Origin of the sequence: Actinomadura chibensis NBRC 106107 (assembly GCF_001552135.1) — a bacterium.
Taxonomy (GTDB): domain Bacteria; phylum Actinomycetota; class Actinomycetes; order Streptosporangiales; family Streptosporangiaceae; genus Spirillospora; species Spirillospora chibensis.
Map to the genome: position 1 here is coordinate 1 of NZ_BCQP01000048.1, position 111046 is coordinate 111046.

Consider the following 111046-nt stretch of genomic DNA (forward strand, 5'->3'; position numbering starts at 1 on the left):
CTCGTCCGGGGCGATGCCGAACCGCCGCCGGGTCGCGGCGCGCCGCCCCGGGTGGAAGGCGAACGCGGCGGCGTCCACGCCGTTCGGGATCACGGTGATCCGGCCGGGCGGCACGCCCCAGCCGCGCAGCCGCGCCGCGACCGTCGGCGACACCGCGACCGTGGTCGAGCCGAGCCGCTCCGTCGCTCGGTACAGCGCCCGGACGCCGCGCGTCGCGGGACGCCCCTCGATGTGGCCGTCGCCGAGGGAGTGCTCGGTCGCGATGATCGCGGGCGTCCCGGCGAGGCGGGCGGCGACGCGCCCGTACACGCACGCCCGGTACAGGTGGGTGTGGACGACGTCGTACCGCCCCCGCCGGATCAGCCGGACGAGCCGGGGCAGCGCGGCGAGGTCCCGGTTGCCGCGCATGCCGATCTCGTGCACCGGGACGCCGGTCCGGCGGATCTCGGCGCCGAGCGTGCCCGTCCGGGTGAGGGTCGCGACCTCGCAGTCCACGGGCAGGTGCCGCAGCAGCAGCGCGAGCTGGCGTTCCGCGCCGCCGTGCTCCAGCCCGGTGATGACGTGCAGGACTCGGGTCACACGCGGCTCCGGCGGCGCAGCTCATGCCGGACGATCTTGGCCCGCAGCCGCACCGGCCCGTCCCGGTCGCCGACGTAGGTGCGGGGCAGCGCGTGCCGTGCCGGTTCGTCCGGGGAGATGTCGCAGGCGTAGTCGTACCCGGCGGCGCGGACCGCCTCGACCTCGCGGGCGGTCGCGTGCCCGTACGGGTAGGCGAACCCGGTGACCGGGCCTTCGACGAGGTCCTCCAGGACGGCCCGGCTCTCCTCCAGTTCCTCGCGCAGCTCGGTGTCGTCCGCGCCGGGAAGGGAGACGTGGTAGCGGCCGTGCGAGGCGATCTCCATGCCCGCGTCGGCGGCGGTGCGGATCTGGTCGGCGGTCATCAGCGGTTTGCGCGGGCCGTCGTCCCAGGCGTTGTAGGTGCCGATGCGTCCGGACACGACGAACACCGTCGCGCCGAACCCGTACCGCAGCAGCGCCGGGACGGCCCGCGTCACGAAGTCGGCGTAGCCGTCGTCGAAGGTCAGCCCGACGAGACCGCGGGCGCGCCCAGCGGCGTGCGCGTCGAGCAGCTCGCGCATGCCGACGCCGCGCAGCCCGCGCGCCCGCAGCCACGCCATCTGCCGCGCGAAGCGCGCGGGCGACACGGTGACGAGGTGCGGGTCCTCATCGAAGTGGTCGACCGAGTGGTACATCAGCACCAGCGGCACTGGCCTGATCGGTCCCGCCGGTCGCGGCGGGCTCACCCGGGTCGGTTCGGTCGGACGGCTCACTCTTCTCCCCCGATTCGGTGCGGTGTGTGAAGGCGATCCATGAGGCGACGAGGCCGGGCCCCGCGGCGGCGAGCAGCACGGCGAACGCCGAAGCGGTCGCGACCCCGCCCACGGCGAGCTGGACGATCCCGGCCGGGACGGCGGCGGCGGTCGCGAGCCCGGCCGCGCAGGCCCCGGCGGCGGCGACCGCGAGCCGGGACGTGTCGGCCGCGACCCGCCGCAGCGGGATCGGCGCGACGGACCGCCGCAGCCCGGCCAGCAGCAGGACGGCGGCGAGCGTGATCCCGGCGGCGTTCGCGGCGGCGAGCGCGACCGTCCCGGCGGACGCGGCGAACGCGCCGCCGATCGCCGCCGTCGCCGCGAGGCCGAGGAGGAGCACGGCGGCGGGCCGCCAGGTCGGCCGCCGCCGCGCGAAGAACGCCCGCGCCGCGAGCCCGACGGTCGTCTGCCCCCACAGGCCGAGCGCGTAGACGCGCATGATCGACGCCGTGCCGCGCGTGTCGTCGGCGGTGAACTCGCCGTGCTCGAACAGCACCCGCGTCACGGTCGGCGCGAACGCGACGAGGAACGCGGTCGCGGCCAGCACCATCGCGCTCGCGACGGCGAGGTCGCGCTGGATGCGGCGGGCGACCCCGCGGACGTCGCCGTCCGCCGAGGCGCGGGCGAGGCGCGGGAACGTCACGGTCACGATCAGCAGCGACATCACCATCGGGACCTGCGCGACCTTCTGCGCGTAGTTCAGGTGCGAGATCGACCCGGCGGCCAGCTCGGAGCCGATGAACCGCTCGACGAACACCTGCGCCTGCCGCGTCACCGTGTACACGACGATCGGCGCGACGGCCGCGAACCCGAGCCGCAGCTCCAGGTCGGTGGAGCGCCCGGCGGCGGGGGCGCGCAGGCAGCGGACGAACGCGGGCGCCTGCACGGCCACCATCAGCACGCTTCCGGCCGCGACGCCGACCGCCGCGCTCGTCACGCCGACCGTCCCGGACAGCCCGGCGATCAGCGCGAGGATGCCCGCGTTGTAGGCGAGGTAGATCGCGGCGGGCGGCCCGAACCGGTGGTGCGCGCGGAGCGTGGCGCTCATGAACCCGGCGACGCCGAACGTCACGACCGTGACCGCCGTCAGCCGGACGCAGCGGACGGCCGACCCGTCGTCGGTGAGGCCGGGGGCGAGGACGTCCACCAGCGCGGGCGCGGCCACGACCAGCGTGACCGTCACGGCGGACAGCCCCGCGACCATGCGCGGCAGCGCGGCCGCGACGAGCGGGCGCGGCCCGTCCCCGCTCGCGAGCAGCCGGGTGACGACGGGGACCATGAGCAGCGCCATCGCGTCCTCGATGAGGAGCGGCGAGACGGTCTCGGGGATCGTCCAGGCGACGAGGAAGGCGTCCGTGCTGCCGCTCGCGCCGAACAGGTGCGCCATCGCGAGGTCGCGCAGGAACCCGAGCCCCGTCCCGGCGGTGATCAGCGCCCCGGACAGCGCGGCGGCCCGCCCCACCGACGTCATGCCCGCACCGTCCCGAGGGAGCGGGACGCGACGATCCCGATCACGACCGCGATCAGCGCGCAGGTCGGCCCGCCGAGGTCCGCGTACAGGAAGTTGACCAGCAGGAACGCGAGCAGCGCGACGCCCGCGAGCCAGAACGGGTCGCGGACGCCGCGCCGCTTCCACAGCCCGGCGGCGAGCGCGGCGGCCAGCGCGGCGAGCCCCGCGAACCCGAGCACGCCCTGCTCGGACAGGAACAGCAGGTACTCGTTGTGCGGCGAGAGCAGCGGCTGCCGCGCGTACCCGTGGACGGGGTCGGACGTCTCGCTCCCCGACGACAGCTCGATCCCCGCGTACGCGTCGCGGTAGGCGGGGAAGTTCTTCACGCCGACGCCGGTCCCCGGATGGTCCTCCCAGATCCGCAGGGCGGCCGACCACAGGTGGTAGCGGTCGTCCACGGAGCGGTCGGGGGCGCCGACCGTCCCGGCGAGCGAGCGCGACCGGTCGACGACGGCCTGCGCGCCGCCGCCCGCGCCCGCGACCGTCACGACGAGCAGCGCCGCGCAGCAGGCCAGCGCCTTCACCGCCGTCCACCGGTCGAACAGGACGAGGACCAGGACGGCGGCGGCGCCGAGCGCGATCCAGGTGCCCCGGCTGAGCGCGAGGGCGAGCGCGGCGCCGAGCACGCCGAGCCCGGCGAGCGCGCCGAGGACGGCGGCGACCCCGCGGCCCGGCGCGGCGAGCGCGAGCGCGGTCAGCACGAGGAACGCGAGCCCGGCGACGACGGACATCGCCATCACGTCGACCGCGCCGAACGTGCCGACCGCGCGGATGTTCCGTCCGTCCATGGCGGCGCCGTGCTCGGTGACCGCCTGCCAGATCCCGAACGCGGCCTCCGCGAGCCCGAGCCCGAGCACCGACCCGCACACGATCGCGAAGTCGCGGCGGTCCCGGACGAGCACGACAACGGCCAGCGGGACGAGCACGAAGACCTGCGCGTCCCGGACGAACCCCGGCAGGCTGGCCGCGGTGTCCGCCGAGCACACGGTGCTGATCCCGAGCCCGGCGACCAGCGGCCCGAACGCGGGCAGCGCCCGGCGCGGCAGCTCGGCCCGCCCGGTGGCCAGCAGGAACGCGGCGACCGCGACCAGGCAGGCGGTGGCGACGTCGGCCGGGGTCACCTGCGCGCCGGAGCCGACCGTCCGCGTCCCGGCGGGGATCCCGACGCTCGCCACGGTCGCGGCGACGAGCCAGCTCGGCCGCCGGGGCGGCGCCGGGAGCCGGACGGGCAGCGACGCGGCGGCCGTCATCCCGCGTCCCGGACGATCAGCGCGCGCACGGTGAGCAGCAGGATCCGCAGGTCCCCGGCGAACGTCCAGTGGTCGATGTAGTGGTTGTCGAGGCGGGCGCGCAGCTCGATCGAGGTGTCCCCGCGGAACCCGTGGACCTGCGCCCAGCCGGTGATCCCGACCGGGACGCGGTGCCGCAGCACGTAGCCCGGACAGGTGCGGGAGAACTGCTCCACGAAGTGCGGGCGCTCCGGGCGCGGCCCGACCAGGCTCATGTCGCCCCGGACGACGTTCCAGAGCTGCGGCAGCTCGTCCAGGGAGCTGGCGCGCAGGAAGCGGCCGACGCGTCCGGTGCGGTCGGCGCCGCCGACCGTCCAGCGGGTGTCGGACTCGCGCTCGTCGACGTGCTTCAGCGTCCGGAACTTCAGCAGGACGAACTCCTCCCCGCCGAGCCCGACCCGGCGCTGCCGGAACAGCACGCCGGGCCCGTCCTCCAGCCGCACCGCGAGCGCGCACACCGCGAGCACCGGCAGCGCGAGGACGAGGAGCAGCAGGCCGACGACGATGTCGAGCAGCCGTTTCGCGCGCCGCGCGACGGGTTCGCGGAGCCCCCAGGTGACCCGCGCGCACGGCAGCCCGGCGAGGTACTCGCACCGTGACGCCGCCACCGGGACGACGTCCCACGGCGGCCGGACGAGCAGCGTCTCGCACGGCAGCCCGAACGACATGCGCAGCACGAGGGCCAGGTGGTCGGCGCGCAGGTCCTCGGCGACGACGACGAGCGTGTCGACGCCGTGCCCCTCGACCAGCGCGGGCAGGTCGGACAGCTCCCCGAGCACGGGCGCCGCCGGAGCGGCGGCCTGCCCGTCGGCGGGCGGCTCGGTCGCGAGCTGCCCGACCGCCGCGAGCCCGAACTCGCCGTGCTCGCGCAGGACGCCCGCGAGGTGCGCGGCGGTCCGGCCCGTCCCGACGATCAGCGCGGCGCGGGACCGGGTGCGGCGGCACCGGTACGTCCGGACGGCGGCGTTGGCGAACGCGCGGGCGGCGAGCGACGCCGTCCCGGCGAGCGCGGTGATCAGCAGCGCGGTGCCGTACCCGCCGTTCAGGCAGACCGCCGCGAACCCGCCGACGAGCAGGATCCGGGCGAGCAGCGGCGGCGCGTCGGCGAAGAGGGAGGGGCTGCGGCGCGTCCGGTAGAGCCCGCCCGCCGCGTTGCACGCGACGGCCGCGACGCCCGCCGTCCCGGGGACGACGCCGCCCGGCCGCGCGACCGCGACCGCGACCGCCATGGCCCAGCCGTCCGCCACGGCGAGGCACACCGGGACCAGGACGGCGAGGATCCGCGCGCCGCCCGCGGCGCGGCGGTAGGGGACGACGGGGGCGAGGACGGCCGGGCCCTCCCCCGGGATGAGGTCCGCCGGGGCCCCGGCCGGGTCGACGGACGGACTCAACCCCTGGGCTCTCATCGCGGTCCCTTCACAGACAAGAACTCACCGGAAGGTGACTGTGCGGCGCCGTCACGGGCGGCCACGATCAGGATCGCAGCGCGCCACGCCCCGGCCCGCCGCTTTTAACCGCCCCCGCCGCATTCTTGAAGAGAAGATCGAAAGTGGTTCTGACCTGCGTTGACAGCCCAACGAACCCGCATCGCGACGGCAAAGCGAAAGCCCTGTCAGAATGAACGGCGGAAGATCCTGGAACCGGCCACGAGCGGTGAACCTTCGCGGGACCATGGACGTCACAAGCATCGGAGGCCGTGATCCGACCGTCCCGCCCTCCGCGGTGGGCCGGGCGGCGCCCGGGCCGTTCCGTGAGCGATCTTGTAGCCGGTGTGCGGGCCGGCGGGCTGATGAGGGAGAGCGGTGCGAGGTAAGGCCATGGTGCTGGCCCTGGTCCTGGGGTTGGCGACGGCATGCGGCGGGGGCTCGGAGACCGGCGGCGGGACGACCGCGAAGGGCGGCGAGGACGGCTCCCCCAAAGTGACGATCACCCCCGCGGACGGCAACGGCAAGGCCCGTCCGGACCAGGGCGTCACGGTCACCGCGTCCGGCGGGACGCTCGGCCAGGTGTCGGTGAAGCTGAAGGGCGCGGACGTGCCCGGCACCCTGTCCGCCGACAAGACGCGCTGGCGCTCGCAGTGGACGCTGCGGCCCGGGGCCAGCTACCAGGTGTCGGCGACGGCGACGTCCGCGAAGGGCAAGTCGACGACGGCGACGAGCGCGTTCCGCGCCAGCCGCGCCACCGCCGCGACCCGGGTCAACAACGTCGTGCCGAGCGAGAACGAGACGGTCGGCACCGGGATGCCGGTGTTCGTCCAGTTCAACAAGGCCGTGCCGGAGAAGGCCAAGGCCGCGATCGAGCGCAGCATCGAGATCTCCTCGTCCACCCCGACCGAGGGCGCCTGGCGCTGGCTGTCCGCCGGGGAGTCGTTCAACGGCCTCCCGTCGATCGTGTTCCGGCCGAAGCACCCGTGGAAGCCGCGGCAGAGGGTCAGCGTGACCGTCCACTACGCCGGGCTCAAGATCGGCGACGACGTCTACGGCGACCGCGACGTCACCCGCACCTTCCGGATCGGCGACTCGCACACCGTCAACATCAACGCGAAGACGCACCGCGCCGTCGTGAAGAAGAACGGCCGCGTCGTCCGGACGTGGGGCGTCAGCCTCGGCTCCGGCGGCGACGTCCAGTCGGACGGCGTCGACCACCTGCTCACCACGAGCGGCATCCACCTCACCATGGACCACGTCCGCCTGGAGCGCATGCGCCCGCCCGGCAAGAAGAAGGGCGACCCGGGCTGGTACGACGAGAAGGTCCCGTGGGCGACCCGCATCTCCAACAGCGGCGAGTACATCCACCAGAACATGGACGACCCGTCCTGCCTGGGCAACCGGAATTGCAGCCACGGCTGCGTCCGCTCCCCCGCGAACGACGCGCAGTGGTTCTTCCACTGGTCCTACCGCGGCGACTTCGTCACCATCACCGGCACCAAACGCTCCCTCGCCTGGACGAATGGCTGGGCCGTCTGGCAACTCCCCTTCCCCACCTGGACCAAGGGCAGCGCCCTAGGCACCCCAATAACCACCACCACCCTCCACTGACCCTTATCGTCCGGGTGGCAGCCCGAAAGGCCGTCACCCGGACGCCCCTCCATTACCAGGTGGAGGGGAACATCCGGTGTTTCAGCAGCAGGTCGATCTGCTCGGCCGCCGCCTTGGCATCCCCGCACGGGCACAAATAGCCGGAACGCCCCTTCCGCACGTCGTGATAGGCCCAGAACCCACCGGGCACGGCCCACACGCCTACAACAATTCCGACGTCCTCCGCGACCCCGCTCGCGTAGACCCACAGCATCGGCTTGGGGAATTCGCGCCCGTAAAGCTTCACGCACCGCCATCCGCGTGCCTTGACCGCGAGTGCGAGCACATCCAGATACCGGACGGCCCGCCGCCTCCGCCAGCGCGTCAGCACGAGATCTCCGCCCAGACCCATTTCCCCACCGGCCGCGTCATCGTGACCCCGTAGCCGGACGCGAGCGCCCGCACGATCTGGAGCCCGCGCCCGCCTTCCTCGTGCCCCGGCTCCAACGCGCACGGGTCGGGCCGCACGTCATCGACCTCTACGACGGGCCGCAGCACCGGCAGATGCCCCGACGAGTCCCACACCGCGACGACGACGCACCCACCGTCCCGCGCGAACCGGACCCGAATCTCCTCCCCGGGCGTGCTCTCCACGGCATTGGCGACCAATTCCCCGACGACCAGCACCACATCATCGACGACCGTCGAAAGCCCCCATTCAAGAAGCCGCCTCTCCACCAGCCCCCGAACCCGCCGCGACACAGCCCGACCAGCCGAACAAGAAATGTCCAACTCGCCCACCGACGCAACTTTCGCTCCCATTTCACCCGCCTCCCATCTGTGCGTTTCGGAGACAAGCGTGGCGGGCCGGAGTTAGCTTGTCGCTATTCCATGCAAGACCTGGAAGTTGAACAAGGCTGGAGATGACGAGATGAACGTCAATGATCCGCCCGACCCCCGACTCAACCTCTGGGCGACCATCGCCTTCTTCATGCGCTTTCAGCGCATGCAGCACGGCCAGACCGGCGACGTCGTCGCACGCTGGCTGAGCCGCTCCCGCTCCTCGATTTCCAGACTGGAGAGCGGCGAGTCGCAGCTCAAGGAAGAGGAAGCGAAGATCCTGGACGCCAAGTGGCACACCGGCGGCCTGTTCGGCGTCCTGCTCTGGTTCGCGCGCCTCGGCCACGACCCCAACTGGAACAAGAACTACCTGGCCTTCGAGGAACGCGCGTCCGAGATCCGCATGTACGACGGCCAACTCATCCCAGCGCTGTTGCAGACGCCCGACTACACGCGCGCTTTGCTTTTGTCGGGTCGGCCACAGAATCTGGACAAGTCCGTCGACGCGCGCATGGCGCGCCAAGCGATCCTGTACAAGCCGGACGCACCCGAGGTTTGGGTGCTGATCGCAGAGACGGTCCTAGTCCCACACATCGGCGGACGACAGGTGATGCGCGAGCAGATCGCACACCTGATCCGCATCTCAAAGCTTCCAAACGTGATCTTGCGCGTCGTCCCGAACAGCGCGGGAGCTAACGAAGGCCTCGATGGACCGTTCAAGGTCCTGAAGGTCAAGGAAGGGGAGATCGGTTACCTTGTTGCGCCAAACGGGGGCCGACTAGAGTTGGACTCCGAAGAGGTGGCGGGCCTGCGCAACAGGTTCGACCGCATCGGCGCTATGGCACTGCCCGTGGAGTTGTCCCGGGCACTGCTCGAAGACGCGATGGAGCAGATGAGATGACGACTCCCCCCGTTTGGCGCAAGAGCAGCCGCAGCACGGAGGGCACCTCCGAACAGTGCGTCGAGCTCGCGCAACTCCCCAACGGCATCGGCCTCCGCGACAGCAAGGCCCCCCACACCGGCCACCTACTCCTCACCCGCGCGGCCTTCACTGACCTCGTCCAGCAGGTGAAACACCACTGACCCCCTCACCAAGGAGGCACCAGTGACCACGCCCGCATGGCGCAAGAGCAGTCGAAGCACGGGTGGTACCTCCGAACAGTGTGTAGAACTCGCGCAACTCCCCAACGGCATCGGCCTCCGCGACAGCAAGGCCCCCCACACCGGCCACCTACTCCTCACCCGCGCGGCCTTCACTGACCTCGTCCAGCAGGTGAAACACCACTGACCCCTCACCAAGGAGGCACCAGTGACCACGCCCGCATGGCGCAAGAGCAGTCGAAGCACCCAAGGCACCTCCGAACAGTGCTTGGAACTCGCGCAACTCCCCGATGGCATCGGCCTCCGCGACAGCAAGTCTCCCGACACCGGCCACCTCGTCCTCACCCGCACAGCCTTCGCCGACCTCGTCCAACAGTTGAAACACCACTGACGCCCTCACCAAGGAAGCACCAGTGACCACGCCCGCATGGCGCAAGTCCAGCCGCTCAGGTTCCGGCGCCGCAGGCGGCCAGGAATGCGTTGAGGTGGCCGAACTCGCGACCGCCGTCGGCATCAGGGACAGCAAGGCCCCAGAAGTCGGCCACCTGGTCCTTACGCCGCAGGCGTTCGCCGCTCTCGTCCAGCAGGTGAAGTGCGACGAGTTGTTGTGAGCAGGCGCGGGAGCGGCGTTAGCCTGCGCCGTGACCGGCGAACGATGCCAGGTGCTGGACGTGGCCGTTCCTGATGACCGTGATGCGCCTGGCGCCGGGGAGGTCCACGAACGGGCACCCGGATGACCCCGACCGCAGCGAGGTGGCGTCGAGCCACAGCAGTTTGCCGGAGTCGAGCCAGGGGGACAGCTCGAAGTCGTAGTTCGCGACTCTCGGTATGTCCCAGTCCCAGCCGCCCCCGCCTGACTCCCCGTACTTCGGGTACGTGTTCGTGCCCCACAGGTTCACGAGCCGGACGCCTTCCGGTCGTGGTCCGAAGTAGCTGACGGTCCACCCGGTGTGCCTGCCGACCGGCACCTCGGCGATCACCGCCCGCACACCGGGGCAGCCCAGGACGCGCGGCACCACGAACGGCACCTCCGGGCCCGGGACCACGGCGAACGGCGGGTGCTCCAGCGGATCCGCCAACCGCATCGCGCCCGTCATGGCGAGCCAGTCGGGCGGCCGCGTGGACGACGGGCGGCGCACGGGCGACTCGTAGTCCCAGAACGGGCCGTCAAGGCCGAACACGTCGATCGGCCAGGTCACCGGCGCGCCGGTGGCGGGAGAGAAGGCCACGGTCACGTCGGGCAGCAGCGCACGGTACCGGCGGTTGACCTCCCGGACGCGGTTGAGGTCGGGCGACTCGTGGTCCGACAGGCGCGCGCTCGCGGCCAGCAGGCGGGCGCGCTCGGCGGGAACCTCCACTAGCCCGGCCCTCCGGCTCGCGAACCCCACGGCCGCCGGTCCGTCCACGGTGAGGTTCCGTGATAGCAAGGCCGCTGACGCCGGGCAACTCGTCCAGGCGTTCGCCGCACTCGTCCACCACGTGAAACGGCGATGATCACCCGGTGTAACCGGCGAGGTGGACGATGGCGGCGGTGTCGAACGCCTCGGTGGGGTGGCCGGTGTCCCGGCCATTGGTGAGCTGGCCGCGGACGTAGGTTTCGGTGGCCGGGTCGTAGATCGCGAATCCCCATTCCTCATCGTCGCCGAGGTATTCGATCCGGCAGAGTTTGATCTGCTCGTCCATGCCGGGGAGGAAGCCGTCCCAGGCGATCAGGTAGCCGAAGGATCCGCGCCAAGTGATGGTCACGTCTTCCAGCCTCGGCCTTTGCCGGGTGCCATGGTGATTGACGATGTGTTCGATGCGCTCTTTGAGACTTTTGGGCGGGACGGACATGTTCACAGTGTCGCCGACGCCGATGCCCGGTGGTGCCGGGTTTGGGTGTGCGGCTGGCCCTGGTGGCGATCACCACCACGATCCCGCCCGAGGGCGTCCTCGCCTCGGCCCAGGCACTCGGTCCGGACGGCTCCGCCGCGCCAGCGGGAGGCGGCCGCGCGTCCGCCCCGGATACCGGCGGCGAGTGATTCAGAGTGGGGGTTGCCAAAGCCAGGCGGGGGTTTGGTGGGTTTCTTTGTGGGTGACGGTGGTCGGGTGGTAGGCGCGGTGGTCGATCGGGGTGGCGGCGGTGAAGAGGGCGTCGGAGATTATCGCGGTGAGGTCGGCGTTGCTGGTGGCCACCGCATTCCTCAGGGTTTGGGCCTCTAAGAGGCGGAACAGTAGGAGGGTCGCCGGGCCGGTCACGCCGTAGTCGTCGAAATGCACGGGGCCTCGGTGGAGGGCGACGCGCATGCGGAGGCGGGGGTCGGGTCCGCGGTTTCCGTAGCGTAGGACGACGTTCAATTGGTGCAGCATCGGGTCGAGATATCGGTCGGTGGAGACGAGGAACGGCGCCACGATCAGCACACCGTCGCCGCGATCCTCCCGGTGGCAGTGGGCCCAGGGAAGGCCGGTCATGGTGAAGGTCTGTTCGAGGGACTCGTACATGCGTCGCCGCGCCTCCGCCTGGGCGGGTGTATCCGGGTAATGCGTGCCGAACGCGACCAGGTCGGTGGCGAGCAGGATGCACTGGATTGTGGGCGTTATCGATCGGCTGTACGAGTAGTGTGAGAGTTTCATGCGTCCTCCCCATTCGCCGAGCCGGTGTAGGGCGCTTCGAGGTGGTCGTCCACCCAGAATTCGATGATCTCTTCCGGCGTGAGTTCGGCGACGGGCCCGGCGGGGATGGCGCGGCCGGTGCGGGCCGCCCAGGCGGTGAACAGTAAGAGCGCCAGCGTGTCGGTTTCAGCTGAGGTCGGCTGTGCGGCGGTCGGCTTCATTTTCTTCCCTTCGCAGGCTTGTGTTCCAGGGGTCATACTCTGGACGTCGATGCGGCGCTTCGCCGCACTATGGGCAGAGTTCGGCCGTCCCCGGATGGGCGTGAGTCATCCTCACGTCCGACAACAGGCAGACGCACTTGTTTCTGCTTTGTCTACTTTGACGGGGAATGTCTTATCCGTAGCCGGGAGAAGCATGGTGGAAATGCGTCGGATGAGGCTTTGGCGGTAGGCTGCCGACCGTCATCGCGCGAGATCGCGGCCAGCAGAGATTGGATCATGAGGATGACCGACGACGACAGAGATCGAATCGTCCGGTGGTTCGCCAGGAAATTGAATGAGGCGATGTATCGCGTCGGAGCGAGCTACGACGAGATCGCCAAGCGGTCGGAAAAGATCAAAAGGCCGGTCGGGGACTTCAGGTTCGAGCCGCTGCGCCGGGCCACCATTCAGGATCACCTGGGCAGCGGCAGGCGCAAGAAGCTGCCCCGCCGGGAATGGGTCTTCTCACTGATCGTCACGCTGCGCACCCTGGCGGCCAGCCGCGAAAGGGATCCCGACGAGGTCGTCGGCACGCTGGCCGAATGGCAGGCCCGCTACGACGAGGCGCGCGCCCGGTATCTGGCCAGCGGGGCGCGGGTGGACGAGACCCCGCCGCCGAACCGCCGCGACGCCGACGCCGACGCCGATCAATGGAGCGATTCGCTGGCGCTCCACGGCGCGGACGACGGCGTGGGGACCGGGCGGGGCCAGGGGTTACCGATCCATGATCTCCAACAGGCGTGGCGGATCTGGCTGCTGGAGCTGGCCACGCGTAGGTATGGCGGACGCTGGTGGCCCGATCGGTACACCGACGTCGTACCCGACTCGTTCGCTCCCTACCTGAGCCTGGAACCGGCCGCACGGGTCATCCGGGGTTATGAGCCCCAGTTCGTGCACGGGCTGCTACAGACCCCCGAATATGCCGAGGCGGTCATCCGGCTGGAACACAACGGCGCACCCGCCGAGCAGATCGAACGGCGCCTCGAACTGAGAATGCTCCGGCAGAAGATTCTGCGCCGACCGAATCCGCCGAAGCTGTGGGTGATACTGGACGAGGCCACATTGTACCGGCCATACGGAAGCCGGCGGGTACTGCGCGACCAGATCCAGCATCTCCTCATGATGACCGAAATGCGGGACGTCACCATCCAGGTGATGCCCTTCGACTGGAACGAGGGCGGCTACATCGCCGCGGCCGGGCCGGTGGCCATTCTGCGGTTCGCCGAGACCGATGTGCACGATGTGGTCTATCGTGAGCACGTTTCCGGTGGTGACTACCCTTCCGATCAGGCCGTCAGCGACACTTACGTCGTGGCGTGGGATCGGCTCTCAGTCCGGGCGCACCAACCCCATGAGACTCAGCGGATGCTGTTTCGGCGGCTCCGGGAAATCTGATCTCACCCGTAGGATTGCCTGACTGTGGCAGGCTTGATTTCCTTTCCTTGGGACGAGGTCGGTGGCGGCCGATCTCGGCCCGGGGATCCAGTCTTCCGGAGGTAGCCCCCATGACCGGTGACGAGCAATTCTGGGACGAGGCGGAAAAGGACCTCACGGCAGGGATCGACACATCCGTGCCGCACTCGGCACGCATCTGGAACTACTGGATGGGCGGCAAGGACAACTACCCGGTCGACCAGGAGGCGGGCGACCAGTTCGCCGCCATCTATCCCGGGATCGTGGACATGGCCCGCACCTCCCGGTATTTCATCGCGCGCATGGTCCGCTTCCTCGCCGAGGATCTGCGGATGCGGCAGTTCCTGGACATCGGAACCGGCCTGCCGAGCCACGACAACACCCATGAGGTGGCGCACCGCGCCGCGCCCGACGCGCGCGTCGTCTACGTGGACAACGACCCTCTCGTGCTCGTCCACGCACGCGCGCTCCTGACCGGCGCCCACGGCGAGGCCACCGACTACATCGACGCCGACCTGCGCGATCCGAAGGCGATCCTGGAGAAGGCGCGCGCCAAACTCAACTTCGAGCAGCCGATCGCGCTGATGCTCATGGGCGTGCTCGGCCACCTCCCCATCGAGGACGACGACCGCTACGCGCTCGGGATCGTCGAGGAGTTGAAGGAGGCGCTCCCGCCCGGCAGCTATCTGGCGCTTTATGACGGAACCAATACGAGCATGGCCTATGTAGAGGCGATCCGGCTGTACAACGAAGGCGGCTCGCTTCCCTATTACCTGCGCAGTCCCGAACAGCTCGACCAGTACTTCGAGGGATTCGAGCGGCTCGAACCCGGGCTGGTGCAGATCCAGCGGTGGAATCCCGACACGCCGCCGCTGGCGGAGGCCGGCGAGATCGACGCGTGGGGCGGGCTCGCCCGCAAACCCTAACGCCGGGTCGGCAACGTCATAAGGCGATCGCGGCCCATACCCATTTTCCGGTCGGTTCGGTCTTTCTCACCCCGCAGTCGGACGCCAGCGCGCGCACGATCTGGAGGCCGCGCCCGCCGTCCACCCGCCCCGGCTCCAGGGCGCACGGGTCGGGGCGGACGTCGTCCAGCGTCAACTCCACCACCGGCCGCAACACCGGCATTTCACCGGACGAGTCCCATACCGCGAATTCGACCATCTCGACGTCTCGCCGGAAGCGGACGTGGATATCCCGGTCCGGTGTGCTCTGCACCGCATTGGCGACCAATTCGTCCGCGATGAGGAGAACGTCGTCCAGGATCTCGCGGAGGTCCCATTCGAGAAGGCGGAACCGCAGCAGTGCCCGCACCCGGGCGGGGACCGCGGCCGATGCCGGAAATATGGCGTCCACTCCCCCGGCGGTCCCGGCGGGAGAATCCGCCGGGTACCCGGTCATCCCGCCCACCGAAAACGCGCCGAACCGGCCGCGAACGCCCTTTCTCCACTCGCGCTCAACGGCGCGACGAGCGTGCCCCCGTGCACATTCGGCATGGGCCGGAACCGCCTTCCGTCAAGGGCCCGTCCGGCGCGGGATCGCCGGAAAGCCCGTACTGCTCCTGAGCCATTGAGCATTCGCTACCCGCCCGGACACGTGAACACCGTTCTTAGGACGTCTGGGACGCCCTCGGGATACGGTCGCAGACGTCCCGTCCGTCCCACCGCAAGAGGCGGAGTAGGTATGCCCAACGAGTCGCTTCGGCAGGCGATGGCGAATGCGAGACTGACGGAGAAGGATCTCGCCGAAGCCTGTCAAGTGGACGCGAAGACGGTGGCGCGGTGGATGGCCGACGAAGCTCGCACGCCACACCCGCGGCACCGCTGGGCAGCCTCGGACGCCTTGGGAGTTGATGAGGGCATGTTGTGGCCTGACGCCATCCGCAAGAACGTCAAAACGGGACCCGACCGCGAGGTCATCGCGGTGTATCCGTACCGCTCCGCCTGCCCCAAGACGGTGTGGCGCCGCCTCATCAGCGAGGCGAACAAGGAACTGACCTTCGCCGGCTACACGAACTACTTCCTGTGGCTGGAGAACCCGAACCTGCGGGGCGTCCTGCGCCGGAAGGCCGAGGCGGGCTGCCGGGTCCGCTTCCTGCTCGGCGACCCCGACAGCGCGGTCACCCGCCGCCGCGAGGAGGTCGAGGGCGTCCCCCTCACCGTCGGCACCCGCATCCGGATCACCATCGACGAGCTGTCCAAGATCGCGGACGTGCCGGGCATCGAGGCCCGCTTCGGCGACGACCACATCGCGCTGAGCGTCTTCGTCTTCGACGACGAGATGCTCGTGACCCCGCACCTCGCGCACCTCGTCGGCCACGACTCCCCGATGCTGCACATCCGGCGCCAGCAGGAGGACGGCCTCTACGACCGGTTCGCCTACCACGTCGCCGAACTGTGGAACGGCGGCCGGGCGATCACCGACCTCGTCCCCGGCTGACCGGCCCCGCCCGACCAGGCGGGCCGACCGGCGGGTTGACCGGCGGCGCTGGCCGGAGGTGGCACGCTCCGCCTGCCCGGTTCGTCTGGCGCCGCCGCCCGCTCACCTGGTCGAATGAGGGGCTTGGTTGGGGACGGAAGACAAAAGGGGTTCAAGGCATGGCGACGGATGCCCTCGACGGACCGGTTCCGGCGGTTTCGGCAGCACCCGCACGAGGGCAGCGAGTCCTCGATCTCCTGGACAGGGCGATCGACACCCAGAGCCCGCTCGTCCGCAAGAACATCGCGCGGGCCCGCCAGCGGAACCCGGACGCGACACCGGCGCAGGTGATCCGCAACCTGGAGCGGATGTACGTCAGCGCCCTGACCGGGTCGGGCGCCGTGGTCGGCGGGGCCGCGGCCGCGCCCGGCGTCGGCACCGGGGTCTCGCTGGCGCTGTCGGCGGGCGAGACCCTCTCGTCCCTGGAGCTCAGCGCCCTGTTCGCGCTCTCGATCGCCGAAGTCCACGGCGTTCCGATCGACGAGATCGAGCGCCGCCGGACGATCGTCATGGGGGTCATGCTCGGCGGCGGCGCCTCCGGCACCATCACCAAGATCGCCGAACGCACGGGGCAGCACTGGGGGCGGCAGATCGTCGCCAGCGTGCCCGTCCACACCCTGCGCCAGATCAACAAGGTCCTGGGCAGGAACTTCATCACCAAGTACGGGACGAAACAGGGGATCATCGTCCTCGGCCGGGTCGCGCCGTTCGGCATCGGCGCCGTGATCGGCGGCGGCGCGAACGCCGCCATGGCCGCCCTGACCATGAAGGCCGGGCGCCGCGCGTTCGGAACGCCCCCGGAGTCGTGGCCGGGCGAGGCGCCGGGCGCCGACTGAAGCAACCGAAGGAAGGCGGGGCTCCCGGGAGCGGACCGGGAGCCCCGCCTTTGGTTTCGCGTGTTACTTGAGGGTCAGGCCCTGGCCCTGGAGGACGACGTCCAGCGGCTGGAAGAACGACTGGAAGTTGCCGCCGCACCCCCCGGTCGTCCCGCCGGAGGTGATGCCGATGGCGGTGCTGCCGCTCTGGAGCGATCCGCCGCTGTCGCCCGGCTGGACGCAGGCGTTGGTCTCGATCAGGCCGGAGACCGAGCCCTCCTGGTAGTTCACGGTGCGGTCGTAGCCGACGATCGTCCCGGACGTCGTGCCGGTGGTGGAGCCCTTCTTGATGATCTGGGTTCCGGCGGCGGGACGGCCGACGTCCGTGAGGTTGTCGTTGGAGACCTGGAGCGAACTGTTGGTGACGCGGATCGTTCCGTAGTCGTTGCCCGGGAACTGGCTGGCCGCGACGGTGCCGACCTGCTCGCCGCCGGACGTCGTCCAGGACGAGCCGATGTTCGTGCAGTGCCCGGCGGTGACCACGTAGTCGCCGCCGCCGGTGCCGATCGCCGACACCGAGCAGCGCGAACCGCCGGTCAGGATGGCCTCACCGGGGCCGAGCGTCAGCCGCGGCGCCGCCGCGACCCGCTTGATCTCAACGGTGTCGCCGAGCGCCCGCGCCTTCTTCACGAACGCGGCGGTCGCGGCGCCGTCCGCGCCCTTCGGGACGTTGACGACGACCGAGTTGGAGTAGACGTCCACGCCCCAGGACAGGCCCTTCGTCCCGGCGCTGCCCGCGAGGCGGTCGAGCTTGGACTTGGACGCGGCGAGCGGCCCGCTGCCGTGCGCGACGGTCCGCGGCGTGGCTCCGGCGGCCCTGACCTGCCGCGCGGCGGCCGCGCTGGTGACGTTGACGACCAGGTTTCCGGCGCGGTCGATGTACGAGCCCGCCTGCTGCGCGCCGAGCCTGCTGGTGAGCTGGTTGGACAGCGCGGTCAGCGCCTTCGGGGACGGCTTGGCGGGCGCCGCCGCCGGACGGGCGGGTTGCGCGGCGGTGGCTGGAACGGTCCCGAAGACGGGCAGCGCGACCAGCGCGGCGGCGGTCAGGAGCGGGGGGAGCGCGCGTTTGAGGTGCACACCTCGGTTCACTTCGTCCACCTTTCGCCACCGGCAGGTGGGGAGCGCCGGCGGCATCTCGGGGGGATTGGCGGGTGCACGCGCCTGGTGGTTCGGCGTCGTGCTGAGTAGCCAAGCTAGTGCGAAGAGCTACCTGCAACCAGTTTCAAGTCATAACTGAAATTTCAGACTGACCTGAATGTGCCAATGCACGCACCGTCCGGACACAGCAATGTGGGGCTCCCGGTCGCGGGGAGCCCCACACGAATTCCGCTAGCCCTGCTTCAGGGTGAGGTTCTGCGACTTCAGCGCGTCGTCCAGCGGCTGGAAGTACGACTCGAAGCCGGAGCCCGAGCACGAGCTGGTGGCGATGCCCGAGGTGATCCCGATGGCGGTGTTGCCGCCCTGGAGCGAGCCGCCGCTGTCACCCGGCTGGGCGCAGGCGCTGGTCGAGATCAGACCCGTGACGTCACCTTCCTGGTAGTTGACCGTCACGTCGTAGGCCTTGATGGACCCGGACGTCGTCCCGGTCGTGGAGCCCTTCTTCTGGATCTGGCTGCCGACCGGCGGGCGGCCCACCGTCGTCAGGTTGGCGTTGGTCACCTGCACCTGGCCGGAGCTGCGGATGAACCCGTAGTCGTGGCCGGGGAAGGTGCCCGTGATGGTGGTGCCGACCTGCTGGCCGCCGGACGTCGTCCAGGACCGGCCGATGTTCGTGCAGTGCCCGGCGGTGATGACGACGTCGCCGCTGCCGGAGCCGATCGCCGACACCGAGCAGCGCGAGCCGCCGGTCAGGATCGCGTCGCCGGGGCCGAGCGTCACGCGCGGCGCTCCGTCCACGCGCTTGATCTGGACGGCGTCGCCCAGCGCCCGCGCGCGCTTGACCATCGCCTTGGTGGCGGCGTCGTTGTCGTTCCGCGGGACGCGCACGACGACCGCGTTGGAGACGACGTCCACGCCCCAGACCATGCCGACCGCGCCGGGCGTTCCGGCGAACTTGTCCAGCTTGGTCTTGACGGCGTTGAGCGGCTTGAGGCCGTGCTTGACGACGCGGGCGATCGCGCCCGCGTCCGTGACCTGCTTGGCGGCGGCCGTGCTCGTCACGTTGACGACGAGGTTTCCGGCCGCGTCGACGTAGGTGCCCGCCTGCCGGTCGCCGAGCCTGCTCGTGAGCTGGTCCGCGAGGGCGGTCTGCGCGTGCATGTAGGGCGTTGCGGGTCGCGCGGGCTGGACGGCGGCCGTCGCGGGGACGGCCCCCAGCGCGGGGAGCGTGACCAGCGCGGCGCCCAGCAGCGGGACGACGCGTTTGAGGTGCGCACCACGATTCACTTTTGTCCACCTTTCGCCACCGACCACCTGGGAGCGTCGGCGGCAACTCGGGGGTTGGCGGGGGGACACGGGACCTGGTGGTGGAGGCGCCGTGTGGGAGCAACGTACTTCGATCACCTGTCGGTAACCAGATTTCGGGGTGTGGTCAAAATTTCAGCGTCCGCCGAATGCGCGCCTTTGGACGGGTCCCGTCCGCGCCGACGGAGGAAGCCGCGACCTGGCCTTTCACAGCGCGATCGAGGTTCCGCCGCGTAGAAACCGCGATTTGCGACGGCGTTTCAGCGCCGCGCGCCCGCCGCTTACCGCCGCCGAAGGGCGCGCCGCTCCCGCGCGCCGGACGGGCGGGTGGGCATCGGACGGCGGACGCGAATCCGGTTACCGCGAGTGGCGGAGCGAAACGGGGCGTCCCGGAGTGCGGACGCCTCTCGCGACAAAACAGCATGGCTCCCGCCATTCCACTTGACGCGCTCCATTCCGGTAACCATGCCGTTTTACTAGGATGCCTCCGTGCATGGAGATCAAGACGGCCTGGAAGGACGGCCCGCCGGCGGCGCGGGGGGCGCCGACATCGTGACGGCGCCGCTCCAGCCGCCGGTCGACGAGGCCCCTGCCACGGAGGACATCGAAACAGCGGGCGCGGCGGTCCCGCCGGTCGCGCTGGAGCGGTCCGAGGCGGAGGTCCGCGCGTTCGCGGCCGACGTCACCCGGCTCGCCGGGCTGGTCGGCGAGCTGACCACCGCGGCGAGCGCGCTCGGCAAGCGGCTGGACGACGAGGTCCGCGGCGTCCTGGACAACGCGGAGAAGGCGCTCGCCGACGCCCGCGGCGCGCGGCAGCGGGCGGGCGAGGCCGACGACCGGACGCGCGAGGCCGAGGCCCGCGCGGAGGCGGCGCTGCGGGAGGCCGCCGAGGCGCGCGAGGAACTCGCCAAGGGCATCGCCGCCGCGAAGGCGAGCGTCACGGCGGCGCAGGAGAGCGAGGCCAACGCCTGGAAGGAGGCGGGCGCCCACCAGCAGGCCCGCGCCACGTCCGCGAACGAGGCCGCGCACGCGGACGGGCTCCGCAAGCGCGCCGAGGCGGCCTGGAGCACCGAGCACCAGAGCCGCGTGGACGCCGAGCGCGAGCGCGACGAACTCGCCACGAAGCTCGCCGCCGAGCAGGCCGCGCTCGCGACCGCGCGCACCGACCTGGCCGAGGCGCGTTCCGAACTGTCGGACGCACGCGCCAAGCTGGAGGCGGCCGCGGAGGACGAGCGGCAGTTGCGCGCCGAGCTGTCGGCGGCCAGGGGCGAGATCGCCGGGCTGACGGTCGAGCGCGACTCCGTCGCGTCCCGGGCAGCCGAGCTGGCGACCCGCGCCGACCGCGCCGAGCAGCGGGCCGACACCGCGGAGGCCCGCGCCGACCGCGCCGACATCCGCGCGGAAACCGCCGAGATCCGCATCGACCGCGACGCCGCCACCGTCCGCGCGCTGCAGGACACCCTGCGCGCCGCGCTCGACCTGCCCGCCGTTGAGGACCTGGAGGACGGCCGCGGCGTGCGGGTCGGCGACGTCGGCGCGGTCACCGCCAAGCTCGGCGGGCTGATCGGGGTCGAGCAGGTCCCCGAGGTCATGGACGGGGAGCTGGCCGGACGGTTCGCGCGCGCGATCCTGGCCGTCCGCGTCCACCAGGCGACGCGCCGCCTCGCGGAGGAGGACGAGATCGAGGACGCGGAGCCGGAGCCGGAACCCGCGTCCGAGGAATGAGCCGCGAGAACTGTCGGACGTGAGTGGCACGATCCTGCCCTGAGTTCGCGCGGCGGGGGGCCGCACGGGGGCAGGGGGGTGGCGTATGCGGGACCGGATCCAGGACGTGCTCGACCGCCTCGTCGAATCGGGCGCGGAGACGGGAGTGCAGGTAGCCGTCTTCCGGCACGGTGAGCAGGTGGTGGACGCGGTCGCCGGGGCGGCCGACGCGGAGACGCGGCGTCCGATGCTGCCCGACACGCCGGTGTACGGGTCGTCGGCCGGGAAGGCGATGACGGCGACGGTCGTCCACGTGCTGGCCGAGCGGGGCGCGCTGGCCTACGACGACCCGATCGTGAAGTACTGGCCCGAATTCGGCGCGCACGGGAAAGGGAAGACGACCGTCCGGCACGCGCTGACGCATTCGACGGGCGTGCCCGGCCTGCCCGAGGACACCACGCCCGAAGACCTGTGCGACTGGCGGAAGATGTGCGCGGCCGTCGAGGACGCGCGCCCCTGGTGGGAGGCGGGCGAGAAGGCCGGGTACCACAGCCAGTCGTTCGGCTACATCCTGGGCGAGGTGGTGCGCCGCGCGACCGGCCGCCGGATCTCGGACGTCCTGCGCGACGAGGTCGCGCGCCCCCTCGGCATCGAGGACGAGTTGTTCTTCGGCGTCCCCGAAGAGGCGCTGCCGAGGGTCGCGCGGCTGGACGACCCGTCCGGCACGAGCGACCTGCCCGCCGAGCTGGTCGCGTCGCTGCCGATCTTCAAGGTCGTCAACGGGTACACGGCGGGCCCGCTGAAGGCCATGCCGAACGCGGAGTTCGGGAACCGTCCCGACGTCCTGAGGGCCGACATCCCGGCGGGCGGGACGATGTCCGCGCGGGCCGTGGCCCGCATGATGGCCGCGCTCATGGACGAGGTGGACGGCGTCCGGCTCGTCTCGCCGGAGCGGTTCCGCGCACTGTCGGCGGTCGCCCGCGACGACCACGACGAGGTGTTCGGCGGCCCGGCGGCACGGGCACTCGGCTTCCTCATCGGCGCCCCCTGGCCCGCCGAGGGCCGCCCGGTGATCGGCTGGGGCGGCAGCGGCGGAAACGGCATCTTCACCGACCTCGCTTCCCACACGGTCATAGCCGTCTCCAAAAACCGCTTCACCGCAGGCGACTTCACCACCATGAAACAAATCGGCACCCTGATCACCTAACCCACCCGCAGAAGTCGGTCCGCGCACAGGTCCTGGGCCGCCCACCGCAACCACCACACCGCACGCACCCGCACCGCACGCACCCGGCACCGCACGCACCCGGCACCGCACGCACCAAGCGGCGCAGGCACCCGGCGCCGCACGCACCAAGCGGCGCAGGCACCAAGCGGCGCAGGCACCCGGCACCGCACGCACCAAGCGGCGCAGGCACCCGGCACCGCACGCACCAAGCGGCGCAGGCACCCGGCACCGCACGCACCAAGCGGCGCAGGCACCAAGCGGCGCAGGCACCAAGCGGCGCAGGCACCAAGCGGCGCAGGCACCAAGCGGCGCAGGCACCAAGCGGCGCGGGCGCCAGGCGGCTTTGGGGCGGGGGTGGGGCTCAGAGTTCTCTGGGTGCCGGGGTGTCCGGCTGGGTGGATCACCAGGAAAGGGGGTCGAGGCTCACAGGGAACTCTCAGACGTGCCCAGAGGACGCTCATTCCGGTCGGCGAGGCTGCCCGGCATGACGACGATCGAGGTACGCGGCCTGACCAAGCGGTACGGGCCGGAGACGGTCGTGGACGACCTCTCGTTCACCGTGGAGCCCGGCACCGTGACCGGTTTCCTCGGCCCGAACGGCGCTGGGAAATCGACCACGATGCGCATGATCTTGGGCCTGACCACGCCCACCAGCGGGACGGTGCGCGTGGGCGGACGCGAGTACGCGCGGCTTCCGGTGCCGCTCACCGAGGTGGGCGCGCTGCTCGACGCCGGGGCCATGCATCCCGGCCGCCGCGCCGACGACCATCTGCTCGCCATCGCGCAGAGCAACGGCATCCCGCGCACCCGCGTGGGACAGGTCCTCGGCCTGGTCGGCCTGGAGAAGGTGGCGCGGAAGCGGGCCGGGGGCTTCTCGCTCGGCATGCGGCAGCGGCTCGGCATCGCCGCCGCGCTGCTCGGCGACCCGCGGGTGCTGATCTTCGACGAGCCGGTGAACGGGCTCGACCCGGAGGGCATCCGCTGGATCCGCGGCTTCATGCGCGGCCTCGCCGCCGAGGGGCGCTCCGTGCTGTGCTCCAGCCACCTGATGAGCGAGATGGCGCTCACCGCCGACCACCTCGTCGTCATCGGCAAGGGCAGGCTCATCGCGGACACCGGCATGAGCGAGTTCACCCGCGCCAACGGCGAGGGCACGGTGCTCGTCCGCGCCGAGTCGACCGACGACCTGGCCCGCCACCTCACCGCGGCGGGCGGCACGGTCCGGCGCGGCCCGGACGAGGCGCTGATCGTCTCCGGCATGGACTCGGCCGAGATCGGACGGCTCGCGTCCTACCACGGCGTCGCCCTGTCCGAACTGACCCCCCAGGCCCCGTCCCTGGAGGACGTCTTCATGGCCATGACCAAAGACAGCGTCGAATACCAGGGGGCACCAGCATGACCGAACCAACGCGAGAAACGCACCGCCCCCTGGCTCGGGGACCCAGGGAGCATCACCCAGAAGAGCAGGACGACACGACCGAAGCCAAGCAAAGAACGCGTCGTGTTCTGGTTCGGGGGCTTAGGGGGCGCCGCGCCGAAGGGCAGGGCGGCACGGCTGATGCCGAGCGGGGAATGCGTGTTCTGGTTCGGGGGGTTGCGGGGCGCTATTCAGGAGGGCGGGGTGGGGTGAGGGGTTTCGAGGTGTGTGGGCGGGCGTCGGTGCGGTTTGGTGATCTTGTTCGGTCTGAGTGGACGAAGTTTCGCAGCCTTCGGTCGATGTGGTGGTCGCTGCTGGTCATGGTGGCGTTCAGTGTCACGATCACCCTTCTCGTGGGGAGCGACACCGGCGGTGAGTACCGCGCCATGAGCGCGGCCGACAAGCGGACGTGGGATCCGACCGGCGCGTCGCTGAACAGCTTCTTCGCCGGGCAGCTCGCGATCAGCGTGCTCGGCATCCTGGTCGTCACGTCCGAGTACGCGACCGGCATGATCCGCACGTCGCTGGCCGCGATGCCGCGCCGCGGGCGGCTGCTCGCCGCGAAGACGCTGGTGTTCGCGGTGATCGCGCTCGTGGCGGGGCAGGTCACCGCGTTCGCGACGTTCCTCGCGGGCCAGGCCGTGATCGGGCGCCAGGACGGTGTGCCCACCGCGTCGCTCGGCGACCACGGCGTCCTGCCCGCGGTCTTCGGCACCGGCCTCTACCTCGCCGCGATCGGGCTGCTCGCGGTCGCGGTCGGGACGCTGATGCGGGCGACGGCGGGCGGGCTCGCCGTCCAGGTCGGGATCACGCTGCTGGTCCCGGCGTTCGGCGGGCTCCTCCCGTCCTGGGTCCGGAAGGCGTTCGCGTTCTGGCCGTCGCTCGGCGGCCCCGAGGTGCGCAAGGTCCACCCCGACTCCGCGTATCCGCACGTGTGGATGAACCTCTTCGGAATGACGGTCGGCATCGCGATCCTGCTGGTGGCGGCGTTCGCCGTGTTCCGCCGCCGCGAGGTCTGATCGATGCCCGGGCACCGTCGCGGAGCGTCCCTATCCTGGCCGGTATGGACGAGGCGGGCCGGGGCGTGACGGCCGAACGGCTGCTGGTGGTGGACGACGAGGCCACGGTCCGCGAGCTGCTCTCCGCGGCACTGCGTTTCGCGGGTTTCGCGGTGGCGTCCGCGGCGACCGGGGCGGAGGCGGTCGCCGCGGCCGAGTCCGCGCCGCCCGACCTGGTCCTGCTCGACATCATGCTGCCCGACATGGACGGATTCGAGGTCGTCCGGCGGCTCCGCGCGGCGGGCCCGGTGCCGGTGCTGTTCCTCACCGCCCGCGACCGGCAGTCCGACAAGGTGACGGGACTGTCCCTCGGGGCGGATGACTACGTGACGAAACCGTTCGACCTGGAGGAGCTGATCGCCCGGATCCGCGCGATCCTCCGCCGCACCGCGGGCCAGGCCGTCGTGGTCCTCAGCGTCGGCGACCTGGAGCTGGACGCCGAGGGGCACCAGGTGACGCGGGCGGGACGTCCCGTCCGCATCTCCCCCACCGAGTTCCGCCTGTTGCGCTACCTGATGGAGAACGCGGGACGGGTGGTGAGCAAGACGCAGATCCTCGACCAGGTGTGGCGGTACGACTTCGGCGGCGACGCCAGCATCGTCGACACCTACATCTCCTATCTGCGGCGGAAGGTCGACACCGTGGAGCCGAAGCTCATCCACACCGTGCACGGCGTGGGCTACGTGATGCGCGAGCCGCGGCGATGATCCGGCGGCTGTCGCTGCGCGTTCGGTTGTTGCTGCTGACCGCCGGTCTGTTGCTCGCCGGGCTGGTGCTGCTCACCGCCGTCCTGTCCAACCGGCTGCAGGCGAACCTGCTCGGCCGGATGGACGGCCAGTTGCGCTCGCTCGCCACGATCGTCGCGCTCGCCCCGAACGGCGACAAGCTCGGCACCCCCAGGTCGCCGCAGGTGCTCGGCCCCGCGCTGGAGCTGCTCGGCACCCCTTACCTGGTGCTGCTGGACGGGAACGGCACGGTCGTCGACGGCATCCACGCGCCGCGCGAGGGACGCGGGGCGCTGCCGCCGCCGTCCGAGCTGCGCCGGGTCCGGGCGGACGGCTCGCCCGTCACGCTCGCGGCGGGCGACGGCTCGCAGCGCTGGCGCGCCATCGGGCTGCCGCGCCGCGACGCGACCGGCCCGGTGATCGCCGCCGCGTCGCTCGCCGACGTCGACGCCACGGTCGGCAACGTCCGGACCTCGGGGCTCGTCGGCGGGACGGTCCTGCTGACCCTGCTGACGGTCGCGGGCTGGTTCGCGCTCGGCGGCGGCCTGCGCCCGCTGCGCAAGGTCGAGCACACCGCGGCGGCGATCGCCGAGGGCGACCTCACCCGCCGGGTGCCCGAGCTGGCCGCGTCCGGCACCGAGGTCGGACGGCTCGCCCGGTCCCTCAACACGATGCTCGGCCAGTTGGAGCGGGCGTTCGCCGACCGGGCGGCGTCCGAGGCGCGGATGCGGAACTTCGTCTCGGACGTCAGCCACGAGCTCCGCACCCCGCTGTTCGGCATCAAGGGGTCGACGGAGCTGTACCAGATGGGCGGCTCGGACGCCGACGCGACGATCCGCCGCATCGACCGCGAGGCCGCGCGGCTGACCGTCCTGACCGAGGACCTGCTGTTCCTCGCGCAACTCGACCAGGCCCCCGAGTCGCAACTCGACCCGGCCCCCATGGATCTGCGCACCTTGGCCAACGACGCCCGCCACGACCTCAGGTCCCTGGACCCGACACGCCCGGTCGAACTCACCGGCCCGGACGGCGGGCCGCCCGGCGCGGCCCCGGTGAACGGCGACGAGGCGCGCCTCCGCCAGGTGGTCACGAACCTGGTGGGGAACGCGGTCGCCCATACTCCGTCCGGCACACCGGTCAGAATCGGCGTAGGGGTGACGGGCGACCGCGCCATTCTCGAAGTGGCCGACGAGGGCCCGGGAATCGGCGCGGAACAGGCAAGCCGCGTATTCGACCGCTTCTACCGCGCCGACCGTTCCCGGGACCGCTCCGCCGGAGCCAACGCGGGCCTTGGCCTGGCCATAGCCCGCTCCCTGGCCCGCGCGCACGGCGGCGACATAGAACTGGAAACGTCCCTGGGCAAAGGCGCCCGCTTCCGCCTGACCCTCCCCGCCCAAGACCGCTGAGCCGCCACCCGCGGATGAGCGTCACGCGGGCCCCCGCGGCTGCTAGTGGTGGTAGGGACCCGCAGCGGGTCTGGCAGCGGAAGGGGTTCGGGCATGCGGTGGAAGGTTCATTCCGAGGAGTCGATTTTCAGCGACCCTTGGCTGGAGGTCCGGCTCGCGGATGTGGAGATCACGCGGGGACGGCGGTTGCAGCATCGGGTGATCCGGTCGCGGGGTGCGAGCGCGGGCGCGGTCGTCGTCGACGCCGAACGGCGGGTGCTGCTGGAATGGCGGCACCGGTTCATCACCGACGCCTGGGGTTACGAGATCCCGATCGGCGGCGTCGAGGAGGGCGAGACTCCGGCCGAGGCCGCCGCTCGGGAAGTGGAAGAGGAGACGGGCTGGCGGCCGGGGGCGATGCGGCCGTTCACCGTCGTCCATCCGACGCCCGGCATCAGCGATTCGCGGCATCACATCTTCTGGGCGGACGGCGCCACCCGTATTGGCGCGCCCGCCGACGACTGGGAGTCCGAGCGCGTCGAATGGGTGCCGCTCGCCGAAATACGCGGCTTGGTCGAGGCCGGGAAGATCGTCAGTGGTACGAGCATGGCGGCCCTCCTCCTCGCCGCCCGCTGAGGGTCGGAGCACCCCCCAAGTTTGGGGATACGCCTTTGGTCGCCGGTCAGTGACGCTTGGGTGCACATCGCGACAGCGGAAACGACAACGGCGGAGGCACCGATGAACGATGCTTCAAGCGATCCCGGCGACGAGGTCGTTGTGAACGGAACCAAGGGCGGCCATTTCTTTCCCGGACCCGACCGGCCGGAAGCGGCGGTGGAATTCGCGCGGCGGCAGGCCGGGGCCGTCCGGTCGGAGCCCGTGCTCGCGTCGCACCGCGCGGCCGCCGCGGCCTGGCTGCACGAGAACGCCGACGAGTTCCGGGACGACCCCGGGGCGCTCATCGACGCGGTCATCGCGCGGGCGACGGCCCGTCCCGACCAGAAGACGCTGCTGGAGACGCACGCGCTGCTGACCGAACTGGGCCGGGACGCCGAGCTCTCGGCTCTGATCACCGAGCGGCTGACCGACGACGTCATGCGGCGGGTGTTCCGGCTCAGCGCCGCCGGCCACCGCGCCGCGGAGGGCTGAGCGATGTCCGTTCAGGCGACCACCATTCTCTACAAGGGCCGCGACCAGACCGGCGAAACCAAGTACGGCTATCTCGCTCAGGACGACCGGTACGGCCACGAGAACGGTCGCGACCTCCAGGACACCGGCTTCTACGAGCAGATCCAGTCCGTGCGGCTGTTCGACTCGTCGGTGCAGGACGTCTGCCAACTTTTCTTCACGGGCGACCAGTACGACAACGTCTACCAGTCGTGGTACGCGCTCAAGGGAAGAGGTCTTCTGAACATCACGGGAAACTGGGGCCCCGTGCGCAGTTATCTGCTGGTCGCCACGTCCCGGGACGGGGAGAACGAACTCAGGCTGAGCTACCGCGACCTGTTCTTCCAGCAATGGATCAGCATGATCGACGAGATGAAGGGCGACTCCATTCGCCGGGACGTCGACCCCGTTCTCACGTGGGAGATGTTCCCCACCGACCCGAGGTACCGATCGCTCGACCCGAAACTGACCTACCTCAAGGTCCACCAGGATCTCATGGCGCTCGTCCCGTCGCCGTACACCGACTACCACGTCTGGATGGAGTACTGGATCTACCTTTATCCCAGCGGCACGGGCGTGCGCGCGCACGTCCCGCAGTACGGGTGGTACGTCGACGGCGGCGCCCTGCACGACAACGTCCGCGACCGTTTCGTCTGGCGGGTGCGCGACGGAGCCGCGACGCTGCAGAACAAGGTCAACGAGAAACTCGCGCAATTCGACGGAATCGCCCCGAACGGCGTCCACGACGTGTACTACCTGCCGGGCAGGGTCCTCAAGCCGCCGACCCATACCGGTTTCACCGACGGCAACCTGACCACCAGCGATATCACCATCGTCGCGACCGCGCGATAGTCCGTTACCGCGGCATTGGACGGGACGAGAGTCCGGCGGTTACTCCTCCTTGAGCGCGGCGAGGCCGCGACCGGCCAGCACTTTCGTCCCGGGACCGGCGGCGGCGCCCGGCCCAGGCAATACCTTCACGCTGTCGGCGGTCACCGGTTCCCCGCACGACGAGCAGGCGACCTGGGGCGTGAATTCGGCGCCGCAGTCGCGGTGCAGCAGGCGCGCCGGCGGGCCGCCCGCCGGCGTCGCCCATTTGTCGCCCCAGGCCATCAGCGCCATCAGCACCGGCACGAGTTCGCGGCCCGCTTCGGTGAGGTGGTACTCGTGGCGCGGCGGCCGTTCCCGGTAGGCCCTGCGCTCCACGATCCCGTCCGCGACCAGGGCCTCCAGGCGGCGGGTGAGCAGGTTGCGGGAGATGCCGAGGTTCTCGGCGATGTCGTCGAACCGGCGCAGGCCGAGGTAGAGGTCGCGGACGATCAGCGGCGTCCACCACTCGCCGACGCGCTCCAGGGTCTGCCCGATCGAGCAGTGCATCTCAGCGAAGCTGGTCCGTTGCATGCCTCCGAGTGTAGTGGGTTGATTGATTGAACTCACTGTTGTACGGTCCGAGCAGGGGAGAGTTCAATGAGAGGACTGACTCGTGCCGTTCGTGGAGCTGTTCGTCCGCAGGGGTTCGCTCGACCAGGCCCGCCGCGAGGAGATCGGGGGACGCCTGGTCTCCGAGGTGATGGTCGCCGAGGGCGCGCCGGACACCGAGGCCGCCAGGTCCATTTCCTGGCTCGTGGTGAATGAGATCGACGCCTGGTTCGTGGGCGGAAAGCCGTTGTCCGCCGAGGAGAAGCCGAAATACGTGGTGCGGGTCGGCGTCCCCGCCGGTTCCATGGACGACGACAAGCGCCTGGAGATCGTGCGGCGCGTCACCAAGGTGCTCGCGGACGCCGACGACGATCCAGGACGTTTCGCCGAAGCGACCAGCGCCTGGGTCCATATCAACGAGGTTCCCGAAGGGAACTGGGGCGCCCGCGGGGAGATCGTGCGCTTCGAGGACATCGTGGAGCACGTGATCAACGGCTAGCGCGAGGCGGCGCTTGGACCTTGCCGATCCCAAGGGTGTTCTGCGCGGGCATCAGCCCGGTCTCCAGGACCTTGACGAGGATCGGCATCGTCAGTTCCGCCAGCCGGTCGGCCTTCTCCCGGCCGAGCGTCCGCCAGGGCTCGTAGGCGAGGTCGTCGGTGCTCCGCTCGACGGATTCGCGCAGCTCGCGTCCGCGATCGGTGGCGGTCCCGTCGGCGCGGACGAGCCCCCGGGACGCGAGCCGGTCGCGGGCGGCGGACCATTCGGCGTCCGTCCAGCCGCGGCTCGCGAACGTCTCGGCGGACGCGGCGCCGATCGCGGCGAACGACACGAGCGCCTCGGCCGGGTCGAGCCCGTGGGCGAGCAGCGCGGCGACGTGCCCGTCCCCGCGCTGCTCGCGCAGGATGCCGATCGCGTGCCAGAGGACGAGGTGCGGCGCGTCCGGCCAGTCCAGGTCGGCGTTGGCGGCGGCGAGCGGGCGCCCGGCGGTGCTCGCCGCCTCGGCGGCGGCCCGGGCGAGGTCGGCGGCCTCCGCCAGCGCCGGGTCGGCGATGCCGTCGCCGAGGAGCGTCCGGTACATCCGGTCGACGGCGCGGAGGCGGGCCTCTAGCACCCGGTCCGGCGCGGCGACCGCCCAGGCCGCCGGGACGTGCGCGCCGACCGTCCGCGGGCTGAAGCTGTAGAAGGCGGCCGCGACCAGCGCGGACCCGGCGGCCCCGAGCGGCGCGGCGCGCCAGGCGAAATAGCTGGGCCAGCGGGTGTCCACCGTGTAGCCGAGGGCCTCCGCCTCGGCGAACACGTCGGGCGAGTACCAGAACAGGGCGTGCACGGGTTCGAGCTGATGCCACATCCGCCGCGCCAGCGCGGGATCGTCCGCCATCACCGGACTCCTCTCAATCTTGACACTGACAAGACTAGCGTGCCACGGCACCGGTCGCGCCGGTCCCGGCGGGTCCCCTCCCGAGGCCCCCGCAGTAAGCTGGCCGGTCATGGCGGTGCCCGGAGGTCTGCGCGAACGCAAGAAGGAGGCGACGCGCCGCGCCCTGCACGCGGCCGCGATGCGCCTCACCGCGGAGCACGGCCTGGACGACGTCACCGTGGAGGCCATCGCCGACGCCGCGGGCGTCTCCCGCCGGACGTTCTCCAACTATTTCGGCGGCAAGGAGGAAGCACTTCTGTACGGCGCGGAACGCCGAATGGCCGCCCTTCTCGCGGCCTTCGAGTCGCGTCCCGCCGACGAATCCTCCTGGACGGCCCTGCGCGCCGCGCTGAGCGCATTGCGAGAAAGGCCGGAAGAACCCGATCCGCAATGGGCGGCGCAGGCCCGGCTGGCCCGGGAGCACCCGTCCGTCCTGGCCCGCCTGCTCCGCCAGTACGCCGAGTTCGAACGCCGTCTGGCCGACCTCATCGCCGCCCGCTCGGACCTCCCGCCCGGCGACGTCCGCTCCCGCGTCATGGCGGGCGCCTTCATGACGGCCCTCCGCATAGCCGCCTCGACGGGCATAGAAGAACGCCCCCTCCGCCCCCTCACCGAACTGGCCGAAGAAACGCTCACCGAAATGGCCCGCCCCTTCGACTGACCGGCTAAGGGCCGCCGCCGCCATTCCGTCAGCGTGCCAACTGGTCGCCGAGTGGGGTCCGGTGATAGAGGACGCGGCGGCCTTGGCGGGTGCGGGTCACCAGGCCCGAGTTGTAAAGGACGCGCAGGTGTTGGGATACGGCGCTTGGCGTGACCCTCAGGTGATGGGCTAGTTCCACCGTCGCCAGTGGCTCTTCCAGAAGGCGGAGCAGTCGGGCTTTCGGTTCGCCTATCAGGGCGGCGAGTGCGGCCGGGACGGGGGCGGGCGCTGGGCTCCACAGGGTCGCCACTGCGCGGCAGGGGTAGGCGAGCAGCGGGGGTTCGGTGGGGCTGACCGGCGGGGCCGGGCGGTGCGCGAACACCGACGGGATCAGCAGCAGGCCCCGCCCGGACGCCGCGACGCGGTGTTCGGCGATCGTCCTGTCGATCGTGAGCACTCCGTCCCGCCAGCGCAGGTCGGGATGCATGTCGGAGAACAGCAGGCGCGCGCCGCCCAGGGCGAGACGGCGGGCGCGGTAGGTCATGTCCGCCTCCATCACCAGCCGCATCCGCGGCCAGACCGGCTCGACGGCGAGCCGCCAGTACCGGCGCAGGACGTCGCGGATCGCGTCGCCGAGCCGGGCCACGGACGCGTCGTCACCCGCGGCCGCGCGCAGCGGCCCGGGCAGCGGGCCCGGCGCGTGCGCGGCGACCAGGTCACGGCGCATCACCTCGGGACGGCAGCGGCGGACGGCGGCCAGCTCGTCCTCGAACGCCGGGGCGAACACCGCCGGCGGCGGCGTCAGGAAGTCGGGCAGGGCGAGGCGCCGTCCGATCAGGGACATCAGCAGGGCCGTGTCGAGCGCGCCGAGCCGTCCGAGCACCGATCCGCGCCACGGCCGGTGCGGCGCGGACAGGCCGGGGTCGCGCAGCACCCGCAGGCTGAGCACGGCCTCCTGCAGCGGCGAGACCGTGAACCGGGCGGCGGCGAGGTCCTCGACGCCGAGCACGAAGCTGATCATTAAGCCGCACGCTACCTTCATCGACAGCGGCCCGCCGCCGTCGTGGACTGGCGGCATGACACGCGAAACACCCGGAACGGGCCGTCCCGTCCCGCCGCCCGGGATGCGGGCCCAGCTCGACTCGTCCTCCTACATGGGAGTGCCCACGTTCGGGTTGCGCCCGCATCTGACCGAGCCCGGACAACTGGACGAGTGGGCGCCCGACGTCGCCGTGATCGGGGCGCCGTGGGACGACAACACCACCAACCGTCCCGGCGCCAGGTTCGGCCCGCGCGCGCTCCGCGCGAACGCCTATGACGCGGGCAGCTACCACCTCGACCTGGAGATCGAGATCTTCGACCACCTGTGCGTGGTCGACTACGGGGACGCGATCGTCTCGCCGGGGGTGTGGGAGCCGTCCCGCGCGGCGATCCACCGGCGGGTGCTGGACGTCGCGAGCCGCGGCATCGTCCCCGTGGTGATCGGCGGCGACCACTCGGTGACGTGGCCGAGCGGGACGGCGGTCGCCGACCACCACGGCCACGGCAGGATCGGGATGGTCCACTTCGACGCGCACGCCGACACGGCGGACGTCCTGCGCGGCAACCTCGCCGGCCACGGGACGCCGATGCGGCGGCTGATCGAGTCGGGCGCGATCGCGGGACGGGACTTCGTGCAGATCGGCCTGCGCGGCTACTGGCCCCCGCCCGACGTGCAGGAGTGGATGCGCGAGCAGGGCATGCGGCACCACACCATGCAGGAGATCTGGGAGCGCGGGATCAAGGACGTGATGGACGACGCGATCGCCGAGGCGGGCGACGGCACCGACGGGATCTACCTGTCGATCGACATCGACGTGCTCGACCCCGGTTTCGCGCCGGGCACCGGGACGCCCGAGCCCGGCGGCCTCGCGCCGGTCGACCTGCTCCGGGCCGTCCGCGAGGTCGCGTTGCGGACGAACGTGGTGGCCGTGGACGTCACCGAGGTCTGCCCGCCCTACGACCACGCGGATCTGACCGTCAACAACGCCCACCGCCTGATCTGGGAGACCCTCGCGGGGCTCGCCTACAAGAAGCGCTCCGGTCGCTGACGCGGCTCAGGGGCGGGGGATGTTGCGGAGGTTGCTCCGGGCCAGGTCCAGCATTTTGCCCACGCCGCCCGTCAGAACGGTTTTGCCCGCCGCCAGAGCGAACCCCCGCACCTGCTGCGGGGTGATGTGCGGAGGGATCGAGAGGGCGTTCGGATCTGTCACAACGTCCAGCAGGTAAGGGCCGGGAGCCGCAAGGGCGCGCTCCATGACCGTGCGGACATCGGACGGGTTCTCCACCCGGGACGACTCGATCCCCATCGCCTGGGCGACCGCCGCGAAATCGACCGCCTCGTGGTCGGTCTCGTAGGAGGGGAAACCGTCCACCAGCATTTCCAGTTTCACCATGCCGAGCGACGCGTTGTTGAAGACGATGATCTTCACGGGGACGCGGTGCAGTTTCACCGTGAGGAGTTCGCCGAGCAGCATGCCGAGGCCGCCGTCCCCGGAGACGGAGACGACCTGGCGGCCCGGCGCGCCGTACTGGGCGCCGATCGCGTGCGGGAGGGCGTTCGCCATGGATCCGTGGACGAACGAGCCCATCACGCGGCGGCGCCCGTTCGGCGTGATGTAGCGGGCGACCCACACGTTGCACATTCCGGTGTCGACGGTGAATATCGCGTCGTCGGCGGCGAGGTCGTCCAGGACGCTCGCGACGTATTCGGGGTGGATCGGGATGTGCTTCTCGATGTCTCGCGTGTATGCGGAGACGACGTTCTCCAGCGCGCGGGCGTGGCGGTGCAGCATGTCGTCCAGGTATGACTGGTCCTGTTTCTGCTGGACCTTGTCGAGCACCAGCCGCAGTGTTTCGCCGATGTCGCCGTGCACGGCGAGGTCGAGCGGCGTGCGGCGGCCCAGCCTCGACGGGTCGTCATCGATCTGAATGGTGTTCTTGCCCGGCAGGAACTGGTCGTAGGGGAAGTCCGTGCCGAGGAGCAGGACGAGGTCGGCCGCCTGCATTGCCTCGTAGCACGCGCCGTAGCCGAGCAGCCCGCTCATGCCGACGTCGTACGGGTTGTCGTACTGGATCCATTCTTTGCCGCGCAGCGCGTGCCCCACCGGAGACAGGAGTTTGTGCGCGAGTTCCATCACCGCCGAATGCGCGCCCTGGACGCCCGAACCGCAGAACAGCATCACCTTGCGCGCCCGGTTCAGCGCCCCGGCAAGCTGCTCCACCTGGTCGGACGGCGGCCGCACGACGCCCTTCCGGACGAGGAAGTCATGCTCCCCGGTGGGCGCCACGGCGTCCTGGCTGGCCGTGTCGCCGGGCAGCGTCAGGACGGCGACTCCGCCGAGCCCCACCGCGTGCTGGATCGCGGTCCGCAGAATGCGCGGCATCTGCGCCGGGGTGCCGATGGCCTCGCAGTAATGGCTGCAATCGACGAAGAGGCGTTCGGGATGCGTCTCCTGGAAATAGCCGCTGCCGATCTGCGTGCTCGGGATCTGCGACGCCAGCGCCAGCACCGGCGCGCCCGACCGGTGCGCGTCGTAGAGGCCCTGCACCAGGTGCGTGTTCCCGGGGCCGCAGCTCCCGGCGCAGACGGCGAGCCGCCCCGTGGTCTGCGCCTCGGCCGCCGCCGCGAACGCGCCCGCCTCCTCGTTGCGGACGTGCACCCAGTCGATGCCGCCCGTCCGGCGGACGGCGTCCACGACCGGGTTGAGGCTATCGCCCACGACCCCGTAGACGCGCCGGACGCCCGCCTGCCGCAACACCTCGATGAACTGGTCGGCGACGGTCGCCATCGTCCCTCCCGAACCCCCTCGGCTGCCCCGCACCGGGACGATGCCCGATGATCGACCGCTGACACCCGCGTCCCGTCCGGGTTAAATAGTCAAACCATGAATCACCCGAGGAGGCCCGCGATGACCGCCCCAACGGACGACGAGCTCGACTTCTGGTCGTTCGTCGACCTGGCCGGACGCAGGCTCGCCGGGGAGTTCGGGTTCCCGCACCGGCTCGCGACCCGGCTGCTGCTGACCCTCAACCGGGCCTCGGCGATCGTGACCTACGACCTGGAGTCCACGGTGCACCGGCCGCGCGGGCACTCGTGGTCGGCGTTCCGGCTGCTGTTCGTCACCTGGCTCGCCGGGCCGCTGGAGCCGGGCCGGGCCGCGACGCTCGCCGGGATGAGCCGCGCCGCCGTGTCCAACCTCGCGAAGACGCTGGTCGCGGACGAGATGCTGGCCCGCGCACCGGGCGGCCGCGACGGCCGCTCCGTCCTGCTGTCGCTGACCCCGCGCGGGGAGCGGGCGATGCTCGACATCTTCGCCGACCAGCACGAACGCGAGCGCCAGTGGGCGGACGTCCTGACCGAGACCGAGCAGCGGATGCTCGTCATGCTGCTGGACAAGCTCATCGAGGGACGGCACGAGTTCGACGTCCGCGAACGGACCTGACCCGCCCGGACCGCCGGCTGGTTAGGGCCTTCCCTGGACGGAAGAACAGTCGTAGTGTCGGCACCAAAGTAGTTAATGTGTTAATCATCGGAGGCGATGGACCATGGCCCACTACCGCCGGGTCGGCCACGTGCCGCCGAAACGCCACACCCAGCACAGGGACGGCGAGGGGCGGCTCTACTTCGAGGAACTGATGGGCGAGGAGGGCTTCTCGTCCGATTCGTCGCTGCTCTACCACCGGGAGATCCCGTCCGCGATCGTCGACTCCCAGGCGTGGGACGTCCCGGACGCGACGACGACGCCCAACCATCCGCTCCGCCCGCGCCACCTCAAGCTGCACGAGCTGTTCCCCAAGGAGACGTGGGACGAGACGGACGTCGTCACCGGCCGCCGGGTCATCCTCGCCAACAACGACGTCCGCATCTCGTACGTGGTGTCCGCCCAGGAGTCGCCGCTCTACCGCAACGCGACCGGCGACGAGATCGTGTACATCGAGTCGGGCACGGCCACGGTCGAAACCGTCTTCGGGACGCTCGAAGCGAAGCAGGGCGACTACGTCGTCATCCCGACGTCCACCACGCACCGCTGGCTGCCGACCGGCGACGAGCCGCTGCGCGCCTACGCGATCGAGGCGACCGGGCATATCGCCCCGCCCAAGCGCTACCTGTCCCGCTACGGGCAGTTCCTGGAAAACGCCCCCTACTGTGAGCGCGACCTCCACGGACCGGACGAGCCGCTCCAGTCAGAGGAAACCGATGTCGACGTCCTGGTGAAGCACCGTGGTTCACGCGGCATCACCGGCACCCGGATGACCTACGCGCGGCACCCGTTCGACGTGGTCGGCTGGGACGGCTGCCTGTACCCGTTCACGTTCAGCGTCCACGACTTCGAGCCCATCACCGGGCGCGTGCACCAGCCGCCGCCCGTCCACCAGGTGTTCGAGGGGCACAACTTCGTGGTGTGCAACTTCGTCCCGCGCAAGGTGGACTACCACCCGCTGTCCATCCCGGTGCCCTACTACCACTCCAACGTCGACTCCGACGAGATCATGTTCTACTGCGGCGGCGACTACGAGGCGCGCAAGGGCTCCGGCATCGGCCAGGGGTCCGTTTCCGTCCATCCCGGCGGGCTCGCGCACGGGCCGCAGCCCGGCGCGTACGAGCGCAGCATCGGCGCCGAGTTCTTCGACGAGCTGGCCGTCATGGTCGACACGTTCCACCCCCTCGAACTGGGTGAGGGCGGGCTCGCCTCCGAGGACGAGGCGTACGCCTGGACGTGGGCGAGGCGGCAGAAGTGAACGTTCCCGCATTCGCTCTCGCCCTGTGCGACGACGCGGCCGTGTTCCCGCCCGGTCTCGCGCCGCTGGCGGACGCCGTCCCGGCCCACCGCGCGCACCGCGCCGCCCCCTACGCCGGGATCGTCGGGCCGCTCGTCCTCCCGGCCACCGCGCTCGACGACCTGTACCCGCTGCTGCACGGCGACCCGCTGGAGGTGTCGATCACCGCGCCGGGCGGCCCGTGCGAGGCGGCGAAGGCCCTCGCCACCGCCGCCGAACTGCCGCTGGACGTGCGCGGCCTGGAGGTCGCCGTCCCCGCCGGGATGGGCGCGGACGAGTTCTTCCGCCTGCTCGGCGACGTCGACGCGCCGCTGTTCGTCGAGGTGCCGCGGGACGACCGCCGCCCCTCGATCATCGCCGCCGTCGCCGCGCTCGGGCACCGCGCGAAGTTCCGCACCGGCGGCGTGAAGGCCCACCTGTACCCCGGCCCGGACGAGCTGGCCGCCGCGATCAAGGCGGCGGTGGACGCGGGCGTCCCGTTCAAGGCGACGGCCGGGCTGCACCACCCCGTCCGCAACACCGACCCGGAGACCGGCTTCCACCAGCACGGATTCCTCAACCTGCTGCTCGCGACCGACGCGGCGATCATCGGCCGGCCGAGCGGCGACCTCGCCGCGATCCTCGCCGACCGCGACGCGCGGGCCGTGGCGGACCGCGTCGCCGCGCTCGGCGACGACCGGACGGCCGCCGTCCGCGCCCGCTTCCTGTCGTTCGGCACGTGCAGCATCACCGACCCCCTGACCGAACTCGCGGACCTCGGGCTCATCGCGTCCGCGCTCCAGGAGACCGCCTGATGACCCGAATCGCGATCCCGGAGGACTCCCTCTTCGGACTCGCCAACCTGCCCTACGGCGTGTTCTCCGCGCCGGGCGCCGCCGCCCCGCGCGTCGGCGTCCGCGTGGGGGGCTCCGTCGTCGACCTCACCGTCCTGGACGACGTGTTCGCCGCGCCGTCCCTGAACCCCTTCATGGAACAGGGGCACACCCGGTGGGTGGAGGTGCGCGAACAGGTACTCGACCTCGTCTCGGACGACGTGCCCGACGCGGCCGTCCACCCGGTGGACGCGGTGGCCCTGCACATGCCGTTCGAGGTCGCCGACTACGTCGACTTCTACGCGTCCGAGCACCACGCGTCGAACCTCGGGCGGCTGTTCCGTCCCGACTCCGAACCGCTGATGCCGAACTGGAAGCACCTCCCGGTCGGCTACCACGGGCGGGCCGGGACGGTCGTCCCGTCCGGGACGGACATCGTCCGGCCGAGCGGGCAGCGCAAGGCGCCGTCCGACGCCGCGCCCACGTTCGGGCCCAGCCGCCGCCTCGACATCGAGGCGGAGGTCGGGTTCGTCGTCGGCACCGGCTCGTCGTTCGGGTCGCCGGTCAGCGCGGACGACTTCGACGAGCGCGTCTTCGGCGTCGTGCTCGTCAACGACTGGTCGGCCCGTGACATCCAGGCGTGGGAGTACGTGCCGCTGGGGCCGTTCCTAGGGAAGAGCTTCGCGACGTCCGTGTCCCCTTGGGTCGTTCCCCTGCTCGCCTTGGAAGCGGCCCGTGTCGCGACCCCGCCGCAGGACCCGGAGCCGCTTCCGTACCTGCGCGAGAAGAACCCGTGGGGGCTCGACCTGGAACTGACCGTCTCCTGGAACGGGCAGGTCGTCTCCCGTCCGCCCTACCGGGAGATGTACTGGTCGCCCGCGCAGATGCTGGCGCACATGACGGTGAACGGCGCCGTGTCCAGGACCGGCGACCTGTTCGCGTCCGGGACGGTCTCCGGCCCCGCCAAGGACCAGCGCGGCGCGTTCATCGAACTCACCTGGGGCGGCAAGGAGCCCGTCGAGGTCAACGGGGAGCCGCGCACGTTCCTGGAGGACGGCGACGAGGTCGCCATCAGCGCCACGGCGCCCGGGCCGTCCGGTTCGCGCATCGGGTTCGGCGAGGTCAGGGGCCGCATCCTCCCGGCCCGCTAGTCCCGGCCCGCTAGCCCCGGCCCGCTAGGCGTCGGCGCGCTAGGCGTCGGCGCGCTCAGCGCAGCGGCGGAGGTTGTCCAGGTGGTGGAGCCAGCCGCCGCGGTGCGCGGCGGCCAGGGCGGCGCCGTCCGGCAGCGCCTCCCAGCCGGTGTGCCGGAGCCGGACGGTCGTGGCCCCGCCATCGCCTGGCCCACCATCGTCAGGCCCGCCGTCGCCCGGGTCGAGGGTGACCTCCACCCGGGTGGCGGCGGGCCAGCCGTCGTCGGCCCAGCTCAGGACGAGCAGCCGCGCGTCCGCCAACTCGACCACCTCCCCGCTGGTGATCTGCTCCGTGCCGTCGTCGCCGGTCCAACGCTCCTCGAACCGGCCGCCCGGCGTCGCGTCGAGGTCGAGGTACTCCCACCAGCCGGCGCGGGCGTCGGCGTCCACGATCGTCCGCCAGACCTGCCGCGCGGGCGCGCGGATCACGATCGATTCGTCCACGACGAGGTCTTCTCCAAAGCGCTCCGTCACGGCGCAAAGGCTACCGGGTGCACACCTGTTCAGATGCCATAACACCTATATGTAAATTAAGTTAGTCAGCCTAGTTATTCCATCGTGCCGCGTTTCCTGCGGAAGTCTCAAAGGATCATCGGGCGGTCCTATAGTCGCGCTTGGCTAGCGCTCGCCACCGGCATCCCATCTCACGAACGGGGAGGGGCATGAACGCGGCGGAGTTGATCCTGGAGATCCGTGAGCTCAAGCGGGAGGCGTGTCCCCCGCACCGTTCCATCGAGCGGCTGGACGGAATGCTGACCGAATTCGTCCGGTCCGGGGCAGAGGGGCCGCGCCCCGATTTCACGCGGGCGACGCGCGGCCTCTACACCCGGCTCCTGCTCAACTCCATGAAGGACGACTTCCAGGTCGTGCTCGTGCTGTGGGGGCCGGGCAGCCGCAGCCCCATCCACGACCACAGCGGGACGGTCGGCATGGTGGCGGCCTATACCGGAGTCACCCGGGAGACCAAGTACACGGAGGGCGCGACCGGGCCCGGCGGGTGCGTCCAGCTGGAACGCGGGGGCACGACCGTGCTGCGCGGCGGCGCGACCACGCCGATCCTGCCGAGCGACGGCATGCGGCTGCACGACATGGCCAACGAGACCGCCGGATGGTCGGCGACCGTCCACGTCTACCTGACGCCGATCCTGGACTTCCACATCTACGAGCCGTCGACGAGCGGCTACTTCCGCCGGGAGCCCCGCGAGCTCTGGTTCGACGCCGAGAACGCCTGGCGCGGCCTCACCGGGCCGTCCCCGACGGCCTCCGGCCGCGCGGCGCGATGACGACCGGCGCGACGACCGGCGCGGCGACCGGCCTGATGGCGGGCACCGGCACGGCAGCGTGCGCGCTGGACGACGCGACGCCGGTGCGCGCCGCGCAGCGGGACGGCGTCGGCCGGGTCATCGAGTTCCTGCGCCGGAACCCGGCCGTCCCGATCTCCACCGGGGAGATGGCGCGGATGGCGAACTTCAGCGCGTGCTACTTCCACCAGGTCTTCAGGTCCGTCACCGGGGTCTCGCCCGGCTCCTTCCACGCGGCGCTGCGGATGGAGTCGGCGAAGCGCCTCCTGCTGGACGAGGGCCGCCGCGTCACCGACGTCTGCTTCGAGGTGGGGTACAGCAGCCCCGGCACCTTCAGCTCGCGCTTCCGGGAGATGGTCGGGGTGTCGCCCCGCGAGTTCCGCAGGCTCGCCGGTCTCCGCGCGCCCGTGCCCGCGCCCCCGGTAGCGGCGACCCCTGTACCGGCGACCCCCGTGCGGCCGCATCCGACGTCGCGGTACCGGCGGCTGCACCTGCCCGTGGTGATCGGCTTCTACGACCGTCCCGTCCCGCAGGGCAGGCCGCGGGCGTGCGCGCTGGCCTACCGGTCGCCCGTCGAGGAGGTCCCGCGGCTGCGCGACGGCCTGTACTACGTCTTCGGAGCGTCGTTCGCGTGGTCGGACGACGACGCCCGGTCCTACCTGCTCCTCGAATCGCACCGCGACGACCTTCTCGTCGGCTCCCCGGGGACGCCGCTGACCGTCCGGGACGGGCGCGTGCGGCAGCCCGTCCGGCTCCGGCTGCGCCCGCCGCGCGCCACCGACCCGCCCCTGCTGAGCGTCTTCTCGCACCCCGTCCACCACTTCGAGGGAAGAGGACCATGACCGAAGTGATCTCCCCCATGAGCACGGAGCTGCACGTCAACGGCCTGCCCAGCGTGCGCGGCGCGCAGTACGCGGTGTCGGTGCTCACCGCCGACGCCTCGCCGGGCGCGGTGAAGCTGATCCAGGAGACCGCCATTTCCACGGTCCAGGCGGACGGGAAGTCGCACCTGCCCCACCTGCACGGCACCGTGGACACCCTCTTCACCGTGTCGGTGCGGCTCCCGGCCCGGCTCCAGGCGGGCGACCTGCTCGTCGTGGACCAGGCGTCCAGCCGCGTGATGGTGCTCCGGGACGGCGTCGCCCGCCCCTACCTGGAGGTGTCGAGCTGGTGCGACGCCCACCTGTGGGACACCGCGGTCAACTCCGACCTGAGCCGCGTCTACCTCTCCCTCAGCGGCATGCGCGGCCCGAACGCCAACCACGTGGGGATCGCGGGGACGAGCGCGATCCTGGAGATCGACACGGCGACCGGACGCCTGACCAAGGCGTTCACCGCCTACGACGAGGAGACGGGCCTGCCGTACGCCGACCGGATGGTCGACCTCGCCGGGCTCGTCGTCACCCCGGACGACCGCCGCGTCCTCGCCTGCGACTTCAACAACTGGCAGGGCGACGGCAAGGTCGTCGCCGCCGACCTGGAGACGGGCCGGGTGTCGGTGCTCGCGGACGGCCTCGACCAGCCGTCCTCGCTGAGCCTCGACGGTCCGGACCACGTCCTCGTCGCCAACACCCGGCAGCCGCACGGCAAGGCGAGCGGCGGGCAGATCGTCCGCATCGGGATCCAGGACGGGACGAAGGAGACGCTCGCCGACATCACGGGCGTCGACGCCTCGCTGATCGGGGTGGTCCGGCTCGCGGACGGCTCGTTCGCCGCCGCGCTGAGCGAGGGCACGCAGGAGAAGTGCGTGCTCGTCCACGTCCCGGCGGGCGGCGGCGCGCCGCGGGAGATCTGGCACCCGCGGCCGGGCTTCATCGGCTCCGGCATCTCGACGGACGGGCATTCGATCTGGGTGGCCGAGACCCTGCGCCGCCGCGTCTACGCCGTCACCGCCGACGGATCGGTGGAACGCCATTTCCAGGTGTACGACGCGCCCGCCGAAGGCGAACTCGAATTCATGTTCCGGGGATTCGACACACTCGAAAGCGTCCGGCTGGTCGGCCGCAATTAGCCGCCGTTCGCCGACGGCCGGAGAAAGGCCCGCCCGGACGCCGACAGCGAAGAATCGAAGAAGAATCGCCGGGCCTTCGGAGGGATGCTCGGGGTGGGCGGGGAAATGCCTCGCCCTCCCCGGCGAGACCGGTGGCGGGAAAGGAGCACGAAATGCTTGAGTACACGGTGCAGGGAAAGGGCGCCGAGGACCTCGGCAGCCTCATCGTCAACGAGACGTTCGACGACCTCGCCGAGCGGTTCCGGTTCGGCGCGCCCGGCGCCACCAAGCTCGCCGACTTCGACGGGCGCGGCGACGCCGAGCTGCTGAGCGCGGCGGCGGACGCCGCCACCGGCCTGGAGCGCGAGCGGGCGCTCTGGGAGTACGCGCACCGGCACGAGGGCGCCGCGATCGACGTGCTCGCCCGGCACCTGGCGACCGAGCCGGACGCCGCCGTCCGCTGGAACCTGCTGTGGCTGCTGGTCAAGTGCGACGGCCGGGCCGCGATCCCGGTGCTGCGCCAGGCGCGGTCGGACGCCCACCCCGAGGTCCGCGACTGGGCCGGGCTGTTCCTTGAGGAGCTGACGGGCGAGGAGAGCCCGCTCGTCTACGAGCGGATGCGGTACGAGACCGACCGCACCTTCGACCAGACCCTGCCGCTGCAGATCGCGGGCTACGCCGACGTGCGCGTCCCGGACGCGGGCTGGATCCAGGCCCGGCTGTCGCCGCAGTGGTTCGCCTCGCTCCTCGGCCGCGTGATGGCCTGCACCAACACCGACACCTTCATGACCGACCTCGTCATCGAGAAGGAACTGCTGAACTACCACGAGGACGGCTCGAACCACTACGAGACGTTCCTGTTCCGCGGCGCGTCCTACGAGCTGAGCGACACCGTCTGCCAGCACGTGTACGAGTCGAACACGATGCGGCCGTTCTACACGTCCGGCAAGGTCAAGGAGGGCCCGGCGGTCCTGACGCCGGTGGCGCTGTCCCGCGCGGCGGGGACGAAGCGGCTGCGCCCGTCCACCGTCACCAGCATGCTGCACACGCCCGGCGCCGAGACGGCGCGCGGCGACGCCCTGCGCGAGCAGGGCGTGGTGCGCAGCGTCCGGGGCCGGTTCTGGGGCTGGGCGCACGTCGACCTCGACCGCTACCAGGAGACCGGCGTGGTCGAGCCGGGGACGGTGCAGCTCGTCAGCACGTCCGACCCGGTCGTCGGCAAGAAGGCCAACACGGTCATCTACGGGACGTTCCGCGGGAAGCTCGCCGACCAGACCGGCGAGGGCGAGTACCACGTCAACACCATCCCGTGCCACGGCACGGTGAACGGCGAACTGGACCTCGACCTCGACGGCGTCGCCGACGCGGACCCGCGGGCGTCCGTCGCCTGAAACGCGGGCGCGGCACACCGCCCAGTCCGCTGACCGAGGCCGGCCCCCCGCGCGTCCGGGGCCGGCCTCGGGCCGTGCCCGTCCACCCGGAAAGGAAGCAGGAGATGGCACAGGACCAGGACACGACACCGGCCGTGGCACCCGCCCCGCGAACCTGGAACGAGCGGGCCCTGACCACCATGCTCGCCGTCCAGTTCGCCGTCTTCGGCATCGTGCTGGGCGTGCAGGGCGTCGTGTTCGCCGAGGTCATGACGCATCTCGCGCTCAGCGATGGCGTCTTCGGGACGGCGCAGCTCGCGCTGCCCCTGGCCGGAATCGTCGTCCTGGTCTTCAACGGCCCGCTCTACACCCGGCTCGGCAACAAGCGGCAGTCGATGCTCAGCGTGGGCCTGCTCGGCGCCGGGATGCTCGTGCTGGCCGCCGCGGGCGGCCTGCCGGGATTCGTGGCGGCGCTGCTGCTGTCCGGGCTCGGCTTCGCGCTGCTGGACGCCGCCACGAGCAGTTCGATCATGGACATCGAGCGGGCCACCGGACGGCACCGGATGAACTTCATGCACGGCCTGCAGAGCGGCGCGATCATGCTCGGCGCGTTCGTCACCGGACTCGCGCTGGCGGGCGGGCTGAGCTACCAGACGATCTCGGTCCTCACCGCCGCCGTGATCTGCGCGCCGATCATCCCGATCACCGTCACGGTGGCGTTCATCTCCGCCGACGAGAGCATGGCCGACGAGGAGCAGGGCGACGGCGCCCTGCTGCGCAACCCCGCCTTCCTCGCCATCGCGCTGATCTGCTTCCTCGGCAGCGCGGCCGAGGCGATCGCCGTCGTCTGGACGGTCATCTTCATGCGCGAGCTCGACGCGTCGATCTCCCTCGCGGGCCTCGCCCTCGCCGTCTTCAACGGGACGATGCTCGCGGGACGCTTCGTCAACGGCCCCATGGTCTCCAGGCTCGGCGCCCCGTTCTCGCTCCTCGTCTCCGGCATCGGCGTCACCGTGTCCGCGATCCCGCTGCTGGCCTGGGACAGCGTGCCGGTCGCCATCGGCGCGTTCGGCGTGCTCGGGCTGTCGGTCGCGGGCGTCCAGCCGACCGCGCTCAGCGCCGCCGCGCCGCTCGCCCCGAACACCGGCGCCATCACCGCCTTCATCATGATCTCCGCCTACCTGGCGCTGCTGGTGGCGCCGGTCGGCTACGGCTGGGCCGCCGAGCTGGCCTCGCTCCGCACCGCGATGGCCCTGGTCGCCGGCTGCGGCCTGGCCGCCGCGCTCCTCGCCCTCTCCGTCCGGCGCCGGACCCGGCCACCCGCCGAGGCATGACGCGGGCTGCGCTAGGTTCGGGCAAATGGACGCAGGAAAGCCCGAATTCCGGACCGCGACCCCCTCGGACGTGCCCGCCCTCGTCGCCCTCGTCGAGTCCGCGTACCGGGGCGACTCCAGCCGCGCCGGCTGGACGACCGAGGCCGACCTCCTGGACGGCCAGCGCACCGACCCCGACATGGTCGCGGCCGCCGTCTCCGCCCCCGCGGGCCTGGTGCTCGTCGTCGAGTCGGACGGCGTCCTGAACGCCTGCTGCCAGCTCGAACGGCGCGCGGACCACGCCTACTTCGGGATGTTCGCCGTCCGTCCCGGCCTGCAGGGCGGCGGCCTCGGCAAGGCCCTCCTCGCGGAGGCCGAGCGCCTGGCCCGCGACGAGTGGGACGCGACCGAGATGCACATGACGGTGATCAACGCACGCACGGAACTCATCGCGTGGTACGTCCGGCGCGGCTACATGCGGACGGGCCGGTTGAACCCGTTCCCCTACGGCGACGAGCGCTTCGGCCGCCCCAAGCGCGACGACCTGGAATTCGAACTCCTCCTGAAGAAACTGACCTGACCCAGCGCGGGCGCGCCCGGCCCGGGGCGGTCATTCGCCGGTCGTGGCGTCGGAGAGTTCTCGGACGATGTCCAGGTGGCCTACGTGGCGGGCGTATTCCTGGAGGACGTGGAAGAGGATCCAGATCAGGGCCGGGTGGTGGTCGGGCGGGTTGAAGGCGCCGCCGGTGCGGGCCGTGTCCTGGAGGTCGGCGGCCGCGACGATCGCGCGGGAGCGGGCGCACTCGTCCAGGAAGAGGGCGCGGAGGCCGTCCAGGGTGTCGGAGTCGTCCGCGTGCCAGGCGGAGGAGCCGGGACGGTACTCGCCCCAGATCTCCTCCACCCGCTCGGCGGCGAAGCCCCAGCGGAACCAGCGGCGTTCCACGAACGCCAGGTGTTTCAGCAGGTCGAGCGGTGTCCAGCCGGACGGGAGCCGGCTGGTGCGGAGGTCGGCCTCGGGCATGCCGTCGAGCTTGCGCAGCAGGGCGGCGCGGTAGTGGTCGAGGTAGCCGAGCAGGAGTTCGCGCGGGTCGGTGAGCGTGTCCGGCGGTTCGGTCGTCATGGGGCGGACCGTAACCGCCGGGCAGCGCGCCGGACGAACGGATTTCGCGCGCCGGGGTTGTGGCGGGCTGGGGTCAGGCGGGTCGGCGGCGGCCCGAGGCGGCGACGGCGCGGTCGAAGGCCGGGGCGTCGTCCGGGACGGGCGCCGGGGCGGCGAAGCCGTCGTACTGCCGGTACATGTCGGCGTACTTCTCGACGATTCCCAGGACGAATTCGCCGGTCTCGGGTGACAGGCGGTATTCCTCGCCCACGGCGGTCGCGACGTCCCAGCCGTGCAGGGCCAGCTCCATGATCATCATGGCGGCGACGTCGGCGGCGGGGGTGCCGTCGATGTCGCCCTCCCACACGGCCGGGTCGGCCCAGGCCGCCACCGCGCGGTCGAGCCGGGCCGCGTACTCCTGCGGCCAGGCGGGGTCGGCGGTGAAGTCGCGCGCGGTCAGCTCGTCCGGGATCTCGGTGCGCAGCGCGCGGTGCTCCAGCCCGTACGAGGTGTAGAGGACCAGGTGGTTCACCAGTTCGCGGAGGTCGAACTGGGCGCACGGGGTGGGGCCGTCCAGCCGCTCTCGCGGGACGGCGTGGGCGACGCGAGCGGCCTCGGCGGCGCATTCCTTCAGGTGAGCGTGCTGGTCGTTCATGGGACCCACGTTACGGACGCGGGCGGGGCGGCCTCTTGGAGAAACGCGCCAAGTAGCCTGGTCAGATGGTCGATTTCGGACGCGGGGTGCTGTATCCGCGCGAGCACGCGGCCATCGCGGAGCTCGACCGGCGTCCGCCCGGCCCGGCCCTGGCGCGGTTCGTGGAGTTCTACTGGCATGTCCGGTGGAGCGTCGCGGAGCCGTACGAGACGAAGGTGCTGTCGCATCCGAACGTCCATCTGGTCTTCGAGGAGCCGGGCCCGCTCGTGTACGGGGTGGACCGGAGCCTGTTCGTCCGGCGCCTCGAGGGGCGCGGGCACGTCCTCGGGGTCAAGTTCCGGCCCGGCTGCTTCCGGCCCTTCGCGGCGGGTCCGGTGATCGGGCTCGCCGACCGGAGGGTCCCCGCCGCCGAGGTCTTCGGCCCGGAGGTGGACGCGGTCTCCCGCGCCGTCCTGCGCGGCGCCGACCTCGACGCGATGGTCGGAACGGTCGAGGACTTCCTGCTGGACGGCCTGCCCGACCCCGATCCGGTCGCCGAGCAGGTGGCGGACATGGTCGCGGCCGTCACCGCCGACCCGGCCCTCTTCCGCGTCGACCAGGCGGCGGAGGCGCTGCACGTCTCGGCCCGGACGCTGCAGCGGCTGTTCGCCGAGTACGTGGGCGCGAGCCCGAAATGGGTGCTGCGCCGGGCCCGGCTGCACGAGGCCGCCGCCCGCGCCGACCAGGGCGTCCGCCTCGACTGGGCGGCGCTGGCGGACGACCTCGGCTATTTCGACCAGGCCCACCTGACCCGCGACTTCACCGCCACGGTCGGCGTGTCCCCCACGAGATACGCCGGCACCTGAGCCGGCGGAACCGGGCGGAAGGCCCGGCGCCTACGGGCGGACGGCTCCCGTGACGGCTCTCGGGACGAGCCGGAACGCGATGAAGGCCGGGAGTTCCTCCAGTTTCGCGTGGTCGTCCGGATAGCGCTCCGCCATTTCCGGGACGGGCCGCGGCTCCAGCAGTTCGTCGATGACGAATCCGGCCGCCCGGAACTCCGCGCAGATCGCGGTCAGCGGCCGCCGCCACGCCCGGATCGGCCATTCCCGCTCGGGGCTCAGCGACTCCTCCACCGGTTCCTCGGTGAAATAGGAGCCGCCCAGCCGGAGCCATCCCGTCGTCGGATGCTCGGTCGACAGAACGACCGCGCCGGACGGCGTGAGAATCCGCCGGAATTCGCGGAGCAGCGCCACCCGGTCGTCGATGTAGTGCAGGGCGAGGGCGCACACGACGAGGTCGGCCGAGCCGTCCGGCACCCAGTCCAGCGGCTCGGACAGGTCGTGGACGCGCAGGTCGGCGCGGCCGCCGCAGCGTTCGCCGGCCATCTCGACGAAGGTGGGGCTCGCGTCGCAGCCGGTGACGCGGGCGCCGCGTTCCAGCAGCTCGCGGGCGTACAGGCCGGGGCCGCAGGCCGCGTCGAACACGGCGAGCCCGGCGACGTCCCCGGCGAGGCCGAGCACCGCGGGACGGTCGTAGAAGGCGTTGTAGGAGCTGTCCTCGGCGTGGTCGGCGTACTCGTGGGCGAAGCTCTCATACATGCCTCCGATGCTCTCAGAGGCATCAACTGGTTTTGTCAGAGGACCAGTTCGGGGTGCGTCAAAACCCCGGCGGGGATTGGCGTGCCCGGCCCGGGCCGGTCAGTCCCCGCGTTGCGCTTTCCGGTGCGCGTCGCGCGATTCGTCCGCGAGCCGGGTGAGGCGGGCGACGTGTTCCTCGTCGCGGGTGAGGTTCTCGCCGGTGGCCGGGTCGAAGAGGTGGACCTTCGCCGTGTCGATCCACAGTTCCGACTCGCCGCCCGGTTTGATGGCGCTGGCGGCGTCCAGCGCGACGACGGCCTGGGTGCGGAGTTGGTCCCCGTCGAGTTCGCGGGACAGGTCGCGGAGTTGCGCGGACAGATCCGCGGGCGCTTCGTAGGGGACGTAGGCGTACAGTTCGTTGCCCAGCCATTCGGTCACGTCCACGCGGGCCTGGACGAGGGCGCCCTTCGCCTTCTTCTCCTCGCTGACGAGGGACGCGTCCTCGAAATGCTCCGGCCGGACGCCGACGAGCACCACCTCGCGCCCGCCGAGCGCCCCGGCCTTGCGGTCGTCGCGCAATTCGAAACGGCCGAGCGGGGTGTCGAGGAACGCGCCGTCGACCGACGCGGGCAGGAAGTTCATCGACGGCGACCCGATGAACCCGGCGACGAACAGGTTCACCGGTTCCTCGTACAGTTCGCGCGGGCTCCCGACCTGTTGCAGGACGCCCTTGCGCAGCACGGCGACCCGGTCGCCGAGCGTCATCGCCTCCGTCTGGTCATGCGTGACGTAAACGGTCGTGACGCCGAGCCGCCGCTGCAATCGCGAGATCTCGGTGCGCATCTGGCCGCGCAGTTTCGCGTCCAGGTTCGACAGCGGCTCGTCGAAGAGGAAGGCGTCCGCCTGCCGGACTATCGCGCGTCCCATCGCGACGCGCTGCCGCTGCCCGCCGGAGAGGTTCGCGGGTTTGCGGTCGAGATGCTCGGTCAGTTCCAGCAGTTCGGCGGTCTCCCTGACGCGGCGCCGCACCTCCTCGTCCGGCGTCTTGGCGAGCCGCAGCGGAAAGGCGATGTTCTCGAACACGGTGAGGTGCGGGTACAGCGCGTAGTTCTGGAACACCATCGACAGGTTTCGCTGCCGGGGCGCGACCTTGTTGACGACCTTCCCGCCGATGAGCATTTCGCCGGACGTGATGTCCTCCAGCCCGACGATCATGCGCAGCAGGGTCGACTTCCCGCAGCCGGACGGGCCGACCAGGATCATGAACTCGCCGTCCCGGACGTCCAGGGACACCTCGTTCACGGCCGGGAAGCCGTCGCCGTACCGCTTGACGATCTTGTTCATGGTGATGGCGGCCATGCCAGGCTCCCTTTCAGCCCTTGACGGCGCCGGACGTCAGCCCGGCCACGATGCGGCGCTGGAACGCCAGGACGATGACGACGACCGGAATGGTCACGACGACCGCCGCCGCGCAGATGGCGGTGGTCGGCTGCTCGAACTGCGACGCCCCGGTGAAGAACGCGAGCGCCGCCGGGACGGGGCGGGCCGCGTCCGACGAGGTCAGCGAGATCCCGAAGACGAAGTCGTTCCAGCAGAAGAAGAACGTCAGGATCGCGGCGGTGAACACGCCGGGCGCCGCCAGCGGGACGATCACCTTCCGGAACGCCTGCCAGGTCGTCGCGCCGTCCACCTGCGCGGCCTGCTCCATTTCCCAGGGAATCTCGCGGAAGAACGCCGACAGCGTCCAGATGGCGAGCGGCAGCGCGAAGGAGATATAGGGGATGATCAGCCCGGGCCACGTGTCGTACAGCCCGATGTCGCGCCACAGATTGAACAACGGCCCGACGAGCGACACCACCGGGAACATGGCGATGGCAAGCGCGAACGACAGGATCAGCTTCTTGCCGGGGAATTCCAGCCGGGCGATCGCGTACGCGACGAGCGTCGCGAACACCACCCCGATGACCGTCGCGATCAGGGAGATGCCGATCGAGTTGATCAGCGCGGAGGTGAAGAGGTCGGTCTTGAACACGGTCTTGTAGTTCGTCCAGGTCCAGTCGGCGGGGAAGAAGCCCTTCTTGTTGCCCACCTCGCCCGGCTGCTTGAACGACAGCATCACGATCCAGAGGATCGGGAAGACCGTCCAGACCAGGATGAGCAGGGACGCCACGCCCCACAGCCATTTGGACCGCGCGCTCTCCATCACTTCTCGCCCTTCACCTGAGAAAGGTCCACGCGGAACCCCCGGATGAACACGACCGCGATCAGGACCACCGACAGGAACAGCAGCACCCCGACGGCGTCCCCGAGCCCGATGGCGGTGCGGGTGATCGTCTGCCGGTAGGTCAGGAACGACAGCGTCTCGGTCTGGTTCTGCCCGGACGTCATCACGAACACGTTGTCGAAGATGCGCCAGGCGTCCAGCGTGCGGAACAGCACCGCGACGAGAATGGCGGCCTTCATGTTCGGGATGACGACCCGGCGCACCCGCTGCCAGGCGGTCGCGCCGTCCACCGTCGCCGCCTCGCCGAGGTCGCGCGGCACCTGCGCCAGCCCAGCGAGCAGCAGCAGCGACACGAACGGCGTCGTCTTCCAGATCTCCGACAGGACGATCACGAACAGCGACGACCAGCGTCCGGCGAACCACGCGTAATCGCCGAGCCCGAACCACGAGTTCACGAACCCGGACTGGAGGTCGAACGCGTACCGCCACGCGAACGCGGAGATGACGGTGACGATCCCGTACGGCAGCAGGATCGCGGTGCGGACGGTGCGCCGCGCGACCAGCGCCCGGTGCATCACCATCGCCAGCGCGAACCCGATCACCAGCTCCACCGCGACGGTGACGAACGTGATCAGGAACGTGGTGAGGACGTCCTGCCAGAACAGCGAGTCGGTCAGCGCCGTCCGGTAGTTGGCGAGGCCGACGAACTCGCGGTCGTCCGGCGCGGTGATCCGGTACCGGAACAGCGACAGGTACAGCGCGTTGACCAGCGGATACGCGGTCACGATCAGCATCACGAGCACGGCCGGCGCGGACAGGATCAGCCCCAGCCTGCGTTCGGCGCGGCTCCGGTCGGACAGCTCGGCGCGGCTCCCGCGCCGCCGCCCTGCCGCCGGGGCGGTCTCGACTGCGGTCATCGGACGTCCCTTCAGAGCAGCGCCTGGTCGTGCAGGACCTGGCGGATGAACGTCGCCGACCGGCCCGGCGTCGTCGCCGGGTCCACCGACGCGGGCGGGTGCCACCGGCTCTGCACGGCGCCGGACACGTCCCCGTAGTACGGCGTGATCGGACGCGGCGCCGCCGCCTCCACGGAGTCCCTGATCAGCCCGGCCATCGGGAACTCCTTCTTGATCTCCGGGTCGTCGTAGACGACCGCGCGGGCCGCCGGGTTACCCGAGTCGATCATGTACCGCTTCATGTTCGGGGTGGACGTGAGGCACCTGACCGCGTCCACGGCGAGGGTGTTCCGGTGTTTCCCGTACGCGCCGATGCCGAGCTCGATCCCGCCGAACGGCGGCTTGCTCGGCCGCCCCGCGCTCACCCGCGGATACCGCGCCCACCCGAGGTCGGACGGAATGGTCTTCGGGATCACCCCGGACTCGGCGTCGCCCTTCTCGGCCCGCCAGACATAGCCCCAGTTGACCATGAAGCCGCCGCGCGAGCCGTTCAGCAGGAACCGGACCCGCTCCTCGTCGTCGGTGGACAGGCTCGGGCTCGCCGCCTTCGACCGCGCCAGCTTCGACACGATCGTCGCGGCCTGTTTCCCGGCCGGGGAGCCGATCTCGATCGCGGCGTCGTCGCCCTTCTGCGCGGCGCCGATGATCTGCCCGCCCGCGGACTCGACGAGGGCGTTGATCCACACCATGTAGCCCTCGTACTTGTTGCCCTGGACGCCGACCGTGGTGCCCGTCCGGACGGCCGCGTCGATCATCTGGTCCCAGGTGAACCCGGGCGCGGCCGGATCGACACCGGCCTTCTTCGCGACGGACTTCCGGTACCAGAGGAGCTGCGTGCCCGCCCAGAACGGCGCCGCGTACAGGCGTCCGTCCCAGGTGGAGTTCTCCACGGCGGCCGGGAAGACGCCCTCGGTGAACTGTTTCGCCTCGTTCGCGGGGAACGGGCGAAGGAACCCGGCGTTCGCGGCCTCGGCGACGAACACCGGGTCGAGGCTCATGATGTCGATCCCGGAGTCCTTGGCGGCCAAGCGCCGGATGAGCTGCTCCCGCTGCTGCGTCGCGTCCTGCGGCAGCACCGAGGTCGAGATCCGGTACCTGCCGCCGGACGCCTTCGAGCAGGCGGCGGCGAGCGTGGCCTGACCGCCGTCGTCCGGGTTGATGTACCAGCTCAGCGTGGGAACCCCGCCCCCGCCACCGCACGCGGCGAGGCCACTCGCGAGCAGGACGAGCGCGGCGGCGGCAGCGGGTCCGCGTCCGGCTCGCCTGGTTCGCCTGTTCCGCCGGGCCGGATCGGCTCGCTCCACCATCGGACCTCCCGAAAGCGCCACCTCGGGTGCGACGCTCCGGTGGGCCGCATCCGTGGCGGTTCCGATCTCCATCAGATCACCGGCCAGAGTAACTGTCGAGCTGCGAAGAGTGATCGGCAACCGTGAACGAACCCATCGGTGACATCACTCCCACCAGAACCACCCGCCTCGTCCGTCCCCGGAGAAAGCACCACCCGGGGACCAGGGAGTATCCCGAATCGATCCGCGTAAACCGCGGCGCTCCGGGCGGGAGCGCCTCCCGCCGCGCGGAGTTCGAATCACCGCGCGCGCCGCCGCGCATTCACCCGGCCGACGATTCGGCGCGCCTTGTCGATCTCGGCGACGGCACGTCTCACGGTCGGTCGGGTTCATGGATATAGCCCTGATATGGCGATCCTTTGATCACGGTTCGGACGTACCGGAAATGGTGCGGGGGTAACGCGCAGAGGCCGCTGGAGATCACGTCGCGGTAGATCTGGACGGAGACGATGAACGCGACGTCCCGCTCCGGATGGAGGGTCAGATATCGGCGCAGCGGACGGGAGTCGAGCAGCCGGCTGACGAGCACCGGCGCCTCCCCGGCCGGGCCGAAGGACGCCGGGGGGCCGGTGACCAGCGCTCCGTGGTGCAGCGCGAGCCGGACCCTCAGCCGGTCGTCGGCCCCGCCCTCGCGGTTCGCCCGCGCGAGGGCGCGTTCGAGCGCCGGGGCGTACTCGCCGGTGACGGCGACGAGGGCGTCGCCCGGCAGCACGTCCAGCTCGCCGTCCCCTCTGAGCTGCTGAGACCACTCCTGCGGGACGAGGCCCGACTCCTCGGCGGCGGCGCTCATCGCGGCCCGCAGGCACGTCTGGGCCCGGAGCTGCATGGCGGGCGTCCGGGCGCTGTAGTCCTGGATGTCGACGGCGAGGAGCGGCCGGAAGAGCAGGACGGCGTCCGGCCACGCGCCACCGGTCGACCGGCCGCCGTCGCGGGCCGCGGCGGGTGCCTGAAGAATTGTCATGGCGCCTCGTCCCGGAAATGGTGCCTGTGGGAAGTGCCCGGCGAAGTCGAGCGTCTTCATCATGGCATCTCGGAGCGCTTGTTCATATCATTGCCGGGCGGGCAGGAGAGCGGACTGCCACCTGGCATCCTGACATCCGGCGGACCGCCACGGCGCACCATATAAGCTACCGCTTCCCGCGCCGGATAAACCCACTGGTAATGGGTTCGGCCATTCACGCCATAGGACGTTCTGCCACCTGTCACAATGCCAGACCAGAGCACATCTGGCCCTTTGGTGACAGTTACGTCCCCGGGCGCGGAAGAAGGCGCGGAGGGTTCGCGGACCCCGACCGACCCGCGACTCCTCCGCGCCTTCGCCTGTGTGGGCGGCCAGGCGCGGTCAGTAGCCTCCGCCGTAGCCGCCCCCGTTTCCGCCGCCCCCGTTCCCGCCGCCCCCGCCGGTGGCCATGGCGCGTTTGCCGGACGGCGTGGTGGCCCACCAGACGCCGCCGACGCCCTGGCCCTTCACGTCGCCGGGCCTGCCGTCCTTCGCGTAGTAGTACATGGGCCAGCCGTTGACGGTGAGCTGGCACTTGCCGTCGTCCTTGCGCTCGATGAAGTTCACGAGCCCGCGCGGGACGCCTTCCAGCTTGAGCTTCTTCCAGCCGGTGAAGACGGCCGGGGGCCACGCCTTCTTGCAGGCGCCGAAGCAGTTCGTGGTCGGCGGCTTGCCGGTGTCCTTGTCGAAGCGGTAGAGCGTGCGGCCCTGGCCGTCGGTGAGGATCAGGCCGAGCTTCGGGTCCTTGCGGGCCTTGACGATCGTCCAGCCCTTCCAGCGGTTGTCGGTGGCCGGTTTCACCGCGGCGGCCTTCTTGCCGGTGGGAGCGGCGGCGAACCAGGTGCCGCCGACGCCCTGGCCCTTCACGTCGCCGGGGGCGCCGTCCTTGGCGTAGCGGTAGAGCGGCCAGCCGCCGAGCGTGACCTGCCACTGGCCGTCCGGCCGCTTCACCTTGCCGACGAGGGACTGCTCGACGCCCTTCACCTGCGTGTCGCCACCGCCCGCCGTCACCGGCGGCCACGCCTTCGCGCACGCGTCCGCGCAGGTGGACGCGGGCGGACGGGCCGTGTCGTTGTCGAACCGGTAGAGCGTCATGCCGTTCCCGTCGGTGACGACCTTGCCGAGCCTCGTGATGCTCGCCACCTCAAGCGTGGTCGGCTCGGGCTCGGGGGCGGGCGACTCGGACGGATCGGCCGACGGGTCCGCCTGCGGCTGGGTCCGCGTGGCCGCGGCGTTCTGCCGTTTCCCGGCGTTCTCCTGCCCGCACGCGGTGAGCACCAGCCCCGACGCGGTCAGGGCGGCCGCGGCGGGTATCGCCCAGCGCGGGAATCTCATCGTGGGTGTCCTCCATGTCGTCTGTGTCCCCGGCTCCGGTTCCAGGTCCCGCACACCGATCGAGGCGAGCCGCCGCACCGCTCTCCTGGATCGACGAGCAGTACGGTGATCCCCTCGGAACGGGTTCAACCGCCCGGAAACACTCGGAACCGCCCGGCCTCGGCCGGGGTCAGAGGCATGATCCGTTCCGTCGGCGCCGGTGGGACGGCCTCGGAAAGGCGGGCAGTGGTGGGCATCGGCGACGAGACGTCCGCGAAGAACCCGGTGACGCTACGCAAGGAGCCGCCGGAACCGGCGGCCGGGCCCGCGTGGATCGTGGTGCCCGCGCGGATGGTCGCGCTGGTCGTGGTGCTGCCGCTGCGAGTCGGCTACGACCTGGTCAGGCTGGTCGCGCGGGGCGTCCGCACCGGGCTGCTCGCCCCGGCCGGGCGGCTGCTCGGCGCCGTCCTGCGCGGGATCGGCGCGGTCCTGTCGCTGCTCGTGCTACGGCCGGTGCGGTGGCTGGCCGTCGTCGTGGTCCTCGGTTTCCTGCGCTGGTTCGGACGCGGCACGGGACGCCTCTCCCGCTGGCTCCATCGTGTCCTGCTCGTCCCGATCGGAACGTTCCTGGCGTTCGTCGGACGGCAACTCGGCCGCCTCGCGGGTCTCCTGGTTCTCCGGCCGCTGCGGTGGCTGCTGACCGTTACCGGCCGCGCGCTCGGACTCCTCTTCGCGGGCATCGCGCTGGTGTTCGGTGTGCTCGTCGTCCTACCCGCGTCGATCCTGTGGCGGTACGCCCTGTGGCCGACGCTGCGCGCGCTCGGAGCGCTCGCCCGCGCGTTCGCGGCGGGGATCGTCTGGTCGTGGCGGCTGCTCGGCCGGTTCTTCGGCTGGCTGGCGCGCGTCCTGATCGTCGTCCCGGCCAGGACGGTCTGGCGCTACCTTTTGTCCCCGGCCGTCGCGGGCGTCAGAGGGACGTGGCGGCTCGCGGCGCGCCTCCTGCGCTGGCTCTGGCGGACGCTCGTCGTCGTCCCCGTACGGGTGCTGGTCGTCGGACCGGCGCGCTGGGTCGGGACGGCCGTGCTCCGCCCCCTCGGCCACGGCGTCCGCACGGCGTGGCGGGTGACCGTGGGCGACCCCGTCCGGGCCGCGCGCCGCACCATGCGGGACGCGGTCCGCGACGTCCGCCTCCAGCTCCGCCGCACGTTCCGGGGACGCTGACCGCCCGCCCGCGACGGCGTCCGGCGCGGGCGGCTGAGATAATCGCGGGGCGATGTATCGACTCCTGTTCTCACTGGTCATCACCCGCGTCCCGGCGGAGACCGCCCATCACCTGACGTTGCGCGCGTTGCGCGTGATCCAGTCCGTGCCGGGGGCGGTGCCGCTGCTGCGGCGGCTGCTCGCGCCCCGCGACCCGGGGCTGGCCGTGCACGCGCTGGGCTTGGACTTCCCGTCCCCGCTCGGGCTCGCCGCCGGGTTCGACAAGGACGCCGTCGCCTACGAGGCGCTCGGCGCGTTCGGGTTCGGCCACGTCGAGATCGGGACGGTCACCGGGCGCCCGCAGCCCGGCAACCCGCTCCCCCGGCTGTTCCGGCTCGTCCCGGACAGGGCGGTCGTCAACCGGATGGGCTTCAACAACGCCGGATCGGAGGCCGCCGCGCGGCGGCTGCGCGACCGGCGCCCCGGAACCATCGTCGGCGCCAACATCGGCAAGACGAAGGTCGTCCCGGAGGCCGAGGCCGCCGCCGACTACGTCGCGAGCGCCGAGCGCCTCGCCCCCTACGCCGACTACCTGGTCGTCAACGTCAGCTCCCCGAACACCCCCGGACTGCGCGACCTCCAGGCCGTCGAGCATCTGCGCCCGTTGCTGACGGCGGTGCGGGAGGCGGCCGACCGGGCGTCGGCGCGGCGCGTCCCGCTGCTGGTCAAGATCGCGCCGGACCTCGCGGACGACGACGTCGACGCCGTCGCCGACCTCGCCCTCGACCTCGGCCTGGACGGCGTCATCGCCACCAACACCACCATCGGCCGGGACGCCCTGCTCAGCCCGCCCGCCCTGGTCAAGGAGACCGGCGGGCTGTCCGGCGCGCCGCTGAAAGAGCGGTCGCTGGAGGTCCTGCGCCGCCTGCGCGCCCGCACCGGCGGACGGCTCACGCTGATCTCGGTCGGCGGCGTCGAGACGGCCGACGACGTGTGGGAGCGGGTCCGGGCGGGCGCGACGCTCGTCCAGGGCTACACCGGCATGCTCTACGGCGGGCCGCTGTGGGCGCACCGCGTCAACCGGGGCCTGTCCCGCCGCCTCCGCGCCAGCGCGTTCCGCACCCTGGACGACGCCCGCCGCTAAACCGCCCGCCTCCCGGCGTCAGGTGAAGAAGCCGTCCGCGATCAGTTCGGGCAGGACGGTGTCGGCGTGCGCCCTGACCTCGCCTTCGTCCATGCCGGTGAGCTGCGCGATCGCGGCGAGCAGCGGGGCGAGCGGCAGCGTGCCGTCGCAGACGCCCGCGAGCCCGGCCGCGACCGTGCCGACGTCGGCGGCGCGGCGGAGCCGCCCCGTCTGGCGCAGCACGATCCGCTCCGGGTCCTCGGCGCCGGGCGGGCCGAGCTGCTCCTGGACGAGCCCCGGCACGGCCGCCAACGGCCGTCCACAGCCTGTGGAAAACCCTGCCGCCGCCTTGAGGCCGTCGAGCACGTCGCCGACGTACCCGCCGACGGGTTGCTCGACCGCGTGCCGCACCTCCTCCACCCGGACGACCGGACGGTCGCTCCGCCGGAGCGTGATCCACCCGAACCCGATCCCCGTGACGCCCTGCCGCTCGAAGTGGTCGAGCCACGCGTCGTACCGGGCGCGGTATTCGGGCGTCCCCGCCTCGCAGGAATCGCGCAGCCACAACTCGGCGTACTCGGCCGGGTCCTGGACGTCCCGCTGGACGATCCACGCGTCGCACCCGTCCGTCCAGGAGGCGAGCCGCTCGTCCCAGGGGACGCCGTCGACGTGCAGCCAATTGGCCAGGAGCTGGCAGTATCCGCCCTCGGTCAGGTGGGCCGCGGCGTCCGCGACGAGGCGGCGGCAGAACTCGTCGCCCGGCAGACCCGACTCCCGGTAGGTGAACCGGGGGCCGCCCGGCGGCGCGACGACGAACGGCGGATTCGACACGATCAGGTCGAACCGGCGGCCCCGGACGGGCTCCAGCAGCGACCCCTCAAGAAACTCCGGACGCTCCCCGTCGCCGGACAGCGCGAGGCTCATCGCGGCGAGGTCGAGGGCGCGCGGGTTGACGTCCGTGGCGGTGATCCGCGCGCCGGGATTCCGGGCCGCGAGGTGCACCGCCTGGACGCCGCAGCCCGTCCCGACGTCCAGCAGGTTATCCACAGCCCTGTGGACAACGAGCCGCGCGAGGTTCGCGGAGGCGCCGCCCGCCCCCACCACGTGATCGCCCGCCGGGACGCGCCCCGACCCCGGCCTGATCTTCAGATCGGACACGACATACCCGGCGTGCCCGGCCCCGTCCGCTGCCTCCACCGACTCCAGGGGCTCCACGCGCAGCCGCGCCCGCAGCTCCCCGCCCGACTCCTCCACGAGGCCCGCGCCCCGCAGCGCGTCCGCCGGGAGCGCCGCCGCGTCCACCGGGACCTGGAGCCAGAACAGGCGCGTCAGCGCCTCCAGCGGCGAGCCGCCGCGCGTCGCCCGCAGGGCCGGGACGATCTCGTCCCGCGCGAGCGCGCCGCCCGCCACGGGCCCGAGCAGTTCCCGCACCCCCGCCACGGTGTAACCGGCGCCGGTCAGCAGCTCGCGAACACGAAGAAGAAGATCGGGCACCCGCCCATCCTGCCCGCTCACCGGGCCCGCCCGCCCGGCGGTCAGCCGAGGTAGGCCGCGAATCCGGCGGCGAGCGACTCGGCGATCCGCTGCCGGAACGACGCGCTGGCGAGCTTGGCCGCGTCCGCCCGGTTCTGCATGTTGCCGCACTCGATGAAGACCTTCGGGACGGTCGACAGGTTCAGCCCGCCGAGGTCGTCCCGCCGGTCGATGGCGTTCTCGCCCAGGTAGTTCGAGTACGGGATGCCGGTGCCCTGGTGGTAGGCGTCGCGCAGCGCCTTGCCGAGCCGCGCCGAGCCCGCGACCATCCCGCTGTTCTTCCCGACCGCGACCGGCTCGATCACGTGGAAGCCGTGCCCGGACGGCGACGCCCCGTCCGCGTGGATCGACACGGCGGCGTCCGCCTTCAGCCGGTTGCCGAGCGCGGCGCGCTCGGTGATGCAGGGGCCGACGCCCTTGTCGTCAGGGCGGGTCAGCGTGACCTTCGCGCCCCTGGCGCGCAGCAGCCTCGCGAGGCGGTTGGACACGTCCCAGGTGAAGGCGTGCTCGGCGTAGCCGTCCCGGGTCTCGGTCCCGGTCGTGTCGCACTCCTTGGTGCCGTTGCCGATCCGGACCTGCTTCCCGATCTCGGCCGGATGGGACGCGTTCCCGCCGTTGTGCCCCGGGTCGATGACGATCACCTTCCCGGCCAGTGCGCGGCCGCCGCCGGTGCCCTTCGTCCCGTTCTTCCCGCCCGTGCCCGGAGAGCCGGGGGGCGCCGTGGACGCCGCGGGCGGATCGGCCGCCTCGGCCCCGCCCGCCGGGTCGCCCGACTCGTTGCACGCGGTCAGGGCGCCGAGGCACAGCGCGAGGCAGGCGACCGCGAGGCCGCCTCGATGGATTCGCACCGGCCGCATCCTCCGTGACGTCGCCGTTACCGACCCTGACAGTCTGCACGCCCCCGGAGGTTCGTCAAACGAAGTCCGCGAAACCGGTCCGCGGGAGGGGACGGGCTCAGCCGAGCGGATCGTCCTTGCCGAGCAGCGCGGCCAGGGCGCGCGCCTCGTCGGCGTCCAGGCCGAGGACCACGCGCGGACGTCCCCAGGGATGGTCGATCGAGTGGGCCACATAGCTGGCGACGGACTCGGCGACCTCGTCGGCCAGGCCGCGCGCGTGCCGCCACTCCGACCACGCGCGCTCCAATTCGCTCGCCGCGCGCTGCGCGCACGACACCAGTTCCGGATCACGCACGAGCTGACCCCCTCATGGACTCTCCCGGTTCCGTCCGGCGGGGTCCCCGGCCGGGCGGCCTCCCCCCGAGGCCACCCGGACCCGCCCGTCCGGACGTTGGAGTCCCCATTAACCCGCCGGCGGCCGGCCACCGGCCGGGGAATCCGGCAGTTTTGACCGGCCCCTTACCGCGTCCACACCGGTTCGGGGAACTGCCGGGCGCGGACGTCCGGGCACGACGGAACGGCGCCGGTACGAAGCACTGAGACGGGAGCGAACATCAAGGCGGGGGGACGTTCCGGCGGCCGGCGGGCCGCCCGCTCACAACTCGGGAGCCGGGCCCGTCGTCGAACGCACCACGAGGTGCGGGACGACGAGGTTCTGCCGCGCGGCGCGGGCCGGGTCGCCGATGCGCGCGGTCAGCATCTCGGCGGCCACCCGCCCCATGTCGCGGCGGGGCTGGTCGACGCTGGTCAGCGAGATGTGCCGGATGGCGGCGAGGTGGGTGTTGTCGTAGCCGACGATCGACAGGTCGACCGGGACGCGCATCTCCAGCTCGTCCGCGGCCGACAGCGCGCCGGTCGCGACGAGGTCGTTCGGCGCGAAGATCGCGGTCGGCCGCCGGTCGCGGCGCAGCAGCGCGCCCGCGGCGCGGTAGCCGCCGTCCTCGGTGAAGTCGCCAGCCTCGACGATGATCTCGTCGGCCAGGCCGTGCCGCCGCATCGCCTTCTCGTATCCGGCGCGGCGGTAACGCGCCGTGGTCGAGCGCGCGCCCTCGATGTGCGCGATGCGGCGATGGCCGAGCTCCACGAGATGGTCGACGGCGAGGCTCGCGCCGAGCTCGTCGTCGTCCACCACGATGTCGACGCCGACCACGTCGCGTTCACCGACGACCACGACCGGGACGCTCGCCGCCGCCTCCTTCAGCGACTCGGGGACGACGCTCAGCAGCACCAGCCCGTCGACGCGCATCTCCAGGAACGCCTCGACCGCCTCGGCCTCGAACAGCGGGTCCCAGCGGCCGCTGCCGACCAGCATCCGCAGGCCCGCGCCGTGCAGGCTCTCCTGCAACCCGTCGAGGAACTCGGCGAAGAACGGGTTGTGCAGGTCGGCGACGATCGCGCCGATCAGCCGGGTGCGTCCTTCGACGAGGCTCCGCGCCACGGCGTTCGGGCGGTAGCCGAGTTCCCTGGCGGCCTGCAGGACGGCCTGCCTTCGGCGTTCGCTCACATGGGGTGACCCCCGCATCACCAGTGAGACGAGCGACTTGGAGACGCCGGCACGCTCCGCGACGTTACGGATGGTCGGTTTCGGCGCGGGCACCGCCCTCCCCTCGTCGCGTGGGACGGGAGAGGGCTCGCTGCGCGGCCGGGGGACCGCACCCTCGCCCCGCCTGTCGTGCGGGGGATTCGCTTCATCAGCTGACATGGCACTCCGTCCAGGGGGACCTGCAGGACCTGCCGCGACGACACGCGCGGTGGGAGTCTCGCGCGGACCGTCCTCCGCTCGGGAGGAGATGCCATGATGCCGCGCCTTCCCCCCAAACTGCCGCAACAGCGAGTAACGGGCATCCGACAATGGTGGTTCGGGGCTGTGGTGTTCCGCATCACAGGCCCGCCGAATGTTGATCACGAGCCGGTGAAAAGCCCGGTCCGCACCTTGCCGGAGGGTCTCGGAGTCCCCGGCTCGGATACGCTTCCCGGGTGGGTGATCGAGCGGTGGCCGGCAAGGCGCGAGGCCGGCAGGGCGGCGGACGCGCACGTCGCAGGCTCAGCGTCGACGAGCGGCGGGACGAGCTGATCGAGGCGGCGCTGCAGCTGTTCAGCACGCGCTCGCCCGAGGACATCTCGATCGACGACGTCGCCGCCGCGGCCGGGGCGTCCCGCGCGCTGGTCTACCACTACTTCGGCGGCAAGTACGAGCTGTACCTGGCCGCGCTCGGCAGCGCCGCGAAACAACTGTCCGTGCTGCTGGAGCCGCCGACCGAGGGCAAGCCGCTGGACCGGCTGCGCATCTCGCTGAGCCGCTACTTCGACTTCGTGGAGAGCCACGCCGCCGGCTACACCGCGCTGCTGCGCGGCGGGCCCGCCGACCGCTCGGGCGAGGTCGGCGAGATCGTCGACGGCATCCGCCAGTTGCTGCTCGACCGCATCCTCCACTCGCTGGACGTCGTGACCCCGACGCCCGTCCTGCGCATCACGCTCCGCTCATGGATGGCCGCCGTCGAGACCGCCGGGCTGGACTGGCTGGACAACCGCGACGTGACCCGTCCGCAGCTTGAGGCCCTGCTCGTCGACCATCTCGTGGTCATGTTCCACGCCGCCGGACGCCACGACCCGGGCACGGGCAAGCTCTTCGACCGCCTCGCCCACGAGGAGATGGGCTGAGCCCCGGACCCGCCCCCCGCAGGTCACTGTTTGGACGCTTTATCCAATTTTGGACTCCGCGTCGCCCTGCTCAGGCCCTGTCCTCATGTGGACAAAAAGTCACTCGTGTCCCAAATTCCGTGCATGTCAGCGGGGCCTTCGGACTCCCCGCAGCGGCTCCCTGACGCGCCGCGACGAGCGGCGCGACCACGGTACGTGAACATTCCCCCGGGCAAGCGCGGCGGGCGGCAGCGCGCGAAACGACCGAACGCGACCGGCAGCGAGCGGAACGACCGAATGCGACCGGCCAGGCGCGAACACGGGCCGCCCTTGGTGCGGGACGCTCTCAAGGCCCGCACCAAGGGCGACGCGAACGTGCACGGCTGCAGCAACGCCTGCGGCAGCCGTCCCCCCACGTCATCGCCGGCCCCGGCCGCCGGTCTCAACCGGCTGCGGCCGTGGCCGCCGCGCCGAGCACGGCAGCGGTCACTCCGAGCGCTGCTGCGGGATGCCCGCTAGCAGGGCCCGGACCTCCGCCTCGCGGTAGCGGCGGTGCCCGCCGAGCGTACGGATGGACGTGAGCTTCCCCGCCTTCGCCCACCGCGTGACGGTCTTGGGGTCGACGCGGAACATCGTCGCCACCTCCGCCGGCGTCAGCAGGGGCTCGGCCTCTGGCGTACGTGCTGACATGTTTGCGGCCTCTCCTCCGTGGACCGATGACAGCGATCCTGCGATTGATCCTCGCGCGGTCACTGATGTCCCCTATGGCCCGAAAGAGCCACTATGACATCACAACGTGTAACCTTGCCACCACTCAGCGCAACAAGCAAGTTCCTGGCGGTAGTTGCGTGCAAACATCCCCCCCTGTGCGGGGAGCGGCGCGTCTCCGGCGGCGAGTGGGTCACGCTGCGTGATTCTAGCGACACGTATAGTCGTATCGCGCGCGGATTCGGGAAATTTGTTTTAGTTCGCGGCCTCCAGCGCCCGTACGGGGCGCCATCGGGCGAGGAGTCGCTTGTACATCGCGACGGTCAGCTCGACCTCACCGCGCTCCATCCCGGTGAGGGCCACCGTCATCTCGGCCACCGACTCGTCCGCGCTCAGGGACCGGTCGTCCAGCAGGTGGACGAGCCCTCCGTAGTCGAGTTCCACGAGCGACCGCGGGTGGAACGCCTCCAGCCACCGGCCGAGCGTGTCCAGCCGCCCGGCCGACAGGAGGTACACGTCGCCCGTCCCGTCGCCGAGGTTCTCGCGGACCACCGGCAGCGCCGCCGACACCCGGCGCCGCGCCTCGCCCATCGAGGTGACGTAGATGAGGGTACGCGCGGGCGCCGCCGTAGCAGGGCCCTGACCTGGGACGGGCGGTTCGGCGTGTTGCTCGGGCGCCTCGTCCGACCGGCGGTACCCGGTGCCCGGCGTGCCCAGCATCAGGCACCGCTCACCGCGCGTGAACGGGACGAACCAGTCCAGCGGGATGTGCCAGGTGCTCGTCAGGATGTGCGGGCGCAGCGTCCGCCCGGACCGCTTCCACCGCTCGAACTCGGCCGTCGCCCGCTCCGCCGCCGGCGGCGGGACGAACGCGGCCGCGACGTCCGCGGCGTGCTCGTCCCGGAACCGCTCGAAGGCCAGCCAGGAGCGGAGCCGCGTCTCCCACGGGCAGACGTAGACCATGTCGTCGAGGCGGCGCACGTACGCGTCCCGGCTCTCCCGCTCCGGCACCGCCTCGGCCGGTGAGGCGGTCAGCCTGCGCGCCGCGTCGCGGTGCTCGACGCCGAGCGCGTGGATCCGCCGCGGGCGCCGCCTGGAGTCGGCGTAGACCGTCCACAGTGTCCGCGCGGGCTCCGGGAAGGCGGTCACCGGTTCATAAACCCGTAGGTACGCGGCGTACGGAAGCACCATCGCATCGTGACATGAGATTCACCCAAGCGCGCCGCTATCCCGCGTCCTAGGCTGATCTTAGAGACAGAGAGGAGGGCACTACCGTGCCTAATGTCTTCGGGACGCCCCACAAGGGCACCGGACACGCCACTCAGGGGGGCGACCCCGCCGATTCCCCCGGAGCTTCCCGTTTCGGGAACCACGAGCAGGTCGTCTTCTGCCAGGACGAGGCCAGCGGCCTGCGCGCCATCATCGCCATCTACTCCACCGCGCTCGGCCCGTCCCTGGGAGGCACCCGCTTCTTCCCCTACGCCTCGGAGGACGAGGCCCTCACCGACGTGCTGAACCTGTCGAGGGGCATGGCGTACAAGACCGCCCTCGCGGGGCTCGACCTGGGCGGGGGCAAGGCCGTCATCATCGGCGACCCGGCCGTCGACAAGAACGAGGCGATGCTGAGGGCGTACGGACGGTTCATCCAGTCCCTCAACGGCCGCTACTACACCGCATGCGACGTCGGCACGTTCAGCGAGGACATGGACGTCATCGCCCGCGAGTCCGACTACGTCACCGGACGGACCGTCGCGCACGGCGGCGCGGGCGACTCGTCCATCCTCACCGCGTTCGGCGTGTTCCAGGGCATGCGCGCGGCGGCCGAGACGGTTTGGGGCCGTCCCACGCTCCGTGGTCGGCGGGTCGGGGTAGAGGGCGTCGGGAAGGTCGGCCACCGCCTGGTGGAGCACCTCATCCAGGACGGCGCGGACGTCGTGATCTGCGACGTGAACGAAGCCGCCGTCGAACGGGTCCGCGCCGCGCACCCCGAGGTCGAGGTCGTCGCGGACACCGACGCGATCGTCCGGACCGACCTCGACGTGTACGCGCCGTGCGCGCTCGGCGGGTCCCTCAACGACGAGACGGTGCCCGCCCTCAAGGCGAAGGTGGTCTGCGGGGCCGCCAACAACCAGCTCGCCCACGCCGGCGTGGAGAAGAGCCTCGCCGACCGCGACGTGCTGTACGCGCCCGACTACGTGGTGAACTCCGGGGGCGTCATCCAGGTCGCGGACGAGATCGGAGGCTTCAACTTCGACCGTGCCAAGGCGCGGGCCACCGGCATCTACGAGACCACGCGGAAGATCTTCGCGCTGGCCGACGACGAGGGCGTCCCCCCGGCGGTCGCCGCCGATCGGCTCGCGGAGCGGCGAATGACCGAAATCGGAAGGCTCCGCACCATCCTGCTCTGACCCGGAATCTGAACCTTCGCGTGTTCGGACCGCCGAACGGCCGCCGTGGGACGCCCCCATGGCGGCCTTTGGCACGTACCCGTGACCACCGGATACACTGTTGCCATCAGCAACATGGGCGCCGCCACGTTCCGTCTATGTACCGAGCCGGGCGCAAAACGGGTACGGTTGTACCCGTGACTGACGCATGGCTCATCAGGCACCGGTTCGTGTGGTACACGCGCGCGTTGATGGGCCCACGAAAGCCCTGACCATCGAGGGGGTCGAGCCAATGGGTCGCGGCCGAGCCAAGGCCAAGCAGGTAAAGGTTGCCCGACAGCTCAAGTACAACAGCGGCAACACGGACCTCGACCGCCTGAAGAGCGAACTGGGAGTCAGCGAGTCTGGCGACGACTCCTACGACGAGCTCGCCGAGAAGTACGCCGACTACGCCGATGACTACGGCACAGAGGACCGCAAAGACGGGCCCTGATCTCCCGGGGGCGACCCCCTGGAACCCCCGTTACGGACGGTGGGGCGTTTCCCGAGACCGCGTTCGCGGCTCGGGAAACGCCCCACCGTCCGGCGTGTTGGGGGACCTCCGACGCTGGGCGCCTCCGGCCCCCCACACGTGAACCGTGGCCGAGGTCGGGTTCTGGCGGCTTGGTGTTGTGATCGTCATTGCTGGTCAGTGGCGTTCGCGGCTGAGCGCCGTTGTCGCGGGGTGGGGTTGGCCGCGGGTGCCCGTGTGGCAGGTGGGGTCTGTGGGAGCCTCAGCGTGGCTCTGAGGGGCGTTCGCGGGGGTGTCAGGCGTAGGCCGCCTGTCCTGTGCCTGGGGTGATCTCGCCGAGTGGCCACGCGGGGACGCCTCGGGTCGCCAGGAGGCGGAGTGCGGCGTCGGCGGTGTCGGGGGCGACCACGGCGACCATGCCCACGCCCAGGTTGAACGTCTTGTCCATCTCGGGCCAGGGGACGTCGCCGCCCGCCTGCAGGACGCGGAACAGCGCGGGCACCTCCCAGGACGAGCGGTTCAGCACGGCGTCCAGGGTGGGCGGCAGGGAGCGGGCCAGGTTCGCCGCCAGGCCGCCGCCCGTGATGTGGGCGAACGCGTGTACGCCGCCTTCGTTCACCAGGGCCAGGCAGTCCTGGGCGTAGATGCGCGTCGGGGTGAGCAGCTCTTCGCCCAGCGTCCGGTCGAGTTCGCCGGGACGGGAGTCGAGGGTGAGGTCCGTGGTGGCGAGGATGTGGCGGACGAGCGAGTACCCGTTGGAGTGGATGCCGGACGACCCCAGCGCGATGACGGCGTCCCCCGGGCGGACCCGGTCGGGGCCCAGCACGTCGTCCGCTTCGACGACGCCCGTCCCGGCGCCCGCGAGGTCGAACTCGTCGGCCTCCAGCAGGCCGGGGTGCTCGGCGGTCTCGCCGCCGACGAGGGCGCATCCGGCCAGGGCGCAGGCGTCGGCGACACCGCCGACGATGTCGGCGATCCGCTCCGGGACGACCTTCCCGCAGGCGATGTAGTCGGTCATGAACAGCGGCTCGGCGCCGCAGACGGCGAGGTCGTCGACGACCATGCCGACCAGGTCGTGCCCGATCGTGCCGTAGACGCCGAGGCGCCGGGCCAGGTCGACCTTGGTCCCGACCCCGTCGGTGGACGTCGCGAGCAAGGGGCGCTTGTAGCGCAGGAAGGCGGAGGCGTCGAAGAGGCCCGCGAAGCCGCTGACGTCGTCCACGACCTCGGGGCGGCGTGACCTGGCCACCCGGGACTTCATCAGCTCGACGGCGCGTTCGCCCGCCCCGATGTCGACCCCGGCGTCCTCGTAGGACGTCATCGGCCGACCTCCAGGAGGTGCTTGCCGCGGGCGGCCTCTTCCACCGGGATGGGGTAGACGCCGTCGAAGCAGGCCCGGCACAGGTTGTCCTTGGCGATGTGCGAGGCGGAGATGAGCTCGTCCAGGGAGATGTAGCCGAGCGAGTCGGCGCCGATGGAGTCGCGGATCTCCTCCACCGAGAGGTTGCCCGCGATCAGCTCGGCGCGGGTGGCGAAGTCGATGCCGTAGAAGCACGGCCAGGCGACCGGCGGGCTGGAGATCCGGACGTGGACCTCGGCGGCGCCCGCGTCCCGCAGCATGCCGACGATGGCGCGCTGGGTGTTGCCCCGGACGATCGAGTCGTCCACCACGACCAGCCGCTTGCCCTCGATCGCCTCGCGCAGCGGGTTGAGCTTGAGGCGGATGCCGAGCTGGCGGATCGTCTGGGACGGCTGGATGAACGTCCGCCCCACATAGGAGTTCTTGACCAGGCCCTGACCGTAGGGGATGCCGGACGCCTCGGCGTAGCCGATCGCGGCCGGGGTGCCCGACTCGGGCGTCGGGATGACCATGTCGGCCTCGACCGGGTGCTCGCGGGCGAGGCGGCGGCCGACCTCCACGCGGGTGGCCTGGACGCTGCGTCCCGCGATGGTGGTGTCGGGACGGGCCAGGTACACGTACTCGAACAGGCAGCCCTTGGGACGGGCCTCGGCGAACCGCTCCGACCGCACGCCGTCGCCGTCGATCGCGACCAGCTCGCCGGGCTCGATCTCGCGGACGAACCGGGCGCCGACGATGTCCAGCCCGGCGGTCTCGGACGCCACGACCCAGCCGCTGTCCTCCAGCGCGCCGAGGACGAGGGGACGGATCCCCTCCGGGTCGCGGGCGGCGTAGAGCGTTCCTTCGTCCATGAAGACCAGCGAGTACGCGCCGCGGGTGGCGGGCAGGATCTCCCGCGCCGCCGCGAGCGGGCCGCCGTCGCCGCTGGTGGCGAGCAGGGCGGTCAGGACCTCGGTGTCGGTGGTCGCGGTCAGCACGCCGGGCGCCAGCCGCGCGGCCAGCTCCGGGGTGTTGATCAGGTTGCCGTTGTGGACGAGCGCCAGCCCGCCCGCGTCCGACGACCGGAACGTGGGCTGCGCGTTCTCCCACGTGGGCGAGCCCGTCGTGGAGTAGCGGCAGTGACCCACCGCGATGTGGCCGCGGAGGGTGTTCAGGACCGACTCGTCGAAGACCTGGGCGACGAGGCCCATGTCCTTGAAGACGACGATGCGGGAGCCGTCGCTGACGGCGATGCCCGCCGACTCCTGCCCCCGGTGCTGGAGCGCGTACAGGCCGTAGTAGGTGAGCTTGCTCACCTCGGCCCTGGACGCCTGGTCCGCTGGGACCCAGACGCCGAACACCCCGCATGCGTCCTGCGGGGGGCGGTCGGAGGGATCGATGTCGTGGCTCAGTCGACCGTCACGGAGAGGCACGTCCGCCAGTCTAGATGCCCGGTTCACCTGCTCCGATCGGTGGCATCTCCTTAACCGACCTTTACGCTCGTGAAGCCTGGGCATCACGTAGTAGCGGGGACTCTGGTGACCGACACGTGGAGGACGCATGACCGCAGCGAAGCGAGGATCATGCGTCCTCCGTCTCGGGGGTCTGGGGGGCGCCCCCCAGAAAGGTGGAAACGCATGACGCTGCCCGGGTACCAGACGTATTCGCCGCCCGCTCCGCCCCGGCGGAGCGCTCTGGCGAGGACCTCGCAGGTGCTCGGAATCGCCGGTCTGGCCGGGCTCCTGCTCTGTTTCGCGGGCATGATCCCCGCGCTCGGCGGGCTCGTGCTGGGGACGGTGTGCCTCGTCCGCCGGGACGCCGACCGCCGTCCCGCGCTGGTGGGCGTCGTCTGCTCGTCCTTGGCCCTCGCCATAGGCGCGGGTGCCCTCTTCTGGCTGTTGAGCAAGGCCGCCCAGTGCGGGGACGAGGCGCGCTACCCGGACGACACGTCCCGCCGGGGCTGCGTCGAACGCGAGTTCCCCTTCGCCAAGGCGAGCACCCGCCCGTGAGGTCAGGCGAGCGGCTCGCGGTCGAGGGGCAGCGGGAGATGCGCCGATAGGTCCGCGCGGGCGCCGCTGGCGCGGACGCGTCCGTCCGCGACGGCGTCGGCCCAGGCCAGCCGTCCGGTGGCCAGGTCGATCCATGTGACGGCGTCCATCTCCACCACATTCGGTGGTGTACCACGGGTATGGTGCGGGCCGTCGACGCATTGGACGGCGGCGTAGGGAGGGACCCGAACCTCCACCGAACGGCCGGGCGCCAGCTCGGCGAGCCGGTCGAGCAGGAAACGCACCGCTCCCATCACGACCGGCCGGGACGGTTCGGCGCTCCCCGCCTCGGCGGCGGCGAGGACGGTGTCGAGCGCCGCGCGGCGCAGCGCGGCGGGCTCGTCCGGGCCGCCGTAGGGCGGCAGGCCGAGCGCGGCCCGCCGCTCGTCCAGCACGGCGCGGGTCAGCGGTTTTCGCGGCATCGCCACCGACGCTACCGTGTCGCGTCCGGGCGGCGGCGGTCGGCCGGTGAACACCTGGCGGCCGGTGCCACCGCGCCGCCGCGCAGGCGATAGAAAGGGACCCCGGCGCCAGGCAAGGTGAAGGGAACGGGGAGGCCGGGGACGCCGTCCCCGGCGGACACGGAGGTTTCGTCAGATGCCCGAGGCGCTGCCCCTGCAGCCGGGTGACCCGCGAAGACTCGGCCCGTTCGAGATCACGGGCCGGCTCGGCGTCGGCGAGCAGGGCGCCGTCTTCCTCGGCCGGGACCCGTCCGGCGGCGACGTCGCCGTCAAGGTCCTGCACGTCCGGCTGAGCGGCGAGCCCGTGGCGCGGACGCGGTTCGCGGGCGCGTTCTCCTCCGCCCGCAAGGTGTCGGGCTTCTGCACGGCGGCGATCCTGCACGCGGACGTGGAGGGCGACCGTCCCTACGTGGTCAGCGAGTGGGTGGACGGGCCGTCCCTCCAGCAGCTCGTGGACGAGGAGGGCCCGCGCGGCGACGCGGTCGTCGAGCGCGTGGCGGTCGGCATGGCGATCGCGCTGGCGGCCGTCCATCGGGCGGGTGCGGTTCATCACAATCTGAAGCCCGGGAACGTTCTTCTGGGACGGCGCGGGCCGCGCCTCAGCGATTTCGGCATCGCGGAGGCGCTGGAGGCCGTGAACGTCTCCTTCACCGGCCACATCACGGACGACCCCGCCTACAAGGCGCCGGAGCAGCTCAGCGGCATGGGCATCGGACCGGCGGCGGACGTGTTCGCCTGGGCCTCCACCCTCCTGTTCGCCCTGTCGGGCAGGGCCCCGTTCGGGGACGGTTCGCCGTCCGAGGTGATGCAGCGGATCGTCTACGACGAGGCCGACCTGTCAGAGGTGCCCGACTCGCTGCGGGACGTCATCACCGACGCCCTTGCCAAGGACCCGGCCAACCGTCCGTCCCCCAAGGACCTGCTCCAGCGCCTCTTGGACGAGGCCAACCCGCTTTCCGCGCGCATGCCGTCCTCGATGGTGCAGGAGGGGCGGGCGCTCGCCTACGGCACGGTCGCGGAACCGACGACCGCACCGCGGCAGCCTGTGCCCCCGCCTCCGCCTGTCGTGGGGCCGCCTGTCGTGGGGCCGCCGCCTCCTGGTGTGGGGTCACCCCCCGTTGGGGGGCCGCCTCCGCCCGTGCAGATGCCTCCGCCCCGGCCGCCCATGGGTCCGCCCCCTCCCGGTGCGCCAGCGCACGCGCAGAAGGTTCCGCTCCTAGGGAAGTTGGCGCGGACGCGTCGTCCCAAGGCGGCGCCCCAGCCCCAGCCCATGGCCGAGCAACCGGCGGCCGACCTCGATCCCGCCGCCTTCGAGGAGACGGCCACGTTCAACGCCTTCGGCGCGGACGAGCCGCACGGGCGCGACCAGAGCGGCCAGACGGCGCGCTTCGAGCCGCTCGCCCCCGACCCGACCGCCACGTTCGACGCGGTCGGCATGGACGACCCTCCGGGCACCGCCGACTCGTCCCCGCATCTCATCCCCGGCCTGGGGCACGGACGCGAGACGGGCGCGGAGCGGCGGCCATCTCCGGCCGCCTCCCTGTCCCGGATGCGGCGGCCCAGCAGCCATGTCCTCGGCGTCGCGCTGTCCCTGGTCATCGGGGTCGGCGTGGGCATCGCGATCATCGCGCTGGTGCTGTGGCCGCAGCTCAAGGCCGACGACGGGAGCTCGCCGCCGGAGAGCACGAACGCGTCGAACAACCGTCCGGTGACCACGATCCCGTCCTCGTTCGCGGGCACCTGGAAGGGGACGCTGGTCAACACCACGCGCAATGTCTCGTTCCCCGTCGTGGTCCGTTTCGAGGCGGGCGGGACGACCGGCACCGCCTTCTACCAGCGGGAGGGGTGCACCGGCACCCTGACGCTGACCAGGGGGACGGAGAGCGCGCTGAAGATGTCGCTGTCCATCGCGAAGCCCTGCACGGCCGGGGTCGTCCAGGTCTCGCGGCAGCCGGACGGCACGCTCCAGTACACGTGGAGCAAGCCCGGCACGTCCCTCGGCTACGGCGGGCGCCTGAACCGCGGCTGAATTCCCGATTCGCTCCGGAACGGGCGGGTTCCGGAAGATCCGCGTGTCCACAGGTGGTAATTCGTCCGCTTTAGCGTCCTAAATCAGGACAGTTCCGCTAAGGTTCCCTCGATCGAAATCCTCGATCATCTAGCGGGCCCCTGCGATGCGGCCCACGGGGGAAGGAGAAGCCTTGCGGGCTGTCCACCGAAGGCTGTTGCTGATCGGAGCGGTGGCCGCGTGCGTCGGCGGCGCCGCGGCGTTTCCCGTGCTCGCCTCGGACGACTCCGCCGCCGTCAAGGTCACGGCGGCGACGGGCAAGCCGGTGCCCGGCCAGTACATCGTCACGCTGAAGGCGGGGGCGTCCCCCGACGCCACGGCCAAGAACGTCAAGGCCGCCGGGGTGCGGCGGTTCGACGGCGTCCTCAACGGGTTCGCCGCGCGGCTGACCGGCGACCAGCTCGGCAAGCTCCGGCACGACAGCCGGGTCGCCGCGATCGAGCAGGACCAGGTCATCTCGATCAACACCACGCAGAAGGCGCCGCTGTCCTGGGGCCTCGACCGCATCGACCAGCGTTCCCGGACGCTCTCCAAGAGCTACACCTACAAGTCGACCGGCAGCGGGGTCAACGCGTACGTCATCGACACCGGCCTGGACGTCACCCACCCGAACTTCGGCGGGCGCGCGTCCATCGCCTGGTGGGCGTCCAGCTTCAGCGACGGCGTCGACTGCAACGGCCACGGGACCCACGTCGCGGGCACGATCGGCTCCAAGACCTACGGCGTGGCCAAGAACGTCAACCTGCGGGCGCTGCGCGTCCTGGACTGCGACGGCTACGGCTACATGTCCGACATCGTCGCCGCCGCCAACTGGCTGCGCGGCCACGCCGTCAAGCCGGCCGTCGCGAACCTGTCGGTCGGGGGACCGAGCTCCGCGGCGGTGAACACGGCGGTGGCGAACCTCGCCAAGTCCGGGGTGTTCGTGACCGTCGCCGCGGGCAACGACAACAAGGACGCCTGCAAGTTCTCGCCGTCCGGGGCGAGCTGGGTCATGACGGTCGGGGCGACGACCGTCTACGACAACCGCGCCGACTTCTCCAACTGGGGCAAGTGCGTGGACATCAACGCCCCCGGCTACAGCATCCCCTCCACGTGGCCGGGCGGCGGCACGAAGTCGCTTTCCGGGACGTCCATGGCCGCCCCGCACGTGAGCGGCGTCGCGGCGCTGTACTTGTCCACCCACAAGACGGCGACGTTCGCGCAAGTGCAGAAATGGCTGAACGACAATTCCACCCACAGCCTGAAGCGGCTGAAGCAGCAGGCGAACCGGCTCGTGTACAAGAGCAGCCTGTGATACCTGTCACGTAAGATGGCCCGGCTCCCAGCGTGGGAGCCGGGCTTCTCGCGCTTCGCGCCGTCCCGCCGGGCCCATGGGTTTAGATTTGGCGAGGCACCGACGGCGCTCCCAGACGATCGACCGTCACCGTATCCCCCCGGCCATGACGAGAGGAGAACACGTGGAGACCCCCGCCTCCGCCCGTCGGCACGTCCGCCAGCGCGCCGCCGTCGCTCTCGTGGCCTTCGCCGCGGCCCTGCCGCTGATCGGCCATGCCACGCCGTCCGCGGGCGCCGCGCCCGCCGCCTACACGGCCTACGCGGCCGACCCGGGCGACAGCAAGAAGTTCGCCCAGCTGAACAGGCAGATCGAGAAGCTGGACAAGGAGTACGGCGGCGACCTCGCGAAGCTCAAGGACGCCCAGTACGCCGCCCAGCAGGCCCTGGAGAAGTCGAGGGACCTCCAGCGCGACCTCGCCGAGGCCCGCGACCTCGTCGCCCAGATGGCCGCCAGCCAGTACATGACGAACGGCGAGGACCCCACCGTCACGTTCGTCACCGACGCCAACCCGAACGACCTGCTGAGCAACGCCACGCTCGTCAGCCACCTGGCGCGCAACAAGGCGGCCCGGGTCGCGCAGATCCAGAAGCTCGTCAACGACCAGCTGCAGGCCCGCAAGGAGGCCCAGCAGAAGATGACGGAGCTGAAGAAGGAGATCAAGGACCTGCTCAGCCGCAAGTCCCGGATCACCCAGCTCGTCAAGCAGTACAAGCCCGAGTCGCCGAGCGTCGGGATGGGCGGCGTCACGCCCCGCATGCTGAAGGTCAAGAACACCATCGACCTCGAAGAGGGGCCGTTCCCCACCATCGGCTGCGTGCGCAGCACCGGCGACCCGCAGGACCACGGCACCGGCCACGCCTGCGACTTCATGGTCACGACCGGCGGCACGATGGCCACCGGCAGCGCCAAGGCCCTCGGCGACCGCACCGCCGACTACGCCATCGCCCACGCGAGCGCCCTCGGCATCAAGTACATCATCTGGCGCCAGCGCATCTACGACCTGCGCAGCCCCGGCTGGCGCTCCATGGAGAACCGCGGCGGCGTCACCGCCAACCACTACGACCACGTCCACATTTCCGTCTTCTGACGGGGCCGTGACGGCGAAAGGGCGTCCCTCTTTTGGAGGGGCGCCCTTTCTTTTGTCGGCGTGGCCGTCAGTCGGCGTAGGTGGGGAGGGTGCGTTCGTGGGCCTCGCGTAGTTCGTGCAGCGGGATGCTGAACAGTTCCTGCTGGTCGCCTTCGGGGGTGCGGCCGGTCACGTTGAGGGCGTCGCCGCCCGCGACGCCGATCTGCGCCACCGGGACGCCCGCCGACTCGCACAGGGCCGCGAGGCGCGTCTCCGCGCCCGGCATGACGACGACCATGGCGCGGGCCACCGACTCGCTGAACAGCGTGACGAACGGGTCGCCGGGCAGCGTGATGCGGGCGCCGAGGCCGCCGCGCAGGCACGACTCGACGAGCGTCTGCGACAGGCCGCCGTCCGACAGGTCGTGGACGCCCGTGACGAGCCCGTCGCGGGCCGCGTTGACCAGGACGGACGCGAGGGCCGCCTCCGCCTTCAGGTCGACCAGCGGCGGCAGGCCGCCGAGGTGCCCGTAGACGACGTGCGCCCATTCCGAGCCGCCGAACTCCTCGCGGGTCTCGCCGAGCAGCGCGATCGTCGCGCCGTCGGTGGTCAGCGACATGTTCACCCGGCGGCGGACGTCGTCGTGGACGCCGAGCACGCCGATGACGGGCGTCGGGTTGATCGGGGTCTCGCCCGTCTGGTTGTAGAAGCTGACGTTGCCGCCCGTGACGGGGATGCCGAGGTACTGGCAGGCGTCCGCCAGGCCCTCGACCGCGCGGGCGAACTGCCACATGACGCCCGGGTCCTCCGGGGAGCCGAAGTTGAGGCAGTTGGTCACGGCCATCGGGCGTGCGCCGGTGGCGGCGACGTTGCGGTACGACTCGGACAGGGCGAGTTGCGCGCCCGCGTACGGGTCGAGCCTGGTGTAGCGGCCGTTTCCGTCCAGGGAGAGGGCGATGCCCAGGCCGGACTCGTCGTCGACGCGCACCACGCCCGCGTTCTCCGGCATGGCCATCACGGTGTTGCCCAGTACGTAGCGGTCGTACTGGGACGTCACCCACGTCTTGCTCGCGAGGTTCGGCGACCCCGCCAGCCACAGGACGGTCCGGCGCAGCTCGTCGCCGTTGGACGGACGCGTGAGCCGCCCCGGCGTGTCCGACTGGAGGGCACCGAGATCCTGCGGCGGCTCCAGCGGGCGGTTGTAGATCGGGCCCTCGTCGGCGGCCGTGACCGGCGGGATGTCGACGATCGTCTCGCCCCGCCACGTCATCACGAGGCGGCGGGTGTCGGTCACCGTCCCGATCACGGTGGCCGGGACCTCCCAGCGGGCGCAGATCTCCAGGAAGCGGTCGACCTTGCCCGGCTCGACCACCGCCATCATGCGCTCCTGCGACTCGCTCATGAGGATCTCCTCGGGGAGCAGCGTCGCGTCGCGGAGCGGGACGGCGTCGAGGTCGACGTGCATGCCGCCGGTGCCGGCCGCGGCCAGCTCCGTCGTCGCGCAGGACACCCCGGCCGCGCCGAGGTCCTGGATGCCGACGACGAGGTCCTCGCCGAACAGCTCCAGGCAGCACTCGATCAGCAGCTTCTCCATGAACGGGTCGCCCACCTGGACCGAAGGCCGCTTCTGGTGCGACTCCTCGTCGAACGTCGCCGACGCCAGGACGGACGCGCCGCCGATCCCGTCCGGGCCGGTCGGGGCGCCGAACAGGATCACCCGGTTGCCGGGGCCGGGGGCCACGGCGCGCTTGATGTCCTCGTGCCTCATCACGCCGACGCACAGCGCGTTCACGAGCGGGTTCTGCGCGTAGCAGGCGTCGAACGCCGTCTCGCCGCCGATGTTGGGCAGGCCGAGCGAGTTGCCGTAGCCGCCCACGCCCGCCACCACGCCGGGCAGGACGCGCTGGGTGTCGGGGGCGTCCGCCGGGCCGAAGCGCAGCGAGTCCATGACCGCGACCGGCCGCGCGCCCATCGAGATGATGTCGCGGACGATCCCGCCGACGCCCGTGGCCGCGCCCTGGTACGGCTCCACGTAGGAGGGGTGGTTGTGCGACTCGACCTTGAAGGTGACCGCCCAGCCCTGGCCGATGTCCACGACACCGGCGTTCTCCCCCATCCCGACCAGCAGCTTGTCGGTCTTCGGGGCCTTGTCGCCGAACTGGCGGAGGTGGACCTTGGAGCTCTTGTAGGAGCAGTGCTCGCTCCACATCACCGAGTAGATCGCCAGCTCGGCGGACGTGGGACGGCGTCCGAGGATGTTGCGGACGCGCTGGTACTCCTCCTCGTTCATGCCCAGCTCGGCGAACGGCTGCGGACGCTCGGGCGACGCGGCGGCGATCGCGACCGTGTCGGTCCCCGGGTACACCGGGACGGGCGTCGGCGCCTCGATCGCGGGCTGCGGACCGGTGCCGGGGCCGCCGCCGATGGCGGGCAGCGGGCCCGTCGCGCCGCGCACGGCGGGCTGCGGGCCCGTTCCCTGGCCCACGGCTGGCTGCGGGCCGGTGCCGTGACCGACCGCGGGCTGCGGGCCAGTGCCCTGGCCTACTGCTGGCTGAGGGCCGGTACCCCGGCCGAGCGCTGGCTGCGGGCCGGTTCCGAGACCGACGGCGGGCTGCGGACCGGTGCCCTGGCCCACTGCCTGCTGAGGTCCGGTGCCATGGCCGACCGTCGGCTGGGGGCCGGTGCCGAAGGGGGGCGGCGGGCTCGTCCCGACCGCCGGTTGCGGGCCGGTGCCGGTGCCCACGGCGGGCTGCGGACCCGTGCCGGACCCGATGGCGGGCTGCGGGCCCGTGCCAGGGCCCTCCTCGCGGACGACCGGCTGCGGGGCCGTGTTGAGACCCACGACCGGCTGCGGGCCCGTCCCCGGGCCGACGGCAGGCTGGGGGCCCGTGCCCGTGCCCACCGCGGGCTGCGGGCCCGTCCCCGTCCCCGTCCCTACTGCGGGCTGCGGGCCCGTGCCGGTGCCTACTGCGGGCAGCGGGCCGGTGCCGGTGGCGATGGTGGGCTGGGGGCCGGTCGGACGCCGGGGCGGGTTGTGTTCGTCCAGGTCAGGCGTGGTGAGCGTCGGGTCGGCCGGGGCGGCGGCGCGCTCCTCGGCCAGCGCCCGGGCGAACTCGTGCTCGGGGCTCTGGCCGACACCGGCCGCCGGGGCCGGGGCGGGAGCCGGGACGGCGTTCTGCGCCTGGGCCAGCGCCGCCTGAGCGGCCTCCAGCGCCTCCCGCACGTCCGGGTCGACCGTGATCATCGGCTCCGGCCGCAGCGGCGGCTCCGGCGTGGCGGGGGCCGGGGAGGCGGCCGGGGAGACGGCGGGCTCCGGACGCGGCGCGGCCGGGTCGGCGGGCTTGGCCTCCTCCAGCATCGCCTCGAAGGCCTGGGTCACCGACGGGTCGACCGGCTGGAGCTCCGGGTCGTCGGCGTCGGACTTGAGCTCGCCGAGCCACTCCATCGACGGCTCGTCCGAACCGTCCCGGGTGGCTCGCGGGGAGCCGTGAGATTGCTCACTCATGCGTTGACCAGTCTCTTAACGATCGAAGTGAAGAACCCGAGACCGTCCGTGGACGGACCGGTCAGCGACTCCACGGCGTGCTCCGGGTGGGGCATGAGCCCGACCACGTTGCCCGCCTCGTTGCAGATCCCGGCGATGTCGTCGAGGGAGCCGTTGGGGTTCAGGTCGACGTAGCGCGCGACGATCCGGCCGGAGTCGGCCAGTTCGGCGAGGGTCTCCCGGTCGGCGGTGTAGCGGCCGTCGCGGTTCTTGACGGGGATGACGATCTCCTGGCCCTCCCGGTACTCGGTGGTCCAGGCGGTGTCGGCGTTCTCGACGCGGAGCCGCTGGTCGCGGCACACGAAGTGCAGGCCGGCGTTCGGGAGCAGCGCGCCGGGCAGCAGGTGCGACTCGCACAGCACCTGGAAGCCGTTGCAGATGCCGAGGACGGGCAGGCCCGCCTCCGCCGCGGCGGCCAGCTCGGTCATCAGCGGGGCGAACCGGGCGATGGCCCCGGCGCGCAGGTAGTCGCCGTAGGAGAACCCGCCGGGCAGGACGACGGCGTCCACCCCGCGCAGATCGTGGTCGCCGTGCCAGAGGGGCACCGGCTCCGCGCCGGCCACCCGCACTGCGCGTGCGGCGTCCTTGTCGTCCAGAGAACCAGGGAAGGTGATGATCCCGACCCGGGCAGCGTCCATCTCTTCTGTTCCTCCGAAATGAGGGGCGGCCGGGACGGGCGGGTCGTTCCGCCGATCACCCCGATGCGCGTCGCATTTCCCCCCGCGCGCGTACCAATCTACCCGGCGCTGTGCATGAGGCTGCGGTCGAGGCGCCGGACCAGCGCCCCGTCGCGCCAGGTCAGCCGCTTCCGCAGGTGGACGACGGTGCCCCGGTCGGGCGCCGAGTCGATGTCCAGGTCGTCCACCAGCGCCCGCATGATCTTAATGCCGCGACCGGACTCGCTCAACGGGTCGGGATCGCGCGGGGCGGGCCGCGGGCCGCCGCGTCCCCAGTCCATGATCTTGAGTGTGCAGACGCCGTCGTCGACCTGTCCGGTGACCTCGTAGTCGCCCGTGACGCGGGCGTGCTGGACGACGTTCGTACACGCCTCGGAGACGGCGACGAGCACGTCGTCGACGCAGTCGGCGGTGACGCCGAGCCCGCGGAGCGCGTCCCCCACCACCCGCCGGATCACCGGGATGCTCAGCGCCTCGCACGGCAGCGCGAGCGAGAACCTCATTTCCACCCGGACACCTCGTGTCATGCCCCGGAACGACCGTTCCCCCGGTCCCGGAGCGTGCTCGACGACTCGACGCAGCTAACACTTCCCCGGAGCAATCTTCCGTAATCGTTAGACTCGCGGGTCGCGTACGGAGGTCTCGGCGGCCGGGACGGCGGCCGGGTGCCGCTTGGAACGCGCCAACGCCGCCCGGCGACCGAACGGCATTCCACCACCCGGCCGCCGACGACCCGGGCCGGGCCCGCTAGAGGACCCGGACCTCGTAGTTCTCGATGACGGGGTTGGCGAGCAGCGTCTCCGCGATCTTGCGGACGCGCTCCAGGGCGGCCTCGTCGGCCTCGCCCTCCAGTTCCACCTCGAACCGCTTGCCCTGCCGGACGGCGACGACGCCGTCGAATCCCATCTGCGGCAGCTTCCGGGCGATCGCCTGACCCTGCGGATCGAGGATCTCCGGCTTGAGCATGACGTCGACGACGACACGCGCCACGGCCGCCCCCTCACTGATCTGCGCTTTTCGGTACGACTGCTTACGATCCTGAAGCGTACGGCACCATGGCCGGACACGGACCCACCCGCTCCCGCCGAACCCCTCCACCGCACCCCCCGGAGCCGCCCGATGAACATCGAGGACCTGACCCCGTCGGAGCGCCGCCTCTGGGAGGCGTTCCCGAAGGGCGAATCCGTCGACCTGTCGTCCGGCGACAAGACGTTCGACGACGTCGGGCGGGCGGAGTCCTGGGGACGCGACCGGGTGATCAGGGCCGAGGTGCTCGTCGCGCTGCTCGTCGGCGCGGTCGACTCGGAGCCGGGGCAGGTCGCCGCCGTCCGGCTGGTCGGCGCGCGGATCGTCGGGTCGCTGAACCTCGGGCACGCGGACGTGAGCGTCCCGCTGGCGCTCACCGGCTGCTCCTTCGACGAGGCGCCGCACCTGTACTGGGCGAACATGAGCAGCGTCCACCTGATGCGGTGCCGGCTGCCGGGGCTGATCGCGTCCGGCACCCGGGTGGACGGCCACCTGTGGCTGGAGGGCAGCCGCATCTCGGGCGGGCTGTGGCTGGACGGCGCGAACATCACCGGCATCCTGAACATGTCGGGCGTCCAGCTCCACAACCCGAGCGGGGACGCGCTGCTCGCCGACCGCCTCACCGTCGAGGCGAACGTGTATTGCGACCAGGGCTTCTCCGCCCAGGGCGAGGTGCGGGTGCCGGGCGCCCGGATCGGCGGCCAGCTCATCCTGCGCGGCGCGCGGCTGCACAACGCGTCCGGCCCGGCGCTGTACGCGAGCCGCCTGGACGTCGCGGCCAACGTGTTCTGCGACGGCGGTTTCACGGCGGACGGCGAGGTGCGGCTGCGCGGCGCGCGGGTCGGCGGGTACCTGTCGTTCGTCGGGGCGAAGCTGTCCGCGCAGGGGCGGACGGCGCTGAACGCCGACGACCTCGCCGTCGAGACCGACGTCTACTGCTCGGACGGGTTCAGCGCCGTCGGCGCCGTCAGCTTCTCCGGCGCGCGGATCACCGGCCAGCTCAGCCTGCGCGGCGCCCGCCTCCAGCACGACGAGGGGACGGCCCTCAGCCTGCAGCGCCTCCAGGCCGAGGAGCTGCTGCTGCGCACCTCCGAGCCGATCCAGGGCACCGCCGACCTCTCCTACGCCCGCATCAACCTGCTGCGGGACGACGCCGCGTCCTGGCCGCAGCGGCTCCAGCTCGACGGCCTCCAGTACGAGACGCTCGACCCGCCGCTCACCGCCCGCGAGCGGCTGGCCTGGCTGCGCCGCGACAGCGACGGCTACGCGCCGCAGCCGTACGAGCGGCTCGCCCAGACCTACCGCTCGCTCGGCCTGGACGCGGACGGGCGCTCGGTGCTGCTCGCCAAGGCCCGCGACCGGCGCCGCACGCAGGGCCCCACCCGCAAGATCGTCGGTTGGTTCCAGGACGTCCTGGTCGGCTACGGCTACCGTCCGTTCCGGGCGGCGAGCTGGCTGATCGGGCTGCTCGCGTTCGGCACGATCGTGTTCTCCGTCCACAAGCCGGACGTCCTCGACGACGGCCACCACCCGCACTTCAACGCGTTCTTCTACACGCTCGACCTGCTCCTGCCGATCGGCAGCCTGGGCCAGGAGGTCGAGTTCGCGCCGAAGGGCGTCTACCAGTGGATCGCGAACTTCATCGTCGCCGCCGGTCTCGTCCTCGGCCTGACCGTCGCCGCCGGAGCCACCCGAGCGCTCTCGCGCGAATGACCCGGACGACTCTCCGCACCGACGCAAGGCGCGCCTAAGACCGGGACAAGTCAGGTGGTCCAGGCTTGCGAGACGAACGGCGCGGTTTTGCCCTCGGGTGGCATGCGTCACGTCCGCGTCAACGGCGTCCGGCCGGGGTAGGGACGGTCACAGGTGGGACTTGCATCGCAGGGTGTGATGTCTGCCACGATGGCATTAGCGGCTTTTGTCCCTTACCGGGGCCCTAAGCCGTGGACATCGGCCGATGCGCGGCGATCCCGTGTGCCGGCCCCGAACGAGGAGTGTCATCGATGACGATCGACTCCGTGCGCGGCGCGCCAGACACCCCCGAGCTCGCCGAGCCCGAGCTCGTCCAGTTGCTCACCCCCGAGGGCGAGCGCGTCGAGCATCCCGACTACCCCCTGGACCTCAGCGCCGAGGAAGTCCGCGACCTGTACCGCGACCTGGTGATCGTCCGCCGGCTGGACCTTGAATCCGTGGCGCTCACCCGGCAGGGAGAGCTGGGGCTCTGGGCGTCCCTGCTGGGACAGGAGGCGGCGCAGATCGGGTCCGGACGGGCCCTGTCCGAGAACGACATGGTCTTCCCGACCTACCGGGAGCACGGCGTCGCGTGGTGCCGCGGCGTCGACCAGCTGAAGCTCCTCAGCATGTTCCGGGGCGTCACCCACGGCGGATGGGACCCGGCCGACCACAACTTCCACCTCTACACCGTCGTGATCGGCAGCCAGACCCTGCACGCCACCGGCTACGCGATGGGCGTCCAGCGGGACGGCGTGCTCGGCACCCCGTCCGCCGCCGCGACGATCGCCTACTTCGGGGACGGAGCGACCTCGCAGGGCGACGTCAACGAGTCGTTCGTGTTCGCGTCCGTGTTCAACGCGCCGATCGTGTTCTTCTGCCAGAACAACCAGTGGGCGATCTCCGAGCCCCTCGAACGGCAGTCGCGCATCCCGCTCTACCGCCGCGCGCAGGGCTACGGGTTCCCCGGCCTCCGCGTGGACGGAAACGACGTGTTCGCCTGCCTCGCCGTCACCCGCAAGGCACTGGAGAACGCCCGGACGGGCCAGGGCCCCACGCTCATCGAAGCGTTCACCTACCGGATGGGCGCCCACACCACCACGGACGACCCCACGCGCTACCGGCTCAAGGCCGAGGAAGAGGCGTGGAAGCTCAAGGACCCGATCGAGCGCGTCAAGGCGTACCTGGTGCGCAACGACCTCGCGGACGCGGCGTTCTTCCAGAAGATCGAGGACGAGGCCAAGCAGACGGCCCGCGAGCTGCGCGAGGGCTGCCTCGCCATGCCCGACCCGAAGCCGTTGTCGGCGTTCGAGCACGTCTACGCCGAACCGCACCCCCTGATGACCGAGGAGCAGGAGCAGTTCGCCGCCTATCTGGCGTCGTTCGAAGAGGAGGCCCGATGACCGGAGCGAAGCGAGGATCTTCGGGACTCCACCTCGGGGGCCTGGGGGTCGTCCCCCAGAAAAGGCAGGGCGAGATGACGACCTTGACCCTTGGGAAGGCGATGAACGAGGGCCTTCGCAAGGCCATGGAGAACGACCCGAAGGTCCTCGTGATGGGCGAGGACGTCGGGAAGCTCGGCGGCGTCTTCCGCATCACGGACGGCCTGCAGAAGGACTTCGGCGAAGAACGGGTCATCGACACCCCGCTCGCCGAGTCCGGCATCGTCGGGACGGCGATCGGGCTCGCGCTGCGCGGCTACCGCCCGGTCGTGGAGATCCAGTTCGACGGGTTCGTGTTCCCGGCCGCCGACCAGATCATCACCCAGCTCGCGAAGATGCACATGCGGTCGCTCGGCAAGGTGTCGCTGCCGGTGGTCGTCCGCATCCCGTGCGGCGGCGGGATCGGCGCGGTGGAGCACCACTCGGAGTCGCCGGAGGCGTACTTCACGCACACCGCCGGGCTGCGCGTCGTCGCGTGCTCGAACCCGGTGGACGCCTACTCGATGATCCAGCAGGCCATCGCGTCGCCGGACCCGGTGGTCTTCTTCGAGCCGAAGCGCCGGTACTGGGAGAAGGCCGAGGTCGACGTCGACTCGACGGACTGGACGCCGCTGCACAGCGCCACCGTCGTCCGGCCGGGCGAGCACGTGACGCTGCTCGCGTACGGGCCGTCGGTGAAGACGTGCCTTGAGGCGGCCGCCGCTGCCGCCGACGAGGGACGCTCCCTGGAGGTCATCGACCTGCGCTCGCTCAACCCCCTCGACATCGGCACCGTGGTCGAGTCCGTCAACCGGACGGGGCGCTGCGTCGTCGTCCACGAGGCCCCGGTCTACAACGGGTTCGGCGCCGAGCTGGCCGCGCGGATCACCGAGCGGTGCTTCTACCGGCTGGAGTCGCCGGTGCTGCGCGTCGGCGGGTTCTCCACGCCGTACCCGCCGTCCCGCATCGAGGACCAGTACCTGCCCGACCTCGACCGCATCCTCGACGCGGTCGACCGGACCTTCGCGTGGTGACGCCGGTGAGCCAGCCGAAAGTCTTCAACCTGCCGGACGTGGGCGAGGGCCTGACGGAGGCCGAGATCGTCAAGTGGCACGTCCAGGCGGGCGACACGGTGGAGATCAACCAGACGATCGTCGAGATCGAGACGGCGAAGGCGATCGTGGAGCTGCCCTGCCCGTTCGAGGGCGTGGTGACCGAGCTGCACGTCGCCGAGGGCCAGACGGTGGACGTCGGCGCCCCGATCATCTCGGTGGACGCGGAGGGCGGCGCGGCACCCGAGCCCGCACGGCCCGCCGAGCCCGCGCGCCGCGCGGAGGAGGGCGTCCCGACCCCGGACGAGCCGGGGATGGTGTCGCCGGAGCAGCCGCCCAAGCGGCAGCCCGTGCTCGTCGGCTACGGGGTGAAGGAGGCGGCGACCAAGCGGCGCCCGCGCAAGGCGTCCAACGGAACCGCCCCGGCGGCCCCCGCCCCCGCCCCCGCGGCCCCGGTCGTGAAGCCGCCCGCGGTGAAGCCGCCCGCGCCTCGTCCACAGCCTGTGGACAACGGACTGCCGCTGGCGAAGCCGCCCGTCCGGAAGATGGCGAAGGACCTCGGCGTCGACCTCGCCACGATCAAGGGGTCGGGCCCGCAGGGCTCGATCACGCGCGAGGACGTCCAGGCCGCGCTGTCCGCGCCCGCCGCGCCCGCCGTCCAGGCGGGGCCGCGCGAGGAGCGGGTGCCGGTGAAGGGCGTGCGGAAGGCGACGGCGGCGGCGATGTCCGCGTCGGCGTTCACCGCGCCGCACGTCACCGAGTTCCTCCAGGTCGACGTGACCCGGACGATGGAGACCGTGAAGCGGCTGCGCGAGCTGCCGGAGTTCGCGGACGTGAAGGTGTCCCCGCTGCTGCTGGTGGCGCGGGCCCTGCTCACCGCCGTGGCGCGCAACCCGATGGTCAACTCGTCCTGGGCGGACGGCCCGGACGGCGCGGAGATCGTCGTCAAGCGCTACGTGAACCTCGGGATCGCGGCCGCCACGGAGCGGGGGCTGATCGTCCCGAAGGTGAAGGACGCGCAGGACCTCGACCTCCCCGGCCTCGCCCGGGCGCTGGCCGAGCTGACGGAGAAGGCCCGCGCGGGCAAGGCGACGCCCGCCGACCTCTCCGACGGCACGATCACGATCACCAACGTGGGCGTGTTCGGCGTCGACTCCGGCACCCCGATCCTCACGCCGGGCGAGTCGGCGATCCTGGCGTTCGGCCAGATCAGGGACATGCCGTGGGTCCACGAGGGCGAGCTCGCGATCCGCAAGGTCACGACGCTGTCGCTGTCGTTCGACCACCGCATCGTGGACGGCGAGCTGGGCTCGAAGGTGCTCCGCGACGTCGGCGCGATGCTGGAGGACCCGATCCGGATGCTCGCCTGGTCCTGACGGAACCCGACCCGCGGGGCCGGTCACCGGCCCCGCGGGCTACGACACCGGGACCTTGTCGAAGTTTCCGAAGGGCCCCGCGTTGAAGACGACGGACGTGGCGTTCCCCGGCGGCGCGGGCAGGTAGACGAAACCGCGGACGGGCTGGTTGACCGCCGTCCGGAACACGGCCCGCCCCGGGTCGACGTACGCGCCGACGCCGCCCTCCGACGCGCCCGTCTCCGCGCCGACGCGCACGCCCCGGTACGTCTCCTTCCCGCCCTGGACCTGGATGGAGAACGCGGTGAACGCGCCTCCGGGGTAGTCCTTGTTCGGGTAGGACGCGTCCGGCGGGGTGGTGCCGGGGCCCTCGTTCACGATGTCGAACACGGCGACGACGTAGGGGCCGTCGCGGTAGAAGGGCTTGACGTCGATGCGGCGCTTCGCCGAGCCGAACTGGGCGGAGCGGCTCGCGACGGTCTTCCCGTCCTGCGCGTGGAAGGCCGCCGGGGCACCGGCCGCAGGGCTGGACGACGACGAGCCGCCCGGCAGGGCCGCGCCGACCGGGAAGGAGATCTCGACGCGGCGGTTGCGGGCGCGGGCCGCGGCGTCGTCCGCGCCGCCCTCCCGCGCGACCGGCTGCGCCTCCCCCATCCCCCGCGCGGTGTAGGTGAGGCCGCCGCCGAGCCGCGACTTCAGCTCCTTCATGACGGCCTCCGCCCGGTCCTTGGACAGCTTCAGGTTCTTCGCGTCGTCGCCCGTGCCGTCCGTGTGCCCCTCGAACGTGAGCGTCCGCGCGCCCTTCGCCTTGATCTGCCGCGCGGTCTCGTCCAGGACGGCCTTCGCCCCGGCGGTGAGCTTGGCCTTGTCTCCTTCGAAGAGCGCGTCGGTGTGCAGCGCGAACGTGACCTGCGAGCCGCTGGCGGTGACGTCCCTGGTCTGGCTCTCGGTGATGTCGTAGAGGTCGGCGGGGTTGGCGCCGGTCGCGGGCGGCGACGTCCCGGCGCCAGGAGACGGCGTCCCCCCGGACGAGGGCGACGAAGAGGACGAGGGCGACGAGGGCGACGAGGTCACCGGGGACGGCGCCCCGGCGAACGCCCCCTCGAACGGCTCGGCCCGCAGCGACGGCCCGGACGGCGCCGTCCCGCCGTCCGGCGCCCCGGACGGCGGCGTGAACCCGCTCGGCGGCCCGGGCCACGTGGGCACCCCGGTTCCGGTCGTCGGCACGCCCGGCCCGGACGGCAGCCCCCCGGACGGCAGCCCCGGCGACCCGGGCGCGGTGGCGGTGGTCACGGGGATGCCGGTGAACTCCCCGGCCGTCCCCGGCGTGAGCACGGTGACCTTCTGCGTGTCCGGCGGCAAGGGCGGAAATTCGGCCGCCATCTCCCGCGCGGTCCCCGGCGTGAAGTTGTCGCCGCTGGTCGAGCCGGTCGGCCGGTAGAGCTTGCGTCCGACCGGGTCGAGGAGCTGGACGGCGAACGAGACCGACTTGACCGCCGAGTCCAGGGACGTGACGCCGTACCGCAGCACCGTCTTCGTGCCCTGCCGCTCGACGGCCCTGACCTCGAAGCGGGCGTGCAGGCCGTCCGCCGTCCCGAACCAGCCCTCCTTCGCGTAGCCGGGCCCGGTGCGCGGGACGGGCGAGCCGTTCGGCCCGGCGGTCGGCGGGTCGCTCGACACCGCCCGGTCGGCGTCGGCGCAACCGCCGAGCAGCAGGAGTCCGCTGAGGAAGACGGCGAGGGGCAGCACGCGTCGCATCGGTGTTCCGGTCGGGGGAGGAGGGCGAGCGGGGAGGGGACGCGCCCACAGTAGCCACATGCGGCGGCCCCCGCCATCGCGGCCGGGCGCGCCCGCCGCGCTCCCGCCCGGGGCCGCCGCCGGGTCCGGCGGCGGCCCCGCCGCGAGCACGCTAGAAGGACTCCTCGGGCAGGTCCATGACGTCCAGCGTGGTGCCCTCGGTGACGGCCCGCTCGGAGGCCAGGCGCGGCAGGACGGTCTGGCAGAAGAACTGCGCCGCCGCGACCTTGCCCGTGTAGAACGCCTTGTCGGCGCCCGAGACGTCGCCGCCGCCGAGCCGCTCCAGCGCGATCTCGGCCTGGCGGCAGAGCAGCCAGCCGACGATCAGGTCGCCGAGCGCGAGCAGGAGCCGGGACGAGTTGAGCCCGATCCGGTACAGCTCCCTCGGGTCCTCCATCGAGCCGAGCGCCCAGCCGACCATCGGGTCGATGATGCCCTGCACGTCGTCCAGCGCCCGGCCGAGCAGGGCCCGCTCGTTCTTCAGCCGCCCGTTCCCGGCGTCGGAGTCGGCGAACGCCCTGATCTCCCCGGAGAGCACCTTCAGCGCCTCCCCGTTGTCCCTGAGGATCTTGCGGAAGAACAGGTCCTGGCCCTGGATGGCCGTCGTCCCCTCGTACAGGGTGTCGATCTTGGAGTCGCGGATGTACTGCTCGATCGGGTAGTCCTGCAGGAAGCCGGACCCGCCGAGGGTCTGCAGCGACTCGGCGCCGAGCAGCGCGTACGCCCGTTCCGAGCCGAACCCCTTGACGATCGGCAGCAGCAGGTCGTTGACCTTCTCGGCGGTCTCGTCCCGGCGGCCCTCGAACTCGGCGACCTGCACGGCGTCCTGGTAGGACGCGGCGAGCAGCAGGAGCGCCCGCATCCCCTCCGCGTACGCCTTCTGCGTCATGAGGCTGCGCCGGACGTCCGGGTGGTGCGTGATCGTGACGCGCGGCGCGGTCTTGTCGGTCATCTGCGTCATGTCCGCGCCCTGCACGCGCTCCTTCGCGTACTCCAGCGCGTTCAGGTAGCCGGTGGACAGGGTCGCGATCGCCTTGGCGCCCACCATCATCCGCGCGTACTCGATGACGAGGAACATCTGCTTGATGCCCTGGTGGACGTCCCCGACCAGGTACCCGACGGCGGGCTGCTTCTCGCCGAAGGTCAGCTCGCAGGTCGTGGAGACCTTGAGCCCCATCTTCTTCTCGACGTTCGTCACGTGGACGCCGTTGCGCTCGCCCAGCTCGCCGGTGTCCAGGTCGACCAGGTACTTCGGGACGAGGAACATCGACAGCCCCTTCGTCCCCGGGCCTGCGCCCTCGGGACGGGCCAGCACCAGGTGGAAGATGTTCTCCGCCATGTCGTGCTCGGCCGAGGTGATGAACCGCTTGACGCCCTCGATGTGCCACGTTCCATCCGGCTGCTGGACGGCCCTGGCCCGTCCCGCGCCGACGTCGGAGCCCGCGTCCGGCTCGGTGAGCACCATCGTGGCGCCCCACTTCCGCTCAAGGGCCAGCTCGGCGAACCGCTTCTGCTCCGGCGTCCCGATGCGCCACAGGATCTGCGCGAAGCCGGGACCGGACGCGAACATGTACACCGCCGGGTTCGCGCCGAGGATCTGCTCGGCGACGGCCCAGGTCAGCGAGCGCGGGGCGCGGCTGCCGCCGAACTCGGGGGCGAGGTCGAGCCGGTACCACTCGGCGTCCATCCACGCCTTGAACGACCTCTTGAAGCCCTCCGGCATCGTCACGGCGCCGGTGGCGGGGTCGTATTCCGGGGGGTGGCGGTCGGCGTCCTCGAAGGACTCGGCGATGGGGCCCTCGGCCAGCCGGTTCACCTCGTCGAGGACGCTGCGCGCGGTGTCCTCGTCGACCTCCTCGTAGGGGCCCTTGCCCAGGAGGTCCTGGCGCCGGAACACCTCGAAGAGGTTGAACTCAAGGTCTCGGAGGTTGCTCTTGTAGTGCCCCATTCGAGACTCCGTTCGGTCTTGCGGCGACCGGCGGTCCCGCTTCGTACTGGTCGGTAACTCACCCACATGCTACCCGCTGGTAACCAATGGCGGCACCCCCGGGTCGAGTTACCGCTTAGTTCACACACTGTTCACGCACCGTCGCCAGCACCGCACCCGGCGCGGGTTGGCACCCTTCCGGTGGGAAGATCGGACGTGCCATTCACCCCGCGACACCCCGCGACGCGAAAGGGAGGTGCGCATGGATCAGAGGACGGCCGAGGTCCCGCGACTGACCGTCATCGGGACCGGCTACCTCGGCGCCACACACGCCATCTGCATGGCGGTGCTGGGCTTCGAGGTCCTCGGCGTGGACGTCGACCGGCAGAGGATCGCCAGGCTGGCGTCCGGCGAGGTGCCCTTCTTCGAACCCGGTCTGCCCGAGCTGCTCACCAAGGCGCTCGACTCGGGCAGGCTGCGATTCACCACCTCCTACGAGGAGGTCGGTGAGTTCGGCGACGTCCATTTCGTGTGCGTGGGCACACCGCAGCTCCCCGGATCGGACGCCGCCGACCTGTCCTACGTCGAGGCGGCCATCGGCTCCCTCGCCCCGCACCTGCGCCGCCGCGCGCTCGTCGTCGGCAAGTCGACCGTCCCGGTCGGGACGGCGCAGCGGCTCACCGGCGTCCTGCACGACCTCGCTCCCGCGGGCACGGACGTCGAGCTGGCCTGGAACCCCGAGTTCCTGCGCGAGGGCTTCGCCGTCGACGACACGATGCGTCCGGACCGGCTCGTGTTCGGCGTCGCCTCCGACTGGGCGGACGAGCGGCTGCGGGCCGCGTTCAAGCCCGTCCTCGACCTCGGCACCCCGGTGATCAGGACCGACCTCGCCACGGCGGAGCTGGTCAAGGTCGCCGCCAACTCCTTCCTCGCCACCAAGATCTCCTACATCAACGCGATGGCGGAGGTCTGCGAGGCGGTCGGCGCGGACGTCAAGGACCTCGCCGACTCCCTCGCCCTGGACGACCGCATCGGCGGCAAGTTCCTGAAACCGGGCCTCGGCTTCGGCGGCGGCTGCCTCCCGAAGGACATCCGCGCGTTCGCGCACCGCGCCGAGGAGATCGGCGTCGGCCAGGCCGTGTCGTTCCTGCGCCAGGTGGACGACATCAACCGGCGCCGCCGCGCCCGCACCGTCGACCTCGTCCGCGAGGTGCTCGGCGGCGACCTCGCGGGCCGCCGGATCGCGGTGTGGGGCGCCGCGTTCAAGCCGAACTCCGACGACATCCGCGACGCGCCCGCGCTGGACGTCGCGCGCACCATGCACGGCCTCGGCGGCGACGTCCGCGTCCACGACCCGGCCGCGCTGGACAACGCGCGCCGCGCCGCGCCCGAACTGCGCTACGGCGACAGCGCGTTCGACGTGGCGCGCGACGCCGACGTCGTCGTCCTGCTGACCGAGTGGTCGGATTTCCGCGAGGTGCGCCCGGAGGCGCTGGCGGAGGTCGTCAAGCACAAACGGATCGTGGACGGCCGCCACGCCCTCGACGCCGCGCAGTGGCGCCGGGCGGGCTGGGAGTACCGCGCCCTCGGCCGCTCCTGACGGAACACCCCACGGCGCAGGGCCGTTGGACAAGACGAGGACCCCCGAGGACCAGGGCGTCCTCCCGGACGAGGTGCGACGTACCCGGCAGGCGAAGACGGCGCGTGACCTGACCGTCTCGCCTTCCGGGAGTACACGATGGCCTGGATCCTCGTCATCGCCGCCGGCCTCTTCGAGGTCGCGATGGCCCTGTGCCTGAAGGGCAGCAAGGGCTTCACCCAGCCGCTGCCGTCCGCCGGCTTCGCCGTCTTCGCCGTGACCAGCTTCGGCCTGCTCAGCCTGGCCCTGAAGAACCTCGACGTCGGCACCGCCTACGCCGTGTGGGTCGGGATCGGCGCGGTCGGGACGGCGGCGCTCGGCATGCTCGCCATGGGCGACCAGGTGTCCGCGCTGAAGATCGCGGCGCTGGCGCTCATCGTGCTCGGCGTCGTCGGCCTGAACCTCGCGGGCGGCGGGCACTGAGGACCGGCGCCGAAACCCGCTCCCGCGGCCGTCACCGGACGTGGCCATTCGCAGGTCACGCGGGTACTCCGGAACGTACTCTCCCCTAACAGCGTCTATGGGACGAGAGCGCCCCCAACCAGGCATCTGGGGGCGCTCGTATACGGGAGGGACGGACCTTGGTCTTCAAGAAGCTGCGCCAGGCGATGGGCATCGGCGGCCCGTCGATCGAAACGACCCTGCACGACCCCAACACCGCCCCCGGACGTGTGGTCACCGGTGAGATCACCATCATCGGCGGGCAGTTCAACTCCGACATCAAGGCGGTCAACCTCGCCCTCCGGACCAAGGTCGAGGTCGAGTCGGGCGACAACGAGTACACGTCCAACCTGGAGTACTCGAAGATGCCCGTCGCCGGCGGATTCAGCCTCCAGGAGGGGGCCCGCCACAGCATCCCGTTCCAGTTCCCCATCCCGTGGGAGGCGCCGCTCACGCACATGTACGGGCACCCCCTGCACGGCACCACGGTGGGGCTCGCCACGGAGCTGGAGGTCGCGGGGGCGCTCGACCCGGGCGACCTCGACCCGATCGCCGTCCACCCGCTGCCCGCGCAGGAGCGCATCCTCGCGGCGTTCTCCAACCTCGGGTTCCAGTTCCGCAACGCCGACTGCGAGAAGGGGCGGATCTGGGGCGTCCACCAGGAGCTGCCCTTCTACCAGGAGATCGAGTTCTACCCGCCGGGCCAGTACGCGCGCGGCATCAAGCAGCTCGAAGTGACGTTCGTGTCCTACCCGCAGTCGATGGAGGTCGTGCTGGAGCTCGACAAGCGCGGCGGCGTGTTCACCGAGGGGCACGACGCGTTCAGCCGCTTCACGGTCGACTACGCCACCGTCGACCACACCGACTGGGAACGGCAGCTCGACGGCCTCCTCCAGGACGCCGGGCGCCGCCGGGGCTTCTTCTAGCCCCCGGGATCCCCTCCGCGAGCTTGATCGCGGAGGGGATCGCCGCGTAGAAAGGGTGTCGGTGTAGAAAGGGTGTCCGTGCCCCAGCCCCCCGGACTGAACCACGCCGAACGGCGGCTCTGGGCCGCCTTCCCCACCGGCACGAAGGTCGTGCTCGGCGACGACCTCCCCGCCGGACCGCTCCCCGACCGGATCGTCCGCGCGGAGGTCATCACGCAGCTGCTGCTCGGCGCGGGCGAGTCGCGGCCGGGCGCGGTCGCGGCCGTCCGGCTGCGCGGCGCGTACATCACCGGGATGCTGGACGTCTCCGGCGGCACGGTCGAACACGAACTCCGCCTTGAGCAGTGCAGGCTCGTCGAGCCCCCCGACTTCTCCAACGCCGAGACCCGGCAGCTCCGGTTCGCCGACTGCCGGATGCCCGGCTTCGACGGCGGCGGCCTGCGCGCGGACGGCTACGTCAGCCTGTCCGGGTCGCGGGTCGACGGCACCGTCAAGCTGACGCGGGCGGTGATCGGCGGCGGCCTGCGGATGAACCGGACGACGGTCACCGCGCCCGACCCGGAGGCGTGGGCGGTGTTCACCGGCGGGCTCGTCGTCGAGGCGGGCATGTTCGTCCAGAACGCGACGATCACCGGCGGGATGCGGCTGGTCGGCGGCCGGATGAACGGCGGCCTGTTCATGCAGGGCACGAGCCTGGTCAACCCGGGCCGCATCGCGCTCGACGCGCAGAACATGGTGGTCGAGGACGCCGCCGAGTTCAGCCGCGGCTTCTCCGCGCTCGGCACCGTCCGGCTGCGCAGCGCCCGCTTCGAGGGGATCCTGTCGTTCTCCCTGGCACGCCTCGACTCCGGCGACCCGGACCGGATGGCGCTGCACGCGAGCCACATCGTGGCCGACGAGCTGCTGCTGCTCCCGGAGGGGAAGATCAAGGGCCGGGTGTCGCTGTCCTACTCCCGGATCAAACTGATCATGGACATGGACGCCGCCTGGCCGGACGAGCTGTTCCTGAACGGCCTGACGTACGAGACGCTGCGCAGCGTCGAGGGCGGCGACCGGCTCGACTGGGTGTCCCGCGACCCCGACTTCCACCTCCAGCCGTACGAGCAGCTCGCCGCCTGGTACCACGCCGCCGGTCACGACGACCTGGCCCGCAAGGTGCAGCTCGCGAAGCTGCGCGCCCGCCGCCGCAACCTGAACGCGGTCGGCAGGGCGTGGAACCACGTCCTTGACTGGACGGTCGGGTTCGGCTACCGGCCGTGGCTCGCGTTCGCCTGGTTCGCGACCCTGGTCGCGATCGGGACGACGGTGTTCTCCATCGAGAAGCCGCGCGCGGTGAAGCCGCCGGACGAGCTGCCCGCCTTCCACGCCCTGATCTACACGCTCGACCTGCTGATCCCGCTGGACACGTTCGGGCAGCAGCTCTCCTACGACGCGGTCGGCTGGTCGCGCTGGATCGGCTACGGGCTGGTCGCGATCGGCTGGGTGCTCGCCACGGCGCTGATCGCCGGGGCGACGCGGGTGCTGCGCCCGGCGGGCGGGCCGGGCTGATCTTCCGGTGGCGGCGAACCCGGGGGACGCCCCCGGCGTCCACACGCATGACGGACCCGACGAGAATGGACGGTCATGGGCACGTATCTGATCACGGGGGCGACGGGCGGGATCGGGACGGCCGTCGCCGAGCTGCTGCGCGAGCGGGGGCACGACCTCGTCCTCACGGCACGCTCGGCCGAGCGCCTCGACGCGCTGGCCGCGACGCTGCGCACCGGCGCGCACGCCGCGACGCAGGTCTTCAACCCGGGGGCCGCGACGGGGCCGCGGCCGACGCCGCGCATCACGACGATCCCGGTCGACCTGACCGAGCCGCTGCGGATCGAGGCGTCCCTCGCGATGGCGGACGTCCCGGCGCGGCTGGACGGCGTCGTCCACGCGGCGGGCATGGTGCACCTCGCGCCCGTCTCCGACCTGGGCGCGGACGAGTGGATCGAGCACCTGTCGGTGAACCTCGTGTCCGTGGCCGAGCTGACCCGGCTGCTGCTGCCCGCGCTGCGCGCCGCCGAGGGGCACGTCGTGTTCGTCAACTCGACGGCCGGGCTGCGCGCCAACCCCGAGTGGTCGGCGTACGCGGCGTCGAAGTTCGGGCTGCGCGCGCTGGCCGACTCGCTGCGCGCGGAAGAGCGGTCCCTGCGCGTCACGACCGTCTACCCCGGCCGGACGGCCACCGAGATGCAGCGGAAGGTGCGCGCCCAGGAGGGCCACCCCTACGCCGAGGACGACTTCGCCGCGCCCGCGACCGTGGCGCGGGTGCTGGTGTCCGCGCTGGAGACGCCGCGGGACGCGGTCGTCTCCGAGGTGACGGTCAGGCCGAACTAGGCGCGCTCGGGGAGCGGCGCAGGAACCACGCGCCGAGGACTCCGCCGATCAGCCCGAACAGGTGGCCCTGCCAGGAGATGCCGGGGTCGCCGGGGATGACGCCGAGCAGCATCGTCCCGTACACGGCGACCACGGCGACGGCGATCGCGATGTCGGCGAGGCGGCGCTCGAAGATCCCGCGTCCGACCAGGTAGCCGAAGAACCCGAAGATCAGGATGCTGGACCCGAGCGTGTTCGCGCTGCTCGTGAACCACACCCCGAGCCCGCCGACGACGATCACGATCAGGCTGGCGGCGAGGAACTTCGCGATGCCGCGCACCGCCGCGATGAACCCCAGCACCAGGAACGGGACGGTGTTCGCCATCAGGTGCCCGAACCCGGCGTGCATGAACGGCGCCGTGAAGATGTCGGGCAGGTCGTTGACGTCGCGCGGCTGGATGCCGAACCGGTCGAGCCAGCCGTCGGTCGTGTAGTCGAACGCCTCCAGGACCCACATCAGCGCGGTCACGGACCCGACCAGCACGGCCGCGGACAGCGCCCGCGTCCCGTGCCTGGCCAGCGACTCCGAGCGCCGCCGTTCGGGGGTATAGCTCATGTCAGCCACCGTAAGTCTGGACGACCCTGTCCAGTCAACGCGCGACCCGTCCGGAACGTGCCACGGGGCCTAGGCGGCCGACGCGTGCTCCGACTCCGACGCGTCCCCGCGCACCACGATGACCGGCAGCGGCTTGCGGACCGGCGCGTCGGCCGTGCGGCGCAGGTAGCGGCGCTCCTCGGGCGTCGTCCCGCCCCAGACGCCGTCGGGTTCACCGACCTGGAGGGCCCAGGACAGGCACTCTGCCTTCACCGGGCAGTTCGCGCAGATGGCCTTGGCGGCGTCCTCCTGCGCCTTGAGCACCGGCGCGGAGTACCCGATCGGGAAGAACAGGTCGGGATCGGCACCACGGCAGATGGCGTGGTCGCTCCAGTGTTCCTCGTTCTCGTTGTGGTACATCGACTTCTCCCTGCGCGGTGACGTGACCACCGGCAGTCGGGTGCGTTTCGAGGGTGGTCTCCACTCAGTGTAGTACTACAACCCGTAGTACTACAGGACGTTCGTGAACGTTGCAAGTTAGCGTGCGGATAACCTGTCGGGTGTGCAGCGTGATCAAGAAGTGACCTTCCGCGAGGCGACGGTCGCCGACCTGCCGGGGATCGTCCGGCTACTGGCCGACGATCCCCTCGGATCGACCCGCGAAACGCCGGGCGACACGATTCCGGAGGAGTACTTCACCGCGTTCGCCGCCATCCAGAACGACCCGAACAACACCGTCCTGGTCGCCGAGGTCGCCGGAGAGGTCGCGGGCACCCTCCAACTGACCTTCATCCCCGGCCTCACCTACACGGGCGGCGAACGCGCCCAGATCGAGGGCGTCCGCGTGGCCGCCTCCCAGCGCGGCACCGGCATCGGCCAAGACATGATCAATTTCGCCATCGACCGAGCCCGCGCCCGCGGCTGCCGCCTCGTCCAACTCACCACCGACCGCCAACGCCCCGCCGCCATCCGCTTCTACCAAAAACTAGGCTTCCGCCCCTCCCACATGGGCATGAAATACCACCTGACGGACTCCTAGCCCACGCCGATGCGCGGATGCCGCTCCACGCCGATCGCCGCCGCTTGACAGAGGTCTTCGCTGATCACTAGGGGCCGGTTGCAAGCCTGGCGACCGATGCGCCGAAACACCGTGGCATTTCAAAGCCGATGGCTCATGACCGTGTTCGTGTAACCCGGACGCATACTTCCAGAAGAGGTCTTCTCGTCAGTCAAGGAGGCACGAAGTGTTGCGGAAACTCATCGGCGTTGGCGTGGCGCTCGCCATGACCGTCACGGCCACGGCCGGTCCGGCCCGGGCAGCCACTTTCAAAGAAGCGAACTCCAAGGTCCAACCCAGTGTCGATCCCGCGACGGCCGCCGCGGCGATCAAGGCCGCGTACGACGCGTACAAGACCTTCGTCGGTGGCGGCTCATCGGCGGCCGCCACCGCACAGATCATCGCCGCGATCCAGTCCGCCCAACGCGACATCATCAACCACATTGACGCCGTCGCCGCCGCCGACGCGCGCGCCTGCGCGCACAGCGCCGTCATCAACTTCCCCGACTTCGACAATCTGACCACGGACAACAAGCAGAATTTCGCGCTGAACGCGACCTCCTGTATCACCCAGATCAACAGCCTGATGTCCGCGGTCACCAGCGGGGCCGCCGTGGATCAACTCGGCTTCTCGGTCAACGCCGTCGGCCCCATCGCGCTCATGGCACGCAGCAAGGCCGGCCTGCACAACGACACTCTCATCCCGGTTCTCCGCGATTCCAACCAGAAGATCCGCACCAGACTGACACCCAGGTGCTCCCAGCTCTACGACGCCGACTCCCACAAAAAGCTGTGGTTCTGCACGGCCTACAACGGCAATCGAGGCGACAGCATCATTCAGGCCCGCGCACAAGAGGACGCGATGGTGAACACAAGTTGGGAGGTCGCCCAGACCACCCTGACCCAGCTCACGGGCATGTGAGAGCCGTCTGACCGGCGGTCGGGGCCGGTCGAGGACACGCGGTCCGGCCCCGACCGTCCCATGCGAAGCCCCCGGCGAACTTCGGCCGAGGGCTCGTGGGTGAGGGGGGACGTCAGGACGGGTCGTGTGCGCCTGACTTGATTTCGGCAGTGAAGGCACTCCATGCGGACGGGGAGAAGGCCAGCCTCGGACCGTCCGGGTCCTTGGAGTCACGCACACCGATCACACGAGCGAGGTCCGCCACCTCAACACAGTTGCCACCACTGTGGTCGCTGTAGCTGCTCTTGCGCCAGAGCACGCTGGACACGTCTTTCATAGACTCTCCATTACCGTCCTAATCAGGGCTCGCGACTCCTCGACGGGGAGTGCGTAACCTCGGAGCAGGTCCCAGCGTACGACTTTGTCTCTGACCCTCGCAGCCCTCTCGATCAAGAGACCTTCGCCCGCCGACTCGGTGTAGGCCAGATCCACTCTGTCCTCGAATCCCAGGATGGTGAATTCGCCCCCGAGCCCTGCGTGATAGCCCGATCCGTTCGGAACTACCTGGATCATCGTGTTGATTCGGTCCGATGCCGTGAGCAAGTAATCGAGCTGCTCTCGCATAATGGCTCGGCTGCCCACAACGCGGCGCAACACCGTCTCATCCAACACGAGCCACGTGTGTGGCGGGTTCTCGCGCGTGAGGACCGCCTGCCTCTCCATGCGTTTCGCGGTCAGCTCCGCGACGTTGGTCCCGTCACTGGCAAGGAGGATGGAGCGCGTGTAGTCCTCGGTCTGGAAGAGGCCGTTGATGAGGAGCGCGGAGAAGATGCGGTAGGACGTCGCCTCCTTCTCGTACTCCAGGTACTCCGGGAAGCCGGGCGGCAGGATGAACTGGACCTCGATCTCGCTGGCGAGCTTCCAGTGGCGGTGGAAGGTCCCGTCAGTCTGGAAGAACGTGTCAAGGTCGTGGGCGCTTTGTTCGGAGAGCTTGCGGCCGCTTTCCATCATGCTGATCCATTGAGGGGTGCAGCCCAGGGCGTCGGCCAGTTGTTTGCCCGTCAGCCCGGCCTTGTCGCGCATGCGGCGGAGTTCTCCGCCGAAGAAGACGCGGGCTCGATTCTCAGTCATCGGGAGCCTCCGGGGAGTTCACCAGGGCACTGGTTGATGCGATCTTGGCGCGACTTGACTGGAAGTGTGGAACGGTCGCTAGCTGATTTTTACCTTGGCTGTGAGTGTGATTGCAAGCTTTTCGACGGCGGCAATCGAAAATGGGGCTTCTACATGACGGTATCGGCCAATTTCGGGAGAGTGAGGGAAATGCCCTTCATGTCCGGATGGTTCGGCGAGCGGAGGGACGGCGGGTTCGTCGCGCGGCGGGTCAGCGAGCTGAGCGAGTACCAGCGCTCCAACGGCTGCCTGGCCAGCGTGCGGGCCCGGAACGAGGGCGAGCTGTGGCTGCTGTGCGACGCGCAGACCCGGCTGTCCGAGCGGGTCGCGCTCGCCGAGGCCCTGGGGAGGCGGCCGTGAGCGTCCCCGAGCACGAGGCCCCGGCCGTCGAGTCGTACGTCCGGCTGAGGTCGCTGGAAATGCACCTCAGGGCGCACGGGTTCGCGACGCAGATGGTGGCGGGCTCGCTGGTCGTCCGGAACATGACCGCGCGGAGCCTGTGCGGGTCGGCCGGGGTCGCAGGTGACGTGATCAGCTGCCGCCCGCACGAGGACGACGAGGGGCGCTACTGGTTCTTCACCTCCTGGCAGCAGCCGATCGCGGAGTCCGACCGCATCACCGACGCGCTGGTGATGATCAAGGGTTACCTGGGGGCGCCCGCGTGACGTGCGGCGACGACGGAACGTGGCGCACCGACCCGGCCGCCTACCTCGCCGAGCTGCGGCGCGACTTCCCGGGGTTCGGGATCGTCGCCGATCCGTGGCGTCCCATATGGATGGCGGTTCGAGGCGATGTGTTCATCAAGGCGACGGACGGTGTTGTGCTCCGGCGACGGCTATCGGAACTGTCCGGCGAGTGAGCATCGGGCGTTGGCCAGGTGTTTTAGTTCGGCGGTGCACATCATTAGGTTCCGGGTCGGGATGTGGTGGACGTAGTGGTCCAGGTCGGCGCCCAAGGCGAATACGTGGACGGGGACTCCGGCGGCGCGGCCGGATTCTACGGCTTGGCGCAATGCGGCCAGGACGGCCGGGTGCCGGGTCTGGTAGGTGGCCGATACCAGGTGGTTTCCTCGGTCGGCGGCCAGGTAGAACTGGATCAGGTCCTTGGTGCCGACGAACAGTTCGCTGGCCCCGGATGCGCAGAATTCCGCGGCCGAATGGACGGCGGCCGGGGTCTCGACGAAGACGCCCAGCGGTGTGTCGTATCGCAGGCCGAGGCGGCGGCGGAGGCGCAGGAATTCGTCGCTGTCGTTGATGAAGGGGACGGCGAATCTCACCCGGGCGGCGTCCGCGCCGAGGTGTTCGCGGATGTGGGCGCGGAGCGAATGGAAGGCTTGCGGGTAATGGCGTTCGTGTAGGAGCCAGCGGGCGCCGTGGCGGCCTAGTTCCGGGTTCGGCTCGTCGTCCACGTGTGCGGCGCTCGTGATCTTGGCGGCGTCGTCCGAGCGGAGGTCCAGGAGTCGCATGACGAGGCGTTGGCCGGGGAGCAGCTCATCCACCATCGAGCAGATCTCGGCGGCTATGGCCGCACCGTAGCGCTCGGCTTCGCGGGCGCCCGCGCGGAGGGCGTCGATGGGGCTGAGACCGGCGGCGAAACAGACGAACTCCTCGCGGACGAAGAAGGAACTCGCCTGGTGGACGGGTGGCCTGAGGGCGTTCGTCGATTGGATGTCGGTGGCGTCGGCGATGACCACGCAGATCGACTCGATTTGGTCCAGGGCGGTGGGCCGGAGTGTTGAGGGGTGGGGTGCGGGTTCGGCCTCGCCCAGGATTACTGATTCTCGGTCCAGTAGGACGGTAACCTCGGCGGGAAGGGCGTCCAGGTCGGACGGCTCGATCCGGAGGACGGGGATGCCGCGGGAGCGGCAGAGGGACTGCATGTGCCCGGTCCGGCCGCCTCTCGCGCAGATCACGGCGGAAGAGGCGACGATGGCGTCATAGAGTTCGGGGCCGAGCGAGTCGGCCACCAGAATGGCACCTTGAACCGGTCTTCCGGTGCGATTGCAGGGCCCGTGAACGCTTCGCCTGGGCGAATCGACGAGCAATACCCCGGGCACTTCGCGAGGGCTGGCGGATGTCCTCATGGGGAAAGGCTCGCAGTGCCGGTAACGGGTGCGCACCTTCCCGAATGCCGTGGTGCTTTCCGGCTAATCAGCCTCCCGCGGCTCGTCCAGCCCGAGCAGGGAGCGGAGGTCGCGCGGCGTCACGGAAAGGTCATTGAGCTTCGTCGTCGCGGCCGTGTTCACGGCACGCCGGAGCGCACGGTCCGTGACGCGTCCGTCGCGGACGGAGTGGAGGCATTCCTCGAACCTCACCGTCCAGGCTTCGCGGTCGCGGCGGCGGCGGGCGGCCATTCGGCGCACATCGAGGTCGATCAGGCGAGGAAACGCACTGGCATCGGCGGGGGACGTGTCGTCGAAGCAGGATTCGAGGCTTCGCAGGACGGCGGCGGCGACGCCCACCGAATGGTTCTTGATGGCGGCGAGGTTGAACGCGAACGCGCCCATCCGGCCGTGGCGGACGATCTCGTCGCCCTCGCGCGGGCAGCCGACCACGGAGATCGGGGCGACCGGGACGCCGCACGGGCCGAGGAGGCCGCCGGAGGCGTCCACCTCGACGCCGCGTCCGGTGCGCCCGTGCCGCACGGCGATCCCCTTGCGCAGCAGGTTCTTCCATAAAGGCGAGCCGACCTGCGCGTAGTCGGTTTCGCGGCCGAAGTTGGAGATCACGAGGTCTGCCTCGATCGTCCGCGTCGGGGACGGGCCGGACACCGTCAGCCGCAGGCCGCCGGACGTGGTGCCCACGATCTCGGTGACCTTCCCGGTGGTGCGGACGATCGGTCTCCCGGACTCCAAGGCGGCATCCACGAAATGGGTGATGTAGGCGACGGCGTTCACCCGCAGCGTGGCGAGAAGGCTCCCGTACCCGTCGAGCAGCGCGCGGAGGTCGGACGACGGAACGCGCGCCAAAGCCTCGGGCAGAAACGGCTCCCAGGATTTGGCGACCCGTTCCGTCACCACCGCGCGCGGAACGGCGGGATGGTCGCGGGCGACGATGTCGCAGGCCCGCTGCCATTCGCTCGTCACGCGCCGGACGAGTTCGTCGCGTCCCTCATAAGCGTCGGCGTGCAGTCGCGGAGCGGGCAGGTCGAGCACGTGGTGCCGATGGTCCGAGGGATAGGTGCGGAGTGTCAGGCCGGACCGCGAGATCATGTGGATCGTCCCGGTGTGGCCGCGGCGGAGGAGCAGCGACGCCGAGTCGTACGCGCTCAGCAACGTGCCGACGATGGCGACGACGGCGTCCCGCCGAGTACTGGTAATTCGCTCGATTCCGTCCTTGGAATAGGGGTGCCGCACGAACGCGGGGTGGTCTTTCACACCGGCCGCGAACGGCAGGTCGCGCTCCTCCAGACCCGTCGCCAGCACGACGTGATCGGCCTGGAGCACCGTCCGACCCGGAGAACCCGATAAGGACTCCACGACGACGCCCACCCGGCCGCCGCCGATTTCCAGGTCGACCACTTCGCCGTCGGCTTCGACCAGCGTCACGCCCTTCGCGGCCTCGCGCGCCGCCCCGGCGAGGCGGGCGGCCAGGTAGTCGGCGTAGATCCGGCGGGGCGCGGGCCCCGACTCGGTGAACGTTATACCGCTCCATTCCGGCGGCCAGTCCGCGCGGTCGGCCTCGTTGTTGGCCCAGTCGATGAAATCGTCGACGTCCTCGCGGAACATCGACATGCGTCCGGCCTGGATGTTGAACACGTGGTGCCAGTGGTTGCCCGCCGGGTGGTAGGCGACTCCGGCGCTCCGGTATTCGGGCCGCCGCTCGACCACCACCACCCGCAATGGCTCGCGGGCGAACTGTAAGAGGCGGATCGCGGTGGCGGTACCGCCGAGCCCGGCTCCGACGATGACTACGCTCCGTGGTTCCGAGAAGCCCACCGTGGCCACTCCCGCACACGCCGAACGGTCCGCGACAAAGGGTTGTGCCGGTCGAGCGTATCTCGCATCGTCCCGCCCGCCCAGCGGCAACGGGACCGCGGGCTCAGGACCCAGAGAATTCGTCCGCCAGTTCGCGGTGTTTCGCGGCGGCCTGTCGCGCCTGTGCCGGGGTGACGACGGAGCCGGGCATGGCGCCGAGGCGTTCGACCTCGTCCGCGAAACGGCGCCATCAGGGCGCGGACCGTCCGGAGAGCGGCCCGGGTGGGTATGAAGATCCGGACTACCCCCGTTCGGGGGTGGCGTGGGTCACTCGGGGTGGACACGATCCTGCTACCGGGTGTCCGTGCGGCTACGAGGAGAGAACATGCCCGCAGTCGAGTTCCGGGCGGCGCGCGACTTCCTGCTCGCGCATCGCGACGACTACGCGACCGCGTACGAGAAGTTCCGCTGGCCCGTGCTCACCGGCTTCAACTGGGCGCTGGACTGGTTCGACAAGATCGCCGAGAGCAACGACTCGCCCGCGCTGTGGATCGTCGAGGAGGACGGCTCGGAGGCGCGGTACTCGTTCTCCCAGCTCGCCCGGCGGTCGAACCAGGTGGCGAACCTGCTGCGGCGGTCCGGCGTGCGGCGCGGCGACCGGATCATCCTCATGCTGGGCAACCAGGTCGAGCTGTGGGAGACGGTGCTCGCCGCGATGAAGCTCGGCGCGGTCCTGATCCCGTGTACGCCGCTGCTCGGCGCCGCCGACCTGCGCGACCGGCTGACGCGCGGGAACGCCAAGCACGTCGTGGTCGGCTCGGCGGACGCGGGCAAGTTCGACGACGTCGAGGGCGACTACACGAAGATCGCGGCGGGCGACCCGGTGGACGGCTGGATCCGCTACTCCGACGCCTACGAGGAGGCCGAGAACTTCACGCCCTACGGCCTCACCATGTCGCGGGACACGCTGCTCCTCTACTTCACGTCCGGGACGACGGCGCAGCCCAAGCTGGTGGAGCACACGCACGCGTCCTATCCGGCGGGGCACCTGTCGACCATGTACTGGATCGGCCTAAGACCAGGCGACGTCCACCTCAACATCTCGTCACCGGGCTGGGCCAAGCACGCCTGGAGCAACATCTTCGCCCCGTGGGACGCCGAAGCCTGCGTCTTCATCTTCAACTACACGCGCTTCGACCCCGACCGCCTGCTGGACACCCTCGAACGCTGTGGAGTGTCGAGTTTCTGCGCCCCGCCGACCGTGTGGCGGATGCTGATCCAGGCCGACCTTGGCCGCCTCGCCAACCCGCCCCGCGAGGTGGTCGCCGCCGGCGAGCCGCTCAACCCGGAAGTGATCGAGCGCGTCAAGGAGGCGTGGGGCCGGACGATCCGCGACGGCTTCGGCCAGACCGAGACCACCGTGCAGATCGCGAACACGCCCGGCCAGCCGGTGAAGCCCGGGTCGATGGGACGTCCCGTCCCCGGCTACAAGGTGACGCTGATCGACCCGCTGACCGGCGAGCCCGCCGACGAAGGGGAGATCTGCCTCGACCTGGAGGACCGCCCGCTCGGCCTGATGACCGGCTACCACGGCGACGAGGCCCGCACCGACGAGGCCATGGCGGGCGGCTACTACCACACCGGCGACATCGGCTCCCGCGACGCGGACGGCTACATCACCTACGTCGGACGCGCCGACGACGTGTTCAAGGCGTCCGACTACAAGATCTCGCCGTTCGAGCTGGAGAGCGTCCTGATCGAGCACGAGGCGGTCGCGGAGGCGGCCGTGGTGCCCTCGCCCGACCCGGTGCGCGCGGCGGTCCCGAAGGCGTACGTGACGCTCGCCGCCGGATGGGAGCCGGACGCCGCGACCGCCAAGGCGATCTTCGAGCACAGCCGGGCGCAACTCTCCCCGTACAAGCGGATCAGGCTGCTGGAGTTCGGCGAGCTGCCGAAGACGATCTCCGGGAAGATCCGCCGGGTGGAGCTGCGGACGAGCGAGATCGACAAGCATCCCGCCGGGGACGCCCGTCCCGACGGCGAGTTCCGCGAGGAGGACCTGCGATGACGGCGCTCGCCTACGCGTCCGGCACGGCGACGACGCCGCTGCTCGGCGACACGATCGGCGCGAACCTGGACCGGGTCGTCGCCGCCCACTCCGAGCGGGAGGCGCTGGTCGAGCGGGCGACCGGCCGCCGCTGGACGTACGAGCAGTTCGCCGACGACGTCGAGGCGGTGGCGCTCGGCCTGCTCGACCTCGGCGTCGTGAAGGGCGACCGGGTCGGGATCTGGTCGCCGAACTGCGCGGAGTGGATGCTCGTCCAGTACGCGACGGCGAAGCTCGGCGCGATCCTCGTCAACATCAACCCGGCCTACCGGGTGCACGAGCTGGAGTTCGTGCTGAACCAGGCGGGCGTCCGGACGCTGGTGTCGGCGTCCGCGTTCAAGACGTCCGACTACGCGGCGATGATCGCGGAGGTGCGGCCGAGGTGCGCCGCGCTGCGGGACGTCCTCCTCCTCGGCACCCCGGACTGGGACGCGCTCCTCGAATCCGGCCGGGAGAGCGACCCCGGCGTCCTCGCCGACATCGGCCGGACGCTCACCGCCGACGACCCGATCAACATCCAGTACACGTCAGGGACGACGGGCTTCCCCAAGGGCGCGACGCTCTCGCACCACAACATCCTGAACAACGGCTACTTCGTCGGCGAACTGTGCGGCTACGACGAGGAGGACCGCATCTGCGTGCCGGTGCCGTTCTACCACTGCTTCGGGATGGTGATGGGGAACCTCGCGTCCACGAGCCACGGCGCGTGCGTCGTGATCCCGGCCCCGGCGTTCGACCCGAAGGCGACGCTGGAGGCGGTCGCGGCGGAGCGGTGCACGTCGCTGTACGGGGTGCCGACGATGTTCATCGCCGTCCTGAACGAGCCGTCGCTGGACGGCCTCGACCTGTCCGGCCTCCGCACCGGGATCATGGCCGGGTCGCCGTGCCCGGTCGAGGTGATGAAGCAGGTCATCGACCGGCTCGGAATGAGCGAGGTCGCGATCTGCTACGGGATGACGGAGACGTCCCCGGTGTCGACGCAGACCCGCGCGGGCGACTCGCTCGACCGGCGCGTGTCCACGGTCGGACGGGTGCTGCCGCACCTGGAGGTGAAGGTGATCGACCCGGAGACAGGCGTCACCGTCCCGCGCGGCGTGCCCGGCGAGTTCTGCACGCGCGGCTACTCGGTGATGCTCGGCTACTGGGACGAGCCGGAGAAGACCGCCGAGGCGATCGACGCGGCCCGCTGGATGCACACCGGCGACCTCGCCGTGATGGACGACGAGGGCTACGTCAACATCACCGGCCGCATCAAGGACATGGTGATCCGGGGCGGCGAGAACGTCTATCCGCGCGAGATCGAGGAGTTCCTCTACACCCATCCGGACATCGTGGACGCGCAGGTCATCGGCGTCCCGGACGAGAAGTACGGCGAGGAGCTCATGGCCTGGGTGCGGCTCCGCGAGGGCGTGCCCGGGATGACGGCGGCGGAGCTGCGCGCGTTCTGCGAGGGCAAGCTCGCGCACTTCAAGATCCCGCGCTACGTGCACGTCGTGGACGAGTTCCCGATGACCGTCACCGGGAAGATCCGCAAGGTGCAGATGCGCGCCGAGGCCGTGGACATCCTCGGCCTCACCGACAGGTAGCGGTCACCACCGCACGGCGGAGATGTCCACGGGCCGGGGACGCAGGGCGCGGGTGCGCTCGGCCAGCCCGTGCAGGCGTCGGCGCATCTCCTCCGCCGGAAGGCGCTTGCGGTCTCCGTGTCCGGGCAGCAGCCACTCGAAGGTGAGCCGGTCGGCCGTCCGGGTCAGCGACGCGGCCAGTTCCTCGATGGAGTACCAGGTGACGGTTTCGGCGACCTCGATGTCCGCCGTGGTCCGCGACCAGTAGAAGCTGTCGCCGCTGAAGCAGAACCGGTCGTCCACCAGGTAGAGCACGCTGCCCTCGGTGTGCCCGGGAAGCGGATGGACGATCACGCCTTCGGCGATCTCCATCGGTTCGACGCCGCGGATGACCTGGTCGGCGTCCGGGGCGGCGTCGAGGTCGCCCTCGTGGATCCAGAGCCGGGCCCCGAACCGGTCGGCGAAGCGGCGGCCGTGCGCGGCGTGGTCCCGGTGGGTGAGCAGGACGTCGCTCACCCGTCCCAGCTCCGCGAGCCGGGCCGCCACCGGCTCCGCCCAGCGCGGCGTGTCGATCAATAAGTTCCCGGTGGGGCGGCGCACCAGGTAGGAGTTGGCGCCCGCGGTCCGCCGGGAGTTGTGCCCGCACAGGTGGACGCCGTCGTCCAGGCGCGCGGGGTAGGGGTCGAGCGCCTGATCCAGCGGCCCCGCCGAATGCCGGATGGACCGGGTGTGGCAGGCGAAGGCCGCCGCGTGCAGCGCGGCGCGCTCGGCCTCGTCGCGCGGCTGCCGCAATAACACCGAACGGCCGTCGCGCTCGCCGACCAACTCCGGAGCGATTTGCCGGGCCACGTCACAGTTGGTGCAGCGCGTGTCGATGAACCATCCGTTGTCCATTGCAGTCCCCTTCGTCGCGTTCCGCCCACGGTGTCGTACCCCGCCGCGTGCGCCGCCACCCGAGGACGCCCGCTGATCGCGCGGCGCCCTTTTCACCCGCACGACTTTCCGGACACGCCTCCGGCGGGGCATGCTCTCCCCATGGCTGCGCGACCGGGGGACCTGGGAGATTCTCGATCGGGACGAATACCCGACGACGCGGGCGCCGTCCGGTCGGCGGTGCTGGCGCTGCACCGCACGACCGGCCTTCCCGTCGTGTTCGGCGGCGCCGTGTCGTCCGCCGCGCGGGACCGCCTGCGCATCACCGAGCTGGTCGGCAACACCACCGACTCGCTGAACGGGCTCGTCGTCCACAACGGCAACGGGCTCGGCGGCAAGGCCATGGCGATGGGACGCCCGCTCTGGGTGAGCAACTACCCGTGCTCGGCGTCGATCAGCCACGACTACGACAAGCCGGTCGGACGCGAGGGGCTGCTGTCGATCCTCGCGGTGCCGATCGTCGTCCGGCGCCGGGTGCGCGGCGTCCTGTACGGGGCGCTGCGGGAGCCGCTGTCGCTGGCCGACCGGGTGGTGGGCGCGGCCGTCCAGGCGGCCCGCGACCTCGAACAGGACCTCGCCGTCCGCGACCGCGCCGACGAGACGCTCGCCCGCGCCCGGCCCGCCACGTCGTCCGCCCGCTGGGAGGAGGTGCGGGCCGTCCACGCCGAGCTGCGCGCCCTGGCCGACGAGGTCACCGACGAGCCGACCCGCGAACGCCTCCGCCAGGCGTCCCTGCGCCTCGCCGCCGCCGGACTGAACGACGCCCCGGACACGTCCCCGCGTCCCGCCCTCTCACCCCGCGAGCTGGACGTCCTCTCCTACGTGGCGATCGGCTGCACCAACGCCGAAGCCGCCGCCCGCCTCGGCCTCCTCCCCGAAACGGTGAAGAGCTACCTGCGCTCCGCGATGCGCAAGCTGGACAGTCACACCCGCCTGGAAGCGGTGACCACAGCCCGCCGCACCGGCCTCCTCCCCTGACCGTCGCGGCGGGCGGTGCGGTGTCCGGCGAACGCGGCGCAGGCGGCGGCGACCGCCGTGGCGGTGAAGGCGAGCATGACGATGGTGAAGGCGTGGGCGGGATTGCCGGGGACGCCTAGGTAGAGGGCGCCGAAGGCGGCTACGCCGGTCACTCCGGCCAGTTGGAAGTTGGTGTTGATCAGGCCGCTGAGGTCGGCGGCCTGGCTCGGCGGGACGGCGGACGTGAGGCGTCCCAGCTGGGGGGCGAAGCCCAGGCCCAGGCCGAGGCCGCCGAAGCCGAGGAGGGCGACCAGCGCCGCTCCGTCCGGGTGCGTGAGGCCGATCGTCAGGTAGACGGACCCTAGGAGGACGTATCCGGCGACCGGTGCCCATGCGGGGAGACGCGGTGTCAGCGGGCCTGCTACCCCGAACGCGGAGACCCAGGACACGAGCACCAGGCCGGAGAACAGGGCGCTTCGGCCTAGGCCCTGTTGGAGGTAGAGGGCCAGGACGAACAGCATCGCGAAGTACGTTCCGGTCGCCGCGGCGAGGGCGGCGAGCGTCCATGACACGACGGGACGCGCGAGCACGGAGAGGTCGAGGAGGGGCGCGGCCACGCGGCGCTGGCGGCGGACGAAGAGGGCGAAGACGGCCGGGCAGGTCGCGAGGGACGCCCACGTCCAGGCGGGCCAGCCCGTCTCGCGTCCGAATACCAGCGGGACGACCACGAGCAGGACGGCCGACGACAACAGGACCACGCCGACTACGTCCAGCTTGGGCTTCGCGCCGCGTGGGTCCGGGGGCAGCAGCCGTAGGCCAGCGATGAACAGGACGAGCCCCACCGGCACGTTGACCAGGAAGATCGGGCGCCAGCCCAGCCCGGCCAGGTCCGCCGACACCAACACGCCGCCGAGCACCTGGCCCGCGACCGCGCCGCCCGACAGGGCGACCGCGAAGAGGCCCTGCGCCCGCGCGCGTGCCCGTCCGGTGAAGTGGAGCTGGATGCCGGACAGCACCTGCGGCACCATCACCGCCCCGGCCGCGCCCTGCGCGAGCCGCGCGGCGATCAGGACGCCGGTGGACGGGGCCAGCCCGCAGGCGAGCGACGCGAGCGTGAACCCGGCGAGGCCGAGCAGGAACATCCGGCGGTGGCCGCGCGCGGCGCCGAGGCGGGCGCCGGTGACCAGCAGGACGGCGTACGCCAGCGGGTAGCCGGACACGACCAGTTCGAGCGCGCCGCCGGACGGCCGCAGCCCGTCCTGGACGGCGGGCGCCGCGACGTTCACGACCGCGACGTCGACGTTGACCATGAACTGGCCGGCGAGCAGCACCGCCAGCATCCCGGCGGCGGGGGTCTTGGAGATCACGGACGGTGGAACCCCGTCCGCCCCCGGACGGTTGCACGGCGGTGCGCCGGGAGGTACCGCGGGGCCGCGCGGTGTTCCCGGGGATCGGGCCCGGCGACGGGGTCAGCGCGTACGTGCGGCGGCGCGCGTCGTCCAGTACAGATCGGCCCCCGTGGCGCACTGCCTGGACGGAACGCTCACCCCACGCCGGCTGCGCCGGGCCGTGATCGTTCGGCCGTCCCGCCTCGTCCGGGCGGGGACGTCCGTCCCCCGATATACGCAGAAAACCGTAACATCTCGGCGAACAACATTGTTCATGGATTGCTCCGTAAATGGGTTACCTCGGCGGCCCGCATCCCGTTGGTAGCTTGTGCCTGTGGACTCCGACGGCTACACCTCGCTGCCGCGCGGCCGTCATCACCTCACGCGCGAACAGGTCTCGGCCTCCCAGCGGGAGCGGATGCTCCAGGGCATGACGGACGCGGTCGGGGAAAAGGGCTATGCCCGCACCTCGGTCGCCGACGTGCTGAAACGCGCGCACGTGTCCCGCGAGACGTTCTACGAGCACTTCAGCGACAAGCAGGCGTGCTTCCTCGCCGCCTACCAGGCCGCCGCCGACCGCATCGTCGGGGTCGTCAACGACGCGCTCGCCGACACCGGCGTGCCCGTGATGGGACGGCTCGAGGCCGCGCTCCGCGCGTACCTGCGCGAGCTCGCCGCCGACGGGGGCGCGGCCCGCACCTTCCTGCTGGAGGTGTACGCGGCCGGGCCCGCCGCGGCGGCGCTCCGGTTCCGGGTGCAGCGCGGCTTCGTCGAGCTGATCGCGACCCTGCTGATCGAGGACGAGCGGTTCCGCGCGCAGCCCGACCCCGAGTTCGCCTGCGGGATGCTGATCGGCGGGATCGCCTCGATGGTGACCGGCAAGGTCGCGCTGGGCGAGCACGCCACGCTGCCGAAGCTGTGCGCGCCGATCCTCGCCCACGTGAGCGCCCTCCTCGACCACTAGCCGTCAGATGAAGGTGCTGAGCAGCGCCGCCGTCGCGAAGCCGACGACGGACAGGATCGTCTCCAGCACCGTCCACGTCTTCAGGGTGTCGCGCACCGACATGTTGAAGTAGCGGGAGATGATCCAGAACCCGCCGTCGTTGACGTGCGAGGCGATGATCGACCCGGCCGAGATGGCGATGGCGATCAGCGCGACGTGCGGGTCGGAGTAGTCGTGGTCCTTGACGAGCGGCGCCACGATCCCGCCGGTCGTCACGATCGCGACGGTCGCCGAGCCCTGCGCGAGCCGCAGCCCGCAGGCGATCAGGTAGGCGAGCACGATGACGGGCAGCCCGGCGTCCGAGAGCGTGGTGGCGAGCGCCTTGCCGACGCCGGTCGCGGACACGACCGCGCCGAAGAACGCGCCGCCGCCGATGACCAGCAGGATCATGCCGATCGGACGGAGCGACCGCGTCGCGAGGTCGGACAGCTCCGCCGCCGGGACGCCGCGCCGGATGCCGAGCAGGTACATGGCGAGCAGCACCGCGATCGTGAGCGCGACGACCGGGTTGCCGAGGAAGGTGAGGGTGGGCAGCGCCGGGCTGTCCTCCCACCAGACGGTCCCGAACGTGGCGAGCAGGATCAGCACGAGCGGGATCGCGATGATCAGCCCGACCAGGGCGAGGGACGGCTCGGGCTCCGCCTCGTCCTTCTCCTTCTCGGTCTCGGCGGTGACGTACTCCTCCGGCACCTCGACGAAGACGCGCTTGCCGATCCACGCGCCCCACGCGACGCCGGAGACGAGGAACGCCGGGATGCCGCAGATCAGGCCGAACACGATGAGCCAGCCGAGCGGGACTTCGAGCAGCCCGGCGGCGGCGACCGGCCCCGGGTGCGGCGGCAGGAACGCGTGCGTCATCGACAGCCCGGCGAGCAGCGGCAGCGCGTAGAGGACGAGCGACCGTCCGCCCCGCCGCGCGGTGATGTAGACGAGCGGCGCCAGGACGAAGATGCCGACGTCAAAGAAGACGGGGATGCCGAAGATGAGCCCGGCGA

At 71.3% G+C, this 111046-nt stretch carries 112 protein-coding genes and 1 riboswitch (1 of these 113 cut by a window edge); of the genes, 60 read left to right on the forward strand and 52 right to left on the reverse strand.

Translation table 11 applies throughout. The features are described 5' to 3' along the window. From ACH01S_RS26785 to ACH01S_RS26805, 5 genes are all read right to left on the reverse strand, one after another. Positions 1–579, reverse strand: a 579-nt coding sequence (locus tag ACH01S_RS26785; RefSeq protein ID WP_157406317.1) for a glycosyltransferase, incomplete at its 3' end; no start/stop codon positions are given. Further along, complete coding sequence (locus ACH01S_RS26790; RefSeq protein ID WP_246236476.1) at positions 576–1268, reverse strand: polysaccharide deacetylase family protein; 693 nt, start codon at positions 1266–1268, stop codon at positions 576–578. The genes ACH01S_RS26790 and ACH01S_RS26785, both read right to left, overlap by 4 nt. Next, complete coding sequence (locus ACH01S_RS26795; RefSeq protein WP_067897244.1) at positions 1225–2841, reverse strand: lipid II flippase MurJ; 1617 nt, start codon at positions 2839–2841, stop codon at positions 1225–1227. The genes ACH01S_RS26790 and ACH01S_RS26795 overlap by 44 nt, the downstream gene beginning before the upstream one ends. Beyond that, positions 2838–4130, reverse strand: coding sequence for an O-antigen ligase family protein (locus ACH01S_RS26800; RefSeq protein WP_067897247.1), 1293 nt, complete (start codon positions 4128–4130; stop codon positions 2838–2840). Before ACH01S_RS26800 ends, ACH01S_RS26795 begins: the two co-directional genes overlap by 4 nt. After that, positions 4127–5575, reverse strand: a complete 1449-nt coding sequence (locus ACH01S_RS26805) for an exopolysaccharide biosynthesis polyprenyl glycosylphosphotransferase (protein WP_083981178.1) — start codon at positions 5573–5575, stop codon at positions 4127–4129. Before ACH01S_RS26805 ends, ACH01S_RS26800 begins: the two co-directional genes overlap by 4 nt. A gap of 396 nt (positions 5576–5971) precedes the next feature. On the opposite strand from ACH01S_RS26805, the gene ACH01S_RS26810 reads away from it, so the two are divergent. Next, positions 5972–7207, forward strand: a complete 1236-nt coding sequence (locus tag ACH01S_RS26810; protein WP_246236477.1) for a L,D-transpeptidase — start codon at positions 5972–5974, stop codon at positions 7205–7207. A 52-nt stretch (positions 7208–7259) separates the two neighbouring features. On the opposite strand, the gene ACH01S_RS26815 is transcribed toward ACH01S_RS26810, so the two are convergent. Then, positions 7260–7577: a hypothetical protein gene (locus tag ACH01S_RS26815; RefSeq protein ID WP_067897254.1), complete on the reverse strand. Its 318-nt coding sequence runs from the start codon at positions 7575–7577 to the stop codon at positions 7260–7262. Continuing rightward, positions 7571–7987, reverse strand: coding sequence for an ATP-binding protein (locus tag ACH01S_RS26820; protein WP_169809360.1), 417 nt, complete (start codon positions 7985–7987; stop codon positions 7571–7573). The genes ACH01S_RS26815 and ACH01S_RS26820 overlap by 7 nt, the downstream gene beginning before the upstream one ends. 130 nt (positions 7988–8117) lie before the next feature. Here ACH01S_RS26820 and ACH01S_RS26825 point away from each other — a divergent pair, with 130 nt between their 5' ends. From ACH01S_RS26825 to ACH01S_RS26840, 5 genes are read left to right on the forward strand one after another with little or no spacing between them, the layout of a single operon-like run. Next, positions 8118–8927: a DUF5753 domain-containing protein gene (locus ACH01S_RS26825; protein ID WP_067897257.1), complete on the forward strand. Its 810-nt coding sequence runs from the start codon at positions 8118–8120 to the stop codon at positions 8925–8927. Further along, entirely contained in the window at positions 8924–9109 is a 186-nt protein-coding gene (locus ACH01S_RS26830) for a DUF397 domain-containing protein (RefSeq protein WP_067897259.1), read from the forward strand. Before ACH01S_RS26825 ends, ACH01S_RS26830 begins: the two co-directional genes overlap by 4 nt. Before the next feature lie 22 nt (positions 9110–9131). Next, positions 9132–9314 (forward strand): DUF397 domain-containing protein, encoded by a 183-nt coding sequence (locus ACH01S_RS42630; protein WP_083981180.1) that lies wholly within the window; start codon positions 9132–9134, stop codon positions 9312–9314. 21 nt (positions 9315–9335) lie between these two features. Then, positions 9336–9518 carry a DUF397 domain-containing protein gene (locus ACH01S_RS26835; RefSeq protein WP_067897262.1) on the forward strand — a complete coding sequence of 61 codons (183 nt, stop codon included), beginning with the start codon at positions 9336–9338 and terminating at the stop codon, positions 9516–9518. 22 nt (positions 9519–9540) lie between these two features. Then, positions 9541–9738, forward strand: coding sequence for a DUF397 domain-containing protein (locus tag ACH01S_RS26840; protein ID WP_067897265.1), 198 nt, complete (start codon positions 9541–9543; stop codon positions 9736–9738). An 18-nt stretch (positions 9739–9756) separates the two neighbouring features. Here the strand turns inward: ACH01S_RS26840 and ACH01S_RS26845 are convergent, their stop codons facing one another. Beyond that, positions 9757–10533: a hypothetical protein gene (locus ACH01S_RS26845; RefSeq protein ID WP_148344137.1), complete on the reverse strand. Its 777-nt coding sequence runs from the start codon at positions 10531–10533 to the stop codon at positions 9757–9759. Between the two features lie 88 nt (positions 10534–10621). Continuing rightward, entirely contained in the window at positions 10622–10873 is a 252-nt protein-coding gene (locus ACH01S_RS26850) for a hypothetical protein (RefSeq protein WP_067897271.1), read from the reverse strand. Positions 10874–11001: 128 nt separating this feature from the next. Between ACH01S_RS26850 and ACH01S_RS43855 the strand changes: the two genes are divergently transcribed. Then, the gene (locus tag ACH01S_RS43855; RefSeq protein WP_157406319.1) at positions 11002–11148 is read left to right on the forward strand and encodes a hypothetical protein; all 147 of its coding nucleotides are present in this window, start codon (positions 11002–11004) and stop codon (positions 11146–11148) included. Position 11149: 1 nt separating this feature from the next. Here the strand turns inward: ACH01S_RS43855 and ACH01S_RS26855 are convergent, their stop codons facing one another. After that, complete coding sequence (locus tag ACH01S_RS26855) at positions 11150–11740, reverse strand: hypothetical protein (RefSeq protein WP_067897274.1); 591 nt, start codon at positions 11738–11740, stop codon at positions 11150–11152. After that, positions 11737–11940, reverse strand: a complete 204-nt coding sequence (locus ACH01S_RS26860) for a hypothetical protein (protein ID WP_067897277.1) — start codon at positions 11938–11940, stop codon at positions 11737–11739. Before ACH01S_RS26860 ends, ACH01S_RS26855 begins: the two co-directional genes overlap by 4 nt. Positions 11941–12222: 282 nt before the next feature. Between ACH01S_RS26860 and ACH01S_RS42635 the strand changes: the two genes are divergently transcribed. Beyond that, positions 12223–13374 (forward strand): DUF5753 domain-containing protein, encoded by a 1152-nt coding sequence (locus ACH01S_RS42635; protein ID WP_148344138.1) that lies wholly within the window; start codon positions 12223–12225, stop codon positions 13372–13374. 110 nt (positions 13375–13484) lie between these two features. Then, positions 13485–14318, forward strand: coding sequence for an SAM-dependent methyltransferase (locus tag ACH01S_RS26870; RefSeq protein ID WP_067897280.1), 834 nt, complete (start codon positions 13485–13487; stop codon positions 14316–14318). A 16-nt stretch (positions 14319–14334) separates the two neighbouring features. On the opposite strand, the gene ACH01S_RS26875 is transcribed toward ACH01S_RS26870, so the two are convergent. Next, a complete protein-coding gene (locus ACH01S_RS26875; RefSeq protein ID WP_169809361.1) occupies positions 14335–14706 on the reverse strand; it encodes an ATP-binding protein in 372 nt (123 codons plus the stop codon). Positions 14707–15252: 546 nt separating this feature from the next. Here ACH01S_RS26875 and ACH01S_RS26880 point away from each other — a divergent pair. Both ACH01S_RS26880 and ACH01S_RS26885 read left to right on the forward strand, forming a co-directional pair. Then, complete coding sequence (locus ACH01S_RS26880) at positions 15253–15831, forward strand: DUF5919 domain-containing protein (protein WP_246236478.1); 579 nt, start codon at positions 15253–15255, stop codon at positions 15829–15831. A 158-nt stretch (positions 15832–15989) separates the two neighbouring features. After that, a complete protein-coding gene (locus ACH01S_RS26885) occupies positions 15990–16706 on the forward strand; it encodes a hypothetical protein (RefSeq protein ID WP_067897288.1) in 717 nt (238 codons plus the stop codon). Between the two features lie 63 nt (positions 16707–16769). Here the strand turns inward: ACH01S_RS26885 and ACH01S_RS26890 are convergent, their stop codons facing one another. Both ACH01S_RS26890 and ACH01S_RS26895 read right to left on the reverse strand, forming a co-directional pair. Then, on the reverse strand, positions 16770–17834 hold the full coding sequence (locus ACH01S_RS26890; RefSeq protein ID WP_169809362.1) for a S1 family peptidase: 1065 nt from the start codon (positions 17832–17834) through the stop codon (positions 16770–16772). A gap of 240 nt (positions 17835–18074) precedes the next feature. Then, positions 18075–19130, reverse strand: coding sequence for a S1 family peptidase (locus ACH01S_RS26895; protein WP_067897295.1), 1056 nt, complete (start codon positions 19128–19130; stop codon positions 18075–18077). Positions 19131–19637: 507 nt separating this feature from the next. Between ACH01S_RS26895 and ACH01S_RS26900 the strand changes: the two genes are divergently transcribed. The 9 genes from ACH01S_RS26900 (at position 19638) to ACH01S_RS26940 (ending at position 28684) form a co-directional block, all read left to right on the forward strand. Then, complete coding sequence (locus ACH01S_RS26900; protein WP_148344141.1) at positions 19638–20873, forward strand: coiled-coil domain-containing protein; 1236 nt, start codon at positions 19638–19640, stop codon at positions 20871–20873. A gap of 85 nt (positions 20874–20958) precedes the next feature. After that, positions 20959–22059: a serine hydrolase domain-containing protein gene (locus ACH01S_RS26905; protein WP_067897301.1), complete on the forward strand. Its 1101-nt coding sequence runs from the start codon at positions 20959–20961 to the stop codon at positions 22057–22059. A gap of 505 nt (positions 22060–22564) precedes the next feature. Continuing rightward, a complete protein-coding gene (locus tag ACH01S_RS26910; protein ID WP_067897304.1) occupies positions 22565–23479 on the forward strand; it encodes an ATP-binding cassette domain-containing protein in 915 nt (304 codons plus the stop codon). 173 nt (positions 23480–23652) lie between these two features. Further along, positions 23653–24516 carry an ABC transporter permease gene (locus tag ACH01S_RS26915; protein WP_083981183.1) on the forward strand — a complete coding sequence of 288 codons (864 nt, stop codon included), beginning with the start codon at positions 23653–23655 and terminating at the stop codon, positions 24514–24516. 44 nt (positions 24517–24560) lie between these two features. Beyond that, positions 24561–25262, forward strand: a complete 702-nt coding sequence (locus ACH01S_RS26920) for a response regulator transcription factor (protein WP_067897307.1) — start codon at positions 24561–24563, stop codon at positions 25260–25262. After that, positions 25259–26686, forward strand: a complete 1428-nt coding sequence (locus ACH01S_RS26925; protein WP_218010413.1) for a sensor histidine kinase — start codon at positions 25259–25261, stop codon at positions 26684–26686. The genes ACH01S_RS26920 and ACH01S_RS26925 overlap by 4 nt, the downstream gene beginning before the upstream one ends. A gap of 93 nt (positions 26687–26779) precedes the next feature. Then, a complete protein-coding gene (locus tag ACH01S_RS26930; RefSeq protein ID WP_067897310.1) occupies positions 26780–27301 on the forward strand; it encodes an NUDIX hydrolase in 522 nt (173 codons plus the stop codon). A 102-nt stretch (positions 27302–27403) separates the two neighbouring features. Continuing rightward, complete coding sequence (locus ACH01S_RS26935) at positions 27404–27814, forward strand: hypothetical protein (RefSeq protein WP_148344142.1); 411 nt, start codon at positions 27404–27406, stop codon at positions 27812–27814. A 3-nt stretch (positions 27815–27817) separates the two neighbouring features. Further along, a complete protein-coding gene (locus tag ACH01S_RS26940; protein WP_067897317.1) occupies positions 27818–28684 on the forward strand; it encodes a hypothetical protein in 867 nt (288 codons plus the stop codon). Between the two features lie 39 nt (positions 28685–28723). Here the strand turns inward: ACH01S_RS26940 and ACH01S_RS26945 are convergent, their stop codons facing one another. Beyond that, complete coding sequence (locus ACH01S_RS26945; RefSeq protein WP_067897321.1) at positions 28724–29233, reverse strand: winged helix-turn-helix transcriptional regulator; 510 nt, start codon at positions 29231–29233, stop codon at positions 28724–28726. A gap of 82 nt (positions 29234–29315) precedes the next feature. Between ACH01S_RS26945 and ACH01S_RS26950 the strand changes: the two genes are divergently transcribed. Continuing rightward, positions 29316–29750 (forward strand): tautomerase family protein, encoded by a 435-nt coding sequence (locus ACH01S_RS26950; protein ID WP_067897324.1) that lies wholly within the window; start codon positions 29316–29318, stop codon positions 29748–29750. Here ACH01S_RS26950 and ACH01S_RS26955 read toward each other — a convergent pair. Beyond that, positions 29740–30630: an SCO6745 family protein gene (locus ACH01S_RS26955; protein WP_067897328.1), complete on the reverse strand. Its 891-nt coding sequence runs from the start codon at positions 30628–30630 to the stop codon at positions 29740–29742. The two genes, ACH01S_RS26950 and ACH01S_RS26955, sit on opposite strands and share 11 nt — an antisense overlap. A gap of 109 nt (positions 30631–30739) precedes the next feature. On the opposite strand from ACH01S_RS26955, the gene ACH01S_RS26960 reads away from it, so the two are divergent. Next, on the forward strand, positions 30740–31330 hold the full coding sequence (locus tag ACH01S_RS26960) for a TetR/AcrR family transcriptional regulator (protein ID WP_067897332.1): 591 nt from the start codon (positions 30740–30742) through the stop codon (positions 31328–31330). A 28-nt stretch (positions 31331–31358) separates the two neighbouring features. Here the strand turns inward: ACH01S_RS26960 and ACH01S_RS26965 are convergent, their stop codons facing one another. Further along, positions 31359–32330, reverse strand: a complete 972-nt coding sequence (locus ACH01S_RS26965; RefSeq protein ID WP_067897335.1) for a helix-turn-helix domain-containing protein — start codon at positions 32328–32330, stop codon at positions 31359–31361. A 55-nt stretch (positions 32331–32385) separates the two neighbouring features. On the opposite strand from ACH01S_RS26965, the gene speB reads away from it, so the two are divergent. After that, positions 32386–33399 carry an agmatinase gene (speB, locus tag ACH01S_RS26970; protein WP_083981185.1) on the forward strand — a complete coding sequence of 338 codons (1014 nt, stop codon included), beginning with the start codon at positions 32386–32388 and terminating at the stop codon, positions 33397–33399. Between the two features lie 6 nt (positions 33400–33405). Here the strand turns inward: speB and ACH01S_RS26975 are convergent, their stop codons facing one another. Continuing rightward, positions 33406–35139 carry a pyruvate dehydrogenase gene (locus ACH01S_RS26975; protein ID WP_067897340.1) on the reverse strand — a complete coding sequence of 578 codons (1734 nt, stop codon included), beginning with the start codon at positions 35137–35139 and terminating at the stop codon, positions 33406–33408. Between the two features lie 120 nt (positions 35140–35259). Between ACH01S_RS26975 and ACH01S_RS26980 the strand changes: the two genes are divergently transcribed. From ACH01S_RS26980 to fahA, 4 genes are all read left to right on the forward strand, one after another. Next, complete coding sequence (locus ACH01S_RS26980; RefSeq protein ID WP_218010414.1) at positions 35260–35793, forward strand: MarR family winged helix-turn-helix transcriptional regulator; 534 nt, start codon at positions 35260–35262, stop codon at positions 35791–35793. A gap of 103 nt (positions 35794–35896) precedes the next feature. Then, positions 35897–37090, forward strand: a complete 1194-nt coding sequence (locus ACH01S_RS26985; RefSeq protein WP_067897347.1) for a homogentisate 1,2-dioxygenase — start codon at positions 35897–35899, stop codon at positions 37088–37090. Beyond that, the gene (locus ACH01S_RS26990) at positions 37087–37923 is read left to right on the forward strand and encodes a hypothetical protein (protein WP_067897349.1); all 837 of its coding nucleotides are present in this window, start codon (positions 37087–37089) and stop codon (positions 37921–37923) included. The genes ACH01S_RS26985 and ACH01S_RS26990 overlap by 4 nt, the downstream gene beginning before the upstream one ends. Beyond that, entirely contained in the window at positions 37923–39092 is a 1170-nt protein-coding gene (fahA, locus tag ACH01S_RS26995) for a fumarylacetoacetase (protein ID WP_067897352.1), read from the forward strand. The genes ACH01S_RS26990 and fahA overlap by 1 nt, the downstream gene beginning before the upstream one ends. Positions 39093–39131: 39 nt before the next feature. Here fahA and ACH01S_RS27000 read toward each other — a convergent pair whose 3' ends face one another. Further along, positions 39132–39605 (reverse strand): SRPBCC family protein, encoded by a 474-nt coding sequence (locus tag ACH01S_RS27000; RefSeq protein ID WP_169809363.1) that lies wholly within the window; start codon positions 39603–39605, stop codon positions 39132–39134. A 188-nt stretch (positions 39606–39793) separates the two neighbouring features. Here ACH01S_RS27000 and ACH01S_RS27005 point away from each other — a divergent pair, with 188 nt between their 5' ends. From ACH01S_RS27005 to ACH01S_RS27030, 6 genes are all read left to right on the forward strand, one after another. Next, positions 39794–40414 (forward strand): cysteine dioxygenase, encoded by a 621-nt coding sequence (locus ACH01S_RS27005; protein ID WP_067897358.1) that lies wholly within the window; start codon positions 39794–39796, stop codon positions 40412–40414. Continuing rightward, complete coding sequence (locus ACH01S_RS27010) at positions 40411–41274, forward strand: helix-turn-helix domain-containing protein (protein ID WP_067897361.1); 864 nt, start codon at positions 40411–40413, stop codon at positions 41272–41274. The genes ACH01S_RS27005 and ACH01S_RS27010 overlap by 4 nt, the downstream gene beginning before the upstream one ends. Next, on the forward strand, positions 41271–42443 hold the full coding sequence (locus ACH01S_RS27015) for an SMP-30/gluconolactonase/LRE family protein (protein ID WP_067897364.1): 1173 nt from the start codon (positions 41271–41273) through the stop codon (positions 42441–42443). The genes ACH01S_RS27010 and ACH01S_RS27015 overlap by 4 nt, the downstream gene beginning before the upstream one ends. A gap of 152 nt (positions 42444–42595) precedes the next feature. Beyond that, positions 42596–43813: a HEAT repeat domain-containing protein gene (locus ACH01S_RS27020; protein ID WP_083981187.1), complete on the forward strand. Its 1218-nt coding sequence runs from the start codon at positions 42596–42598 to the stop codon at positions 43811–43813. A gap of 104 nt (positions 43814–43917) precedes the next feature. Continuing rightward, a complete protein-coding gene (locus ACH01S_RS27025) occupies positions 43918–45126 on the forward strand; it encodes an MFS transporter (protein WP_148344144.1) in 1209 nt (402 codons plus the stop codon). Between the two features lie 25 nt (positions 45127–45151). Further along, positions 45152–45685 carry a GNAT family N-acetyltransferase gene (locus tag ACH01S_RS27030; protein WP_067897370.1) on the forward strand — a complete coding sequence of 178 codons (534 nt, stop codon included), beginning with the start codon at positions 45152–45154 and terminating at the stop codon, positions 45683–45685. Positions 45686–45715: 30 nt separating this feature from the next. Here ACH01S_RS27030 and ACH01S_RS27035 read toward each other — a convergent pair whose 3' ends face one another. After that, positions 45716–46225 (reverse strand): DinB family protein, encoded by a 510-nt coding sequence (locus ACH01S_RS27035; RefSeq protein ID WP_067897374.1) that lies wholly within the window; start codon positions 46223–46225, stop codon positions 45716–45718. A gap of 73 nt (positions 46226–46298) precedes the next feature. After that, the gene (locus ACH01S_RS27040; protein ID WP_067897376.1) at positions 46299–46859 is read right to left on the reverse strand and encodes a TIGR03086 family metal-binding protein; all 561 of its coding nucleotides are present in this window, start codon (positions 46857–46859) and stop codon (positions 46299–46301) included. Between the two features lie 65 nt (positions 46860–46924). On the opposite strand from ACH01S_RS27040, the gene ACH01S_RS27045 reads away from it, so the two are divergent. Continuing rightward, on the forward strand, positions 46925–47704 hold the full coding sequence (locus ACH01S_RS27045) for a helix-turn-helix domain-containing protein (protein ID WP_067897379.1): 780 nt from the start codon (positions 46925–46927) through the stop codon (positions 47702–47704). Between the two features lie 30 nt (positions 47705–47734). Here ACH01S_RS27045 and ACH01S_RS27050 read toward each other — a convergent pair whose 3' ends face one another. The 7 genes from ACH01S_RS27050 to ACH01S_RS27080 form a co-directional block, all read right to left on the reverse strand. Continuing rightward, positions 47735–48439 (reverse strand): class I SAM-dependent methyltransferase, encoded by a 705-nt coding sequence (locus ACH01S_RS27050; protein WP_067897382.1) that lies wholly within the window; start codon positions 48437–48439, stop codon positions 47735–47737. Positions 48440–48538: 99 nt separating this feature from the next. After that, positions 48539–49777 (reverse strand): ABC transporter ATP-binding protein, encoded by a 1239-nt coding sequence (locus ACH01S_RS27055; RefSeq protein WP_067897385.1) that lies wholly within the window; start codon positions 49775–49777, stop codon positions 48539–48541. Positions 49778–49790: 13 nt separating this feature from the next. Next, positions 49791–50621 carry a carbohydrate ABC transporter permease gene (locus ACH01S_RS27060; protein WP_067897387.1) on the reverse strand — a complete coding sequence of 277 codons (831 nt, stop codon included), beginning with the start codon at positions 50619–50621 and terminating at the stop codon, positions 49791–49793. Then, complete coding sequence (locus ACH01S_RS27065) at positions 50621–51559, reverse strand: carbohydrate ABC transporter permease (RefSeq protein ID WP_067897390.1); 939 nt, start codon at positions 51557–51559, stop codon at positions 50621–50623. The genes ACH01S_RS27060 and ACH01S_RS27065 overlap by 1 nt, the downstream gene beginning before the upstream one ends. A gap of 11 nt (positions 51560–51570) precedes the next feature. Next, entirely contained in the window at positions 51571–52905 is a 1335-nt protein-coding gene (locus tag ACH01S_RS27070) for an extracellular solute-binding protein (protein WP_067897393.1), read from the reverse strand. 352 nt (positions 52906–53257) lie between these two features. After that, a complete protein-coding gene (locus tag ACH01S_RS27075) occupies positions 53258–53905 on the reverse strand; it encodes a hypothetical protein (protein ID WP_083981188.1) in 648 nt (215 codons plus the stop codon). Between the two features lie 381 nt (positions 53906–54286). Beyond that, the gene (locus ACH01S_RS27080; protein WP_067897396.1) at positions 54287–55279 is read right to left on the reverse strand and encodes a hypothetical protein; all 993 of its coding nucleotides are present in this window, start codon (positions 55277–55279) and stop codon (positions 54287–54289) included. Positions 55280–55507: 228 nt separating this feature from the next. Between ACH01S_RS27080 and ACH01S_RS27085 the strand changes: the two genes are divergently transcribed. Both ACH01S_RS27085 and ACH01S_RS27090 read left to right on the forward strand, forming a co-directional pair. After that, positions 55508–56479: a hypothetical protein gene (locus ACH01S_RS27085; RefSeq protein ID WP_067897398.1), complete on the forward strand. Its 972-nt coding sequence runs from the start codon at positions 55508–55510 to the stop codon at positions 56477–56479. Between the two features lie 52 nt (positions 56480–56531). Further along, complete coding sequence (locus tag ACH01S_RS27090) at positions 56532–57602, forward strand: quinone-dependent dihydroorotate dehydrogenase (protein WP_067897401.1); 1071 nt, start codon at positions 56532–56534, stop codon at positions 57600–57602. Between the two features lie 18 nt (positions 57603–57620). Here the strand turns inward: ACH01S_RS27090 and ACH01S_RS27095 are convergent, their stop codons facing one another. From ACH01S_RS27095 to ACH01S_RS27110, 4 genes are all read right to left on the reverse strand, one after another. Then, entirely contained in the window at positions 57621–59075 is a 1455-nt protein-coding gene (locus ACH01S_RS27095; protein ID WP_067897404.1) for a DUF7059 domain-containing protein, read from the reverse strand. Positions 59076–59116: 41 nt separating this feature from the next. Beyond that, positions 59117–59971: an N-acetylmuramoyl-L-alanine amidase gene (locus ACH01S_RS27100; protein WP_067897407.1), complete on the reverse strand. Its 855-nt coding sequence runs from the start codon at positions 59969–59971 to the stop codon at positions 59117–59119. A 97-nt stretch (positions 59972–60068) separates the two neighbouring features. Continuing rightward, entirely contained in the window at positions 60069–60305 is a 237-nt protein-coding gene (locus tag ACH01S_RS27105) for a hypothetical protein (RefSeq protein ID WP_067897410.1), read from the reverse strand. A 300-nt stretch (positions 60306–60605) separates the two neighbouring features. Then, positions 60606–61712, reverse strand: a complete 1107-nt coding sequence (locus tag ACH01S_RS27110) for a LacI family DNA-binding transcriptional regulator (RefSeq protein ID WP_370671585.1) — start codon at positions 61710–61712, stop codon at positions 60606–60608. 275 nt (positions 61713–61987) lie between these two features. Between ACH01S_RS27110 and ACH01S_RS27115 the strand changes: the two genes are divergently transcribed. Further along, complete coding sequence (locus tag ACH01S_RS27115) at positions 61988–62671, forward strand: TetR/AcrR family transcriptional regulator (RefSeq protein WP_067897417.1); 684 nt, start codon at positions 61988–61990, stop codon at positions 62669–62671. A gap of 465 nt (positions 62672–63136) precedes the next feature. Here the strand turns inward: ACH01S_RS27115 and bldC are convergent, their stop codons facing one another. Beyond that, positions 63137–63340, reverse strand: a complete 204-nt coding sequence (gene bldC, locus ACH01S_RS27120; protein ID WP_012850682.1) for a developmental transcriptional regulator BldC — start codon at positions 63338–63340, stop codon at positions 63137–63139. A gap of 273 nt (positions 63341–63613) precedes the next feature. Then, positions 63614–64549 (reverse strand): DUF8083 family protein, encoded by a 936-nt coding sequence (locus ACH01S_RS27125; protein ID WP_483902923.1) that lies wholly within the window; start codon positions 64547–64549, stop codon positions 63614–63616. A gap of 83 nt (positions 64550–64632) precedes the next feature. On the opposite strand from ACH01S_RS27125, the gene ACH01S_RS27130 reads away from it, so the two are divergent. Together ACH01S_RS27130 and ACH01S_RS27135 are read left to right on the forward strand one after the other, a co-directional pair. Next, a complete protein-coding gene (locus ACH01S_RS27130; RefSeq protein WP_067897419.1) occupies positions 64633–65766 on the forward strand; it encodes a Leu/Phe/Val dehydrogenase in 1134 nt (377 codons plus the stop codon). A gap of 271 nt (positions 65767–66037) precedes the next feature. Then, positions 66038–66238 carry a DUF3073 domain-containing protein gene (locus tag ACH01S_RS27135; protein ID WP_067897422.1) on the forward strand — a complete coding sequence of 67 codons (201 nt, stop codon included), beginning with the start codon at positions 66038–66040 and terminating at the stop codon, positions 66236–66238. 313 nt (positions 66239–66551) lie between these two features. Here the strand turns inward: ACH01S_RS27135 and purM are convergent, their stop codons facing one another. Together purM and purF are read right to left on the reverse strand one after the other, a co-directional pair. Beyond that, positions 66552–67577, reverse strand: a complete 1026-nt coding sequence (gene purM, locus ACH01S_RS27140; RefSeq protein WP_067897425.1) for a phosphoribosylformylglycinamidine cyclo-ligase — start codon at positions 67575–67577, stop codon at positions 66552–66554. Continuing rightward, complete coding sequence (gene purF / locus ACH01S_RS27145) at positions 67574–69028, reverse strand: amidophosphoribosyltransferase (RefSeq protein WP_067897427.1); 1455 nt, start codon at positions 69026–69028, stop codon at positions 67574–67576. Before purF ends, purM begins: the two co-directional genes overlap by 4 nt. Positions 69029–69232: 204 nt before the next feature. On the opposite strand from purF, the gene ACH01S_RS27150 reads away from it, so the two are divergent. Next, positions 69233–69604 (forward strand): hypothetical protein, encoded by a 372-nt coding sequence (locus ACH01S_RS27150; protein ID WP_067897430.1) that lies wholly within the window; start codon positions 69233–69235, stop codon positions 69602–69604. A gap of 2 nt (positions 69605–69606) precedes the next feature. Here the strand turns inward: ACH01S_RS27150 and ACH01S_RS27155 are convergent, their stop codons facing one another. Further along, the gene (locus tag ACH01S_RS27155; RefSeq protein WP_067897565.1) at positions 69607–70065 is read right to left on the reverse strand and encodes a sterol carrier family protein; all 459 of its coding nucleotides are present in this window, start codon (positions 70063–70065) and stop codon (positions 69607–69609) included. A gap of 175 nt (positions 70066–70240) precedes the next feature. Here ACH01S_RS27155 and ACH01S_RS27160 point away from each other — a divergent pair, with 175 nt between their 5' ends. From ACH01S_RS27160 to ACH01S_RS27170, 3 genes are all read left to right on the forward strand, one after another. Beyond that, positions 70241–72133, forward strand: a complete 1893-nt coding sequence (locus tag ACH01S_RS27160) for a serine/threonine protein kinase (RefSeq protein ID WP_067897433.1) — start codon at positions 70241–70243, stop codon at positions 72131–72133. 172 nt (positions 72134–72305) lie between these two features. Beyond that, positions 72306–73466, forward strand: a complete 1161-nt coding sequence (locus ACH01S_RS27165) for a S8 family peptidase (protein ID WP_246236479.1) — start codon at positions 72306–72308, stop codon at positions 73464–73466. 163 nt (positions 73467–73629) lie between these two features. After that, a complete protein-coding gene (locus tag ACH01S_RS27170; RefSeq protein ID WP_067897441.1) occupies positions 73630–74595 on the forward strand; it encodes a coiled-coil domain-containing protein in 966 nt (321 codons plus the stop codon). Positions 74596–74662: 67 nt separating this feature from the next. Here ACH01S_RS27170 and purL read toward each other — a convergent pair whose 3' ends face one another. From purL to purS, 4 genes are all read right to left on the reverse strand, one after another. After that, on the reverse strand, positions 74663–76939 hold the full coding sequence (gene purL, locus ACH01S_RS46670) for a phosphoribosylformylglycinamidine synthase subunit PurL (RefSeq protein ID WP_067897568.1): 2277 nt from the start codon (positions 76937–76939) through the stop codon (positions 74663–74665). Positions 76940–78075: 1136 nt separating this feature from the next. After that, positions 78076–78756 (reverse strand): phosphoribosylformylglycinamidine synthase subunit PurQ, encoded by a 681-nt coding sequence (gene purQ, locus ACH01S_RS27180; RefSeq protein ID WP_067897444.1) that lies wholly within the window; start codon positions 78754–78756, stop codon positions 78076–78078. A gap of 98 nt (positions 78757–78854) precedes the next feature. Then, complete coding sequence (locus tag ACH01S_RS27185) at positions 78855–79298, reverse strand: ATP-binding protein (RefSeq protein ID WP_246236480.1); 444 nt, start codon at positions 79296–79298, stop codon at positions 78855–78857. Positions 79299–79542: 244 nt separating this feature from the next. Then, positions 79543–79785, reverse strand: coding sequence for a phosphoribosylformylglycinamidine synthase subunit PurS (gene purS / locus ACH01S_RS27190; RefSeq protein WP_067897450.1), 243 nt, complete (start codon positions 79783–79785; stop codon positions 79543–79545). A 129-nt stretch (positions 79786–79914) separates the two neighbouring features. On the opposite strand from purS, the gene ACH01S_RS27195 reads away from it, so the two are divergent. The 4 genes from ACH01S_RS27195 (at position 79915) to ACH01S_RS27210 (ending at position 85401) form a co-directional block, all read left to right on the forward strand. After that, positions 79915–81534, forward strand: coding sequence for a hypothetical protein (locus tag ACH01S_RS27195; protein WP_067897453.1), 1620 nt, complete (start codon positions 79915–79917; stop codon positions 81532–81534). Between the two features lie 290 nt (positions 81535–81824). Then, on the forward strand, positions 81825–82955 hold the full coding sequence (pdhA, locus tag ACH01S_RS27200) for a pyruvate dehydrogenase (acetyl-transferring) E1 component subunit alpha (RefSeq protein ID WP_067897456.1): 1131 nt from the start codon (positions 81825–81827) through the stop codon (positions 82953–82955). A gap of 74 nt (positions 82956–83029) precedes the next feature. Next, on the forward strand, positions 83030–84007 hold the full coding sequence (locus ACH01S_RS27205; protein ID WP_067897459.1) for an alpha-ketoacid dehydrogenase subunit beta: 978 nt from the start codon (positions 83030–83032) through the stop codon (positions 84005–84007). Positions 84008–84012: 5 nt separating this feature from the next. Further along, positions 84013–85401 carry a dihydrolipoamide acetyltransferase family protein gene (locus tag ACH01S_RS27210; RefSeq protein WP_067897573.1) on the forward strand — a complete coding sequence of 463 codons (1389 nt, stop codon included), beginning with the start codon at positions 84013–84015 and terminating at the stop codon, positions 85399–85401. 39 nt (positions 85402–85440) lie between these two features. Here ACH01S_RS27210 and ACH01S_RS43860 read toward each other — a convergent pair whose 3' ends face one another. Both ACH01S_RS43860 and ACH01S_RS27220 read right to left on the reverse strand, forming a co-directional pair. Then, positions 85441–87138: an OmpA family protein gene (locus ACH01S_RS43860; RefSeq protein ID WP_148344145.1), complete on the reverse strand. Its 1698-nt coding sequence runs from the start codon at positions 87136–87138 to the stop codon at positions 85441–85443. Between the two features lie 151 nt (positions 87139–87289). Next, complete coding sequence (locus tag ACH01S_RS27220; protein WP_067897465.1) at positions 87290–89125, reverse strand: acyl-CoA dehydrogenase; 1836 nt, start codon at positions 89123–89125, stop codon at positions 87290–87292. A gap of 241 nt (positions 89126–89366) precedes the next feature. Here ACH01S_RS27220 and ACH01S_RS27225 point away from each other — a divergent pair, with 241 nt between their 5' ends. The 5 genes from ACH01S_RS27225 (at position 89367) to ACH01S_RS27245 (ending at position 94480) form a co-directional block, all read left to right on the forward strand. Then, positions 89367–90704: a UDP-glucose dehydrogenase family protein gene (locus ACH01S_RS27225; RefSeq protein WP_067897467.1), complete on the forward strand. Its 1338-nt coding sequence runs from the start codon at positions 89367–89369 to the stop codon at positions 90702–90704. A 43-nt stretch (positions 90705–90747) separates the two neighbouring features. Continuing rightward, positions 90748–90811, forward strand: a riboswitch (guanidine-III (ykkC-III) riboswitch). 31 nt (positions 90812–90842) lie between these two features. Beyond that, positions 90843–91166: a DMT family transporter gene (locus ACH01S_RS27230; RefSeq protein WP_067897470.1), complete on the forward strand. Its 324-nt coding sequence runs from the start codon at positions 90843–90845 to the stop codon at positions 91164–91166. 158 nt (positions 91167–91324) lie between these two features. Continuing rightward, positions 91325–92110, forward strand: a complete 786-nt coding sequence (locus tag ACH01S_RS27235; RefSeq protein WP_067897473.1) for a sporulation protein — start codon at positions 91325–91327, stop codon at positions 92108–92110. Positions 92111–92188: 78 nt separating this feature from the next. Beyond that, positions 92189–93658 carry a hypothetical protein gene (locus ACH01S_RS27240; protein WP_067897576.1) on the forward strand — a complete coding sequence of 490 codons (1470 nt, stop codon included), beginning with the start codon at positions 92189–92191 and terminating at the stop codon, positions 93656–93658. A gap of 75 nt (positions 93659–93733) precedes the next feature. After that, positions 93734–94480 (forward strand): SDR family oxidoreductase, encoded by a 747-nt coding sequence (locus ACH01S_RS27245; RefSeq protein ID WP_067897476.1) that lies wholly within the window; start codon positions 93734–93736, stop codon positions 94478–94480. Here the strand turns inward: ACH01S_RS27245 and ACH01S_RS27250 are convergent. Together ACH01S_RS27250 and ACH01S_RS27255 are read right to left on the reverse strand one after the other, a co-directional pair. Continuing rightward, on the reverse strand, positions 94467–95075 hold the full coding sequence (locus ACH01S_RS27250; protein ID WP_067897479.1) for a rhomboid family intramembrane serine protease: 609 nt from the start codon (positions 95073–95075) through the stop codon (positions 94467–94469). The two genes, ACH01S_RS27245 and ACH01S_RS27250, sit on opposite strands and share 14 nt — an antisense overlap. Positions 95076–95144: 69 nt before the next feature. After that, positions 95145–95474 (reverse strand): WhiB family transcriptional regulator, encoded by a 330-nt coding sequence (locus tag ACH01S_RS27255; RefSeq protein ID WP_067897483.1) that lies wholly within the window; start codon positions 95472–95474, stop codon positions 95145–95147. 142 nt (positions 95475–95616) lie between these two features. Between ACH01S_RS27255 and ACH01S_RS27260 the strand changes: the two genes are divergently transcribed. Together ACH01S_RS27260 and ACH01S_RS27265 are read left to right on the forward strand one after the other, a co-directional pair. Further along, positions 95617–96093, forward strand: a complete 477-nt coding sequence (locus ACH01S_RS27260; RefSeq protein ID WP_370671586.1) for a GNAT family N-acetyltransferase — start codon at positions 95617–95619, stop codon at positions 96091–96093. A 205-nt stretch (positions 96094–96298) separates the two neighbouring features. After that, a complete protein-coding gene (locus ACH01S_RS27265) occupies positions 96299–97033 on the forward strand; it encodes a hypothetical protein (RefSeq protein WP_067897489.1) in 735 nt (244 codons plus the stop codon). A gap of 112 nt (positions 97034–97145) precedes the next feature. Here the strand turns inward: ACH01S_RS27265 and ACH01S_RS42650 are convergent, their stop codons facing one another. Continuing rightward, entirely contained in the window at positions 97146–97349 is a 204-nt protein-coding gene (locus ACH01S_RS42650) for a DUF397 domain-containing protein (protein WP_083981192.1), read from the reverse strand. Next, positions 97346–98143: a helix-turn-helix domain-containing protein gene (locus ACH01S_RS27270; protein WP_067897493.1), complete on the reverse strand. Its 798-nt coding sequence runs from the start codon at positions 98141–98143 to the stop codon at positions 97346–97348. The genes ACH01S_RS42650 and ACH01S_RS27270 overlap by 4 nt, the downstream gene beginning before the upstream one ends. Positions 98144–98332: 189 nt before the next feature. Between ACH01S_RS27270 and ACH01S_RS27275 the strand changes: the two genes are divergently transcribed. Both ACH01S_RS27275 and ACH01S_RS27280 read left to right on the forward strand, forming a co-directional pair. Next, positions 98333–98542, forward strand: coding sequence for a hypothetical protein (locus tag ACH01S_RS27275; RefSeq protein ID WP_067897496.1), 210 nt, complete (start codon positions 98333–98335; stop codon positions 98540–98542). Then, positions 98539–98847 carry a hypothetical protein gene (locus tag ACH01S_RS27280; RefSeq protein ID WP_067897499.1) on the forward strand — a complete coding sequence of 103 codons (309 nt, stop codon included), beginning with the start codon at positions 98539–98541 and terminating at the stop codon, positions 98845–98847. Before ACH01S_RS27275 ends, ACH01S_RS27280 begins: the two co-directional genes overlap by 4 nt. 170 nt (positions 98848–99017) lie before the next feature. Here ACH01S_RS27280 and ACH01S_RS27290 read toward each other — a convergent pair whose 3' ends face one another. Next, positions 99018–100265 carry a putative PEP-binding protein gene (locus tag ACH01S_RS27290; protein WP_083981193.1) on the reverse strand — a complete coding sequence of 416 codons (1248 nt, stop codon included), beginning with the start codon at positions 100263–100265 and terminating at the stop codon, positions 99018–99020. 63 nt (positions 100266–100328) lie between these two features. After that, complete coding sequence (locus ACH01S_RS27295) at positions 100329–102128, reverse strand: FAD/NAD(P)-binding protein (RefSeq protein ID WP_067897505.1); 1800 nt, start codon at positions 102126–102128, stop codon at positions 100329–100331. A gap of 355 nt (positions 102129–102483) precedes the next feature. Between ACH01S_RS27295 and ACH01S_RS27300 the strand changes: the two genes are divergently transcribed. Beyond that, the gene (locus ACH01S_RS27300) at positions 102484–104166 is read left to right on the forward strand and encodes an AMP-binding protein (protein WP_067897508.1); all 1683 of its coding nucleotides are present in this window, start codon (positions 102484–102486) and stop codon (positions 104164–104166) included. Continuing rightward, on the forward strand, positions 104163–105791 hold the full coding sequence (locus ACH01S_RS27305; protein ID WP_067897511.1) for an AMP-binding protein: 1629 nt from the start codon (positions 104163–104165) through the stop codon (positions 105789–105791). Before ACH01S_RS27300 ends, ACH01S_RS27305 begins: the two co-directional genes overlap by 4 nt. Before the next feature lie 3 nt (positions 105792–105794). Here ACH01S_RS27305 and ACH01S_RS27310 read toward each other — a convergent pair whose 3' ends face one another. Beyond that, positions 105795–106664, reverse strand: coding sequence for an MBL fold metallo-hydrolase (locus tag ACH01S_RS27310; protein WP_067897514.1), 870 nt, complete (start codon positions 106662–106664; stop codon positions 105795–105797). Between the two features lie 141 nt (positions 106665–106805). Here ACH01S_RS27310 and ACH01S_RS27315 point away from each other — a divergent pair, with 141 nt between their 5' ends. Continuing rightward, positions 106806–107681, forward strand: a complete 876-nt coding sequence (locus ACH01S_RS27315; RefSeq protein ID WP_083981194.1) for a helix-turn-helix transcriptional regulator — start codon at positions 106806–106808, stop codon at positions 107679–107681. Here the strand turns inward: ACH01S_RS27315 and ACH01S_RS27320 are convergent. Further along, positions 107627–109027: an MFS transporter gene (locus ACH01S_RS27320; protein ID WP_067897517.1), complete on the reverse strand. Its 1401-nt coding sequence runs from the start codon at positions 109025–109027 to the stop codon at positions 107627–107629. The two genes, ACH01S_RS27315 and ACH01S_RS27320, sit on opposite strands and share 55 nt — an antisense overlap. A gap of 355 nt (positions 109028–109382) precedes the next feature. Between ACH01S_RS27320 and ACH01S_RS27325 the strand changes: the two genes are divergently transcribed. Next, the gene (locus ACH01S_RS27325) at positions 109383–110012 is read left to right on the forward strand and encodes a TetR/AcrR family transcriptional regulator (protein ID WP_067897519.1); all 630 of its coding nucleotides are present in this window, start codon (positions 109383–109385) and stop codon (positions 110010–110012) included. Positions 110013–110015: 3 nt separating this feature from the next. On the opposite strand, the gene ACH01S_RS27330 is transcribed toward ACH01S_RS27325, so the two are convergent. Then, positions 110016–111046, reverse strand: partial view of a GntP family permease gene (locus ACH01S_RS27330; RefSeq protein WP_067897522.1) — the 3' portion only. The gene runs 361 nt beyond the window's last position; the window shows 1031 of its 1392 coding nt (coding positions 362–1392); its start codon lies off the right edge, out of view — the gene reads right to left on this strand; the stop codon is at positions 110016–110018.

Excerpts from the sequence above, each read along its gene's own strand:
- ACH01S_RS26795 (WP_067897244.1), bottom strand. The coding sequence starts at position 2,841 with ATGACGTCGGTGGGGCGGGCCGCCGCGCTGTCCGGGGCGCTGATCACC.
- ACH01S_RS26800 (WP_067897247.1), bottom strand. The coding sequence starts at position 4,130 with ATGACGGCCGCCGCGTCGCTGCCCGTCCGGCTCCCGGCGCCGCCCCGG.
- ACH01S_RS26805 (WP_083981178.1), bottom strand. The coding sequence starts at position 5,575 with ATGAGAGCCCAGGGGTTGAGTCCGTCCGTCGACCCGGCCGGGGCCCCG.
- ACH01S_RS26825 (WP_067897257.1), top strand. The coding sequence starts at position 8,118 with ATGAACGTCAATGATCCGCCCGACCCCCGACTCAACCTCTGGGCGACC.
- ACH01S_RS26830 (WP_067897259.1), top strand. The coding sequence starts at position 8,924 with ATGACGACTCCCCCCGTTTGGCGCAAGAGCAGCCGCAGCACGGAGGGC.
- ACH01S_RS26855 (WP_067897274.1), bottom strand. The coding sequence starts at position 11,740 with ATGAAACTCTCACACTACTCGTACAGCCGATCGATAACGCCCACAATC.
- ACH01S_RS26860 (WP_067897277.1), bottom strand. The coding sequence starts at position 11,940 with ATGAAGCCGACCGCCGCACAGCCGACCTCAGCTGAAACCGACACGCTG.
- ACH01S_RS42635 (WP_148344138.1), top strand. The coding sequence starts at position 12,223 with ATGACCGACGACGACAGAGATCGAATCGTCCGGTGGTTCGCCAGGAAA.
- ACH01S_RS26870 (WP_067897280.1), top strand. The coding sequence starts at position 13,485 with ATGACCGGTGACGAGCAATTCTGGGACGAGGCGGAAAAGGACCTCACG.
- ACH01S_RS26880 (WP_246236478.1), top strand. The coding sequence starts at position 15,253 with ATGTTGTGGCCTGACGCCATCCGCAAGAACGTCAAAACGGGACCCGAC.
- ACH01S_RS26885 (WP_067897288.1), top strand. The coding sequence starts at position 15,990 with ATGGCGACGGATGCCCTCGACGGACCGGTTCCGGCGGTTTCGGCAGCA.
- ACH01S_RS26905 (WP_067897301.1), top strand. The coding sequence starts at position 20,959 with ATGCGGGACCGGATCCAGGACGTGCTCGACCGCCTCGTCGAATCGGGC.
- ACH01S_RS26910 (WP_067897304.1), top strand. The coding sequence starts at position 22,565 with ATGACGACGATCGAGGTACGCGGCCTGACCAAGCGGTACGGGCCGGAG.
- ACH01S_RS26915 (WP_083981183.1), top strand. The coding sequence starts at position 23,653 with ATGCGTGTTCTGGTTCGGGGGGTTGCGGGGCGCTATTCAGGAGGGCGG.
- ACH01S_RS26920 (WP_067897307.1), top strand. The coding sequence starts at position 24,561 with ATGGACGAGGCGGGCCGGGGCGTGACGGCCGAACGGCTGCTGGTGGTG.
- ACH01S_RS26925 (WP_218010413.1), top strand. The coding sequence starts at position 25,259 with ATGATCCGGCGGCTGTCGCTGCGCGTTCGGTTGTTGCTGCTGACCGCC.
- ACH01S_RS26930 (WP_067897310.1), top strand. The coding sequence starts at position 26,780 with ATGCGGTGGAAGGTTCATTCCGAGGAGTCGATTTTCAGCGACCCTTGG.
- ACH01S_RS26935 (WP_148344142.1), top strand. The coding sequence starts at position 27,404 with ATGAACGATGCTTCAAGCGATCCCGGCGACGAGGTCGTTGTGAACGGA.
- ACH01S_RS26940 (WP_067897317.1), top strand. The coding sequence starts at position 27,818 with ATGTCCGTTCAGGCGACCACCATTCTCTACAAGGGCCGCGACCAGACC.
- ACH01S_RS26945 (WP_067897321.1), bottom strand. The coding sequence starts at position 29,233 with ATGCAACGGACCAGCTTCGCTGAGATGCACTGCTCGATCGGGCAGACC.
- ACH01S_RS26955 (WP_067897328.1), bottom strand. The coding sequence starts at position 30,630 with ATGGCGGACGATCCCGCGCTGGCGCGGCGGATGTGGCATCAGCTCGAA.
- ACH01S_RS26960 (WP_067897332.1), top strand. The coding sequence starts at position 30,740 with ATGGCGGTGCCCGGAGGTCTGCGCGAACGCAAGAAGGAGGCGACGCGC.
- ACH01S_RS26965 (WP_067897335.1), bottom strand. The coding sequence starts at position 32,330 with ATGATCAGCTTCGTGCTCGGCGTCGAGGACCTCGCCGCCGCCCGGTTC.
- speB (WP_083981185.1), top strand. The coding sequence starts at position 32,386 with ATGACACGCGAAACACCCGGAACGGGCCGTCCCGTCCCGCCGCCCGGG.
- ACH01S_RS26975 (WP_067897340.1), bottom strand. The coding sequence starts at position 35,139 with ATGGCGACCGTCGCCGACCAGTTCATCGAGGTGTTGCGGCAGGCGGGC.
- ACH01S_RS26980 (WP_218010414.1), top strand. The coding sequence starts at position 35,260 with ATGACCGCCCCAACGGACGACGAGCTCGACTTCTGGTCGTTCGTCGAC.
- ACH01S_RS26985 (WP_067897347.1), top strand. The coding sequence starts at position 35,897 with ATGGCCCACTACCGCCGGGTCGGCCACGTGCCGCCGAAACGCCACACC.
- fahA (WP_067897352.1), top strand. The coding sequence starts at position 37,923 with ATGACCCGAATCGCGATCCCGGAGGACTCCCTCTTCGGACTCGCCAAC.
- ACH01S_RS27005 (WP_067897358.1), top strand. The coding sequence starts at position 39,794 with ATGAACGCGGCGGAGTTGATCCTGGAGATCCGTGAGCTCAAGCGGGAG.
- ACH01S_RS27010 (WP_067897361.1), top strand. The coding sequence starts at position 40,411 with ATGACGACCGGCGCGACGACCGGCGCGGCGACCGGCCTGATGGCGGGC.
- ACH01S_RS27015 (WP_067897364.1), top strand. The coding sequence starts at position 41,271 with ATGACCGAAGTGATCTCCCCCATGAGCACGGAGCTGCACGTCAACGGC.
- ACH01S_RS27020 (WP_083981187.1), top strand. The coding sequence starts at position 42,596 with ATGCTTGAGTACACGGTGCAGGGAAAGGGCGCCGAGGACCTCGGCAGC.
- ACH01S_RS27025 (WP_148344144.1), top strand. The coding sequence starts at position 43,918 with ATGGCACAGGACCAGGACACGACACCGGCCGTGGCACCCGCCCCGCGA.
- ACH01S_RS27030 (WP_067897370.1), top strand. The coding sequence starts at position 45,152 with ATGGACGCAGGAAAGCCCGAATTCCGGACCGCGACCCCCTCGGACGTG.
- ACH01S_RS27035 (WP_067897374.1), bottom strand. The coding sequence starts at position 46,225 with ATGACGACCGAACCGCCGGACACGCTCACCGACCCGCGCGAACTCCTG.
- ACH01S_RS27040 (WP_067897376.1), bottom strand. The coding sequence starts at position 46,859 with ATGAACGACCAGCACGCTCACCTGAAGGAATGCGCCGCCGAGGCCGCT.
- ACH01S_RS27045 (WP_067897379.1), top strand. The coding sequence starts at position 46,925 with ATGGTCGATTTCGGACGCGGGGTGCTGTATCCGCGCGAGCACGCGGCC.
- ACH01S_RS27050 (WP_067897382.1), bottom strand. The coding sequence starts at position 48,439 with ATGTATGAGAGCTTCGCCCACGAGTACGCCGACCACGCCGAGGACAGC.
- ACH01S_RS27055 (WP_067897385.1), bottom strand. The coding sequence starts at position 49,777 with ATGGCCGCCATCACCATGAACAAGATCGTCAAGCGGTACGGCGACGGC.
- ACH01S_RS27060 (WP_067897387.1), bottom strand. The coding sequence starts at position 50,621 with ATGGAGAGCGCGCGGTCCAAATGGCTGTGGGGCGTGGCGTCCCTGCTC.
- ACH01S_RS27065 (WP_067897390.1), bottom strand. The coding sequence starts at position 51,559 with ATGACCGCAGTCGAGACCGCCCCGGCGGCAGGGCGGCGGCGCGGGAGC.
- ACH01S_RS27070 (WP_067897393.1), bottom strand. The coding sequence starts at position 52,905 with ATGGTGGAGCGAGCCGATCCGGCCCGGCGGAACAGGCGAACCAGGCGA.
- ACH01S_RS27075 (WP_083981188.1), bottom strand. The coding sequence starts at position 53,905 with ATGACAATTCTTCAGGCACCCGCCGCGGCCCGCGACGGCGGCCGGTCG.
- ACH01S_RS27080 (WP_067897396.1), bottom strand. The coding sequence starts at position 55,279 with ATGAGATTCCCGCGCTGGGCGATACCCGCCGCGGCCGCCCTGACCGCG.
- ACH01S_RS27090 (WP_067897401.1), top strand. The coding sequence starts at position 56,532 with ATGTATCGACTCCTGTTCTCACTGGTCATCACCCGCGTCCCGGCGGAG.
- ACH01S_RS27100 (WP_067897407.1), bottom strand. The coding sequence starts at position 59,971 with ATGCGGCCGGTGCGAATCCATCGAGGCGGCCTCGCGGTCGCCTGCCTC.
- ACH01S_RS27110 (WP_370671585.1), bottom strand. The coding sequence starts at position 61,712 with ATGTCAGCTGATGAAGCGAATCCCCCGCACGACAGGCGGGGCGAGGGT.
- bldC (WP_012850682.1), bottom strand. The coding sequence starts at position 63,340 with ATGTCAGCACGTACGCCAGAGGCCGAGCCCCTGCTGACGCCGGCGGAG.
- ACH01S_RS27125 (WP_483902923.1), bottom strand. The coding sequence starts at position 64,549 with ATGGTGCTTCCGTACGCCGCGTACCTACGGGTTTATGAACCGGTGACC.
- ACH01S_RS27135 (WP_067897422.1), top strand. The coding sequence starts at position 66,038 with ATGGGTCGCGGCCGAGCCAAGGCCAAGCAGGTAAAGGTTGCCCGACAG.
- purM (WP_067897425.1), bottom strand. The coding sequence starts at position 67,577 with ATGACGTCCTACGAGGACGCCGGGGTCGACATCGGGGCGGGCGAACGC.
- ACH01S_RS27150 (WP_067897430.1), top strand. The coding sequence starts at position 69,233 with ATGACGCTGCCCGGGTACCAGACGTATTCGCCGCCCGCTCCGCCCCGG.
- ACH01S_RS27155 (WP_067897565.1), bottom strand. The coding sequence starts at position 70,065 with ATGCCGCGAAAACCGCTGACCCGCGCCGTGCTGGACGAGCGGCGGGCC.
- ACH01S_RS27160 (WP_067897433.1), top strand. The coding sequence starts at position 70,241 with ATGCCCGAGGCGCTGCCCCTGCAGCCGGGTGACCCGCGAAGACTCGGC.
- purQ (WP_067897444.1), bottom strand. The coding sequence starts at position 78,756 with ATGGACGCTGCCCGGGTCGGGATCATCACCTTCCCTGGTTCTCTGGAC.
- ACH01S_RS27185 (WP_246236480.1), bottom strand. The coding sequence starts at position 79,298 with ATGAGGTTCTCGCTCGCGCTGCCGTGCGAGGCGCTGAGCATCCCGGTG.
- ACH01S_RS27195 (WP_067897453.1), top strand. The coding sequence starts at position 79,915 with ATGAACATCGAGGACCTGACCCCGTCGGAGCGCCGCCTCTGGGAGGCG.
- pdhA (WP_067897456.1), top strand. The coding sequence starts at position 81,825 with ATGACGATCGACTCCGTGCGCGGCGCGCCAGACACCCCCGAGCTCGCC.
- ACH01S_RS27205 (WP_067897459.1), top strand. The coding sequence starts at position 83,030 with ATGACGACCTTGACCCTTGGGAAGGCGATGAACGAGGGCCTTCGCAAG.
- ACH01S_RS43860 (WP_148344145.1), bottom strand. The coding sequence starts at position 87,138 with ATGCGACGCGTGCTGCCCCTCGCCGTCTTCCTCAGCGGACTCCTGCTG.
- ACH01S_RS27220 (WP_067897465.1), bottom strand. The coding sequence starts at position 89,125 with ATGGGGCACTACAAGAGCAACCTCCGAGACCTTGAGTTCAACCTCTTC.
- ACH01S_RS27225 (WP_067897467.1), top strand. The coding sequence starts at position 89,367 with ATGGATCAGAGGACGGCCGAGGTCCCGCGACTGACCGTCATCGGGACC.
- ACH01S_RS27230 (WP_067897470.1), top strand. The coding sequence starts at position 90,843 with ATGGCCTGGATCCTCGTCATCGCCGCCGGCCTCTTCGAGGTCGCGATG.
- ACH01S_RS27245 (WP_067897476.1), top strand. The coding sequence starts at position 93,734 with ATGGGCACGTATCTGATCACGGGGGCGACGGGCGGGATCGGGACGGCC.
- ACH01S_RS27250 (WP_067897479.1), bottom strand. The coding sequence starts at position 95,075 with ATGAGCTATACCCCCGAACGGCGGCGCTCGGAGTCGCTGGCCAGGCAC.
- ACH01S_RS27255 (WP_067897483.1), bottom strand. The coding sequence starts at position 95,474 with ATGTACCACAACGAGAACGAGGAACACTGGAGCGACCACGCCATCTGC.
- ACH01S_RS42650 (WP_083981192.1), bottom strand. The coding sequence starts at position 97,349 with ATGAAAGACGTGTCCAGCGTGCTCTGGCGCAAGAGCAGCTACAGCGAC.
- ACH01S_RS27270 (WP_067897493.1), bottom strand. The coding sequence starts at position 98,143 with ATGACTGAGAATCGAGCCCGCGTCTTCTTCGGCGGAGAACTCCGCCGC.
- ACH01S_RS27275 (WP_067897496.1), top strand. The coding sequence starts at position 98,333 with ATGCCCTTCATGTCCGGATGGTTCGGCGAGCGGAGGGACGGCGGGTTC.
- ACH01S_RS27290 (WP_083981193.1), bottom strand. The coding sequence starts at position 100,265 with ATGAGGACATCCGCCAGCCCTCGCGAAGTGCCCGGGGTATTGCTCGTC.
- ACH01S_RS27300 (WP_067897508.1), top strand. The coding sequence starts at position 102,484 with ATGCCCGCAGTCGAGTTCCGGGCGGCGCGCGACTTCCTGCTCGCGCAT.
- ACH01S_RS27305 (WP_067897511.1), top strand. The coding sequence starts at position 104,163 with ATGACGGCGCTCGCCTACGCGTCCGGCACGGCGACGACGCCGCTGCTC.
- ACH01S_RS27310 (WP_067897514.1), bottom strand. The coding sequence starts at position 106,664 with ATGGACAACGGATGGTTCATCGACACGCGCTGCACCAACTGTGACGTG.
- ACH01S_RS27315 (WP_083981194.1), top strand. The coding sequence starts at position 106,806 with ATGGCTGCGCGACCGGGGGACCTGGGAGATTCTCGATCGGGACGAATA.